Here is a 115,343-nt window from a genome sequence, read left to right on the forward strand (position 1 = left end):
CACCCTCCGGTGATCGGCCCACTGCCCACCTGGCCTGCCATTGACCGGCAATAACGGCTCGATCTTCAGCCACTGCGCATCACTCAGCTCATGCCGTCGCACCATGCAGGACACCTGCCCAGCACCACACCGATCCATCACCAAGAGCCATCAGAAACGGCCTAGGCGTCAGCCCGCAGCACGGAGACGTTTCCGCCACCACTGCGCAGGGTGATCCTGCGCTCCGCCGCGGGGTCGGTGTCCACCGTCACCGTGCGCTTGCCGCCCCCGGTGGTGGCGTGCACGGCGTACGGGCCGCGCGGCAGCCGTACCGTCGCGTTGCCGCCGCCGGTCTCGTAGCGCAGCGAGTCGGGGGCCGTGGCGAACGTACCGCTGAGGCTGCCGCCGCCGGTCTTCGCCTCCACTTTCCTCGCCTCGGAGTCCAGCATGCGCACGCTGCCGCCTCCCGAGGTGGCGTGCACAGGGCCCGAGGTACCGCGCACCACGATGGAGCCGCCGCCTGTGGTGAGGCGCAGGGACAGCGAGGCGGGCACGGAGAGGGTGTAGCCGACCTCGCACGTCCGGTCGCCGCCCGAGCACTCGCCCGCGGTCAGCTTCAGGGTGCCGTCGCTGACGGAGTGCTCGGTGTGCGGCTTGGACTTCTCGTACGCGGAGTCCTCCGTCACCCCCACACTCGTCCGCCCCGGGGCGGCGGCCTTGACGGTGATGTCACCCGCGTGCGAGTCGACTTCGAGCGCCTCGATCCGGTCGCCCTTCGCTCCGACGGTGTACGACCGCGAGGCGTTGTGCGTCTCGGAACCCGCCCAGGAGCAGCCCGCCGTACCGAGGGCGGTGGCGGCGGTGAGGGCGGTGGCGGCGCTGAGGAACCCACGGGTACGGGTGCGTCGGATCATGCGGACCATCCTGCCGCCCGGTAAGCGCCGGCTGCTCATCTCGCGGAATGACGCGACCCTGACCGGACCCTCAGCCAGTTCTGTCCGTTCTGTCCCGATGAGACCGTTATGCTGCGCTGTGTTGTCGTGTTGTCGTGTTGCTGCGTTCCCACCGGGATGTGACAACGTGTGGGAAAGAGGCGCGGGGCGTGGGCGGAGCCGAGGACCCTTCCAGGAACGGAGCTTCGAGGAACGCAGGCTCGAAGAGCGGAGCCTCGGAGCGTGAAGCCCCGAAGAGCGGATCCGAGGACACCTCGGGGAACGGCGGCCGGGGGTTCACCTTCCCCAGCGCGCTGACGGTCCTGGCGCTGGTCACCCTCCTGGTGTGGGTGATCGCCTTCTTCGTCCCCTCGGGCCGCTACGAGCGCGACGCCGCAGGCGCGCCCCGACAGGGCACCTACCACAGGGAGCCGTCCGGACTCGGCTTCCTCGACCGGCTCACCGACCTGTTCCTCTCGCCGGTCAACGGCCTCTACGGTGTCCAGGACCGCGAGACGGGACAGGTGGCCCCCGACGCCGTCGGCGAACTCTACGGCGCCGCGGGGGTGTTCCTGTTCGTGCTCGCCATCGGCGCCTTCATCACCGTCGTCTTCGCGACCGGAGCCATGGACCGCGGCATCGGCCGCCTCGCCCACCGGCTGCGCGAGCGCGGGGCGCTGCTGATCGTCGGTGTGATGCTGATCTTCTCGCTGCTGGGCACCGTGGAGGGCTTCGCCGAGGAGACGCTCGGCTTCTACGGGCTGATCGTCCCGCTGATGCTCGCCCTGGGCTACGACCGGATGGTGGCCACCGGCACCATCATCCTCGGCGCCGGGATCGGGGTCCTGTGCTCGACCGTCAACCCGTTCGCCACCGGCGTCGCCTCCTCCGCCGCCGACATCTCCCTCGGCGACGGCATCGTGCTGCGCGCCGCGATGTGGGTGGTGTTGACCGCGGTCACCATCGCCTACGTCGTCCGCTACGCGCGCCGCGTACGGGCCCGGCCCGAGCGCTCGCTGTCCGGCTTCCTGCCCGGGGACCGCGGCCGCGCCGAGGTGCGCGCCGACGCCGCCGAGCCGCCGCCGCTGACCGGCACGCACAAGGCCGTCCTGGTGACCGTCGTGCTGGTCTTCGCCTTCATGATCTTCTCGGTGATCCCGTGGGCGAGCGCGCTGAGCGGCGACGCGGACGCCGCCCCCTACGGCTGGGAACCCGGCTGGTCCTTCCCGCAGCTCGCGGCGCTGTTCCTCTGCGCCGCGATCCTGGTGGGCCTCCTGACGCGGATGGGGGAGCAGCGGTTCACGGCGACGTTCGTGGAGGGCGTCGGCGACTTCGTCTCACCCGCACTGGTGATCGTGCTGGCCCGCGGGGTGACGGTCCTCATGAACAACGCGAAGATCACCGACACCGTGCTGCACTCCATCGAGGGTGCCGCCATGGGGGTGCCCTCGGCGCCGTTCAGCATCATGATCTTCGTCGTCAACCTGCCGCTCGCCTTCCTCATCCCCTCCACCTCGGGCCACGCCACCCTCGCGATGCCCATCCTGGCGCCGCTCGCCGACTTCGCGGGCGTCTCCCGCGCGGTCGTCGTCACCGCCTGGCAGGCGGCCAGCGGCTGGATGAACCTGTGGGTCCCCACCACGGCCGTCATCATGGGCGGCATCTCACTCGCCCGGGTCGGCTACGACCGCTACCTGCGCTTCGCCGCCCCGCTGTTGGGCCTCCTCGCACTCCTGATCGCCGGTTTCGTCGCGCTGGGTGCCGTCTGGTCGTAGCCGTGGGTGACGTTTGGGTCTGCGGCGGGTGGGCAGCGGAACCTGGAAGAACGGGGATGCACCAAGGGGGACCCATGACCGTCACGTTGGGTGAGGAAATCACGCTGCTCTCGCTGGACGACGACACCGGCACGGCCAAGGACCGGCCCGCCGCGGGTTGGGCCGTCGCGGGGGGCACGCTGCTGGAGCTGACACTGGCCGGGCGGGTGGCCGCCACCGAGGGACGGCTCGCCGTCACCGACCCGACGCCGACCGGCGACGCGCTGCTGGACGGCCGCCTCGCCGCGCTCACCGAGTGGACCGCCCAGGACGACCAGGCCAAGGTCGGCGACTGGCTGTCCAAGGACCAGGCCAAGGCCTTCGACGCCGCCGTGGCCAACCTGTGCGCCCGCGGCGTCATCACCGAGAAGAAGCACCGCACGCTCGGCATCTTCGTCACCCGCCGGTATCCGGAGGCGGACGGCTCGGTGGAGCGCGAGTTGCGGCACCGGCTCGCGGACGTCGTCCTCGACGGCGCCGAACCCGACGAGCGCACCACGGGGCTGATCGCGCTCCTGCACGCCTCCAACCTGCACGCCGCGGCCTTCCCCGACGTGGCCCGCAAGCAGGTGTCGCCGCGCATGGAGTCCATCGCCGAGGGCCAGTGGGCGGCGGAGGACGTGCGCAGGGCGCTGAAGGACATGCAGGCGGTCCTCGCCGCGGTCATGCTCTGCACGACCGTGGCCACGACGGTCGCGGTCACCTGAGCCCACCTCGCCGTCGCAACCGTCGTCCTGGATACCGCGTCGACCTACCGCGACGGACGGTGACCCGACCGGCGAACAGCCGTCAGGTCACCGCCCGTGGGTGCCGCGTGCGAGGCGGCAGGCGGCAGAGGGCCGCCGAGGCGCCTCAGCCGCGCAGCATCTCGTACGCGGGCGTGGTCAGGAAGTCCTCGTAGCTCTCGTCGAGGGCGACTCGCAGCAGCAGGTCGTGGGCCTGCTGCCAGTGGCCGGCCGCGAAGGCCTCCTCGCCGACCTCCGTGCGGATCGCGGCGAGTTCCTCGGCGGCCACCTGGCGCGCCAGGTCGGCCGTGACCTGCCGGCCGGTGTCCAGCACGACCTCCGCGTTGATCCACTGCCAGATCTGCGAGCGGGAGATCTCCGCGGTGGCCGCGTCCTCCATCAGGTTGAAGATGGCCACCGCGCCGAGGCCGCGCAGCCACGCCTCGATGTAGCGCATGCCCACCTGGACGGCGTTGCGCAACCCCTCGAACGTGGGGCGGGCCTCCAGCGAGTCGACGGCGATGAGGTCGGCGGCCTTGACGTCGACGTCCTCGCGCAGCCGCTCCTTCTGGTGCGGCCGGTCGCCCAGCACCGCGTCGAACGAGGCCTTGGCGATCGGCACGAGGTCCGGGTGGGCCACCCAGGAGCCGTCGAAGCCGTCGCCGGCCTCCCGGTCCTTGTCGGCGCGGACCTTCTCGAAGGCGACCTCGTTGACCTTCGCGTCCCTGCGGGAGGGGATGAAGGCGGCCATGCCGCCGATGGCGTGCGCGCCGCGCTTGTGGCAGGTGCGCACCAGCAGTTCGGTGTAGGCGCGCATGAACGGCGCGGTCATCGTCACCGCGTTGCGGTCCGGCAGCACGAAGCGGGAGCCGGCGTCGCGGAAGTTCTTGACGATGGAGAAGAGGTAGTCCCAGCGACCGGCGTTCAGCCCGGCGGCGTGGTCGCGCAGTTCGTAGAGGATCTCCTCCATCTCGTACGCTGCGGTGATGGTCTCGATCAGGACCGTGGCGCGGACGGTGCCCTGCGGGATACCGCAGTAGTCCTGCGCGAAGACGAACACCTCGTTCCACAGCCGCGCCTCGAGGTGCGACTCGGTCTTGGGCAGGTAGAAGTAGGGGCCCTTGCCCGCGTCGATGAGGCGCTGCGCGTTGTGGAAGAAGTAGAGCCCGAAGTCGACCAGCGCGCCGGGCACCGGCGTGCCGTCGCAGACCAGGTGCCGCTCGTCCATGTGCCAGCCGCGCGGCCGGACCACCACGGTGGCCAGTTCCTCGGCGGGGCGCAGCGCGTAGCTCTTGCCGCTGCGCTCGTCGGTGAAGTCGATGCGGCGCTCGTAGGCGTCGGTCAGGTTGAGCTGGCCGCCGATGACGTTCTCCCAGGTGGGCGCTGAGGCGTCCTCGAAGTCGGCGAGCCAGACCTTCGCCCCGGAGTTGAGGGCGTTGATGGTCATCTTGCGGTCGGTGGGCCCGGTGATCTCCACGCGGCGGTCCAGCAGCGCGGGCGGGCAGTCGGCCACCCGCCAGTCGCCCCCGCGTACGTGCGCGGTCTCGGGCAGGAAGTCCAGCGAGGCGGTGCGCGCGGTCTCGGCGCGCTTCTCGGCCCGGCGGGTGAGCAGCTCGTCGCGGCGGTGGGTGAACTCGCGGTGCAGCGCGGCCACGAACTCCAGCGCGGCACCGGTCAGCACCTCGTCCTGCCTCGCGGGCCGCTGCCCGGTCTCGACACCGACGATTTCCAGCGGAGAGGGCGCTGGTGCGGACATGGTGGGTCACTCCTTCAGACAGCGTGATGTGCGGCCGCCGGGCCTCGGGCGAAGCGGGACGGCACGGGGTGCCGCGTGCCGCGCCGGGCGCGCGGAACACGGCCATGGCACCTCCGGGACAGGAAGGTGCTTCTGATCAGTGGAGATTAGTTTCCTCATAGTGGAACTTCAAGAGTTTGTTGACGTCGAGATATCTCTCACCCCGATCCGACCCCGGAACCCGCCCCTGAGCTGACCCCGGGTGCCACCACGCGCCTAGGCCATGCGGCTTGGGCGCGGACGAACCGCGCGGCCCGGCCGCGGGTGTCCGGACGGCGGGATAGGGGAGGGGAAGAGGGGGAGGGAGAGGGGAGGAAGGGGGGCGGTGCGCAGGTCACCTCAGTCGGTGCAGGTCCTCGGGCGTGTCGATGTCCGAGGGGTCGGCCAGGTCCGCGCACTCCACCAGGGTCAGTGCCGCGCGGTGCGCGCGCAGGTAGGTGCGCGCCCCCGCGTCCTGGCGCGCGCTGCGCGCGGCGCCCTCCCAGTGCGCGGCCCCCAGCAGCACGGGATGGCCGCGGCGCCCCTCGTACGCGGCGGCGGCCAGCGTGGTGGGGGAGCGGTAGGCGGCCCGTACGCGGGCGACGGCCGGCGCGCCGATCCCCGGCTGGTCCACCAGCAGGACGAGCGCGGCGTCGGCGCCGTCGCGCGGCAGGGCCGCCAGACCCGTCCGCAGCGACGTGCCCATGCCCCGCTCCCAGTCCGGGTTGTCGACCAGGACGCACCCGGCCGGGCACGCCGTATCCCGCACTCGGTCACGCGCCGCGCCCAGTACGACGTACACCAGATCGCAGCCGCCCTCGCGCAGCACGTCGGCCGCGTGCTCCACCAGGGGCCTGCCCCGGTAGGGCAGCAGCGCCTTGGGGCGGCCGCCAAGCCGCCGCCCGCCGCCGGCGGCCAGCAGCAGGCCCGCGACCCGCGGGGCCGCCGTGCCCGGCGAGGGGGCGGTGGCGGGCAGGTGGGCGTCCGCGGTGTGCCGGCCGTCGGCCGGTGTCGGCTCCCGTGTCATGGTCCCTCTCTACCGTGCGCCTACAGCCTGAGGGGGACGCGCGCCCTCCTCCTTGGGGACGATCATTGAAAATGCACCCCCGAATCTCGCGTTCCGTGTGGCGCCACACGCGGAGAGTGGCGTTTACTGTCGGAACCTCCGACGACGTGGGTCACTGCTCGGAGGAACGGCACCTCCGGGCGAGCGTCTCGTCCCGGGGAGATCCTGTGGGGGGAGAGCGTGCGGAGCGAGACGATGGCGCAGTGGGGGCCGGTGGCCGCCGAGCCGGACACCGGTGTGGATCCGCGGGTCGAGGCGTTGCGGAGCGCCGTGCACCGGATGCGGCGGGAACTGGACGCCTACCCTGCCGAGTTGCGTGACCGCCGCGAGGCGGAGCGCGAACTGGACGTGCTGGCCGCCTCGGTGCACTCCGGCACGCCGGCCACCGAGGAGTTGCTTCACTCACTGCTGCTGCTCGCGGCCGCGGTCGGCTCCGTCAGCGCGCTCGCGCTGCCGCTGGCGGCCGTCCGCGAGGCCGTCGAGCTGTTCGGCACGGCCCCGCGCGCCGCGCACTGATCACCTGAGGGTACGGTCTTGTGGTCTTTCCAGGCCACCGACTATCCCAGGGGCAGCAGTTCATGGCTGACGGAGCGGCAGCAGAGATCTTCTCGCCACTGACCGACCAGGACCCCGCTTCGGTTGCCGGTTACCGGCTGGCGGCGCGGCTCGGTTCCGGCGGCATGGGCAAGGTCTACCTGTCCTACACGCCCGGCGGGCGCGCCGTCGCCATCAAGGTGATCCGGCCGGAGTTCAGCGAGGACCCCGAGTTCAGACGCCGCTTCCTGAGCGAGGTGCGCCTGGCGGAACGGGTGCAGGGCCTCTACACCGCGCCCGTGATCGACAGCGACGTCGAGGGCCACCACCCGTGGCTCGCCACGGCGTTCGTGCCGGGGCCCTCGCTCACCGAGGCGGTCGTCGGACACGGCAGGCTGCCGGTCTCCTCCGTGCTGTTCCTGGTCGCCGGGATCGCCGAAGCCCTCCAGGTCATCCACAGGGCCGGCATCGTGCACCGGGATCTGAAGCCCTCCAACGTGCTGCTCGCCGACGACGGGCCCCGCGTCATCGACTTCGGCATCGCACGCGCCGCCGACGCCACGGCGCTCACCGGCAGCGGCGTCACGATCGGCACGCCTTCGTTCATGGCCCCCGAGCAGGCGGAGGGCTCCACCGTGACCGAGGCCACCGACGTCTTCGCGCTGGGGCAGATCGCGGCCTACGCGGCGCTCGGCACCCCCGCTTTCGGCGAGGGCACGGCGCACGGCGTGCTCTACCGCATCGTCCACGACGAGCCCCGGCTGGACGGGCTCGACCAGGAGCTGCGGGAGCTGGTCAGCGGCTGTCTGGCCAAGGCGGCGGGGGACCGCCCGCGCACGGACGAGGTCCTGCGCATGTGCCAGGCGGCCTCCGGCGAGACGCAGCTGAGGCGCCCGGGCAACTGGCTGCCGGACGCCGTGGCCGCCGACATCGCCCGCCGCGCCGCCGCCCCCGTGCCCCCGTCGTCGCACCCCGCGACGCAGCCGGTCACCGAAGCCGCCCCGCAGGCGGCCGGGGCCGCCGCGGGTCGTGCGTCGGACCACGCGGCCGTGGCCGACGCCGAGACGGCGCACGCACCCGGAACGCCCGCCGCTCCCGGACCGGCCCCGGCGCCGTCGGCGGCCGCCCCCACGGCGGGCCCCGGGGTGCGGCAGCAGCCCCCCGGTTTCGGTCCCGCCGTCCCGCAGCCGCCCGCCGGGTTCGGCGGTCCGCCTCCGACGGTCGGCTACGGACCTCCGGGCCCCGTCGGCCCGTACGGCGCACCGGGTCCTCCGCGGCCCCTGCCGCCGCGCCGCAAGTCGAACGCGTTCAAGATCGTGGCGGTGAGCCTGGTCGTGGGGTCGCTGATCGTGGTGGGCGGGTGCTCGATGCTGGTCGAGCTGGTCCGGGGCGCGAGCAGCGCGGCGGGGAACGGCCCGGCCTCCCCTGACGAGCGGAAGCCGAAGGCCCATCCCGAGCCCGCGGCCTACAAGGACATCGAGCTGCCCAACAAGTACTTCCTGGCCATGTCCGACGATCCTCTCGAACCGCGCGAGCTGGGCGAGGGCGGCGAGACCTCGGAGCTGACGTACCTGAACGTGAGCACGGACGGGCCGAGCCTCGGCATCGACAGGCCGAACGGCAAGCTGTCGCTGCTCAAGAACTCCCAGAAGGGTTCGCTCGCCACCTGCCGCAACGAGACGCGGTTCACCGACGACGTCAGGCTGAACCGTCTGGCGCCCGGAGCCCAGCTCTGTCTGCGGACGAGCTCCGGGCACGTCGGTCTGGTCACCTACCGCGGCCACTCTCCCGAGGGCGACCCCAGCGACTACGTGAAACTGGACGTCACCGTCTGGCGGGACGCCATCGAGGCGAAGGACTCCTAGCCGTCCCGCGGCCTCACTGGCCGTTTCCGCCTGCGCCGTTGCCCGAGCTGGCCAGCGCGGCGGACAGGTCGGCGGCGACCTCGTGGAGCAGGGGGACGAACTTGTCGGTGGCGGCGTCCGTGACGCGTCCGGCAGGACCCGAGATGGAGATGGCCGCCGAGGTGGGGGAGTCGGGCACGGTGACGGCGATGCAGCGCACGCCGATCTCCTGCTCGTTGTCGTCGGTGGCGTAGCCGGCCTCGCGCACGTGCCCGAGAGCCTCGAGGAAGCCCTCGGGGGTGGTGATCGTCTTCTCGGTGGCCGCGGGCATGCCCGTGCGCCCGAGCAGGGCCCGCACCTGGTCCTCGGGGGTGTGGGCGAGCAGCACCTTGCCGACGCCGGTGGAGTGGGGCAGCACCCGGCGGCCGACTTCGGTGAACATCCGCATCGAGTGGCGCGAGGGCACCTGGGCGACGTAGACGATCTCGTCGCCGTCGAGCATCGCCATGTTCGCCGTCTCGCCGGTCTCCTCCACGAGCCGCGCCAGGTAGGGGCGGGCCCAGGTGCCCAGCAGGCGGGCGGCGCTCTCGCCGAGGCGGATGAGGCGGGGTCCGAGTGCGTAGCGCCGGTTGGGCTGCTGGCGCACGTAGCCGCAGGAGACCAGGGTGCGCATCAGGCGGTGGATGGTGGGCAGCGGCAGCCCGCTGGCGGTGGACAGCTCGCTGAGCCCGACCTCGCCCCCGGCGTCCGCCATCCTTTCCAGCAGGTCGAAGGCCCGCTCCAGGGACTGCACTCCGCCGGATGCGGCAGGGGCCGTGGCAGCCTGGGCTGCACTGGCGGTGGGCTTGCGCTCTGCGGACGGCGGCACGTCGCGTTCCTTTCCTGGCCTGCGGTCAGGCGCATGGTATCGGGGGGTGGGGGCGGCGGGCCGCCTCCTACGGATCGCCTCCCGTACGCGCCCGGCACGGACGCCGGTCTCCTTCTGTATGGCGAAATTCTAGTTCCATTTTGTGGACTTCTCCAAGAGGAGAACCCTTGACTGGCTCTTCCCGGCGGATGAGGATTCGTTCAACAGATCGTTTCAACACTTCGTTGAAGAGGCTGAAGGAGGTCGGTTTGTCCGACGTGCGGCTCGTCCTGCGCTCACGGCGCGTCCTCACCCCCGAGGGGGAGCGTCCGGCGACCGTCACCGTCAACGGTGCGGGCCGGATCGAGGACGTGCTGGGGTACGACGCGGAAGTACCACCCGGCGTCGCCCTGGAGGACGTCGGCGACGACGCGCTCCTCCCCGGCCTGGTCGACACCCACATCCACGTCAACGACCCGGGCCGCGCCGAATGGGAGGGCTTTTGGACGGCCACCCGGGCCGCGGCGGCCGGCGGCATCACCACCCTCGTCGACATGCCGCTCAACTCCCTCCCGCCCACCACCACAGCCGGCAACCTGCGCACCAAGCGCGAGGTCGCCGAACCCAAGGCCCACATCGACGTCGGCTTCTGGGGCGGCGCGATCCCCGGCAACGTCGCCGACCTGCGGCCCCTCCACGACGCGGGCGTCTTCGGCTTCAAGTGCTTCCTCTCACCGTCGGGCGTGGACGAGTTCCCCGAGCTGAACCGGGAACAACTCTCCGCCGCCATGGCCGAGATCGCCTCCTTCGACGGGCTGCTCATCGTGCACGCCGAGGACCCCGGGGCACTGTCCGCCGCCCCCCAGAAGGGCGGCCCCGCCTACCGCGACTTCCTCGCCTCCCGCCCCCGCTCGGCCGAGAACGACGCCATCGCCCTGCTCATCGAGCTCGCCGAGCGGCACGGCACCCGCGTCCACGTCCTGCACCTGTCCTCCAGCGACGCGCTGCCCCTGCTGGCCAAGGCGCGCGCCGACGGACTCCGCCTCACCGCCGAGACCTGCCCGCACTTCCTCACCCTGACCGCCGAAGAAGTCCCCGACGGCGCCACCGAGTTCAAGTGCTGTCCGCCGATCCGCGAGAAGGAGAACCAGGACGCGCTCTGGCAGGGCCTGGCCGACGGCACCCTCGACTGCGTCGTCTCCGACCACTCGCCCTGCACCACCGACCTCAAGACCCCCGACTTCGGCACCGCGTGGGGCGGCATCTCCTCCCTCCAGCTGGGGTTGCCCGCCATCTGGACCGAGGCCCGCCGCCGCGGGCTCGCCCTCACCGACGTCGCCCGCTGGATGTCCGAGGCGCCCGCCCGGCTGGCCGGCCTCGGCGCCAAGGGAGCCATCGCGCCCGGACGCGACGCCGACTTCGCCGTCCTCGCACCCGAGGAAACCTTCACCGTGGACCCGGCGCACCTGCACCACCGCAACCAGGTGACCGCCTACGCGGGCAAGACGCTGGACGGCGTCGTCCGCTCCGCATGGCTGCGCGGCGAGCGCGTGGCCGACCACGGTGTACCCACCGGAAAGACCGGCCGACTCATCGAAAGGCAGGCAGCATGACAGCGGCGCAGACCGCCGGAACACCCAGCTACACCGGATACACGGGAGACGCGGCGCCCTACTCGGGCGGCGACACCTACGCCGACTACCGCGCGCCGGAGGCCGGGTTCCCCTTCGCTCACCTCCCCGACCTGGTCGACCGACGGCTGGGTGCCACTGTCATCGCCGCCAACGACGAGTTCTTCGCCGAGCGGGAGAACCTGCTCAACCCCGAGCGCGCCGAGTTCGACCCCAACGCCTTCCAGCACAAGGGCAAGATCATGGACGGCTGGGAGACCCGCCGTCGCCGCGGGGCCTCCGGCGAGGAACCGCACCCGGCCGAGGGCGCGAACGACTGGGCGCTCATCCAGCTCGGCACCCCAGGCGTCATCCGCGGCCTCGTCGTCGACACCGCGCACTTCCGCGGCAACTACCCGCTGGCCGTCTCCGTCGAGGCCACGTCGATGCCGGGCTCGCCCTCGCCCGAGGAACTCCAGGCCGACGACGTGAAGTGGACGACCCTGGTGCCGCACACCCGCGTCGGCGGGCACGCGGCCAACGGGTTCACCGTCACCGAGGAGAAGCGCTTCACCCACCTGCGGCTGCGCCAGTACCCCGACGGCGGCATCGCCAGGCTGCGGGTGCACGGCGAGGTCGTGCCCGACCCCGAGTGGCTGGGCGCGCTGGGCAGCTTCGACCTGGTGGCCATGGAGAACGGCGGCCTCGCCGAGGACGCCTCCGACCGCTTCTTCTCCCCGCCGGTCAACACCATCGTCCCCGGCCGCTCGAAGAAGATGAACGACGGCTGGGAGACCCGCCGCCGCCGCGACAAGGGCAACGACTGGATCAGCTACGCGCTGACCGGCCAGAGCCGCGTGCGCGCCGTCGAGATCGACACCGCCTGCTTCCGCGGCAACGCGGCCGGCTGGGTGGCCCTCGTCGGCAAGGACGGCGAGAGCGGCGAGTGGACCGAACTGCTGCCGCGCACCCGCCTGCAGCCCGACACCATCCACCGCTTCCTGCTGACGGAAGCGCCGGCGGTCACCCACGTGCGGATGGACATCTACCCCGACGGCGCCATCTCCCGGCTCCGCCTGCACGGCTCCCTCACCGACGAGGGCGCCCGCCGCCTCGCGGCGCGCCACGCCGAGCTGAGCTAGGGGTCACCTGCGGCTCCCGGCCCCCGGACCGGTAAGGGGGTGCCACTGTCCGCAGTGCGCGGGCCGCGGGTGGACTGTGGCTCGTCGCGCCGTTCCCCGCGCCCCTTCGGGGCACGCCCACGCCTCCCAGCCGCGCTGGGGACCCGGGTTCGTCCGGTCGAAGAGCGGCGCGCGAGGCCCTGGTCGCCGACGGCGGCCAGGGCCTCGCGCGCCGTCGCGAAGGGAACAGCAGCCCGACGCGGCGGCGCGTCAGCGTGAACGCCCGGCAAAAATCCGGTACTTGCCGTTGACACGTCGTCTACGCGCGTCACCATGGGTGCCATGAGATTCCCCCCACACATCAAGCGCATCGGCGCCGCGGGCGCCCTCGCCGCCGCCCTGCTCGCGGGCGGCCCCGCCCTCACCACGGCGAGCGCCGCCGCACCGGCGCCCACCGCGGCCGCGGCCCAGCACGTCGCCGCCGTCGGCGACATCTGTGAGTCCAAGCTCCCCGCCGAGGCGCACGAGACCCTCGACCTCATCGAAGAGGGCGGCCCCTACCCCTACCCGCAGGACGGCACCGTCTTCCAGAACCGTGAGGGCATCCTCCCGGACCAGGGCGAGGGCTACTACCACGAGTACACCGTCGAGACCCCGGGCTCCGACGACCGCGGCGCCCGCCGCATCGTGACCGGCGAGGAGGAGCAGGAGGACTACTACACGGCCGACCACTACGAGTCCTTCGACCTCGTCGACTACACCTGCTGAGGCCGCACGAGCGCGGATCCGAGCTCCGGGTCCCCACGCCCCGGGCTCCGCGGCGGCCGTTGTCCCGTATTGGGACGGCGGCCGCCGCTTTGCGTGTAACGTTCGGCTCTCATCACCGGCGCCCCGGCCCCCCGGGGGTGGTCAACCCGCCGTGAACGGGTAACGTTCCCCACAGAGAGTGATGCGTCGGCGGTGGATATGGGGAGTTACCGGTGAGAAACGGTCCGGAAGCGGTCACGTGCGGTGAGGCCATGCTGCTCATGCTCGCCGAGCCCGGCCTTCCCCTGGAACGAGCGGCGCACTTCAGGCGTTCCGTCGCGGGCGCCGAGTCGAACGTCGCGGCGGGCCTCGCCAGGCTGGGCCACTGGGCCCGCTGGATCGGCAGGGTGGGGGACGACCCCGCGGGCGAGGCCGTTTTGCGGGAACTGCGCGCCGACGGCGTGGACGTCTCCTGCGCCGAGATGGACCCCGAGTCGCCCACCGGGCTGCTGCTGCGCGACAGCCACCCCCAGCGCGCCATCGACGTGCAGTACTACCGCACGGGCTCTGCGGCCTCGCTGCTCAGCCCGGCGCAGATCACCCCCGAGGCGCTGGCCGGGGTGCGGCTCGTCCACGTCACCGGCATCACGCCGATGCTCTCCGAGGACGCCGAACGCGCCACGCACGCCCTGATCGAGGGCGCCAGGCAGGCGGGTGCCACCGTCTCCTTCGACCCCAACGTCCGCCGCAAGCTGGGCACGGAACACGAGTGGATACGGCGCGTCGGCCCGCTGCTGCGCGAGGCCGATCTCGTCCTCGCGGGGGAGGACGAGCTGGAACTGCTGCTGGGCGCCGGCCCCGAGGAGGGCGCCAAGGCGCTGCTGACGCTGGGCCGCGCCGGCACGGTCGTCGTCAAGCACAGCGACCACAGCGCGGTCGCCCACACCGTCGAAGGACGCTGGCGGCAGGAGCCGTTCGACGTCCCGGTGGCCGACCCGGTGGGCGCGGGCGACGCGTTCGCCGCAGGCTGGCTCTCGGCCCGGCTGCGCGGGCTCGACCAGCAGCGCGCGCTCGCCGAGGCGGCGTGCGTGGCCGCGCTGGTCGTCCAGGCGCCGGGAGACACCGACGGGCTGCCCACGGCCGCGGGCCGCGACCGCGCGCTGGAGGCGTTCACCCGCGGCACCGATCCGGTCCACCGCTGAGCCCCGCACCCCGCGCCGGGTGACCGGCCGAGCCCGGCGATCCGCCGGGCGAAGGCCGGAGTCCCGGCGTCCGACAGACCAAGAGAGGCGGCGAACTGCCGTGTACCGCTGGGAGATCACCAAAGCAGCGCTGGAACAGCGCGTCTTCGCCATCGTGCGCGCGGACAGCTACGAGAAGGCCACCGCCACCGCCGACACCCTCCTCGGCGCCGGACTGACCAGCATGGAGATCTCGCTGACCACGCCGTACGCGTTCGACGCGATCACCACGCTGCGGCGCGAGACCGGCGAGGAGACCGTGATCGGCGCCGGAACCGTCCTGGACGGGCCCTCAGCGCGGCGTGCCGTGGACGCGGGCGCGCACTTCCTCGTCTCGCCCAGCCTGGACGAGGAGGTCATACGGACGGGACACCGCTACGGCGCGCCGGTCTTCCCCGGGGTCGCCACGCCCACCGAGATGGTCCGGGCGCTGGAGATGGGCGCCGACGGCCTCAAGCTCTTCCCGGCCTCGGCCCACGGCCCCCGCTGGCTGCGGGACGTGACCGCGGCGCTGCCCCAGGCCCCGGTGCTGCCCACCGGAGGCGTCACGGTGGAGACGGCGCCCGAGTGGATCGCCGCGGGGGCCGTGGCCTGCGGCATGGGCTCGGCGCTCACGGAGGGCGACCGCGACGCGGTGGGCAAGCGCGTCACGGAACTGCTCCAGAGCCTCGCCGACGCGGCGCCCTCCGGCGCCCAGGGCTCCTACCGCTGACCCGTTCGACTCGCGGCCGACCCGTCCGGCTCGCCCCCGGCCTCCTCCAGCCGACCCGTGCGGCCGGCGGCCGTGCCGCCACCCGTGCGGCCTGCGGCCCGGCCGCAGGTCACCTGGCCGGATCACGTCAGTGGAACGCCTCGCTCCGCCTGCGGTCCGTACGATCGCGCCATGGCTGACCTGAGCGTGATGGAGCTGAGCCCGAACGCGGACGGCATCGTCGACTTGGCGGCGCTGGGGGAGGAGTTCGTCCGCGACCCCTACCCCTTCTATGCCGCGCTGCGCGAGCGCGGTCCCGTGCACCGCGTCCGCATCCCCGAAGGCGCCCTCGCCTGGATGGTGGTCGGGCACGACGCGGCGCGCGCCGCCCTGGCCGACGACCGGCTCTCCAAGAACTGGGCCAACGCCGCGCCGGAGGCGGGAGCCAACTCCGTCTCCTCCGGCTACCACATGCTGATCGCCGACCCCCCGGACCACACGCGGCTGCGCAAACTGGTCGCCCGGGAGTTCACCACGCGCCGGATCGCGGCGCTGGAGCCGCGCATCCGCGAGATCACCGGGGAACTGCTGGACGCCCACCTGGCCGGCGCGGGAGGCCGGGCCGACCTGGTGGCGGCGCTGGCCTTCCCCCTGCCGATCACCGTGATCTGCGAACTGCTCGGCGTCCCCGGGCTGGACCGCGACCGCTTCCGCGAGTGGTCGGACAAAGCGCTGGGCATCGCCCCTCGGGAGGAGAAGACCGTCCACGCGCAAGCCCTGAGCGGCTACCTCGCCGAGCTGCTGGAGCACCGCAGGTCCCAACCGGGCGACGACCTGCTCAGCGCCCTGATCCGCACCAGCGACGAGGACGGCGACCGGCTCGACGAGCAGGAACTGCTCGGTATGGCCTGGCTGCTGCTGGTCGCCGGGTACGAGACGACCGTCGGGCTCATCGCCAACGGCACCCTCGCGCTGCTGCGCCACCCCGACCAGCTGGCCGCGCTGCGCGCCGACCCGGCGTTGCTGGAGGGCGCGGTCGAGGAGATGCTGCGCTACGACGGCCCGGTGGAGACCACCACCTACCGGTTCACCACCGAGCCCGTCGAGATCGGCGGCACGCTGATTCCCGGCGACGGCCAACTGGTCCTTCCGGTGCTGGCCGACGGCGACCACGACCCGGCGCGCTTCCCCGGCGGCGACACCTTCGACATCCGCCGCGCCCCACGCGGCCACCTCGCCTTCGGCCACGGCCTGCACTTCTGTCTGGGCGCCCCACTGGCCCGCCTCGAGGCGCGGGTGGCCGTCGGCATGCTGCTGGAGCGCACCAGCGCCCTGGAGCTGGACGCGGATCCGGCCACACTCAGGTGGCGGGAGGGCGTGCTGCTGCGGGGGGTCAAGACCCTGCCGGTGCGCTGGGAACGGTGAGGAGCGCCGCGACGGCCTCGCGACCGGCCCGGCGACCCGTACGGCGGCCGGTACGGTCGGAGGGTTCCCGGGCCGGTGGCGGCAACCGGACGGTGTGCTGTTGCCGATGGCGGTCCGGTGGGCCGCGTGCGGCGCGCACGTCCTGCCCTTCGCGGGTTCGGGGAAGGTCGGTGAGGACCCCCAGTGGTCTGGACCGGCTGCGTAGGCTACGGACATGCGGATCAGCCAGTGCCGGGAAGAAGACGTCGAGACGCTCGATGCGCACATGCCTTTCCGGGGGGCGACCTCGCACCACGGAGTGCGCTGGGCCCGGCAGCGGGACGGCCGCGGCACCTTCCTGGTGGCCTGGCGGGAGGAGCGTCCGGTGGGCAGCTGCGAAGTCCGCTGGGAGGGGTGTGCGGCTCCCGAAGTGCGCGCCGTCCACCCCGACTGTCCGGAGGTGAACGGGCTGGGGGTGTGGCCCGAGACGCTGCGCTCCCAGGGCATCGGCACGGCCCTCATCAAGGAGGCGGAGCGGCTGGCCACCGGGCGCGGGTGCCGGGCGATCGGGCTGGGCGTGGAGAAGAACAACCCCCGCGCGCACGCGCTCTACGACCGCCTGGGCTACCGGCCCTCCACGCCGTACCTCGACTGCTGGAGCTACGAGGACGGCGCGGGCGTCACGCACAAGGTGGCCGACGCGTGCGTGTTCATGGTCAAGCGCTTCTAGCGCGTGGCCGACGTCACGTGCGGTTGTCCTTTCGTCCTGACAATCGAATGTACGGTTTCGGGGCGCCCGGAAGACCACTACGCTCCCCTCGTGCCCAAGAATGATCCGGTGGACCTGCAGCTGAGCGTGGACCGAGCGAGTCCCGTCCCGCTCTACTTCCAGCTTTCCCAGCAACTGGAGAGCGCCATCGAGCGCGGCAAGCTCGCCCCGGGGAGCCTGCTGGGGAACGAGATCGAGCTGGCGGGGCGCCTCGGTCTCTCCCGCCCGACCGTCAGGCAGGCCATCCAGTCGCTGGTGGACAAGGGGCTGCTGGTGCGGCGGCGCGGCATCGGTACCCAGGTGGTGCACAGCCAGGTCAGGCGCCCCATGGAGCTGAGCAGCCTCTACGACGATCTGGAGGCGGCCGGGCAGCGGCCGGCCACGCGGGTGCTGCGGGAGAGCGTGGGGGAGGCCACGGCCGAGGTCGCCGCCGCGCTGGGGGTGCCGGAGGGGGCGGAGGTCAGGTCGGTGGAACGGCTGCGGCTCACCCACGGTGAACCGATGGCCTACATGCGCAACCACCTGCCGGCGGATCTGCTTCCCCTGGAGCGTGCCGATCTGGAAGCCACGGGGCTCTACCGGCTGATGCGGGCGGCCGGGGTGACGCTGCACTCCGCGCGGCAGGCCGTGGGGGCCAAGGCCGCCGACGCCGCGGAGGCCGAGCTGCTGGGGGAGGAGCAGGGTGCTCCGCTACTGACGATGCAGCGCACCACCTACGACGACACCGGGCGCCCCGTCGAATACGGCGCGCACCTCTACCGTGCCTCCCGCTACGCGTTCGACTTCCAGCTCCTGGTCCGCCCGTGACCGTCCTGCGCAGGGGGCCGGCGCCTGCTTGTTGACGGGCACCGCGTGGGCCGCTACAACACGGCCATGGCGAACAGGCATCCGGCCCGTCCGTCACGTTCCGGCCACGGTGACGGATACTTGTGCGAAGATCCGGGGCCTTCCTCCCGGCAGTGTCCGTAGTCCGTACCGATCCTCCAGCCAGAGAGCAGAACAGGGTGGCCAGCGTGCTCAGGTCCCGGCTCACGTCCCGTACGTCCCGTGCGGGCAGGCAGCCCCGTACGGGCAGGTCGTCCCGTACGGGGCGCGCTCCCGTGCGTACGACAGCCGCTGTGGTGGCCGCGATGGTCGTCGCGACGGCCTCGCTCGCCGGGTGCAGCAGCACCGGGGGCAAGCGGGCCGAGGAGGCCCGGCAGCAGGCCGCCTCGGGGAAGGCGAACGTCACCACGCCCCGCTGGAAGTTCGCCATGGTCACGCACTCCGGTGACGGCGACACCTACTGGGACATCGTGCAGAGCGGCGCCAAGCAGGCCGCCGCCAAGGACAACATCGAGTTCCTCTACTCGCACGACAAGGAGGCGGGCCGCCAGGCCCAGCTCGTCCAGACCGCGATCGACAAGAAGGTCGACGGGCTGATCGTCACCCTCGCCAAGCCGGACGCGATGAAGAAGGTCGTGAAGAAGGCGGTCAAGGCGGGCATACCCGTCATCACGATCAACTCCGGCCAGGAGGTCTCCCAGGACTTCGGCGCACTCACCCACATCGGCCAGGACGAGACGCTGGCCGGCGAGGCCGTCGGCCGCGAGCTCAACGAGCGCGGGAAGAAGAAGGCGCTCTGCGTCCTCCACGAGCAGGGCAACGTCGGCCACGAACAGCGCTGCGACGGCATCGAGAAGACCTTCGACGGCAAGGTCGAGGACCTGTACGTGGACGGCACCAACATGCCGGGCGTGCAGTCCTCCGTCGAGGCCAAGCTCCAGTCCGACAAGAAGGTCGACTCCGTGGTGACGCTCGGCGCCCCCTTCGCCGCCACCGCCGCGGAGGCCAAGAAGGACTCCGGCAGCGACGCCGAGATCGACACCTTCGACCTCAACGCCAAGGTCGCCGCGGGCCTCAAGGACGGCACCATCGGCTTCGCCGTCGACCAGCAGCCCTACCTGCAGGGCTATCAGGCCGTCGACCTGCTGTGGCTCTACCGCTACAACGCCGACATGCTCGGCGGCGGCAAGCCCGTGCTCACAGGACCGCAGATCCTCACCAAGAAGGACGCGGGCAAGCTGGAGGAGCTCACCAAGCGGGGGACCCGATGACGGCGACGACCGACCCGGGCAAGCCCGACTACGACGAGCCCGGCGACGGGCGTCAACAGCAGGACCCGCCGAGCCCGGCGGCCGCCGGGGACCGGCTCGTGCACCGCCCGCTGCCGGTGCGACTGCTGCGGCGGCCCGAGCTGGGCGCCGTCGTCGGCGCGCTCGCGCTGTTCGTCTTCTTCGCGTGCGTCGCCGACAGCTTCCTGCGGGCCTCCAGCCTCTCCACGGTCCTCTACTTCTCCTCCACGATCGGCATCATGGCGGTGCCGGTGGCGCTGCTGATGATCGGCGGAGAGTTCGACCTGTCGACCGGCGTGATGGTGACGTCCTCGGCGCTCATCTCCTCGATGTTCAGCTATCAGATGACGGCCAACACCTGGGTGGGTGTCGGGGTGTCGCTGCTGGTCACGCTGGGGATCGGGTTCTTCAACGGCTTCATGCTCACCCGCACCAAACTGCCCAGCTTCATCATCACGCTGGCCACCTTCCTGATGCTGACCGGCCTCAACCTGGGCCTCACCAAGGTGATCAGCGGCACCGTCACCACCAAGACCATCAGCGACATGGAGGGGTTCGACTCGGCCAGGGCCGTCTTCGCCTCCACGCTGACCCTCGGCAGCGTCCACATCCAGATCACCGTGCTGTGGTGGCTGCTGCTGGTGGCCGTCGCCACCTGGATCCTGCTGCGCACCAGCGCCGGCAACTGGATCTTCGCCGTCGGCGGCGGGGTGGACGCGGCCCGCGCCGTCGGCGTCCCGGTCGCGCGCACCAAGATCGGCCTGTATCTGGGCGTCGCCTTCGCGGCCTGGATCTCCGGCCAGCACCTGCTCTTCAACTACGACACCGTCCAGTCCGGCGAGGGCGTAGGCAACGAGCTGATCTACATCGCGGCCGCCGTCATCGGCGGCTGCCTGCTGACCGGGGGCTACGGCTCGGCCATCGGCGCCGCCGTGGGCGCCTTCATCTTCGGCATGGCCAACAAGGGCATCATCTACGCGCAGTGGAACCCCGACTGGTTCAAGTTCTTCCTCGGGGCCATGCTGCTGCTGGCCACCCTGCTGAACGCGTGGATCCGGAAGCGGGCGGAGGCGACCCGATGACTGAGCAGACCCGCCAGTACGAGCAGAACCAGCAGGACGAGCAGACCCGGCGAGCCGGTCGGGTCCAGCAGGACGCGCAGCCCGGGGACGCGGAGGCGCCGCTCGTCGAGCTGACCGGTGTGGCCAAGTTCTACGGCAACATCCGGGCGCTGGAGGACATCTCCCTCACCGTCCGTCCCGGCGAGATCACCTGCGTCCTCGGCGATAACGGGGCGGGCAAGTCCACCCTGATCAAAATCATCTCCGGGCTCCACCAGCACGACGGCGGCACCTTCCGCGTCCAGGGCGAGGAGACCCGCCTCGCCTCCCCGCGCGAGGCGCTGGACCGCGGCATCGCCACCGTCTACCAGGACCTGGCCGTCGTGCCCCTGATGCCCGTGTGGCGCAACTTCTTCCTCGGCTCGGAGCCGACTGTCGGCCGCGGACCGCTGCGCCGCATGGACGTGGCGCGCATGCGGCGCACCACCCACAGCGAGCTGCTGCGCATGGGTATCGACCTGCGCGACGTCGACCAGCCCATCGGCACCCTGTCGGGCGGCGAGCGGCAGTCCGTCGCCATCGCGCGGGCCGTGCACTTCGGGGCGAAGGTGCTGGTGCTGGACGAGCCGACGGCCGCACTCGGCGTCAAGCAGAGCGGCGTCGTCCTCAAGTACGTCGCCGCCGCTCGGGACGCGGGCCTGGGAGTGGTCCTCATCACACACAACCCGCATCACGCCTACCTCGTGGGTGACCGCTTCGTCCTGCTCAAGCGCGGCGCCATGGCCGGCGCCTACGAGCGTGACGAGCTGGAGCTGGAGGAGCTGGTGCGCCAGATGGCGGGCGGCTCGGAGCTGGAGGAGCTCAGCCACGAGCTGGAACGCTGAGCGCGGGGCCGGGGCCGGGGCCGACCGGCCCGGGACCGGGCGACGTACCGTTGATCCCTGGCAGAATCGAGCCCGCCCGTAAGACCCCTCCCAGAGAGACGACCACTCTTGAACGCGGACAGCTTCCAGCGAGAAGACAGGGCAGACAGGGCAGACAGGGTCTACCGACGGCGCACCGCTCCCAGTGCGAGTGTCCTGAGAACGGTCAGCACCCGTGAGCGCCGCTCGCACCTGTCGGCTCCCCGCGTGCCGACCGTCGGCATCGACATCGGCGGCACGAAGGTCATGGCGGGCGTCGTGGACGCGGACGGCGCCATCCTGGAGAAGGTGCGCGCCGAGACCCCCGAGAAGTCCAAGAGCCCCAAGGTCGTCGAGGACACCATCGCCGAGCTGGTGCTGGACCTCTCCGACCGGCACGACGTGCACGCGGTGGGCATCGGCGCGGCGGGCTGGATCGACGCGGACCGCTCCCGCGTGCTGTTCGCGCCGCACCTGGCCTGGAGAGACGAACCCCTCAAGGACGCCCTCACGGCACGGCTCGCCGTCCCGGTGATGGTCGACAACGACGCGAACACGGCGGCGTGGGGGGAGTGGCGCTTCGGCGCGGGCCGCGGCGAGGACCACCTCGTCATGATCACGCTCGGGACGGGTATCGGCGGCGCGATCCTGGAGGACGGCCGCGTCAAACGCGGCAAGTACGGAGTGGCCGGCGAGTTCGGTCACATGCAGGTGGTGCCGGGCGGCCACCGCTGCCCGTGCGGCAACAGAGGGTGCTGGGAGCAGTACAGCTCGGGCAACGCGCTGGTGCGGGAGGCCCGGGAGCTGGCGGCGGCCGAGTCGCCCGTCGCGTACGGGATCATCGACCGGGTCGGCGGCCAGGTCGGCGACATCACAGGACCGCTCATCACGGAGCTGGCCCGCTCCGGCGACGCCATGTGCACGGAGCTCTTCCACGAGGTCGGCAACTGGCTCGGGGTGGGCCTGGCCAACCTCGCCGCGGCCCTCGACCCGTCCTGCTTCGTCATCGGGGGAGGCGTCAGCGCCGCCGACGAACTGCTGATCGACCCGGCCAAGGAGGCCTTCCGCCGCCAGCTGACCGGCCGCGGCTACCGCCCCGAGGCCCGTATCGTGAAGGCACAGCTGGGTCCCGAGGCAGGTATGGTCGGTGCCGCGGACCTCGCCCGGCTGGTGGCCCGCCGCTTCCGCCGGGCCAACCGCCGCCGCCTGGAGCGCTACGAGCGCTACGAGCGCGCGGCCGACAACCTGCGCCGCGCGGTGGGCCAGTGACCGTGGCGGCCACGCCCGACGACCCGTCCACCCCACCCTCCCCGACGCCTGAGACGCCGAGCGCCATGCCGTACAAGGACGCCAGCCCCCGCCCCTACGAGCCCCACACCAGGCCCCCGCACCGCCCGCGGCACCGGGTCTTCGTGCTGGTGATCGTCGTGCTGCTGATCGCGCTGCCGGCCGGATACCTGGTGCAGTCCGCGTTCCAGAGCCGCGCCAGCGGCAAGGACAAGGAGCGCGCGGCCGCCTCCACGAGCCTCACCTACGGCCGCCCGCCCAAGGTCAGCCAGCGGATCTACGACGTCCCCGTGCCGCTCTCGGCGACGCGCGTCGCCTTCTACGAGACGAACGCGTGGGAGAAGAGCACCATGTGGGTGCAGTTCCGCACCAGCCCCAAGAGGCTGGAGCAGTTTTTGGACGAGGTGGGCAGCGACACGGCGGAACCGGCGAAGCCCGTGAAGCTGCACAAGGGCCGGGTGGCCGTCACCGGCAAGCTGGCCACCGAGGTCGGCTGGCGGTTCGACGAGCCGAAGAGCCACTACTTCAGCGCTGTGCACGAGCAGCCCAAGAGCAAGCCGGACCTGAAGATCACCGTGGACATGACGTACAAGAAGCGCCCACGCGTTTACGTCGTGTCCAGCACGCGCTTCTGACCACCGGGCCGGCCCGCGGCGGGGTCCGGCGACTGCGGCGACGCCTGGATCGCCCGCTGCACCGACCACACCGATGACACCGGCTACACCGACTCCACCGGCTGGGCCGACAGCAGCGTGCGCAGCCGTTGCCGGGTGCCGGTGCCCGGCTGCGGCAGCAGCAGGACGACGTGCAGGTCGGGGTCGTCGGCGATCCGCACCGTCGTGCGCTGGAACACCAGCCGGCCGCCGCGCGGATGCTCGACGACCTTCTCGCCCAGTGCGGTGTCCCGCACCTCCTGCCGGGCCCACAGCCGGGCGAAGGCGGGGCTGTGCTCGGACAGCCGCCGCACGAGCGCGGCGAAGCCCGGGTCTTCCGGGTAGCGGGCCGCGTCCGACCGGAACTCGGCGACCAGCGACGGCGCCATCGACTCCCACTCCGGCAGCGCACGGTGCGGGCCCTGCCGCGTCAGGAACCCGTCCAGGCAGCTGTGCAGCGTCGGTACCTCACCGAACAGCGCCTCGACCGCGGTGTTGCCGTGCAGATAGCGCCAGTACCGGTCCAGGACGTACGCCGGGCCCGGCGCCCACTCCTCGACGAGGGCCACCACGTGCTGCGGCAGTCGCGGGGCCGACGAGTCGGCGGCCCGGCGCGGGGCGGGGGCCGGCGTGTGGCCGGCCAGTCGGTACAGGTGCGCCCGCTCGGTGTCGTCGAGCCGCAGCGCCGAACTGACGGCGTCCAGAATGCTGGTGGTGACGGTGATCCGGCGGCCCTGCTCGAGCCACGTGTACCAGGTGAGCCCGATACCCGCGAGCGAGGCGACCTCCTCACGCCGCAGCCCCGGGGTGCGGCGCCTTCCCGACGTCGGCAGACCCACCTCCTGGGGGGACAGCCGGGCTCTGCGGCTGCGCAGGAAGTCCCGCAGATCGTCCCGCCGTTGTTCCGACTCCGCTCCTCGGGTGGTGGTCACGGCAACAGCATAAAGGGCAACTTGGCCCGCACCACGGGGCCCGCGAAACTGATGCGGTACCGGACGGGCGTCAAAGCCGGGGGCGGTATCCGGCATCCGGCACAGCGGTTCAGCGCGGCGGTAGGCCGCTGCCTCCCCGCCTTTTCGGGCACGTCTCGCCGCCGCGTCGAATCAGTGAAAGGCCATCGCGTTGTCCAACGAGCACAGAGTGGTGGAAACGGATGTTCCCGCTGAGCAGGAAAGGGGAAACAGCCCGGCGCCGCCCGCCGCGACCACCGCGCAATGGGGTGCGGTATGGATCCTGTTACTCGGCGCCTTCATGGGATTTCTCGATATCTTCATCGTGAACGTGGCCAATCCGTCGATCCAAGCGGAAATGCATGCCTCGTTCGCCGACATTCAACTGGTGCCGACCGGCTACACGCTCGCCTACGGCGCCGGCCTGGTCGCCGGTGGCAGGCTCGGCGACATCTTCGGCCGCCGCCGGGTCTTCCTGGTGGGTGTCGTCGTCTTCGCTCTCACCTCCGTCGCCTGTGCCGCCGCGCAGAGCCCCGGTTTCCTCATCGGGGCCCGCATCGCCCAGGGGCTGGGCGCCGCCGTGATGCTGCCGCAGGTGCTGGCGCTCATTCAGGTGACGTTCCGGCGCGACGAGGAGCGCGAGCGCGCCATCGGCCTGTACGGGGCGGTCATCGGCATCGGCGTCGTCGCCGGACAGATCGTCGGCGGTTTCCTGATCGAGTGGGACGTCGCCGGCCTGGGCTGGCGCTCGGTCTTCCTGGTGAACGTGCCGCTGTGCGTCATCACTCTTGTCGGAGCGTCGGCACTGGTGCGCGACCCCGGTGAGCGGACCCCGACGAAGCTGGACCTGGTCGGCGTCGTCCTGTTGGGCGCCGGCCTGCTGGGCCTGGTGCACGGGCTGGTCATCGGCGCCGAGCAGGGCTGGACGGGCCCGCGCGTGGGCGAGATGGCCGGCGGCGTGGTGCTGCTGGCGCTGTTCATCCTGTGGGAGCGCCGGGTGGCCGCGGGGGCCGAGGCGCCGCTGCTGCCGCCGCGGCTGTTCAAGCAGCGCGGCTTCTCCCTGGGGCTGCCCACGGCGCTGTGCTTCTACGGCGTCAACGGCGCGTTCGTCTTCCTGCTGGCGTTCCACCTCCAGCAGGCCCAGGACTTCACCCCGCTCCAGTCCGCCCTCACCTTCACCCCGATGGCGCTCCTCACCTCGGTCTTCTCCGTGCTGCGCGGCAAGCTCGTGGCCCGCTGGGGCCGGCGGGTGGTACCCGGCGGCGCGCTCGCGATGGCGCTCGGCCTGGGCCTGGTGTGGGTCGGCGTCGACCTGGTGGAGGGCACCGGCCCGGCGGCGGCCCTGATGCCGGGGCTGGTGCTGTACGGCGCCGGCGGCGGCATCGTGGCCACCTCGCTGATCGGTGTGGCTCTCTCCGGTGTGGCCCCGGCCGACGCGGGCGCCGCCTCCGGCGGCATCCTCACCGCCGTCCAGGTGTCGGAGGCCGCGGGGGTGGCCGGTATCGGCGCCCTGTTCGCGGCGCTGGCGGCCGGCCACGGCGAGGTCAGCGGCTTCGCGGTGTCCGTCGGGGTGCTCGCCGTCCTCTCCCTGCTGACGGCGCTGCTGCTCGCCTTGCTCTCCCGCCCGGCGCGCTGAGAACGGGCCGCGGGGGCAGGGGACTCGGCCGGACCGCTCTTGGGGGAGTCGATCGACTACGCTCGCTGGCGGCCACCTGAGCCGAGCCGGGCCGGTGGTGGCCTGGCCGCACCGGTGGAACCGGTCGCCCTCCGGGCGCGGAGGTAAACGGAGGTTAGGGGAGCATGGTTTGATAGCGGACAGTACTCGGAGTGCCGACGGCGAGTGGCAGTCCACCCGCGCGAAGAACCTCTGTTATCGCGGCCCGCGCCTGGTCACCGGCGCGGACATCGTCCGCATCTCACGGACTCTCGCCCTGGAGCCGTGGCATTTCACCCAGGCCGCACCGGCCGCCGCCAACGACCCGACCGGGGTCGTGTTGGACAACGCGCGGCGCCGGGTGAACGTGCGGCTCGCCAACGCCGCTCACGGCTGCGTCTTCCACGTCGTCACCCTGGAGGGCACCGGACGCTGCGGACTGGGCGAACTGGCGCCGCTCTCCTGCCGGATGTTCCCCGCCGTCCCCGGCCGCGCCGACCGCGACGGCACGGCAGAGGCCGACCGCGACGGCGCGCCGGAGGGGGAAGAGAAGGCGGCCGGGGGCACGGACGCCGTACAGGACGCCGTCGGGGACGAGGGAGAGGGCGGGGACGGCAGCGCGCTCGGGCTGCCAGGGCGCCCGCTCGACGCGGAGGGTCTGGCGCGGGCGGAGCGGCGGTGGGCCGCCGACCGCGACCAGTGGTTCGAGATCGTCGCGCACTGGAACGCCCTGGCGGAGAAGACCGACGACCCGCCCGGTGTCGAGGACTTCCAGCGCTATCTACTGGAGGCGCACGCGGCCTGCGAGGCCGGTGCCCCCTGGCCCGAGGAGGTGGTCGCGTGAGCGGCTCGGGAGCCAACCTGGCCGGCTGTGCCTCCTGCAAGGGGCGCTGCTGCCGGGAGTACACCGTGAACGTGACCCTCGACGACGTGCGCAGGCTGGCCGCTGGAATGGCCCTCCACCCACGGGAGTTCGTCACCCTCAAGGAGAAGGAGGACGGCGACTTCCGGTTCCGGCCCGGCGGCCCGCTGTACGACCTCCGGCTCCGCCACCGGCCGGACACCCAAGGGTGCGTGTTCCTGATGGAGATCGCCCCCGGGCACGCGCGCTGCGGCGCGTACGTCCACCGCCCGCGGGTGTGCGCGAACTTCCCGACCTCCCTGACGGGGAACACGTTGTCCATCCGCGAGAACACCCTGTGCGGCGACTCGGACTCGTGGAACCTCACGGCGATGGACCTGCCGGCGCTGCGGGCGAACATCATGCGCAACCGGGCGGCCTGGGGCGAGCACCTGCGGCGGGCCGAGCAGTGGAACGCCCGGGTCGACCGAGGGCACCGGGCGCTGTCGGAGGACGCCTTCTACGACTTCGTCCTCACGCCGGAGCAGCCGGAGGAGAAGGCCGCTGCCACTGCGGAAGAGGGCGCGGCCACGGCCGCCGGCCAGAACGCCGCCGCCCGGGACGCCGCCGCCCAGGACGCTGTTGGTCGGGGCGCCGACGGTCCGGCACACGCCTCCGCCTGACCGAGGCCGCTCCCCGGGCCCGGGCCTGCGAAGGCCGGGCCCGTCGGCGGGTGGGCCGGGTCAGCCGGCGGGCTGCGGGGAGGACGCCGGCAGGTCGTCCGGGAGCAGCAGCCGCAGGTCCTCCAGGCCCGGGGTGGCGATCGTGCCGATGCGGCGGGCCTGTCGCGTCATCATCGACTCCAACAGCTGGCGGGCGGCGCGCGCGTTGCCGAAGGAGCGGTCGCGCGGGATCAGCTCCACGTAGCCGCGCAGCGCCTCCAGGGTCTCCTCCGGACAGTCGTAGCCGGACTTGGAGGCGTACATGTTCATGATGGTGACCAGCTCTTCCGCGGAGTAGTGCTCGAACTCCACGGTGCGGCTGAAGCGGGACGCCAGGCCCGGGTTGGAGCCCAGGAAGCGCCGCATCTCGTCGGTGTAGCCGGCGGCGATGACGACGACCTCGTCGCGGTGGTCCTCCATCAGTTTCAGCAGCGTGTCGACGGCCTCCTGGCCGAAGTCGGAGCCCGAGCCCTCGGGGGTGAGGGTGTACGCCTCGTCGATGAACAGCACACCGCCGAAGGCCCGTTCGAAGACCTCCTTGGTGAGCTGCGCGGTGTGTCCCACGTACCGCCCCACCAGGTCGGCACGCGCCACCTCCACGAGCTGACCGGTGTTCAGCACGCCCAGGGAGTGCAGCAGATCCGCGTAGAGGCGGGCGACGGTCGTCTTGCCGGTGCCGGGCGGGCCGGAGAAGATCAGGTGGTGGCTGATCCGCGGGATGGGCAGCCCCGCGGCCTGCCGCTTGCGCGTGGCCTCCAGCAGGTTCACCAGGTCCGTCACCTCGTGCTTGACGGCGGCGAGGCCGACCATGGAGTCGAGTTCGGCCAGCAGGTCCTGGGAGCTGCGTGCCGTGTCGCCGCCGCTGATCGTCTCGTCGTCTGCGACATCGGCCGGGAGCAGCAGCGACAGGTCCGCCTCGGCCGGGTTGGCCATCGAGCCGAGCCGGAACGCCTGCCGGTCCACCATCTCCTCGAAGACGCGGCGGGCCGCGCGGCCGTTGCCGAACGTGGCGTCGCGCGGCATCCTCTCGTAGAGCCGCGCGAGAGCGTCCAGGGTGCTCGGGTCCAGCTCGTACCTGTGGGCCTCGCACATGGACTCGGTGATGGTGACGAGCTCTTCCACGGAGTAGTTGGCGAACTCGATGCTGCGGGTGAAGCGGGAGGCCAGACCGGGGTTGGAGCCGAGGAAGGTGTCCATCTGGTCGGTGTAGCCGGCGGCGATGACCACCACGTCGTCGCGGTGGTCCTCCATCAGCTTGAGCAGGGTGTCGATGGCCTCCTGCCCGAAGTCCGTGCCCGACCCCTTGCTGTCGGACAGCAGGGTGTAGGCCTCGTCGATGAACAGCACACCGCCGAGGGCCTCGTTGAACGCCTCGGTGGTCTTGATGGCCGTGCCGCCGATGATCTGGGCGACCAGATCGGCCCGGGAGACCTCGACCAGATGGCCGGAGCGCAGCACGCCGAGATCGGCGAGGATGCCGCCGTACAGCCGGGCGACGCTGGTCTTGCCGGTGCCGGGCGGGCCGGAGAAGACCAGGTGGCGGCTCATCGGCGGGGCCGGCATGCCGAGGCTGGCGCGGCGCTGGGCGAGTTGGTTGAGGTTGATCAGGGTGTGTACCTGGTGCTTGACGTCGGCCAGACCGATCAGCGACTCCAGCTCCTCCAGCGGGCCCTCGGGCTTCTTCGCGCCGCCGCCCGCGGGGCCGGCCTCGGCGCCGCCGAGGCCGATGTCCTCGCCCCAGGCGTCGGGGGACGCGTTGCCGCTGCTGTCCAGCTCCTCCACGGTGAGGCGGTCGCTGCCGCGTGACTGCCTGAGGCCCGCCCCGCGGTTGTCGCGGACCGTGCACCGGTCGAGGACGACCTTCTCGGCGCTGTCCACCCGGATGCCGTCGCCGGTGCTGCCGGTGACCTGGCACACCTCCAGGGACGCCTTCGCGCCCTCGGCGATCAGGACGCCGTGGGCACCGGCCTCGGACAGGCGGAGGCGCTGCGCGGCGATCTCGCCGCCGCTCTCCACGTGGAGGCCGACGGTGGCGCTGGAGGATATCTCGCAGTCGGACAGGGTGCCGCGGCCGTCGGCGCCGACCGAGACACCGGCCAGGGTGGTGCGGCGCACCGTCGTGTCGCGGACCTCCGGGGCGCCGCCGCCCGCGATGCGCAGACCGGCGCCCTCGGTGCCCTCGACGGTGCACCCCTCCAGCCGTCCGCGGCCGTCCTCGGCCACCTCAACGCCGTGGCCGCGCGCTTCGGCGATCCGTGCGCGGCTCAGCAGCGGATCGGCGTTGGTGCGGACGGAGACGCCGGCGCCGGCGGCGTCGACCACCTCCAACCGTTCGAACTCCGCCGAGGAGCCCTCCGCCAGCAGCACGGAGGCCGTCTTGTCGGCGCACTCGCGCACGGTGGTGCCGGTCAGCAGCGGCGCGCTGGAGCCGATCACGCGGATGGCCGGATCGGTGGCGGAGTTGAAGTCACAGTCCCGGAACGTGCCGCGGGAACGCTCGGTGACGGCGAGCCCGCTGCCCTTGGTACGGGAGGTGACGCAGCGCACCAGCTCCGGGTCGGCACCGGAGGAGAGGACGATGCCGGGTCCCGAGGTGTCGGTGACCGTGACCTCTTCGAGGGCCGGCCGGGAACTGCTGGTGATGTACACACCGACCGAGGTGTCGTGCACCCGGGCCCGCAGCACCTGGGTGGAGCACTTGCCCTCCAGCGCGATGGCGGGCTTCTCGGTGGCGGTCACCTCGCAGTCCTCCACCCGGCCCTGCGCCTCGCCGTTGGCGAGGATGCCGTTGCCCTGCGCGCCGCGCACCCGGCAGCCGCGTACGGTGGTGCGGGCCTGCTCGCCCAGGACGATGGCCGAGGTGCCCAGGTGTTCGAAGACGGAGTCGGCGACGACGCTCCCGGTGGGCGCGGTGTCCACCACGCCGGCGCCCTCGGGGTTGGAGATCCGGCAGTCCCGGATGGCCACCGATCCGTTCTCACGCGCCAGGACGGCCGTCCAGCCCGATCCCACGGCCGTGCAGCCGTCCATGGCCACCTGGCCGCGGGGCGCGTCCACCACGGGGAGGTCCTCGTTGCCGCCGCGCAGGGTCAGGTCGGTGAGCATCACGGCGTCCGCGACGAGTACCACGGCGGTGCCGCGTGACGGGCAGATCTCGACGCTGCCGCGCTCCCCGTCGCCGGCGATGGTGACGCGCGTGCGGACGGTGAGGTTCTCGCGGTATCGGCCGGGCCGGACGCGTATCACCGCACCTGCGCGAGCCTTCTCCAGGGCCTCGCCGATCGTCCGGAAGCCCTCCGGCTGGTCCGGACCGACCGTGAGCAACTGCCGTGACACGCTGGGACCTCCTCGTTGTGATGCCGTTGCCGGTCCCCTCGGTGGCCCCGAGCCCGGGCGGCCGGGGGAAGGTACAGGCACGCGATGAAGGCTACGGGAACCGTGGCACCGGCAGCCAGGTGCCTCCGCCACGGTGGCGGGCCCGTGCCCGAAGGTGAGCGGGTCCCTGCCCCCGCCCTAGTACGAAGGGTTGGGGGGGCCCATGACCTGGGTGCGGCACGACAGTTCGCCGCCGGACGCCCGTCGTCCCGCGGCGGTGTTGCCCGCGGGCGGGGGCCGCGGGAGCACGTTACCGTGTGGAGATGCCCTGCGCGTATCGTGCGCGGCATGCGACGTGCTCGTTCCCCTCGCCGCTCGGTAGGACGCGCGGTGGCCGCCACCCTGCTGGCCGCGGCGCCGCTGGCCGCTCAGACGCCACCCGCCGCCGCCGACTCCGTCCAACTGCCCGCCCTTCCCACGGCCCTGGCACCCGACGAGCCGTGCACGCCCGCTTCGAGCGAGACGGCGCGCGAGCAGACGTGGACCCGGCAGGCGCTGGGGCTGCGCCGCTCCTGGTCGCTGGCGGACGGCCACGGAGTGACCGTCGGCGTGGTGGACACCGGGGTCGGCACGGACATCCCGGCCCTCGAGGGGCGGGTGGAGGCGGTCGGCGATGCGGGCACCGACTGCGTGGGGCACGGTAGTTTCGCCGCCGGGCTGATCGCCGCCGCGCCCCGGCAGGGGGTGGGCGTGGCCGGGGCCGCGCCCGCGGCGCGCGTCCTGGCGGTGCGCGGCACCGACAAGCGCGGCAAGGCCGCGGCAAAGCAGCTCGCGGACGGTGTCAGGGCCGCGGTCGACGGCGGGGCGCGGGTCGTCTATGTGGGGCGCGCGGTGCCGGACGGCAAGGCGGAGCTGACCGCAGCCGTGGAGTACGCCACGCAGCACGACGCCCTGGTCGTCGCGCCGTTCGCCCCGGACGCCCTGCCGAAGGACAGCAGCACCGGCAGGACGAGCGAACCGGCGCCCCGGTACTGGCCCGCTGCGGCGCCCGGGGTGCTGTCGGTCATGGACTACGGCCCCGACGGCACCCGCCCGAAGGACGCCCCGCAGCTGAAGGGGGCGAAACTGGCGGCGCCCGGGGACGCGGTGGTCAGCGTCGGCCCCAGCGGATCGGGGCACTACATCGGCTCCGGTTCCTCGCTCGCGGCGGCGAACGTGGCCGGGGCGGCGGCGCTGGTGCGGTCGCGGAAGCCGAAGATGACGGCGGCCGAGGTCGCCCGGCAACTCGTCACGGCGGCGTACCCGGCGGTTCCGCCGCGGGTGGACCCGTATGCGGCGCTGACCGCCGTCCTTCCGGACAAGCAGGGCACGGTGCCCTCTCCGCCGCCGGCGAAGCTCCCGCCTCAGGCGTCCCCCCAGCCGCTCAACCGCGCGCTGCTGATCGCGGGCGCGGGCGGCACACTGGTGCTCCTGGTGGCGGGCGCGGCGGTGGTGATCCCCCGCGGCCGCGCCCGGGGATGGCGTCCCGCGGGCGGGGCTCCAGAGCGCGACTCGGCCACCTGACCGCCGTCCGGCCCTGCGGCGGCCGAGCCTCCCGAGTCGGCGGGTGGGAGGGCGGCGGACGCGAAACGGCCGGTTCCGGCCCCCGTGAAGTCACCGGTGGGGGCGGAACAGCCCGGTACGGGCGCGTTCGGACCGGTTACGCGTCCGGCTCCTCCAACATCGCCGTCTGGACCTGTGTCGTCTTGCGGCGGGCGATCCGCACGGCGCGCCCCGGGTTCATGGCCCGGCCCTTGACGTTGCCCAGCAGGTAGCCTTCCGAGGGCGGGCAGGACAGCAGCAGGGCCGGGGTGTTGACCTCCAGCATCCGCCGCATGAGCATCTCGTTCAGACCGCGCCCGGCGCCCGAGGCGCCCCGGGTGACGATGATGTGCAAACCGACCTCCCAGCCCAGGGCCAGGTGGTTGAGCAGCGGGTCGAACGGCGCGTTGCCGATGCCGGTGCCCAGCATGTCGTAGTCGTCGACCAGGATGAACAGCCGCGGTCCCGTCCACCAGTCGGCCTGCTTCATCCGGCCCGGGGCGATGTCCGGGCCCGGCACCCGGGTCCGCACGGCGCGGGCGGCACCGTCGATGAGGTCCTTGAGCGCGTCGATCGACACCGCGTGGCCCAGCCGGTACTCCTCCGGTACCGCTTCCGCCAGGTCGCGGCGGTAGTCCACGAGCATGATCCGCGCCTCGGCGGGCGTGTACCGGTCCATGATGGACTTCGCCATCAGCCGCAGCAGGTTGGTCTTGCCGCTCTCGGTGTCGCCCACGACGACCATGTGCGGGCTCTCGCTGAAGTCGTGCCAGACGACCGACAGCCGCTCCTCCTCCAGGCCGATCGGCACCCGGAAGTCGCCTCCGGCAGGGGGCAGCTGCGCCGCGGGCAGCTTCGTGGGCAGCACCCGCACCTTGGGGGCCGCGGGGCCCGGCCAGCTCTCCTTGACCGCGGCCACCAGGCCCGCGATGCCGTCGGAGAGGTCGTCGGCGGACTCCGTGCCGTCGATGCGGGGGAGCGCGGCGAGGTAGTGCAGCTTGCCCTCCCGGGTGAGGCCCCGGCCCGGGTTGCGCGGCACGGTGGCGGCGCGGCGGGTGTCGATCTCGGAGTCCATCGGGTCACCCATCCGCAGCTCCACATGGGTGCCCGCCTGGTCGCGCACGGCGGCGGTGAGCTCCACCCAGCGGGCGGAGGTCACGATGAGGTGGATGCCGTAGTTGAGGCCGCGGGCCGCGATGGCGGCGAACGTCTGGATGTTGCGGTCGAAGTCCTGGCGGACGGTGGACCAGCCGTCGATGACGAGGAAGACGTCGCCCTGCGGCTGGTCCGCGAACTCGCCGGCGGCGCGGCGGCGGCGGTAGGTCGGCATGGAGTCGATGCCGTTGTCCAGGAAGAACCGTTCGCGGTCCGCCAGCAGATTGGTGACCTCGGCGATCACCCGGCCCACCCGCTCGGAGTCCAGCCGTGCCGCGACTCCGGCGGTGTGCGGCAGGTCGGCCAGCGAAGCCAGGGTGCCGCCGCCGAAGTCCAGGCAGTAGAACTGCACCTCGCGCGGGGTGTGGGTGAGGGCCAGCGCGGTGAGGATCGTGCGCACCACGGTGCTCTTGCCGCTCTGCGGGCCGCCCGCGATGGCCACATGGCCGCCGACGCCCGACAGATCGACGGTCAGCAGGTCGCGGAGCTGCTCGAAGGGCTTGTCCACGATACCGATGGGCACCGTCAGCCGTCCGCGCATCGGCCAGCCGACGGTGGTGAGGCCCAACTCGGGATCGGGGGTCAGCGGCGGCAGCACCTGGTCGAGGGTCGCGGGCACGCTCAGCGGCGGCAGCCACACCTGGTGTGCGGACGGACCTGCGCCCAGCAGCCGGTCCACGGCGACGGACAGCAGGGTGTCGCCGCTCTCCTCCTCGGGTTCGGCCTCCGGCTCCGGTTCGGGGTCGGGAAGGTCCGGGAGCTGGCGGGGCACCACGTAGCCCGCCGTCCACGGCACCGTCTGGCTCGCGACCCGGGCCTGGTTCACGCGGCTGCGCCGGTGCTGGTAGGGGCCGGAGACGTACGCGGCGCGGAAGCGGGTCAGCGCCTCCACGCCGGACTTCAAGAAGCCGCTGCCGGGCTGCGGCGGGAGCTGGTAGGCGTCCGGGACACCCAGCACACCGCGGCTCTCCATGGCGGAGAAGGTGCGCAGTCCGATGCGGTACGACAGGTGGCTCTCCAGCTGGTGCATCCGCCCCTCGTCCAGCCGCTGCGAGGCGAGCAGCAGGTGGACCCCGAGGCTGCGCCCGAGCCGTCCGATCATCACGAACAGCTCCATGAACTCGCGGTGTGCGGAGAGCAGTTCGCTGAACTCGTCGACGATGACGAACAGGCTGGGCAACGGCTCCAGCGGGACGCCCGAGGCGCGTGCCTTCTCGTATTCCAGCGCGGAGGTGTAGTTGCCGGCGGCGCGCAGCAGTTCCTGGCGCCTGATCAGCTCACCGTGCAGGGCGTCCTGCATGCGGCCGACCAGTGCGGCCTCACCGGCGAGGTTGGTGATCACCGCGGAGACGTGGGGCAGCTCGTCGAGACCGAGGAAGGTGGCGCCGCCCTTGAAGTCCACCAGCACGAAGTTGAGTGTTTCCGAGGAGTTCGACAGCGCGAGCGCCAGCACCAGGGTGCGCAGCAGTTCGCTCTTGCCGGAGCCGGTGGCCCCGATGAGCATGCCGTGCGGACCCGTGCCGCCCTGCGCGGACTCCTTGATGTCCAGTTCCACCGGAGTGCCGTCGGGGCCGACCGCGATCGGCACCTTGAGCCGGTTGGACCCGGTGCTCTGCTGCCACAGGCTCTGCGGGTCGTGCCGGTACAGGTCGGTGATGCCCAGCAGGGTGGACAGCTCGACGTCCGAGGAGAGCGGTTCCGCGGAGTCGCCGCCGCCCGTGCCCATCCGGTACGGGGCCAGCCGCTTGGCCAGCGCCGTCGCGCTGATCGTCCCCATGGGGTCGGGGCGGCCGAGTCGGGTGGTCTGCTCCTTGCGCTCGCGGTCGGTGCGGACCAGTGCGAAGGAGTCCTCGCTCACGTCGAACCGGAGGGTGACCCGTCCGGGGCGCCAGCTCAGCGCACCGGTGAGGTCCAGCACGACGGCGTTGCGGAAGCCCGCGCCGTCCAGCCGGTGACGGGCGGGTACGGAGCCCCCGTCGAGCACGATCACGGTGTACGGCTCGTCGCGTCCCGGCGGTGCGTCGGGGTCGAAGGACGGCCGCTCCAGGAACTCGGCGCCGAGCAGGTCCTCCAGTTCGTTGAAGGCCGAGACGAACATCCGGGCCGGCCCGGCGCCGTCGCTCTCCTGGGGGTGCAGGTTGTGCGGCAGCCACTTCACCCATTCCCAGTCGGCCCGCCGCTCGTCGGACACGCACAGCGCCACCCACACGTCGTCGGGGGCGTGGAAGGTCACGAGCTGCGCCACGATCGCGCGGGCCAGAGAGCGGATGCGGTCCTCGTCGCCGCGGAAGAGCACCCGCGCCCAGGCCCGCAGATAGATGGCTATGGGCTGCTCGGGCACGGTGGAGTAGGCCCGGATGAAGCTGCGCAGGGCGTGGGCCGACAGCGGTTCCAGGTCCTCGACCGGGGTGGTCGAGGTGGGCGTCAGCCGCAGGCCCAGCTTCTGTTCCCCGACGGCCACCCGTATCTCGCCGAAGTCGGTGTCCTGCGGACGGCGCTCCCACAGCCGCGTGGTGCCCGCGAGCTGCCATAGGGCGGAGGGCGGCGGGTGCCGCCAGGCCAGCGCCTTCTGCTGGTCGACGACCGCGGCCCGCACCTTGCGCCGGATCTGGGTCAGGTAGCGCAGGTAGTCGCGGCGCTCACCCTTGAGCCGCTGTTTGCGCTCGCTGGCCTTGCGCATCATCTGGCCCAGCATCATGGCCGCCGAGGACAGCACCATCAAGCCCATGGCCAGGTACATGTAGTGGCTGCCGCGGCCACCGCCCATACCCGGTCTCATCAGCATGAGCATCATGGACACCGACATCAGCGCCATGGGCAGGTAGGTCCAGATCGCGGAGCTGTCCGGCACGACCTCGGGCAGTGTCGGCGGCTCCTGCAGTTGCAGTTCGCCGTCCGGCATCTCGGGGCCGCGCCGACGCGCCGGGCGGCGGAACAGGACGACGCTCAACGCCGGTTCTCCTCACGGGGCGGGGCACAGTCGGTGGGGGGAACGCCCTCGGTCCGTGGGCGTTCCGGCGCGTCCGCGCTGACGATCAGGGTCCGCCCTGACGACCAGAGTGAACTCTGCATACTTGGTATACCAGTTCTCGGAGTCGGCCCGTGATGCGCACCCACCCTGATGTGGGGGTACTGCACACATCTATGATGACGTCTCGTCAGCGCCCCTCGCCCCGTGCGGGCACAACCAAGACCCGGGAAGCCCCCGCGCAGACCCCCGGAAGAAGCGTGAGCCAGCCCGATGACTGACAACCAGGTGGCAGGTCTGTGCCGCCTGACCATATGTGCGCCGGCCAAGTCCATCGACCTCGCGGTGCCCTCCGACGTGCCGGTGGTCGACCTGCTGCCCGCCGTCCTCGGCTACAGCGCCGACAACCTCGCGGAAAGCGGCATCGACCACGGCGGCTGGGTACTGCAGCGCCTCGGCGGGGAGCCGATGGACGAGGAGCGCACCCTCGACTCCTACGACCTGCGCGACGGCGAGACCCTCTACCTCCGGCCGCGCATCGATGCCCTCCCCGAGGTCCACCTCGACGACCTGGTGGACGGCATATCCACCACCATGCAGGACCGGCCGCACGGCTGGAGCCCGCGGGCCAGCGCCCGGCTGCTGATCGGCTTCGCCGTCACCGCGCTGCTGGCCGGAGCGGTCGTCCTCGCCCTGCCCGGCGGCTCCACCGGCCTGCGTGCCCTCGGTGCCGCCGCGGCCGGGCTGCTGCTGATCGCCGGGGCCGGTTCGGCCAGCCGCGCGGTGGGTGACGCCGGGGCGGGCGCGGCTCTCGGCATCATGGTGGGCCCGTACCTCGCTCTCGCCGGCTGGCTGTTGCCCGGCGGCGACATGGGGGGCCCGCACAGCCACGAGGTGCTGGGCGCCCGACTGCTCGCCGCCTGCGCCGCGGGCGCGGGCGGCGCGATCGTCGCCCTCGCCGCCGTGGCGTCCTTCGCGGCGCTCTTCCTCGGCCTCGCCGTGGTCATGGCCTTCGGGACCCTCGCCGGCGCCTTGATGGTCCTCACCGACTTGGGACCGTCCAACGTGGCCAGCATTCTCGCCCTGTTGGCCGTCCTCCTCGGGGCTTTCGTCCCCTCGCTGGCGTTCCGGATGTCCGGGATGCGCATGCCTCCGCTGCCGACCAACGCCGACCTGCTCCAGGAGGGCATCGAGCCGCACCCCACGTCCGTGGTCTCCGCGCGGGCGGTGCTCGCCGATGGCTGGATGAGCTCGCTGTACGGAGCGGTGGGTGCCGTGTGCGCGGTCTGCCTGGCGCTGCTCACCCACGACGGCGGGCTCGCCGAGGTCATCACGTCCGTCGTGCTCACGCTGCTGCTGTTGCTGCACGGCCGTGGGCTGGGGAACGTGTGGCAGCGACTCTCCCTCTTCGCCCCGGGGGCGGGCGGCCTGCTGATGCTGGTCCTCTTCCGGGCCGTGACCTACTCGCCGGACAGCCGGCTGCTGCTGGTCGCGAGCCTGCTGGCGGCCACCGCGGGCATCGCCATCGCCTCGTGGACCGTGCCTGGCCGGCGGCTCGTCCCGTACTGGGGCCGGGCCGCGGAGATCCTGCACTCGGCGACCGCGCTCGCCCTGCTGCCGCTGGCCCTGTGGGTGCTCGGGGTGTACGGCGCCCTGCGCGGCCTGAACGGCTGACGGCCCGAACCGGAGGAACGCACAGTGCAGTCCAAGCGCGACCAGGTCCAGGCGCACATGTTCGTCATGGGGCGGCTGACCTCGGGCATGCTGCGCGCCGACCCCGACGCCCCCGAGAGCCCCCAGGGCAGGACCAACCGCGGGGTGGTCATCAGCATCGTCATCGCCCTCCTGATCTGCGCGGGTTCCTTCGTCTTCGGACTGATCAAGCCGGGCACGAAGGACTCCTGGCGCGAGCAGAACACGCTGGTGGTCGACAAGGACACGGGCGGCCGCTACCTCTACCTCGGGGGGCGGCTGCGCCCGGTGCGCAACTACACCTCGGCGCGGCTGCTCCTGGGCGCGGACCTGAAGACCGCGTCCGTCGGCAGTAAATCGCTCGGCGGCACCGCGCACGGTGCGCCCGTGGGCATCGTCGGTGCCCCCGACAACGTGCCGGACAGCGGCTCCCTGTCCTCGGACCCGTGGCAGGTGTGCTCGGCCGAGGGCGACGGCGGGACCGCCACGGCGCTGGCCGTCGGCAAGGACATCGACGGCAAGGGCCTGGGCGGCTCGGAGGGGCTGCTGGTCACCGGGTCGGGCAAGGCCCAGTACCTGGTGTGGCAGGGCAGCAAGTTGCGCCTTGACGTGGACAGCGGGGCGCGGGAAGCCCTCGGTTACGGCTCGCGCCGCTCGCTGCGGGTGTCGGCGGCGCTGCTCAACTCGCTGCCCTCAGGGCCCGACCTCGTCGCCCCCGACATCCCGCGGCGCGGCAGCCCCGGCCCGTCCCTGGGCGGTGGGAAGACCCGGGTAGGCCAGGTCTTCCGGGCGTCCGCGCCCGGCGGCGAACCCCGCTACTACGTGTTGCGCAAGGAGGGGCTGACCCCGGTCAACGCCACCGTGGCCGCGCTGCTCCTCGGCAACCCGCAGACCAAGGAGAAGGCGTACGCGGGCGGTGGGGTCAACGCCGTCCCGCTGGGTGCCGACGCGGTGATCGGGCATCTGGCGCCGGGCGCCGAGGGCGGGGACACGCGCACGGACCTTCCCGAGAGCCCGCCGAAGGCGGTCGAGCCGGGCACGGACGAGGCTCCGTGCGTCGGTATCCGGTCGGGTGAGGACGGCACCCGGGTGAGTGTGTCCCTGGCGGACGTCGCAAGCATCGGCCGGGCCGCGCAGGCCGCCCCGGAGGCGTTGACTCCGGCCTGCGTGAAGGCCGACCGGATCGTGGTGCCGCCGGGCGGCGGGGCCCTGGTCCACGCCCTGAGCGCGGACGGCTCCAACGTCGGCAGCACGGTGTACCTGGTGACGGACAGCGGGGTGAAGTACCGGGTGCCGACGGCCGACGCGCTGAAGGCGCTGGGATACACCACGAGCCAGGCGCAGCGGCTTCCCTCGTCGCTGTTGTCGATGTTGCCGACCGGGCCGGATCTGACGCCCTCGGCGGCGAAGTCGGGCCGGTCCAAGGCGACAACTCCGCCGTGTGACACAGGCAACAAGAAAGCGGGAAACCCATGAGCACGGCAACGCGTCTTTCTCATCGGTATATCGACATTTGAGGAAAGCCTGAGGACGTGTCACGGCACGTCAAGTACCGCAAGACCAGGCAAAGATGGTGGTGCGGGCGCATAGTGGCATTTCTCGCCGAGGAACGTTGCTCACGCTTTGCGACCCTTCTACCATCCTTGTCAGGACCAACCAACTGGATGAGGATGCCTCCGCATCCGGTTACGCAACCGCGCCGGCGCCTCGGGCCTGGCGGGGAGATTTCCACCGGAAGGGGCCGGCCCATGACGGGTATGCAGCGGGCAGAGGAACAGGCGACACGCAACGGTATTCAGGCCCTTGAGATGGCCTTCTCGGGCGTCCAAAGCCGCCGTCAGGATGTCGAGAACACCAAGCACGGCATGATCTCGGCGCTCCAGGGCAGTGACGGTGGCGCCTTTCAGAAGCTGCTGGACTCCTGGGACGAGCACGCCGAGATCATCTCGAAGAACCTCCAGGACATGATCAACCAGCTCAACGAGACACTTCGCGGCCAGGGGCTGACCCAGGGTTCGTCGAACGACGCCATCAACCAGGCGTACTCCCAGTCGCAGTCGATCTTCGACGGCCTGATGGGCAGCACCGCCGGACAGTGACCGCCCGGGCCGGTACCGCTCCGGCCCGCCGCAGCCGCAACCGAAACGCCGTACCGACAGCCATTCAGGGAGACGAGGTCACTGATGCCGGACAACCTCACTGACGGATATATCTACGTCAGCTATGCCCACGTCGACAACGCCGTCGAGGACATGCGCCTTCAGACGCGCGAGATCGAGAAGATCATCAACAGCCTGAACGACGAACTCCAGGCGCTGAAGAACTCCTGGGAAGGCGACGACCGCCAGGTCTACGACGAGAAGCAGGCGGCGTGGAACCAGGCCGTCACCAATATGGCCAAGTGGCTCAATGACAACGCGGCCACGCTGAACAACATCCGCGACCTCTACACGCACAACGAGCGCCAGCAGACGCAGAGCTGGCAGGACGTCAAGATCGGCTGATCCGACGTTGCTCGGGCGGTCGTCCCACGACGAGCTTCACGTGGGGCGGCCGCCTGTTGTCGTCGCCCGGACCGTGACGGAGGAAGAGGCAGGGATATGGCCGAAGGCAATCAGCCCCCGACGCAGCTCAACAAGGAATGGCTCCAGAATTTCAAGGACCACGACATAGCGGCTTTCCGGGACGCACTCAAGGTGGTGTCCGGGGACAGCACGGGAGACCCGGTGATTCCCGGCATGTTGTCCCTGAAAGGCGACAACGGGGCTATCGACGGTCTTCCCTACGGTACCCCCGTCCCGCTCGCGATCGGGAACCTCGCGAAGGACGAGGACAGCAACGGGGACCGGGTGAACAGCGCCGTCGTGGAGATGGTGAACGCTCTTGAGGGGATTCTCACCAGCCACAAGGAGCTGTTCAAGGACATCGACTCCGCCTTGGAGGAGACCATCGAGACCCTGTTGAAGACACAGGGGGAGAGCCTGGATTCCATCGAGGGCCAGAAACTCTTCGAGATCTTCGAGGACGAGGACGTCGAGACCGACCTCACGACCACGCCGAGCGAGGACGACAGCGGCGGGGGCGGCGACGACGAGGACGACGAAGACGAGTAGACCTCCGCCGCGCCCACGCCGCCACACGGGCGGCGTCTGCCTGCCGATCCACGTCGCCGCCCCTTCCCGCCCGCTGATCCCGCCCGTTGATGGAGTCCCGCCATGGCCGATGACAACAAGGACGACGACACTTCGCCCGCGGACTACTGGTTGCAGGCCGTCGAGCTCTTCACGGGGTACAAGGCGGATGCCAGGAGCACCCTCTTCGACGAACTCGTCGGCAACGACGGCATCAAGCAGATGCGGGTCGAGATATCCAAGCAGAAGAGCGTCGAGTCCATCGACGCCTCCGACTTCAACTGGATGTCGGAGAACGCGGGCTGGGACATCCAGAACACCGACTTCGTCATTCCCTTCTACACGTCGGGCGGGGGCTCGGGCGCCACCTACTACAAGGCGCGCATCACCCTGATCGGTTCCACGGGTCACATGCCGTCGGGTGGCGAGCACGTGGGAGGTGAGATCCAGAGCGCTTACGGCCAGGAGCTGGACGACGGTCACTTCAAACCGACCGACGACGGAGTGGTCTGGAACAACTTCAAACTGACCAAGTACTCCTACGGTACGGGTCGGGCGCTGCAAGCCCTGTTGGAGAACAACGACGGGAGCATCGGTTTCGCCTGGGGCGGCGAGGATCCCATCGGCCCCGACAAGGGCGTCCGGCTGAAGTCGTTCGACATGGTGGGGGACGCCTTCGACCGGGTGGCCAAGTTCATGTGGGACAGCAAGGTCACCATGGACGAGTGGCAGAACCGCGTGGGCAGCGAGCAGAACGACGCGTGGCTGGGGCAGGCGGCCGGCGTCTTCTGGGACCTCATCCATGAGCTCCGGCGGCGCTACGACAACTACGTCGAGGACATGGGGGCCGAGAACGGCGGTGTGTCGAAGCCCGGCACCGAGCTCCGGGCGGCGGGCGAGGCTCTCCGAACACAGGCCAAGAACCTCTACGACAAGTGGGACTACTGGAACGTCTACGAGGGCAACCCGCTGCGGTGGCTCGTCGACCTCCTGTCGGAGATCGCCTCGAAAACCTGGGACAACAACCTGACCCAGCTCGACGCCGACTACGTGCCTGGCTACGGCCCCTACGCCGTCGGCCACTGGGACTACACCCCGAAGGGCGGCTTCACCTCCGAGGCCACGGACGCGAACGGCAGGACGTACGGCGACCTGTCGGAGTACTCCACCTGGAAGGCGGTGAGTGAAGAAGCGGTCAAACGGTGGAACGACTCCGTCGAGGAAAAGCTGGTCGGCCCCGCCGAGCTCGCGCTGCGCAACCTGTCCAACGCGTGGGGTGCCTCGCAATTCAACCTCGGCTCCATCAGCACCAAGGGGGACTCGGGGATCGAGGAGTCCTTCAAGGAGGACCAGGCCGCCAAGGAGAAGAAGGACGCCGAGGACAAGGCCGCCGCGGACAAGGCGGCGGCGGACGCCAAGTACGAGAAGGACAAGAAGGAGGCCGAGGCCAAGGCGGCCGCGGACAAGGCGGCGGCGGACGCCAAGTACGAGAAGGACAAGAAGGAGGCCGAGGCCAAGGCCGCCAAGGAGAAGGCGGAGGCCGAGGCCAAGTACGAGAAGGAGAAGAAGGAGGCCGAGGCCAAGGCGGCCAAGGAGAAGGCGGAGGCCGAGGCCGAGCGGGAGGAGCAGAAGGCCGAGGCCGAGGCGTACCGCGAGGAGCAGGAGGCCAAGGCCGAGAAGGAGAAGAAGGAGGCCGAGGCCGAGCAGGCGCAGCAGGAGGCCAAACAGGAGCAGATCCGCAAGGAGCAGGAGGCCAAACAAGAGCAGATCCGCGCCGAGCAGGAGGCCAAGCAGGAGGAGGCTCAGCACAAGCAGGAGGAGGCGCAGAAAGAGGCCCGGGCCTTCCAGATCCAGCAGGCCAATCAGCAGAAGGCCGAGCGGGACAGGCGGGAGAAGGAACAGGAGAAGAAGCAGGCGGAGGCGGAGGCCAAGCAGGAGCAGATCCGCGCCGAGCAGGAGGCCAAGCAGGAGGAGGCTCAGAAGAAGCAGGAGCAGATCCGCGCCGAGCAGGAGCGCGAGCAGGACGAGGCGGAGAAGAAGCAGGAGGAGATCCGCCGGCAGCAGGAGGCCAAGCAGGAGCAGAAGGAGAAGGAGGCCGAGGCCGAACGGGCGGAGCAGGAGGCCAAGCAGGAGGAGTACCGCAAGGAGCAGGAGGCCAAGCAGGAAGAGGTCCGCGCCGAGCAGAAGGCGGAACGGGAGGAGGCGGAGAAGAAGCAGGAGCAGATCCGCGCCGAGCAGGAGGCCAAGCAGGAGGAGATCCGCGCCGAGCAGGAGGCCAAGCAGGAGGAGGCTCAGCAGAAGCAGGACGAGTACCGGCAACAGCAGCAGCAGCTCAGTCACCAGCTCAACGGCGGCGATCTGGGGCAGCGGCACCTCAGCCCCGACATCTCCGGGCCGGTCAACGGCAACGACTCGCTGACCAACCCCGACGGCAGCGTCTCCCATCTTGACTCCCAGGACCGGGTCGTCACGGAGTTCCCGGACGGCAGCAAGTCCGTCGTGGACCCGGACACCCAGATGTCCACGGTCACCAGGCCGGACGGCAGTTCGTACTCCGGCCCGCTCAACGCGGGCGACTCGCTGACCAACCCCGACGGCAGCACCACCCACCTGGACCAGCAGGGCCAGGTCGTCACCGAATACCCCGACGGCAGCGTCTCGCGGGTGGACCCGGACACCGGCGCCACCTCGATCACCAACTCTGACGGCACGACGACCACGGGCTACCTCAACGGCCCCGACAGCGCCTCCCCGGGCTCCCACCAGCTGAACGGCGGCGGCCACCAGGGCTCCCTGGGCACCCCCTCCTACGACTACGGCGACCCCTCCTACGAGGAGGAGCTGTACGACGACTCGCCCTACAAGGAGCCGTCGCTGGCCGGCGCGTCCGGCGGCGGATCGGGCGACGCGGCGGACGCGGGGCGCGGCACGCCGCTGAACAGCGGCCCGATGCCGGGCGGAGGCGCGGGCGGCATGCCGATGGGTGGTATGCCGATGGGCGGCATGGGTGGTATGGGCGGTATGGGGGGCGGCAAGGGGAACGACGGGCCCTCGGAGCGCGTGCGCAACGTCATCGACACGGGCGACGTGGTCAGCAACCGCCGCCCCGGCGCACCGGGGCGCGGCAAGGGCGGGTACGAGGAACGGCAGACCGTCAGCACGAGTGGCGCCAACCCGTACCTGCCGGCGATGGGGGGCGGCCGGGGGGCACCGGGACAGACGGAGACCGAGAGCGGCGACCGTGACCGCGAGGTCTGGGAGCCGGAGGACGACGATGTCTGGGGCACCGACGAGGGCGGGTCACCGGCGGTGATCGGCCGCTAGGTCCAGGCGCCCTCGGCGAAGCGTCTCCGCGCCGGGTGGTGCTGTCCGTTGGCGTCGCAGAACCGGCCGGGAATGGCTTTTTCGTTCCGTTGTACGACAGAATGATCGTTCCATATCTTCGAACAGGAGTTGCGTTGTCCGAGCCACTGCAGGAGCGCATCGCCCACGCCATGGCCGAGTTGGAGGCCACGCAGGCCGCCGTCTCGCGAGCGCAGGCGGACCTCAGCCAGGCTGCCGCGACGGTGCGCTCCAAGGACCGCGTGGTGGAGGCCACCGTCGGCTCGCAGGGCGAGTTGACGGGCCTGAAGTTCCTCGACAACAAGCACCAGAGCATGACGGGACCGCAGTTGGCCGCCTCGGTCATGGAGGCCGTCCAGCAAGGCAGGTCGCAGATGGCGCACCGGGTGATGGAGACCTTCGCGCCCTTCACCCAGCCAGGACCCGAGGGTTCGGTCCGCCGGGGACTGGACATCGACTGGAACAGTATCTTCGGATCGGCGCTGAGCGGCGAGGGCCGAACCGGCTCCGGCCGGTCGGGCCGGAACCGGTTGCGTGACGAGATCGCCGAGGACGACGAGAGCGCGGGTTGAGCACGGAAGGGGAGGGACAGTGAGCGGTTACCACAACAACTACCAGGCGGACCTGGTCGGTCTGGACCAGACGTTCCAGCAGCTCGACGGGATGGCGGGCGCACCGAAGCGGTTGCTCGACGATTTCGACCGTTCGGTGGAAGCCACCAGGTGGTGGAACGGCACGGACGACGATTTCCACGACGAGACCGAGGACCAGGACCAGCGGCAGATCGAGAGCTGCAGGAAGTTCGTCGGCTCCCTGGAGATGTTCACGGCCGGGCTCCAGTCGGCGGTGCGCAAGAGCATGGGCAGCATCGAGGGTGTCCACACCGACGTTCAGGACCAGATCCACGACGCTCAGCAGAACGCCGGCTCCTACGACACCGGTGGTGGCGGGAAACGCTGAATGTACGACATCGAGTATCCCGAAGAGGTCAGCACGATGCTCTTCGTCCTGCTCGGCGCGAAGCCGCTGCAGGCGAAGGCGGGTCTCGCCTGGGATAGTCGCAACGGTTACACCGATCTCGCCGCAGGACTCCGCGATCTCCGGCAGGAGATGCTCGACGCGATCGAACAGGGCAAGCGGTACCTCCCGCCGAACGTCGCCGACGCCTATGAGCAGGCCCTGTCCGGGCTGGTGCACCGGCACGGGAACGACACTCTCGAGCAGTTCATCGGCCAGCTGGAGAAGTACACCGCCGACCGGGGCCAGGCGTCCATCCAGATCCAGCAGTCCCACTTCGAGATCATCATGGAAGTCCTCTTCCTGATCGCGGAGTTGGCGATTCTGGCTGCGGTCGCCGCGTTCACCGGCGGGGCCTCGGTCTCGGAGATGATCCTGGCCCGGATGCGGTCCAGGCTGGCGATCCTCATGACGATCGACCGGCTGCTGCGTTACGTCCAGGCATTCCCCTCGCTGTCCGAGGCACTGGAAGAGGCCATCCAGAACCTGGCCTCCCAGCTTCTGTCGATGACCATCAACCCGCCCACGCAGCAGCCCGACGGCGGTGTCGACTGGAGTCAGGTCGGCCTCTCGGCGGCGGTCGGCGGGCTGGCCGGATTCCTCATCGGCCACTTCCGCACCTGGGCGTTCAACCTCAAGAACAGCCTGTCGAACCTCTTCAACAACAACTTCGGCAAGGACATCTTCGGCAAGTTCGAAATCAACTTCAAGAACCCGTTCACCAAGCAGAACGGGAACAACACGCTGTTCGACGTCCCCACGGCGTTCGTGACCGAGGGCTTCGGCGAGACGATCGCCGTGGCGATCGTGCTGCAGAAGTGGGACTGGACGTCGCTGGCCGGAGCCGGCCTCAGCGGGATCTCCGAACTCTTCATGCATCAGCCAGTGGGGCAGTTCTCCGGCGGCCTCCACTCCAAGCTCTTCCCGGACGGCAACGTTTTCACCGAGTTCCAGAAGAACTCGACCAAGATCCTGATCGAGCGGCTCAACAGGGAGATGGGCAACGGCCCCGGCAGTGGTGCGGGCCCAGGACCGACGGCGTTCACCCCGGCACCCGCTGCGCCGACCCCGGTGGTGGGCAACTCGCCCACCCCGCCGCCACCCGCGCCCACGCCACCCGTGCCCACCCCGCCGCCCGTCACCAGCAGCGATCTCGACGGCACGGCCGACAGCGTCTACGACTCGGACGGCTCGCAGACCTCGTCCCGGCCGCCGAGCGTCTTCGACGACTCGGACACCGAGTCGCTCTCGGACACCAGCTCCCTGTACTCCAACGACGCGGACGCGTCCGCGTCGACCCTGCCGAACGGAACGTCCCTGCCCGGCGGCGCGGCCAGCCACCTCAAGTCCCCGGACTACCTCAAGGACCCGGCCTCCCTGAACGCGCCGGGGACGCAGGACGACGCGTGGGGACTGAACGAAACGGACCTCACGCTGCCGGACGAGTCGGCCGGCGGTCTCCCGCCGACGTCGAAGACGGTACCTTCCGCGGTCTCCGACACCGGGACGAACGGCCTGAAGGCCCCGGGCTCCCTGCCCAACCCCGGCGCTCTCAACACGCCCGGCGGTTCCCACGCACCCGGCGGGCTCGGCAACCCCTCCTCCGCGCCCACCGTCTCGCGGCAGGACGCGGGACGCACCGACACCGACCAGTCCGATGCCGGGCAGTACAACGGCGCACCGGAATCGCGGGAAGCCGACTCCTCCCAGGGCGCCCACGGCACCACCCCGCACACCCCCGTGGCCAACACCCCCGGCGAGACGCGCCGGTCCGACATCGGCCAGGCCCGCACCGCGTACGAGGACGCGCTCACCACGTACGCCGACGCCACCCGCGCCGTCGACGAGCTGGCGGGCGGCACCGACACCACCACCGTGCTCGCCGAGGCCCAGGCACGGGCCCAGCAGGCGCACGGCAACCTGCTCGACGCCACGGCCCGGTTGCGCGACCTCGGCGTCACACCGCACGCCACGGGCCCGGACGGGACCGGCCACGCCCCGCCCCAGGTCCACCGGGACGGCGTCCAGCGCGAGTGGATCGCGCGGCAGGTCACCATCGAGGACCTGCCGGGCACCCTGGCCCAGGACCTGGCCGAGCTGCACGGCCCGGACGCCGTCGTCACCCCGGCCGCCGCGCGGGACGCGGGCCTGGTATTGAGCCCGGAGCAGTACGCGGCGGCGCGCGACGGCGCTGCCCTGTCCGTCTCAGAGCTGGACCCGGTCGACCAGGCACGCCTGCTGATGGCGCAGCCCAGCCCCTGGCCGGTGGCGCTGGAGACCGTGGCGGCCAACGCGTCGCTGCGGATGTGGGACGCGGCGTACGCGGACTTCGCGGGCGCGGCCCTGAACACCGACGCACCCCCGGCGACCGCGCCGCGGCCCACCACGCCGAACGCCACCGCACCCGCGGGCGCGAGCCCCGCAAGCCCGCGGCCCACCCGGGCCGACGTGGACCGGGCCTGGGACACGGCCGTCGCCCTGGTGCTGCCGCCGACGCCGGCCCCCGTCCTGGCCGACTCCCGCCATGCCGAAGCCCCCTACCGGGACGCCGTCCGGCAGGTCGCCGACCACCTGCTGACCAACGGCCCGTACGCCTCCTCGGGCGTCACGCTCGCCGGCACGCTGCGCACCTCGCTCGGTCTCGGCCCCGTCGCACCCGTCCGTGCCACGACGCCCACCGAGCTGCCGGGTCCGGACACCCCGTCGACTCCGGCCCCGCCGACCGCGACCGTCACCACCACCTCCAGCGACCTTCCGGCCGACCCGCCGCCCACTCCGGCCGGACCCGCCACCGCCACCGCGACGTCGGTCCCCGCACCCGCACCCGCGCCGGCCACCGACACGGCCTCCCACGACGTCCCGTCCGCCGCCGGCACCGCGCCCGCACCGTCCCCGGTGAGCGTGGATCCCGTCGCCGACCTGGCGTCGCGCCTGCCGGACATGCCCAAGGCCGACCGGGCCAGGGAACTGTCGCTGCTCCCGCCCGCCGACCGCGAGCGGCTGGCGTCCGACCCCGCGCTGGTCGACACGCTGCGTCAAAGACTTCAGCCGGCGGATTTCGCGGAGACCGCCGCCCAGTTGATGGTGCAGATCCCCGCCGGGGTGGACCAGCCGGTCTCGTCGCGGCGCGAAGTCTCCGCCCAGGTCGCGCGCATGCTGCGCGACCCCGCGGTGGCGGCGAAGCTGCTGACGGACGGCGCGCGCGTGGCCGTGGTGCCGAAGGGCGAGGCGCTCATCACGCTGGACCCGTTCCGCCACCTTGCGGGCACCCTGACCCCGGACGGGCGCCCGTGGGAGGAGGTGCGCGGCGCCGCGACGCGCACGGCCGGGGTGACGGAGGAGAACCTGCTCGGCGAGGTGACCTCCGTGGCGACGGACCGGCGCTCCCACCCGGAGGGCTACTCCACGACGACCCACGAGTTCGCCCACATCCTCCACCAGTACGGGCTGAGCGCGGACGAGAAGCAGCTCATCCACGACGCGTACCAGGCCAAGGTGGACCAGGGGGACGCCGCGGTCTGGCCGGACGGGCCGCTGCACGACCCCTCGGGCAAGCGCAAGCAGCCCAACTACTCCTCCCTCAACGAATACGAGTACTTCGCCCAGCTCACCAACGCCTATCTGGGCACCAACAAGGGCCGGGACGGGTTCACCAAGCAGCGGCGGAACAACGGGGCCGCCTGGGTGCGGCAGCACGACAAGACGCTGCTCCCCTTGCTGGAGCGGCTCTACAGCGCCGAGCCCGAGGCTGTCCACGCGCGGCCGGCGAACCAGCTCGCCGGCCCCCGGAAGGAGAACTGGGTCTTCGAGGGCTTCCGGGCGTTCTGGGACCGCGCGGAGGGCACCCACCAGCCGCAGCCCCACGAACTCGCGCCCGTTCCCGACCCCGACCCGGCGCCTGCCCCGGCGGCGCCCGCCCCGGCGGCGCCCGCCCCGAAGACGCCTGCCGCGAAGGCGCCCGCCCCGGCGGCGAGCGCGGCCGCGTTGCCCCCGCCGCCGACGAGTCAGCAGAGCTACCAGCAGTACCTGGCGTCCGGGCTCCAGGCCCTGTTCGGGGCGGACCTGCCCTCGGACCCGGCGACGTTCCAGATGATGGTCAACTCCCTGGAGCTGGTGGACAGGGCCCGGCAGAACGACTCCGCGTTCGCGAACGTACCGCTGGACCTGGAGCGGATCACGCGGCGGGTGCTGCACATGCCCGCCTCGGCCCCGTTCGGTTTCCAGCCGGCCTTCTCCCTCCTCCAGCTGGCGGCGAGCGCGGCACGGCGCAACCGGGCCGGAAGCCTGACGGCGATCGCGGCGTTCGGGCTGGAGAAGAGGGGCGCCCTCGGGAACACGAGAAGAGCGACCGACGCAGCCGGCCGGCCCCTCGGGCGGAACTGGATGCCGCTGCCCATCGAGGGGCTGCACCTCGACGACGTCGCCAAGAAGATCGGGGCCGAGTGGGAGACGACCGGCGCCCCCTGGCGCGGGCGGCCGACTCACATGGTCTTCGCGGAAACGGCGGACTCCGGCCTGCTGGTGGTGCGCGACGGCCACGGCACGCCGGTGGAGGTGGACTACGAGGAGTTCGTGGAGCTCCTGGGGCACGACCCGCACCGGCCCGAGGGCGCCTCCCTGGTGCTGATGGTGCCCGGCACCACCGGTGTGCGGACGATGGACTTCGAGCGGTGGGTGGCGGACCGGCTGGGGACGCGGGTCTGGTCCACCGACGGGGACCTGCGGCTGCAGCCCACCGACGACGGCACCGGCCGCAGGGTGCTGGTGCTGGCGCTGGCGAACGAAAAGCCGGGGCAGGAGCCGGTCGGCACGTGGCTCCCCAACGACCCGGGTCTGGTCGCCCAGGGCTCCCAGCATCAGGTGACGGCCGTCAACGGGCAGGTGTTCCCGGACAGCGACGTCCAGTCGTACCTGCTGTCCACGGTCGACGGCCAGGCGCTGACCGGACGGGCGTTCCTGGACGCACAGAACATGGCGCTCCTGGAGGACGGCCTCCGCACCGTGGCCGAGGTGGCGCACTACACGGATCACGACGAGGGACTTCCGGCCATTCGCGCCCCGCAGGAGAGCGGGCTTCAGCTGCTGCCCCGGTCGCTGCGCGGTGCCTTCATCGCGGTCGGGCACGGGAACACGGGCCGCGCGGTGCTGCCGATACTCAGCACGGGAACCAACCACCACGTGTCTCCCGAGGAGGTCGGGAGGCTGCTCGCGCGGGACCCGTTGCTCCGGTCGTTGCCCCCGGACGCGCCGGTGTGGCTGCTGTGGTGCGAGATGGCGATGCCCGCGGCGGGCAAGGACCGGCTGGCACACACCATCGCGGCGCAGGTACTCGCGAACGAGACCGGCCGGACCGTCTTCGCCATGGAGGCGACGACCACGGTGCATCCGGCGGAGCAGGGCATGCCGCCGCGGCTGATCAAGTTCGACGAACTGCCCCAGCCCAAACACCGCATTCTGGAGTTCCGCCCCGATCCGCCGTGGGCGCACCTGAACGCCACGGCCGACCTGGCGGGGCTGCCGGAGAACATGCCGGACAGGACCACCCGGGCGCTGCGGTGGGTGAGGGCCACGCGGGAGGTCTACGGCGTCGACATCGACACCTCCCCGCAGCGGGCGGCTCAGTTCCGTGAGCTGATCGAGGGCTTCGGGGTGTGGGAGCGGGCCCGTGGCGACGCCCTGACCTGGACGGAGCTGCAAAAGACGCTCGCGCAGTACGCCCAGCAGCGCGGCATCGACCCGACGGCGCCGGCGACGCTGACGAGGATGCTCCGCTCGTGGAGGGCGGCCCAGCCCGCCCCTGGCCCGTCCCACCAGGCGTATGCCGCACCGGCCCAGGCGCCGCGTGCGGGGGCGCGCGCCGAGACCTCCCCGGTGCTGGCGCGGGCAGGGCTGGAGTTCGCGCCGGGGTCCACCGCGCTGCCCGAGGACGCCATGACGGACCTTGCCGAGCTGGCGCAGCAGACGGCGCTGGCCGCGCTCGACGCCCGGAACGCGGGGCGGCCGCTGCCCAAGGGCGTGATCACCGGTTATGGCGAGGGCCCGAGGGCGCAGGCCCGGGCGAGGGGCAGGGAGCGTGCCGGGGCGGCGCGCACCTGGCTCCTGGAGCGCGTGGATCAGGCGCTGGCCGCCTTCCAGGCGGACGTACCGCCGGCGGACCGGCTGACCGCGGACCAGCTCACCGTGGTCACCCGCGGCTGGGTCGGCAACACCCGGGCGGCCGCCGCGCCCGGCGGCGTGCCGCGGACCACGGTCGAGTTCACCGCGCCCCCCGCACCCCCGGCGCTCAGTGACCTCGGCCCGTCCGGCTCGGGAGCAACGCAGCGGACGCCCGGCCCACTCGCCGCCGACGCCCCGAGCGGTGGCACCGCTCCGGCCCTGGGCGAGGACCAGCGGGCGTGGCTCAAGGACCAGCTGACGAAGCAGGACCTGTCGCCGGACGCGCCCCGCCCTGCCCCCGGCACGTACGTCGACGTGGCGGAGCTGCGCTCCCTCGGCATCGGGCTGGAACCGGGCCAGGAGATGGAGGCCGTGCTCGCCGGCAACCAACTCGCGGTGCACACCCTGGATCAGCTGGCCCAGGTGCGGCTGCTGCTGAGCAGGCCAGGGCCGGGACCTGAGGGCATCGACGCGCTTGCCGCCGTGGTGGCACAGCGGCTGTGGCGGTCGGCGTTCGACGCGTTCGAGGCGGCGACCGCGGCGCGCGGGGCGGTGAGCGCGCAGGACGGCGCGGACACCCGGGACGACGCCGCGCCGGACGCCGCGCGGGCCTGGGAGCTGGCCGCCTTCCTGGTGCTGCCCGCAACGCCGAACGAGGCCCGGGCCGACGCGCACTACGCAGGAGAGGACTTCCGGGCGGCGGTACGGGACGTCGCCGAGCACCTGCTGGCCCACGGCCCGGACGCCCGCTCGGCCGTGGAGCTGGCCGACACCCGGCGCCGGGAGCTGGGGCTGCGCCCCCGATGGGCCGACGCCGACCCGTCCGCGCCCCGCACCCGGCCCGTGGTGTCGTCGAGCGTCCGGTCCTCGGACGTCGACATGCCGGACGTCGACATGCCGGACATCGACGCGGACTCGGACTCGGACTCGGCGTCGGGCACGGACGCGGACGTGGACTCGGACGCGGAGTCCGGCTCGGAGCCGGACTCGGACGCCGAGATGCAGGACGCCCCGGACGGTACCGAGTCGGAGGCCTCGGAGGCGTCCGACCTCTCCGACTCGGACTCCGCGAACAGCATCCTCGACGAGGAGATCTACCCCCCCGACCCCTCCGACTCGTCCGAAGACAGCGACTCCTCCGACGAGGACACCGACACCGACACCGACATCGACTCGGATTCCGACTCCGACACCGATTCCGACGGCTCCCCGTCGACCCCGGCGGTGCCTCGTACCGGGCTGCCGGCGAAGGCCGAGGTGAGGTTCACCCGGCCGTCCGTGACGCTGTCCGGCGAAGAGGCGGCGAACCTGCGGCAACTGGCGCGCCGCCTGGCCCTTGTCGGGATGCGCAACTGGCGGGCCGGCGTGCCGCTGCCCGAACTCGTCATCTCCGGATACGGCAACGACGTGCGGTCCAACGCCCCGCTGGCCGACCGGCAGGAAGCGGCACGGCAGCGCGCCTCGCAGCGTGCCCGGGCCACCTCCAGCGCGCTGAAGCTGGAGCTGGGCCGGGTGCTGAACGTGCTGAACCGGCGGCGGCCGCCCGGCGTGCCGCGCCTGGGGCCCCACCACTTCCCCATGCTGCGGCACGGCTCCCCCCTCGTCCCCGCCAACAAGAACATCGCGCAGTTCCCCCGGCCCACGCTGCTCCAGTTCTCCAGCGCCCCCCGCGCGCGGGCGGTGGACCTTCTGGACCGGCTGCGCCGCCAGGACAAGGGGCTGCGCAGCGGGCCGATGGACGTGGACGCCCTCGCCCGCCGCATCCTCCACCTGTCCGAGAACCAGCCCACCGCGGAGGCCGCCCAGGACGCCAGGAACGAGCTGCTGGACCTGGTGACGCAGGCGGACGAGGCGGGCCGGGCGACCAGCCTGGCCGCGCTGGGGGCCTTCCACGCCCAGCAGCAGGGCCTGCTCGACGGCCACTTCCGGTACACCGACGGCCAGGGCGAGCCCGCCGGCCTGAACTGGACCTCCGCGCAGGCCGCCGAAGTGGACACCGCCTCGGTCGAGCGGATCACGAAGGACGAGCAGGACCAGGTCACCGACGCCGGGATGGACGACCAGCCGTGGGAGTGGGACGAGCCCGCCTACGTCATCGCCGCCGCGGGGGACCGGAGGGGGGTGGTGGTGCCGTGGCCGGACGGCACCACACGTGAGCTGCGCATGGACGAGTTCGTCGAGCTGATGGCGAACGACCCGGTTCTGGCGGCGGCGCCGAAGGACGTGCCCCTCGTGCTGGCCGTCCCGCACGCGGGCTACGGTCTTCTCTTCCTGCCGCGCCTGCTGGCGTTCCGCACCGGCCGCACGGTGTACGCGCACAGCGGTGACGTGGAGCTGACCGTCCGTCCTGGGGTGTCGGCGAAGATCAGGGTCGTCCACCACGAGGGGAGGCCCGAGGGCGACTGGGTGCCCAACCCTCCGGACCTGGACCCCGGCTCCTACGACGAGGTGCCCGACTGGCACCACGACGTGGAGACCTCGGCCATCGTCAGCCTGCGGACCAAGAAGCAGGTCGGACGCGCCGCGTTCATGCCCGACGACATGGCAGGTCGCCGTGAGGAACTCCTCCGCCACCTCGACCAGACGCGGCAGTTCGTCCACGAGAACGTCACCACGGGAACCGAGTCGCCGCGTTTCATCCCCACGGACCCGGACGAGGCGGCACCGGCCGTCTACCAGAGCCTCCACGGGGGGCCCGGCGGCATCACCGTGCCGCTGGAGGGCGGCGGCAAGAGGCAACTGAAGGGTCCGAAGGTCGAGAACTGGGCCCGTGCGCGGCGCAACAGCCTGTCGGTCTACCCCAAGAAGTACTGGGCCGACCTGGAGATCTGCTGGGCGGGCTCCGGCCGCGAGGGCCGGGTGCCCCGATACGGCAGCGTCGGCGACGGGTATCCCGGGCCGTTCGTCGCCGACCCTCTGGACGAGGTCCCCATCGGGCAGCGCTACGCCAACGGTCTGCGCCGCAAGGTGCGCTGCACCGTCAGGGCCGCTGCGCTCAACTCGAAGGGCACCGCGCCGAACCGGGTCTACTACCGCGTGCTGTCCAGCGACCCGCGGGGGCGGCGTTCCTCCCGCGCGAAGTTCTTCCCCGAGCCCCGGGCCGGTGAGCTCAACCGCCGGGCGCGGGCGATCGGTTACAGCGGCTCGGACGGACGGGTGTCGGCGGACCAGCGGGTGTCGACGCTGCGCCTGGTCCGGGCGCTGAAGCTGGCGCTGGGCAACGAGGTGGACGACGCCGTACGCGTCGAGAAGAACCCCGGGTACCTCGAACTGCTGCGCGGGGCGGCGGCCCTGGAGAAGATGTGGCACGCCGACGGAAGGTTCGCTGCCGCGGGCGGGTTCACCATGGACCTCTTCCACCGGGTCGTCGAGGCGACCCTTCCCGCGGGGACGGAGCCGCGCCGGGCGGATTACCGCGCGGTGCTCCTGCAAGCGGCGAACGCCGCACCCGGCACCCGCCTGGGCGACTTCGTGACGCTGTCGCCCGCTCTCGACGCGGCGAGCGCCTGGAAGGACGGGGCCCACCAGCCCTCGCACCACGACGCCGTCGTCGCGTCCCTGCTGGACGTCAAACCCTCCCGGGTGGGCGACAGCCACCGCTCCCGGGCCTTCTGGGGCCGGGTCAAGGCCCACGAACTGCTGGGGCGGCCCGGCCTGGACCTCGACGGTCTCGCGCGCGGGGCCCTCCACCTGGACGCCTCCGACCCGGTGGACGACGCGCGGCGAGCGGAGTTGTGGGCCCTGGTGCAGACCGCGTTCACGCGCGGCAGGGACGCCACCGACGAGGAGGTGCTGGCCGCCGTTCACCTGGAGCTGGCCGGGGCCTTCGAGGCGGCCAACCAGCTCACGGATCCGGCCGGGGAGAAGGTCGGATACGACTGGTCCACCACCGGCAGCCGGATCACGAGCCTGGACACCTCGCGGATCCAGACACCCGGTGGCCTCGTCCCGGCCCCCTGGGCCGGCCAGGACAGCGACGGCGAGGACCGGGCCGCGCCCTTCGTCGTGCGGGGCGACTACGACGCGTCGGACCCGGGCGCCGTGCGTCTGCGCTTCGGTGACGGGCAGCCGGTCCACCGGGTGCCGTTCGGGGAACTGGCGGAGCTGCTGGCCTACCACCCGGTCCTGGCGGACCGGGACCTCAACGCCGTCCTGGTGCTGGACATACCCGGTCTCTACGGCTCAGCACTGGCGGACCTGCTCAACGAGCGGCTCGGCCGCACGGTGACGGTCACCCGGGCTTGGACGGGGATCGCCCACCCCAGCGGAGAACCCCAGCCGGTGCTGTCCCTGAACCCCTCGTCGAAGAGCAAGAAGCCGACGGCGAGCAGCTGGCGGCTCCAGCGACCGGTCGACCCCGTGCACCCCGCGGACGCCCCACCGCAGGTCCGGCCGGTGGCCAGCGGCGCGTCCCGCCGCCACCAGCCCGCGCCCTTCGTCGCGGCCGCGCCCCCGGTGACGAGTGCGCCCCGGGCCGGGGCCGCCCGGGCCGCGCGCGTCCGCAACGGGTCGGACCCGGCCGGTGTGGAGTCCTCCGATTCGGTGGCCCTGCGCCCGCTGCTGCCCCCGGCGCCCGCCCCGACGACCGACGCCGAGACCGAAATCGCCTCGGCCGAGGAGGAGTCCGCCGCCACCGTCCCGGTCGAGGAGTCCACCGCCCTCGTCCCGGCCGAGGGGGAGACCGCGCCCACCGTCCCGGCTGAGGGGGAGACCGCGCCCCTCGTCCCGGTCGAGGAGCCCGCTCCCACCGACCCGGCTGCCTCGGCCCTCGTCGCGGCCTTCGGCCGGGGCCACCGCGGTCTGAGGGGGATGGTGCACATCATGCCGCTCGCTGAGGACACCGTCCGCTGGCTGCACGAGCGGCTGGCTGCGACCGTCCGCGCCCGGGCCGCGCGCGAGCAGCCGCCCCGCGATCCGGAGGCCCAGGACCCGGGCGGCACGGAGGAGCTGGACGGGGACCTCGCAGCGCAATACGACGGCGACGAGCTGCTGGACGCGATGCCGCACCTGCTGGGCCCCAAGGGCATGTCCCGCACGGTCACCTACCGGGGCCGCCGCTACCAGGTGTCGGCGCGGGTGGAGTTCTTCGACCACCGGCCGGCCTCGGTGATGAGCGAGGACACCGCCGAGGGACGGCGGGTCAACGTCGAGGAGCGCAACCAGACCGCGATCGACACCAGCGACACCCTCACCACGGGGAACGTGCGGAACCTGCCGCTGTCCTACGGCCGTACCTGGCTGGTCAACGACACGGTCTCGCAGACGTTCACTCCGAAGTTCACGCTGACGCACAACCAGCAGACCGTCGTGATGACGGTTCCGGAGAACTACACCACGGGGTCCGCCGTGGCGTTCTCGACAGAGCCCTCGCACGCGTTCGACTACGGCATGCGCTGGGAGTTCACGGCCGTGCCCGCTCCGGCGCCCACGGCGCCGACGCCGCACACGGAGGCGGACTGGAGCGCTGCGCAGGCCGCGCCCGGCCGGCTCACCGCGTGGTTCCCGCACTACCTGACGCAGGGCATGCCGCCCCGTCCGTTCGGCCCGGTCTCCCCGCACGACCTCCCCGCGGACCCGCGGGTCATCACCGACGAGCAGCCGCTGCACCGGCTGGACACCATTCACGACCCGGCCGCCCTGCTCGACGCCCTCCTCACCGCCGACGCGTTGCGCCCGTACCTGCGCCGGATGTCGGACGAGTCGGCCGCCACGCTGCGCACGTTCCTGAACGAGAGCAACCAGCGTTCCGGACTGCCGCTCATGCTGGCCTCGGCGTACCTCTCACCGATCCTCCTGGACCGCGGTGGGCAGCCGTTGGGCTACCTGCAGGTCTCGGCACGGATCAACTCCCTCAGCCCCGACGTGCTGGCGCGCAGCAGCGCGAAGGGGGTGTTGGAGGCCGACCTGCTGCACCGGATCGGCGCCCAGACGGGGCTGACGGTGACCAACGCCGAGAAGGCGGAGTTCACCCTCGCCACCACCTTCCAGGGCCCCCACGCGGGCGGGAACTTCGTCTTCGGCGGCGGCTACCAGCACAAGCGCACCCGCACCCTCAACTCCGGCGGTACCGCCTACGACTGGTTCAGCCTGGTCACCGAGAACCCGCACCTGCTCACGGACGCGGACATCACGTACACGGCCGCGCTGGTCCTCCCCAAGGGCGGCAGGACCGAGCCCTTCGAGCTGCCCAGCCCCCAGGGGCAGTCCCTGCGGGTGCCGACGATGGCCGATGCCGCCGGCACCCCGGTCGAGCCCGGCCAGGAACGTCATCTGCCGCCGGAGCTTTCGTCCTTGCGCTCCCTGGGGGTCGACGCCACCCCGTTGAAGGTGGGCGGAATCGACTCGCTCTTCGACCAGTTGGAGACCCGGCTGCGCAGCATGGGCTTCCTGCCGCCCGCCGAGCCGCGCCGCCTGGAGTGGCTGGGCAACGACACCGCGGTCCTCATGGCGTGGCTCGCCAACGCCCGCAAGCTGGCTGTCGCGCGTTCCCAGATCGGCCTGCGTGGGGCGGTCGGCGCGCTCATGGACGGCGGTCACCCGCTCTACTTCGACCTGCCCCTCGCGCACGGCGTCTGGCGGGTCACCGCGGACCTGTCCGTGGTACCGACGCACGGCACGTCCCCCCGGCATGCGAAGAACCTGCCGGGCTGGTCGGTGATGAACGCCAACGGCACCGGGACGGTGGGCAGCGAGTCCCGCGGCTCCAGCCAGTCGCTGTTCGGCGACCTCTCCGCCGAGGCCAACGGGCCGGCTCCGGACGACTGGACGGTGGCGGGCGGTATCCCCAGCAGCCTGTCCGGCACCCGCCAGATCACCGGCGACGCCTCCGGGTCGGCTTCCGCCCACAGCCTCGACCTGCTCGCCTACGCGCAATCCGGGCTCGGGGTCTTCCACATCCCCGGCACCTTCACCATGACGGTGTTCTCGGAGAATGGCGACACTCCGCTGGTCACGTTCCGCCCCGTGGACGGCACCGTCTCCCTCGCCGTCCCGCTGACCCGCACCCTCGACGCCCCGGCGGCCCCGCTGGGCCCGGTCACCGTCCGGCGCGCGACGGACGAGGACTTCCGCAAGGCGCGGATGAGTCCGGACGGGACCGGTCAGCGCCCGCAGGACGTGGTGCTGCTCCCCGCCGCCGCGCACATCAACGTGGCGATGGGCAGCGGCGCGCTGGCCAAGTCGTTCCGACAGCTGCTGGCCGGTATCGACCCGGAGGCCACTACAGCCACTACCGCCGACGAGCCGGGGCAGCTGGCCCGCGTCCGGCGCTGGGCGGCCGCGCAGGGCTCCAACCTCCTCGACCACCTACCCTCGGCCCTGACCGCCTTCGCCGAACCCGCCCGCTGGCTCAAGGACATGACCGTCGGCAAGTCCGTCACGGACGCCGAGAGCCCGGTCCGGCAGGTGCTGCGCGCCGCGTCGTCCCCGACCGGCCTGATCTCGCGTGCGCCCCAGATCTTCCGCGGCGCCCACGTCATCGACGCCACCTCGTCCGGCACGCTGGTGGGCACCGACGTGCAGGTCGAGATCCGCGGCTTCGTGAGCAACCTGTCCTACGAGGGCACGGGGCATCCCAGCGAGACCCCGGGCGCCGCCACGTACACCGAGAACGACGTCACCAGCACCGACTCCGCCTGGCGCGGCACCACCTCCGGCCACTCCGGGCAGCTCGCCACCGACCTGACCGCCTCGCACACCGGCGAGCGCCCCGGTTCCTTCTCGGGCAGCGGCGGGCGCAACCTCGCCACCTCCCGCAGCCTGACGGACACCGACTCCGCCTTCACCGACCGCGTCACCTCCGAGTACCACCCCAAGGAGCGGTTCCACATCTTCCGGGGGGATGCCAACTACGTCGAATCGCTGCGCAAGGGGCATCGCAACGCGCTCGCGAACACCGTCGGCGTGGGCCCGCACAGCCCGGTGGCCCACTCGGTGCACGTCCCCGGCGGTCTGGTCTTCTGGCTCACCGAGACCCTCGTCCGACAGGACCCGCGCCTGGCCAGGCTCGCCGGTCTTCAGCCGCTGAGTCTGCCCATGGACCGGCTGCTGCCGCGGTACTTCGCCCGCTCCGGCGGCCGGTCGCTGGGGTTCGCCACCGTGCCCGAGGCGCTGCCGACCGGCCCGCTGGACGCCTTCACCCAGGCGATCCACGACGCCGTCGACCGCGAGGCGCCGGGCGCGCTGCTGCCCGGGAGCGGCTTCCACGTCCCCGGGCTCGACGGGCGCGTCACGGAGGCGGGCTCCGTGACGGGCATGCGGTCGCTGGCGTCCGCCGGGGCCCACCACTGGCGGCGCTTCCACTTCCCCTACCGGGGGAACACCGGTCTGCACCTGGTGGAGGTGGCGCTCAACGCCCGCCCGGCCCCGCTCACCGACCTGATGGCGCTGCGCGGCGCGCTGCAGCCCTACTCGGGGCTGGCGAACTTCAACTCGGCGGCGGCGACCGCGCTCACCCGCACCCTCTCCCGCAGCTCCGGGTTCACCCTCACGCTCAGCGGGACGGGCGGCTTCACACTGTCGCCGGGCACGGAGCGCACCGGCAGCGCGGGGGCTTCGCCCTCCTTCACCACCACCGGCAGCCGCGGCACCACCCGCACGGTCACCCGCAGCCACCAGGAGTGGCCGCGCACCTTCCGGCCCGCCGCGCAGTTCCAGGTGGTGTACGCGTACCAGGTGGAGGTCACCTCCAGCCGGCTGGAGGAGTCGGCGCTGGGCTTCGTGAGCAACCGGTTCGTCTCGCTGGCCGAGCTGACGGGGCAGATGCTCGACGGCGCGCTGTCGGTCGCCGACACCGCGGGGCTGACCGGCTACATGGACCGGGCCCTCGGCCGTGGCGGGACCGGTACGGCAGCCGGCACGGCGGGCACACCCGGGACCCAGCTCACCCCGGCGCCCGCCCCGGTGACCGCACCGTTCACGCCCGTCACCGTCACGCTGCGCTTTCCGGGCAGCGAAGCCCCGCTGCGCCGGGAGGACGGGACCGTACAGCTGCCCGCACCGCCGCCGGACCTCCTCACACCGGGCGTCCACCGGACCGACCCCCGGCTGCCCGCTGCCACGGTGGCTCCCGCCCCGGCCACCGGCCCGGCCACCGGCGCGGCGCCCAACAGGCTGTCCGGCACCGGGCAGTGGACGCCGACCGGACCGATCACCGTCTACGACTTCGACGCGCTGGACCAGCTCGGCAACGCGCTGCGGGAGGTCGACCCCCAACTGCGCGGCAAGGCCCTGCCGAAGACCTCGACCTCCGCCGAGGCCACCATGCGCAGGCTCGGCGACCTCATCCGGCGCGTCAAGGTGGACCTGACGCCCGCCCAGGCGTCCCGCTACACCGGCAACGAGCCCTCCGGCGGCTCCGCGCGGATCGAGCTCGCGCTGTACCGGCCGCAGCAGGAGACCCTCAGCCGGGACGTGATGTCCCAGGGGCTGCGCACCACCGCCGACAAGGACGCCGCGAACGGCAGCCGCCTCCTCGGGCCGTCGGTGTCGGTGCCGATCACGGGAGGGCTGAGCGACGGCGACACCGACACCCTCTCCGGAACCGTCCCGGTGGCGGGCGAGAACACCGGCGTCGGCCAGGCCACCGGGGTCAGCGGCTTCCGCCGGGGGATCCTCAAGTACGGCACGCACGCCTCCGAGAACGAGAAGACCGAGCCGGACGACAGCGGTGTCCTCGGCTACACGCTGACCGCCCACGCCGTGCTGCGGGTCAGCGGCCCCGACGGCACCCGCTGGGTCACCGGGAACGTGGTGCTGCGCCCCGCGCTGGAGGACGTCCTCGGCCTCGGCCTCGGTCCGGCCCGCCCGTCCCAAGGGGTCTACGACGCCCCGGCCGCCCTCGCCGCCCGCGGCCTGCACGACTGGCGTGCGCTGAGTCGCGAGGAGTTCGGCGACGGGCTCGTCGAGGCGTTCGACGACGCGTTCGTCGAGGGAGGCGCGCGCACCCAGGTGTGGCTGGACGTGGGCGAGGTGACGCCGGACACCCGGCGGACGCTGGAAGCCGTCCGCCGGGCCCTGGGGGACGGTGTCCTGCCCGAACAGTCCCAACGGATCCTGGACACGCAGGGAGTCACGCTGCCCGCCGACGTCCGGCTCGCCCTCGACGCGGCGGTCCGCGCCGGCGAACGCGCCTGGCGGCCCGTCGAACTCATCCTGCGCACCGGGTCCGGCCCCCTCCGGCTGCCCTTCCTCCCCCGCCCGCTGCCGACGATCGGGGTGACCCCGCCGGCCCCGCAGGACCGCACGGGTCAGGACCTCACGGGGCAGGACCGCACCGGGCAGGAGAGGACCGCGCAGGACCTCGCGTCGCCGGAGCGGGCGGCCGCGATCAGGCGGCTGACCACCCCTGTGGTGCCCCGCCCTGTCCTGACCCGGCGGCAGTTGGAGGGGGTGGCGCGCAGGCTGGCCCAGACCCTTCCGGTGAGCGCGCTGCGGATGCAGCGGTGCCTCACACTGGTGGCCGGCCTGCGGGACGTGCTGTATCCGGGCGGGGTGCGCGCCGCGGGCACGGTGGACGACGCGGCGGTCCTCGTGGGTCCGGACGCGGCGGCGACGGGCCTGGTGGCCGGGCCGGGCTGGCGTCCGGTGCGCGCGTGGGACGCGGTGGCGCGGGCGGTGGCGGACGCCGGTCCCGGTGCGGTGGCGTTCGTGCTGGCACGGCGCCAGGGCGGTCAGCTGGGGCACGTGTGGGCTGCGTACAACCTGGGCGGGCGGACCGGCGTGGTGGCGGTCGATCCGTCGGCCGGTGCGGGCCGGCGGGTGTCGGCGACCGCGCCGGACCTGGCCCCCGTCGAGGCGCGGGCCGTGGTGATCGACCGGGGCGGGCGCGTCGTGGAGAACGCGCTGCCCGCGTTCACCGAGTCCTCGTCCCCGGCCCACGCGGTGGTCGACAAGCCCACCGGGCACGAGTACGGCGCCATCGGCCTGGAGGCCGAGGAGCGGTACATCCTGGGCGTCCAGGGCGAGGCGCGTGAGGCGATGGTGCTGGCGTCGGGGCCCGGCCTGTCGCTGGTGACCGACAAGATGTACTTCTGGTTCGTCCCGGACACCAAGGAACTCTTCGACTTCGCCACGCGGCCCGAGGTGCCCCCGGGGGCCCGCCCGCCCGTCCTGCGGAAGTTCCACATCGCAGAGATCGTCGTCGACGAGATGGCCGCCGTCCCGGGCGAGCTGCGGCAGACCCCGCAGGAGGGGCTGGACCAGCTCGCACTGTTGCGGCGCCGCCTGAGGACGGCGAACGAACATCCGGGCGGGGTGTCGCTGGAGTTCCTCCTGTCGGACCTCCCCGGCTGGGAGATGGAAGAGGGCGGCACCCGCGCCACGGTCTACCCTCAGCGTCCCGGATACAACGGCCGCGTCTACGTGCAGCTCACCGGCGGTGTCCCCGCCGTCGGCCTGCGAGGGCTCCACGACCTCGCCTTGCGGCGGCTGAAGCTGCCGACGAACGAGCCGGTGCTCCGCGCCGGGAAGGCCTTCGGCCGCCGGCTCTCGGCGGAGTTCGTGCGGCACCTCACCGGTTCCGACGTGCCGGCGGACCTGGTGCCCTTCCTCTCGGCCGTCCCTGACGTCGACAAGGTGTGGGGATACGGCTGGCTGCTGTTCGGCCATGTCGCCGCCTCCCCGATCAACGAGTTGAAGACGGTCAACGACACGGCGACCAGGACCGGCCTCGCCAAGAACATGCTGTCGGCCGCGTCCCGGCATCCGTTCGACCGGACGCTGCTGAGCATGGGGACGCGGATCCGCGGGTTCCTCGACGGGAATCACGACGAGATCACCGACATGACGGTCACGTCGCTGACCCAGGTTCTGACCGTCTACCAGCAGATGTTCGGCAAGCCGTTCTCCGAGGCGTTCTTCGACGCCGTCTACGAGGGCACGCCGACGGTGCGCGAACATCTGACCGCCACGCTGACGGGGCGGACGTCGGAGGGGAAGACCGTCGGCCAGCACGAGACCGTCGGCATGGAGGACTACCGGAACCTGGACACCGACCAGGGCAGGCTGCCGGTCGCCCTGCTCCTGGAAGAGCTGCGGCAGTACGGGATCACCGAGCAGTTGATGACCGACGAGGAGGTACCGGAAGCCTTCGCCGAACTCGCGGAGTTCAGCCGGACGGCCTACCAACGGGCCGTCGAGTCCGCGGTTCCGCTCTCCGACGCGGTGCTGCGCGACGCCGTCCAGCGCATCCTGGACAACACCGTGGTGCGCGACCTCGCCCCGTTCCTGGCGATGGCCCACGACGGCATGGCGCTCGCCGACGCTCCCGCCGCACAGCTGCTGTCCCCGTACGACGCCCAGGTCCTCGCGGAGGCGCTGGGCGCCTACGCCCTGGGCACCCCGCTGCCGGACGGTCTCCGCACCGCACTCGACGGCGCGGTCCGCACGGCGACCGGCCTCCTCGACCGCACGCCCCAAGGACAGCGCACGCGGAGCCGGCAGACCGTCGAGGCCGCCCACCGCGCCCTGCGCGCCCTCACCGACCCCGCGCGGCTGCCGGCGCCGATCCGCTGGACCAGGGAGATCCCCGCGCTGGACGGGACGCGGGTGCCGGTGGATCAGGTGGAGCGGACGAAGCACACGGAGCCCGAGGAGGGGGACCCGGTGGGTTTCTCCTCGCGCCCGGCCGCGGAGTGGGACGGCCGCCAGGACTCCTACGACCTGCTGCCCGAGGTCACCACGTACACGTCCCTGCTGTGGTCCCAGCAGTACCAGGGCCCCGGCGGCCCGGCGGTGCCGGAGACCGCGCCCCAGGACCTGCCGTTCGGGGAGGCGTACCTGGTGGGCCTCAGCGGGAACGCCGCGACGGTCCGGCTCGGACTGCTGGACGGCTCGGACAAGGAGTTCGACTACACCGCGGCCCTGGACCACCTCTTCGCCGCCGACCCCGACCTGATCGCCCTGGACGCGGAGACCGCGGCCGTCGTCCTGGGCGCGGACGTGGCGGGACCGCCCCCGCACGACCCGCTGGAGCACCCGCTCGCCGGTCAGCTCATGGCCACCGCCTGGAGCCGCTGGGTGTGGACCTCGGGTCTGGGACAGGAGCCGGGCATCGTGCCGGGCGACGGGCACGCCGGACCGCGGTTCCAGCTCACCGAGGGCGACTGGTGGGCGGGCTTCCGCCCCGAGCCGTCGTCCGCCCAACTGGCCCGGCTGGCCCAGCGGATCACCGGCGACCGGCAGGCAGGTGGGGACGTGCTGCGCTGGGTGCGGGCGATCCGGCTGGTCTACGGGCCGCTGCTGGAGGACGACACCGCCGCCTTCGAGGCACTGCTGCACGGCTTCCGGCAACTCGACGCGGTGCGGGCGGCCCAGGGCGACCGCACCCCGCTGACGTGGCTCGGCCTGCACACCGTGGTCGCCTCGCACGCAGGACCCGCGGCCGCGTCCCCCCTCCCGCAGGCACTGCCGTTCGCCATGGTCTCGGCCGCCGGCCGAACAGGCACGCACCTGGAGCTGTCCGGGTACGCACTGACCCAGCGGTTCGCCGCCGTGCGCGCCTGGCAGCGCGGCACGTACGGGCCGGCAGGGACGGCCCTCACCGCGCAGGGCCCCGGCGGCGCCCAGGGGCCACCGGCGACCCCCACCACCGTCCCGGCGACGGCGGTCACCCCCGCGGTGGCAGGGGTGCCCGTGACGCCCGCGGCGCCCTACGACCCGGAGGCGCACTACGACACGCTCGTGCGGAGTCTCTACGGGCAGCCGCCCCCGGGGGCACGGGAGGCACTGCGGCGGCTCAACGCGCTGCGGGCGGGCGTCCCCGCGCTGCGCGGCGGTCCGCTGGACCTGGAGGCGCTCGCACGGTACGTGCTCAGCCTCGACGAGCCGGACACGCCCGTCAGCCCGGCCGAGTACACCGAACTGCTCCGGCTGGCTTCGGACCCTGCCACCGCGCACGCCACGCGCCTCGCCCAACTCGCGGCGGCCCACCTGCGGTTGCGGGGCGCGCTCGACGCCGAGATGCGCTTCACCACCCCGAACGGTCTCAGCGGCATCAACTGGACCGGCAGGGCGCTGAACGTGCCCCTCGCGGTGGACACCGTCCACGAGGCCGTCCGGCGACCGGACGGCACGGTCGCCCTCGACACACCGGCTCCCGCCGGATGGAGTGGCGGGCCGACGCCCTACGCGCTGCTGGCCACGGGCGGCCTGAACACGGTCACGGTGCGGGGCCGCAACGGGTTCGTGCGCGAGGTGCGGCGGGAGGCCGTGGTCGAACTGCTCGCCCTCGACCCGCTGCTGAACAGGCTGCCGAGCGGCGTTCCCCTGCTGATGCTCGTGCCGTTGGCGGCGGCCGGGGACACGCTGTTCTCGCGCGGGAGCGCCGTCGCACTCGGCCGGGAGGTGTGGTCCGCCAGCGGCTTCGTGCTCTTCGGATTCCTGCCGAACGAGCCGGGCGTGCTGGGCATCGGCATCGACATGGCTCCGGACCAGGGCATCGTCGGGGGCTGGCTGCTCAGCGACCCCACCATGGCGCCCGCGCCCGCACCGGGGGGCGAGGAGTGGGAAGAGCGGGTCGTCTCCCTGCCCGTCATCGGGCGGGACCACCGCTCGACCGGGCAGCTGTCCGTGCCGCTCACCGAGCGCCCCGCGGTGCTGCGCCAGCGGGCCCTTTTGGCGCTGCAACTGGCGAAGATGACGCACTTCGTCCATCACGACGCCGCCACCAACTCCGTCAGCGCGCCGGTCGAGCTGCCCTGGCGGCGGGACGATCCCGGCGCCGAGCCGTACTTCGAGATCAAGCACGGCGTGCCCGGCGCGTCCATCTGGTCGGTGTCCGACGGAACGGTCACCACCAGCGGCGGGCGGTCCACCGGCGCACTGGGGCGACGGCCGAGTCTGCGGGCCAAGCGGGACCGGGACCCCGTCGCGAAGATCTCGTGCTTCGGCGCGGAGCCGGGCGGCATGGGCTTCCTCGGCAACTTCGGTCCGCGGCCCTACGTCCCCGACCCGCTGGCCGTCGCCTCCGAGGCCCAGGAGAGCGCCAACGACACCGGCGGCAAGCGCCCCATGACGTACGCGACCCGGCGCCCGGTCCTTCCCCGCATCACCACGCCCGAGGGGGAATTCCTCGCCGTCGACAACGACAGCCGCGGGGCCGAGTTCGGCCTGGACCTGGTCCTTCCCGAACCTGCGGGGGACGCCCTGGACGACCGGGCCCGCACGGCCGGACTGCACCACGGTCCCGGCCCCGCCCCCGAGCCCGTCCGCCGGCGGACGCTGCGCCTGGTCCGGCTGCTGGGCACCGTCTTCGGCTCCCGGATCGAGCGGAACACGACCGACTACCCGACCCTGCTGCGCGGCGCGGGCGCGCTGGACAGGATGCTGCACAACGACCCCGTTCTGCGCCACGCCCCCCTGCTCACCGTCGAGATGTTCGAGCGCGTGGCGGTGGCCGATCACGCACACCACGCCCCGGACCGGCAACTGGGGCGCGAGGCCGTGGCCCAGGTGCTGCGGCGGGCCGCGGACCGGATCGACCGGGCCCCGGACACCGAGCTGGCCGCCTACGTCCCGCTCCCGGTCCTGGTCGAGAAGGTCTCGACGCTCATGCACCGCCCCGACCTGGACCACCTGGCCGTCCGGATCCTGGGACTGCCCGCGAACGCGCCGATCGGCGACGTGGAGCGGTCGCGACTGCTGTGGGCCCACGTCAAGGCCGACGAGGCGATGGTCCGTCTCCGCAGCAGGGGTGGTGAGCAGGAGGTGCACAGGTTCGCCGCCCGGGTCCTGCACCTCCTGACAGCGCCCGATGCGTCCCACCTCGCAGCGCTGAGCCAGTACCTGCTGCTCGCGGTGGCCGGCGGGCGCGACCCGGGCGTGCCCCGCGAACTGGCCGAGGTCCACCTGGAGGTGCACGGCGCGCACGCGGCCACCACCAGGCTCCTCGCCGCGAACGGCACCTCGGTGATCGGCCGCGACGTCACCGGCCACCCGGCCGGCACGCTCGACGTCGACCTGACGGTGCTCACCCTGCTGCGGCGTGCGCCCGACGGGAGCCTCGTCGCCGACTCCTCGGTGCCGGCCCCCTGGCACGCCGGGAATCCGCAGGCCCCGCAGCCGTGGCTCTACCGGGCCGACCGTCGCGACGACGCCCGGGTCGAGGTGCGCGGTCTTCCGGCGCCCCACGAGGAGATCGCCGAGCTGATCCACCGGGACCACACGACCGGCGCCCTGCCGCTGCACCATCCCGTCGTCCTCATGGTGCCCCGCTCCCGGCCCCGCCCCGGCGAGCCGGTCGTGGACACCCTGCCGGGCCAGGGCGCCTTGCTGGCGGGGCGCGGAATGTGGGCCGCGTACGGCACGCCCACCTTCCACACCGACCCGGCGACGGGGAAGACCACCGTCGCCCTGGAGCCGGACCCCGCAGGCAACCCGCTGACGGCGGCGGACTTCGGCCTCGTACAGGTGCGGGACGTCCGGCCGCCGCCCCCCGGCTACCGGGCACTGCCGTCGGCCGCCACCGTGCCCACCACCACCGTCCTGGCCGCCCCGACGGCCCCCGCACCGGGGTCCGTCACGTTCGGAGCGCAGGGCGGGCCGTCCGAGCCGTCCGAGCCGTCCGAGTCGACGCGGGCGTCCGAGTCGGCGCGGGCGGCGGAGGAGGACCGCGGGGCGGCCCGCGCGCTGCCGTCCCCGGCCGCCGAGCCGGGCGCGGCGACGAGCCGCGACGCGGCCCGGCCTGCGGAGACCACCCCCGCCGAGCCGCACCCCGCCGAGGCGCCCGGCGACGTCTTCGGCCAGACGCTGACCCACCTGCGTGCGGCCGGAGTGGAACTGCCGGTGGCCGAGGGGGAGCTGCGCTCCTGGGCGGCCGAGCGGGTGGCCGTGACCGACCTGCCGGACGCCGCGGCCCTGCCGCCCCTGGCCGACGACCTGGAGGTCTCCACCGCGAAGCTGACCGCGGCCGGTGTGCGGCTCACCCCCTCCCAGGAGTTCGAGGCGGTGCTGCGGGACGGCAGACTGCCGGTACACGACCTCGCGCTCACCCCGGACCAGCGTCTGAGGCTGCTGGCCGCACCCGGCGGCGACCACGTCCTCGACCCCGCCGCCGCGCTCGCGATCGACACGGCCCTCGCCGCGGCCGTCGCCCGGGAGCTGGGCGTCGCCCTCGCCGGACCGCAGCCGGCGGAGTCTCCCCTCTCGCCGCGGCTGACGGCGAAGATCGGCTTCGAGCTGGAACTCGGCGACCTCACCGTGCCGTTCTACGCCCGGGGCGTGGTGCTCTTCCGCGGCAAGGGGTGGCGTCTGGAGACCGACACGCCCGACGATCCGCCGTACACCCGGTCCAACCTGGAGTTCGTGCTGGACCCGGCCTCGGACATGAAGCAGACCGAGGCCGCCCTCCGCGAGCTCATCGGAATCGTCGGGCGCATGCGCACCCTGGCCAAGGCCGCCCCTGACCACCGGCTCCAGCTCTCCGACCTGTTCGCCTCGGCCCCGGGACAGGACCCCTCGGGGCTGATCCGGGACACGACCGTCACGGTCGGGAGTTTCCGGTGCGGGGCAACGCTCCAGGCCACGTACGGGACCGGTCTGGAGGACCTCGGGAACACGGTCGACGATCTGTTCACACCGCAGGAGGCGAAGCACCTCCAGCAGCGGGTGTCCGAGGTCGAGGAGTTCTTCGACCGGGAACACGGACGTCCACTGTCGCCGCGCGCCCGTGAGTTCACGCGGCTGATCGTCCTGTACCTGGAGCGGGCCGGGGCGAAACAGGGGCCGATCAAGGCGCGGATCATCCGCCGCCATGTGGTGGCGGCCTTCCCCCTGATGAGCCGCAGCGACCTGTGCTCCGTCCGCGACGAACTGCTCAGCGACGACGAACGCCGCGACATCGACGCGCTGCTGCTGAGCCGGAGCGGTCAGGAAATGCCCGACCTCGTGCGGGCTCTCGGCCGCGCCCCCGCTGACCGGGTGTTCCGGGAGCCCTACGAGGACAAGGACAACAACCTCAACGAGGGGCCCACCCTGGCCGACTGGCTGCACTCGATCGTCCACGGCCGCGGCGAGGGGCCGTTCAAGAAGGACCTCCTCTCACCCCCGCCGGGTTTCCCCCTGCACTCCGGAGACCTGGACGCGGACTTCGGCATGGGCGCCATGGGTGTGGACGCCGAGAACGGCCTCCTGCTCTTCGAGGCACGCGTCGCCCCCTACCGCCCCCCGTCCATTCCGCTGAACGGCATCGCGCTCCCCGTCATGGCACGGGAGTTCATGACCGCCATGAGCCGCAATCCGGCTCTGACGCGGGACGACACCAGCGCCGCGCCGTGGCCCGAGGCCGTCCGGGAAGCCGTCAGGCTCGAAGGGCTGCTGGGTTCGCTCACCACGATGATCGGCGGCGTCCGGCGGGCCGGCGCGAAGCCCACGGCCGTGGCCAGGCGGATGATCGGCCGCGGCTTCGGCAGCTACCGTGAGGACGTCGAGGCGGCTTTGGCGGACACCGGCTCTTCGGCGCTGCCGGGCGCCCTGGTTCCGCTGCGCGAGGTGTACGAGAAGGTCCGCAGCCTGCAACGCGCGTGGTCGCTGCAATCCGACGACCTGCCCCTGGCGCTCGCCGAACTCGAGGCGGCACTGGAGGCGTTCGGGGAGGCGCTGTGGGACGCCGAGGACGGAATCGGCCGCACCGACGCGGCCCCCGGCAGCGCCGGAACGCCGTAGGAGGGGGAGACGATGTCGTGCGGCGTGGCCGCTCTCCCTCGGGAGAACCGCAGGTGGTGGACGTGAGGCCGCGCGGGCATGTGATGATGCGGGTACCTGATCTCCTCGATCAGTCGTCCGAGGTCCGCGAGCCGGCCTTACGGCTTGAGCGGCCGCGCTCGTCCCGGTGCACGCATCACGTACCGGGCATACCGGGGCAGGGGTTGCCTCGGAGGGCGTGGCGGGCTGCCGGACGGCCCGCGGGGGCGCGCTCGATGCCACCGACCATGCCGGGCATTCCCAGCAGCGAGCCAGCCGGCCCAGTAAGCGAGGACAGCATGAGCGACAACGGCGCTTCCGCCCCGGCCACCCGACCCGGAACGGACGAGCCGACGACCGGCCCCGCACAGGTCGAACCGGACACCACCGCGGCGTCCGCAGCGCCGGCCGGCGACGGGGCGACGACCGGGATATCCGACGACGACGAGGTGCTGGAGCCGCCCGAGGAGTTCGTCAAGGCGGCCAAGCTCGCCCCGAACCACTGGCTCTACCTGACCGATCCGGCGTGGCAGGGCGAAGGCCTGCCGCCGGACTGGGCCGTCGTGGGCCAGTGGCGCTCCGACGACGACGGCGAGATCGTCGAGTGGCAGGACAACGAGAACTACCAGCCCTCCCCGGAGGCGCTCGGCTGGCCCGAACCCGAGGACGACGTCGACGCCGCCATCCAGCTCGCCACCACCGGCTACGGACCGGCCGAGGACGTCACCGCCGCCCTGGCCAAGGCGGAGGTGGCGGTGCTGGTCACGGCGGGCGGTGAGCCCGTCAGCGCCTCGGCGTCGGACGGAACGGCGGTGGTCCCGATCTTCACCTCACCCCTGTACCTGCACGCGGCCGGACGTCTGGGGTTCGAGCGCGTGCGGATCCCCGCGCTGCTGGAGCGGCTGCCCAAGGAGCACAGCCTCTGCATCAACAGCTCGGCGCCGGTCAGTATGGTGATGACCACGGACGGTCTGGCGGACCTCATGGCCGCCGCGGCCGAACTGCCCGAGGAACAGGCCGCGGACGACGAGCCCGCAGCCGAGTGGCCGACGCTCGCGCCTCGCGAGGGCGCCGCCGCTCCGCAGGTCTCCGCACCCGCCGCGACGACCTCTTCGGACGCCCGGGACGCGCCGGACGCCGATGAGGGGAAGAACCGGTGACCCCGCGGCCGACAGCACGGCGTCGTCGGCACGTTCCACGGGGCAGCTGTGACCAATACAACTCGGCAGGGGCCGGCCGCGTCTGAACCTGGAGGGCAGCGCGAGCATCTGAACGAGTAGGACAACGCGGGGGGCGCCAACATCAACGTCCGGCTGGGATGCCAGCCGGACCGTGTGCGAAGGAGAGACGACGTGAGGCGTTCCGGCGGTGGCCGGTCACGGTGGTTCGGCGGTCGGGGCAGGGCGGGACGGGGGTCCGCGCGGCCCACCGCACCCGTCACCTCGCCCGAGGGGGCCGGCGCCACTGACCCGGGGAGCGACGCGCCGTTGGTCGCCGAGGAATACGGCGCGCTGGTGGTGCTGCGCGCGGCCCACGACACCACGATCAGCCAGACCGACATCGACGAACTGTCCGACCGGTTCGGCGCCGAGCCGGGCATCACCACCGTGGTCACCGGCACAGCGGGGCCGGACGGCGCCCCGGCGGACACGTTCTGGCAGCGCTTGAGTGAAGTGTTCGACACCCTGCGCGAGACAGGCTCCCACACCGTACGGCTCGTCCTGTCCGGCGCGGGCGAGGAACTGCCGGAACGGCCGTCCGTGGCCCGGCGGGTGGCCGACGCCTGGGAGCTGGAGGTGATCGCCCCGGACGGTGAGGTCGAGATCGTCCCCGGCGGCTCGCTCTTCGTCCGCCCCGACCGGCCCCGGACACGCGGCTGGTGGAGCTTCTCGCCCGGGGTGCGGCCGGTGGCCCTGGGCACCCGCCAGCCCGCGCCCCCGTGGCAGGACGGTATCGAGCAGGTGCCCGAGCGCACCGGCAGCGGCTGTGTGATCCATCAGGTCCCCGCGGGGCTGCTGGCGCATGCACCGCACGCGAACGAGCCGGAGCCCGGGGACCTGTGCTACTCGGTGCCGGTGGACCCCCGCGGCCCGACCGTCCTGGTCGGGGTCCCCGGGAGTGGAGACGTCTCGGCGTCCGATGTCGGCGAAGTACTCAGCGCACTGCCCGCCGCCCTCCGGCCCGGGATCCGCCTCGCCCCCGGCAGCCCCCGCGACATCCTGCGCACCGGCCAGTCGGCGGCCGACCTGCTCGAGCGCGAGATCGTGGTCTACACGGGCATGCCGCTCCTCACCCCCGCCGAGCGCGGCACCACACGGGCCGTACTCGTCGGAGCCGACGGCTCCCCGCTGTGGCGGCCGTTCGTGGACGCGGTGGTGTGCGCCCCGGCCCGCGAGGGCGAGCCCGCGCCCGCCCCGCGGCTCCTGGGGTGGAACCCGCCGCTGCCGGGCGGCGACGACCTCGCACACGGCACGGTGCCGCTTTCCGACCGATGGCGGGTCACAGGGACCCGGGCCGGTCTGTGGATCACGGACGCCGACGCGACGGACGACGAGGAGACGGACGCCGACGAGGCGGTACCGGCCCCGGTGACCCGCGAGGTCAACGCCGAGGGCCCGGCCATCGAGGTGGGCCGCCCCGGCGACGAACTCGCCCCCTCGCTGTGGCCCGAACTGTCCCGGCTCCTGTCCAGCCTGGGCGACGACGTCCGCGGGCGGGCGCGGCTGTACGTCCACGGCAGGGCCGCGGACGGCGGCCACGCGTTGCGCGCGCTCGCGGCCCAACACGGGGTGCGCGCCCTGCGCTTCACGCCCCGCCCGGAGCGTGAACCCCGGCCCGTCCCCGACGCGGCCCCGGCCTCCCGTCCCGCCGCGGACCCGGGCCCGGGCGTGGCCCCGGCCCCGGGCGCGCACCCGGCGGCCTCCGCCGCACCGAGCGCACCCCTGACGTCCGCCGCACCCCTCGCACACCGCCGCCCCGCTTCGCCGACCGCCCGAACGGAAGCGTCGGCGTCGGTGTCCGCGGACGGCCTGGACGGCCTGGACGGTCGTTCGGCGGAGTCGGGCCCGCCGGTTGGTGGTCCGTCGGCGGTGTCCGGCCCGCAGGCGTCCGATCAGCAGGGGACGGCCGCTCGCCCGACGCCCGGCCGGCCCTCCGTGACCGGCCCGGCCCGGAGGAGCCCGTCCGTGCCCGGCCCCACGGTGCCCGAGAGGCCGACGTCCTCCGGCTCTCCCGCCGCGGGGCAGCAGCCCGGTGCGGCGGCTCCGGACCCCGCCGAAGGCTCCGCCGAGGACCCGGCACGGCCGGTGTCCGAACGTCCCGCGTCGGCGTCTGGGCGTCCCGCGTCGGCGTCCGAGCGTCCTGGCTCAGTGGGCCAACGTCCCGCGTCGTCGGGTGCGTCGCCGGGCACGCCGACGAGAGAGTCCGCCCCGTCGACGAGGGGGGACGCGGCCCCGACCGGCCCCAACCCGGTGGCCGGTCCCGCCCCGGTGACCGGTCCCGCTCCGGTCCGGCCGCCGATGACGAGTGTGTCCTCGGGGCCACAGGACCCGAACGCGCTCCGTTCGGCACCGCCCGAAGAGACCTCGGCCGGGCCCGGGAACGATACGGCGCGCCCGGACACCGAGCGCGGCACGGTGCCCGATGCGGTGCCCGACGCCGGGCGTGACGCGCGGCCTGACGTGCCGTCGAGTGCCGGGCGGAACACCACACCGGGCACCGCGCCTGTCCCCGCGCCGGACGCTGCTGAGCGTGGGTCGGCCCGAGACCGCGCGCCGCAGAGCCCGCGCGAGCCGTCGGCCCCGCCGCGGAACGCCGTACCGGACACGGGCGCTGAGCGGGAGCCCGCGCCGGGTGCCACTCCGGCCCCGGCGCGTACGTCGGGTCCCGCGCCGGCCGGGCCCCAGCCGGAGGGCCCCGCGGACGCCGGTGCCGGGAACACGGAGGACCCGGTGCCGCCACCGCGGGCCATGCCCACGGCTTCCGCCGTCCCCACGGCCTCCGCCACACCTCTCGTGTCGGGCACTCCTGACGCCTCCGCTGAACCCGCGTCTGACGCACGGCTCGCGGCCCCGGCGGACCCCACCGCACAGGGAGACGACGGGGAACGGCGGGCTCCGCGTCGCGCCCCGGTACGGCTCGGTCCGCTGCTCCCGGCGCCGTTCCGGCCCGGCCACGTCTCCACCCAGGAGGAGCGCGACGCCTTCCGGGCGCTCGCGGACCGCGTGTGGGACCGGCACGGTACCGCCGTGGGCCGCTTGCTGACCCGGATGCCCGCGCTGCGCGGGCGGGAGCAGGAGGACGCTCGCGCCGACTTGATCGCGCTCCACCTCTACCTGCACACCTCCGAGGGCCCGCTGAGTCCGAAGGCGCTGACGCGGGGGCTGCACGACGGGGAGGAGCGGTTGTTGCCGTACGCCGCCTGCGTTGCCTCCGGGCTACGCCGGATGCCCTCGTACCGCGGGATCGCCTTCCGCGGCGCGGAGGAGACCGCCGGTCCGGGCGGCGTTGTGGAGCCCGGCGTCCTGCTGCGGGACCCCGCTCCGGTGCCCGTGCTGCCGCTTGGCGCCGGCGCACCGAGGCCGGGCGGTGCACAGTACGCCGTGTGGTCGGTGACGGGGCGCCGGGTGCGCCAGCTCACCGACCGGCCCGGTGCCGGACAGGCCCGGGACGAGGTGGTGTTCCCGCCGGGCACCCTGCTGCGGGTGCTCGACGTGCGTGAGGAGGGCGGCGCGCCGCTGACCCTTCTGCGCGAGGTGCCCCTGATCGGGCCGCACACCTCGGCTGGCAGCGACGGTGCGGAACCGGACGCCGGCGACCGCGCGGCGCTCGGCCAACTGGAGGAGGCTCTGCGCGCTCGCCCCGTGACCCCGGCCGGGCCCGACTGGCCGCAGCTGTGCGCGGGCTCACTGGAACGGGCCGCGGGCCTGCCGTCCGACAGCTGATGGACCAACTGACTGATGGACCGACTGACTGACCTGCCCGACAGGAATGGAGACTTGATGCCACAACAGAATGACGATGGGCAGACAGAGCCCCAGGTGCGCCGTGCCGTCACGATGCGTGGTGCGGCCTCCCAGCCGGCCTCCGCGTCGCTGCGCCCGCGGACGGCCGCCGACCCGAACCCCGGGCAGGCGGAGGAGCCATCCTCCGCCGCGCCCTCTTCGTCCGGTTCCGCCTCCTCCGAGCGCGGCGGCGACCAGCCGACGGCCGCGGCGGCTGCGTCCTCGTCCGTCTCGGAAGCGCGCTCGTCCGAGAGATCGGCCACCACTTCATCCGGGGCCGACGCCAACTCCTCCGAGGGGCCGGCTCCCTCCGGGGCGGGGGCGGACGGGAGTGGCGGCGGCGCCGTCGGTTCGCTGAGCAGAGCGGAGGGCGGGACGCCGCCCGGTGCCTCCCAGGGAAGCGCCGGAGCGGGCGGGGACGTACCGCCCTCGGGCCGTCCCACCAAGGCGCTGCTGGCCGCGGCGGGCATCGGGGGCGCACTGCTGATCGCGGCGCCGTTCCTGGTCATGGGCGCCCGGGATGACGACAAGACGGACACCGCGGCGGTCGCCAAGGACGCCACGGCCCGGACCCTGCAAAAGGACGAGGAGGAGACCCGGCCCGGGGACTACGCCCCCAAGCCGCCGGAGGTCGAGAACAAGGCTCCGAAGAGTGAGGCACTCAAAAAGGAGGATGGAACGCCGTCGGACGAAAAGGAGAAGGGAACGCCTTCGGACGAGCCGTCTCCCGACGCGTCTCCTTCGGGCGAGCCCTCTTCGGACGCGTCGCCTTCGGATGAATCGTCCTCCGAGTCGTCTGATGCGGAGGAATCGTCCTCCAAGTCGTCACCTTCGGACGAACCGGTTGCGAAATCGACGGTGCCTGAAGCGCACTTCTTGAAACCCAGGCTGTTTTTGGCGCCGGAGCCGCCGCCGTCGGAGCCGCAGCCTCAGGAGTCGACGCCGCCCAAGGAGCACCCTGGGACGGAGCCTTCGACAGCGCCGCCGGAGAAGCAAGAGAAGGCCAAGGAAGGGTCCGACATCAAGAAGAAGGTGGCGCCGCCCAACTACGCGAATGCGAAGGGCGTCCTCCTCAAGAATGTCGCGTCGAAGCTGTGCGCGGACGTTCCCGCCTTCGGCAAGGGCAAGCCCGACGGGCCGGTCAACCAGTTCCACTGCAACGGCACCGACAAGGACAACCAGATCTGGGACTTCGAGGTGAAGGAAAAGGGCAAGGGCCCCCGGTCCACCGACCTCTTCCAGATCAGGAACCGCAAGGACGGGCTGTGCATGGACCTGCCGAAGTTCGGCGGCCAGCCACGCGGTACGCGGGTCTCGGAGTTCCACTGCAACGGCACCACGGCTGACAACCAGCTGTGGTGGCTGGAGCCGCGTGGGGACAAGAAGTTCCGGATCCACAACTACGCCAGCAACCACCAGTGCCTCAAGATGAAGACCGGCAAGGACATCCACCCCGTGGACGCACGGCTGGAGATCCAGCCGTGCCACCGGGAAGGTCCCTTCGAATGGACCTTCTGACAACGGCCGTTTCCGGCTGACCGGCGCCTGGGCCCCTGATCTCCGAACGCAGATCAGGGGCCCAGGCGCGTACAGGGCGGCGGGGGCCGCAGATCAGGTGCACAGATCAGGTGCACAGCTCAGGAATCCGTGACGCCGCCCCGCGTCATGGGCGAGCTGCCCTGGCGCGCGCCTTGATCGCGCGGATGACGTCGCTCTTGGCGTCGGAGTAGTCGTTCATGTCGTCCCAGCGCCTGCTGATCAGGTCTCGTTTGACGCTCTCGTACAGGGCCCGATCGTCTGCGTTGGTGCGCAAGTGGTCACGGAGGAGCAGGTACTCGTGCACCGCTGCGTTCCCTCGTTCGTACACGTGCACATGGACGTCGCGAGCCGGCGTACGCACGAGTCGATGTCCTGGCTCGCGAACCCGCAGTTCGTAACCGGCGGCCAACAGCCCGTCGAGGTAATCCTCTTCTGCCGTGATGTCGGCCACCGAGACGACGAGGTCCACAATCGGCTTGGCGGCCAGACCCGGAACCGAAGTGGAGCCGATGTGCTCGACGTCGACGTCCGCTGCCGCCAACGCGTCGAGGATCCGGCGCCGGTGCCGCAGGTAGTCCTCCGCCCACCGGGCGTCGTAGCTGCTGAGGCCGACATCGAGTGCTTCCGGACCACCGATGATCTCGGCCGCCGTGACGTCCGGTCGACGAGGCTTGCCGCTGTTCGTCACCCACACATCCTTCACGTCCTGCCGCCAGGTCACGACCTCGGTCGACGGGGCTGTGGTCGGCGGTTTCGTCGACCCTCACCGTCGTCACGCGGGCTCAGCGGATCGGGGAGTGCGTCGCACCGAGAGTGGTGACGCGTTCCCGCTCGATCCGGAAGAGGCCGAGTTTACCGTGCGGTGCGACATGCCCGGCCCGGGCGCGGTTGTCGCTTGCTCGGCGATGTCGGTGTCCTTGCCGACTTCGAGCGGCAGGCTCCTCAGCAGAGGCAGGCCCAACGGCCGCTCGCGAAGGGCGGGTTCTTGTACGCTGACCCCACACGATCAGCTCGGCCAGACTGTCGAGCAGATGGTCGAGGTGCGCGGCGAGGCGGGGCAGGACCCGCCGCGTGGTGGCGGCGAAGCCCGCGTTTCGGGCTCTACACGATCTGGAGCCGGCGACGATGACCGATACCGGCAGTATCTCCGACGGGTTCCACACCTTCGACGAGCTGTACGAATTCAGGCTGCTCTACCACGCGTACGCCGCCCGGGCGTGGCTGGACGCCGGGTATCCCGTCGTCCGCTCATGGAAGCACCACGACGGTGAACCGTGCTTCGGGGGCGGCTGGTTCATCGTCGTGGCTCAGCTTCCCACGGGCCAGGTCAGCAATCACTACCGAACCGGCGGCTGGTCGTTGTTCGGCGACGTGCCCGAGGTCGAAACGGCGCCTGTTTGGGACGGGCACAACACCGCCGACGTCACCCGGCGGCTGCGCACGCTCCTCGGTGGAGAAGGGCCCGCGAGCGTGTCGCGTTGAACGGCCGGCACCTCCTGGGCCGCGCGTGCCCGGGCATGGCGCGGAACGGTCCGACAGAGGGCGCGGGGCGGGTCAGTCGGCGCTCCGGCGGACGCCGGGGGCGCTGGCGGTGGGCGCCGGGGACGAGGGTCACCTCGTGGTCTGACGCTTCCCGGATGCGCCTGGCCCGGTGATGTCGCCGTAGGCGAGTCCTCCATGGGTGTGGGTCGGGACGACCGGCCACTGCCGCTTCCAGGCAGCGCACTCCGAAGAGGGAAGGATCTGCAGCCACCTGGGGTCGCCCGGCGCGGGCGACGCCATCGTTTTCTCCTTGACCATCGAGTCGTACTGGTCGAGGGAGTCCTCCAGCGTGTTCGCGTTCAGTACGACCTCACGCCCGTAGAAGGCAGCCTGTTGCCGCACGCCGGGAATCTTCGAGAGTTCGGGCTGCCAGCTGTCGGCCGCCATGCCGTTCTCAGAGGACACCCAGACACCGTCCGGGGTGTTGATCGCCAGTGAGTGGTTGCCGTCGGTGTGTCCGGGTGTCCACAGCAGACTGACGCCGACGCCGAGTTCCACGTCCCCTTCGAAGACCTCCAGCCGCTCGGCTGGGACACCGTCCATGCCGCCGTCCACGTACCAGGCCCACTGCATCGGATGCATGGAGGCGAACGTGCCGAGCTCTTTGCTGTGCACAAGGAGTTTGCCGTTGGGGAAGAGCGGCCGGCGTGATGCCGGCTCATCCCGGAGCGGGGTGTCGCTTCCCATGATCATGCGGACGTCCTGCACGTGCAGGTGGTCGAAGCTGACGTAGTCGACGTCCTCGTTGCGCAGACCCACGCTCGGGAGGACTCGGTCCGGGTCGTTGTAGTACTTGACGAAGAGGCGTTCCGCGCGCAGGCGGCGAGCGAAGGACTGCAGCTTGTTGTAGAACGGCGCTTCCGCGGACCCCTCGGCCATGGTGGGCTCCCACACGAGGGTCTTCAGCTGCCCGTCGAACCCGTCGAACTGGATGACGAGCATCCGGTTGATGATGCTGATCATCGGGTTGGTGTTGACGGAGTACCCCTGGAAGGCGAACCGCGCCGGATACGGTGCGGCCGCGATGTCGAAACTCTTGACCGCCCGGACCCGGCCCTGGCTCACGAATCGCTCGCGGTAGCGCTCAGCAGCCGAGCGGATGGCCTTGAGGCGGTCTCCGCGCGGCCAGACGTCGTGCACGCCCTCGAACTCCGGTATCGACCGGAGGGCCTGCGCTCCGGTCGTGTTCAGGGTCTTCGTCTCTTCTGTCCGCGCCGCGTCAGTCATGTTCCCCTCCCGGGGTGGTGCTGGTGCTGGTGCCGGTGCCGGTGCTGGTGCCGGTGAAGATGCGTGATTCGTAGCCCTGGCGTACTGAGGCACCGGGCACGGACCGCACCTGGTCGGGCACCATGGCGCGGAGGAGAAGGTCGCGGACGGGCTGTGGAAACACCTCGACCCAGCGGGACAGCGGGCCGACGTATCCGGGCAGGGACACCTCGAACCGCGGACGCTCGATCACCGCCACGACAGCGCGCGCCACATCCAGGGGCTTGAGGAGCTTGGCCGCGCCCGTCGCCGTTCCCGCGGCGAGTTCGGTGTCGACGACGCCCGGCATGACCACGGAGATCCGGACCCCGCTGCCGCGCAGCTCCGCGCGCACGCCCTTGAGGTAGCCGTACACGCCGTGTTTGGTCGCGGCGTAGGTCGATTCGCCTGGCGGCGAGAGCTTCGAGGCCGCCGACGCGATGGTGACGATGTGGCCACGGCCTCGCGCGCGCATAGCGGGCGCGGTGAGCTTCACGCCGCGGATCACACCATGCAGGTTGACCTCCAACTGGCGGGTGGTGGCTGACTCGGGCTCGTCGGCGAAACCGCCGACCCACATCACTCCCGCGTTGTTGACCAGGACGTCGAGCGGGCCCCAGTGCTCCTCCACTTCGGCGAGGAAGGCGGTGAAGGACGCAGAGTCGGTGACATCGAGCCCGAAGCCCACCACGTCGCCCCGCAGTTCCTCGGCGGACGCTCGTGCCGCGGCAGGGTCCAGGTCTCCGAGGGCCACGCGGGCGCCGGCCAGCGCCAGCCGGCGGGCCGTCTCCCGGCCGATCCCGTTCGCCCCTCCAGTGACGGCGACAACGCGCCCAGCGAGTGCTCTCGTCTGCATCCCTCTCGCCTCCGCTCTATCTGACACACGTGCGTGTCAGATGGCGACCTAGACTGCCACCAGGAAGGGGACGACGCAATGGTGCAGACGAAAAGCGAAGGGCGGCGCTACTCGGGCCTCGACCCGGACGAGCGCGACCGCAAGCGGCGAGAGGCTGTCCTCGGCGCCGCGCTCGAACTGTTCGGCACACAGGGGTACGCGGCCACTTCGGTCAAGCGGGTCTGCCGGGAGGCCGGGCTCACCGAGCGGTACTTCTACGCGTGCTTCCGCGACCGGCACGACTGCCTGGCCGGGCTCTACGCCGAACTGACCGACAGCATGCGAGGCGCGGTCCTGGCCGCGCTCGACAAGACGACCGGCTCGGATCTCGACACCCGCGCCCACACCGGCCTCGACGCTTTCATCGGGTTCCTGACGGCCGATCCCCGGCGGGCCCGCGTGGTGCTCATCGAGGTGGTCGGTGTGTCAGACGAGCTGGAAGCGCGCCGTAACGGAGTGCTGCGCGAGTTCGCCGACCTCATCACCGCAGTGTGGTCCTTGCCAAAGGAGCCCGCGACCAGAGCGGCCGTCGACCTCCACCGCCTGACCGCCGTCGGACTGGTCGGAGCCGTCAACCACCTGCTCGTCGACTGGTTGCAGCGCGGGCAGGAGGATGACCCGGCGACACTCGTCGACGTGTGCTCCGCGCTGTTCTCCGCGGCACGCGAGCGGGTGGGCTGACGAGACCAGAGCGGCGGACGCACAGGCAGTCGTGGGCCATGCGTGGTGCGGGGCGGCACCGTTCCGCTCGGCCGTCCATGCCGAGATGCCGTCGGCCGCGTCGCACCGCCTTCGTGCTGTCGCGCCCGCGCGCCCAGGTCGTGCGCACCGTCCGCATCCTCAAGTCGTCCCGCAAGCATCCACAGCGGCGGTGATGAAGGAGGCGATCGAGCGGCGGCGGTCATCCCGCGACCATGCGAGGACGAGTTCGCTGTTCGGGGCATCGGTCACGGGCCGGTAGACGAGGCCCGGGTGCATGGGCTGGGCCAGCGAGCGGGGCAAGACCGCGATGGTGCGTCCCAGTCTGATCATTTGCAGGGCTTCGGCTGCGTTTGTGATCTCGGGCCCCGGCCCGGCCTCGGGCGCTCCGGTCCAGCGCACGCCTTTCCAGCGTGGCAGTGTTTCCTGGGCGAGGTCGGCGAGAGTGACCTGCGAGCGAGAGGCGAGCGGGTGGTCCGGCGGCAGGATCGCGACACGTCCTTCGACCATCAGGGTTTCGTGGTCCAGGCCGGTCACGTCGTCGAACGGCACGTACAGCAGGGCAACATCAGCGCGGCCGTCGCGGACGTGATCGGCGCGGTCGGTGGCTCCGCCGAAGAGGATGTCCACCTGGCGGGCGTCGGGCCGGCCGGCGTAGGCGGCCAGGATGCCGGACAGCAGGTTTGCGTCACCGCCGGGTTTGATCACCAGGCGCAGCCGGGCCTGCTGATCACCGGCCCGGCGGGCCTTCTCGGCGGCCGCGCTGACAGCGTTGAGCGCGTGCCGGCCATGGTGCACGAGCGCTTCGCCGGCAGGGGTGAGGGCGACGTGCCTGCTGGAGCGCTCCAGCAGCTTCACTCCGAGCCGGGATTCCAGGCGTCGGATCGCTTTGGACAGGGCCGGCTGCGCGATCGCCAGGCCGGCCGCGGCGCGACCGAAGTGCAGTACCTCGGCCACGGCGACAAAGTACTCCAGCTCGCGGGTCTCCAGCTCGGCCATGCCGAAAGACTACCGGCTGATCCATTCCCAGCAGGCATTGAACGAGAACGGATGGATCTTGGACGGGCACGCAAAACGCCTGTTCTCTGGAGGCATGATGCACCACACCATGATCGTCGCGTTCGACAATCCGATTCCCGCGAGTGAGCTGGACCAGTACCTCAAGGAGTTCGAGGAGCTCGTGAAGGGCTCCGGCCTGGTCGAGTCGGTCGCGGCCCGGCACCACATCCGCGTCCCGGGCGACGACCACGCCCCGGTGGCCATCGCCAGCGCCGTCCTGCAACTGAGCCTGCCCGACCTCGATGCCCTGAACGCAACCTTCACCATGCCCGGGGCAGTCGACCTCATCAAGCGCTGGCAGAGCCGTCACCCGTACAAGGCGGTCTGGGTCAACCACGAGCCGCTGTCGTGAGCGGCTACGCCGGGAAGGCCGGTCTGGTCACCGGTGCCGGCAGCGGAATCGGGCGCGCCGCCGCACTCGAGTTCGCCCGGCGCGGGGCCGCGGTCGCTGTACTCGACCTGGACGAGCACAGCGCTCGTCAGACCGTGGAACTGATAGTGAAGGAGGGCGCCCCGGCTGAGGCCGTGGCCGTCGATATCGAGGACGAGCAGTCCGTGCAGCGGGCCGTGACCCAGGTCGTGGCAACGTTCGGCGGGCTCGACTTCGCGGTGAACAACGCGGGAATTCCCTCCCACGACCGGGTCCTGACGGAGATGTCGGTCGAGGAGTGGGAGCGCGTGCTGCGAGTCAACCTGATCGGCACATGGCTGTGCCTGAAGTACGAACTGCCCGTGATGAAGCAACACGGCGGCGGGGCGATCGTCAACGTCGCCTCCAACGGCGGCCTGTACGCGATCCCCAGCGCCCCGGCGTATGTGGCCGGCAAGCACGGCGTCGTCGGCCTGTCCAAGGTGGCCGCCGTGGACTACGGGCCGGACGACATCCGCGTCAACGCGCTGTGCCCGGCGCTGACGAAGACCGCCATGTTCGACGGCGTCGTCGCTTCAGCCGGTGCGCAGATGGCCGAGCAGCAGGCGGCCGTCACCCCGCTGCGCAGACTGGCGGAGTCCGAGGAGGTTGCAGCCGCCGCTGTGTGGCTGTGCTCGCCGGAAGCCTCCTACGTCACCGGCACCGCCCTGTCGGTCGACGGCGGCCGCCGGGCTTGAGCCGGGGGCCACGGACGGCGGTGGGGGCGGACCGACGCCCCCACCCGAGCCGCTTCGCCGGGCTCGCCACCGTCACACCCGGGATCGACGGCCCCAACGCCCTGGAATACGCGCTGCGCGCGGTTGGAGACGACAACATCATGTTCGCCGTCGACACCCCCTGCGAGGAGACAATGGACGCCTTCCGCTTCCCCAAGTCGGCGCCGCTGAGCGAAGTCGGCGCCGCTGAGCGACGTGCAGCGCGCGACCATCGGCCACCGCACCGCCGAGCGCGTTTCCGGCCTGTAGGGGGCGATGTGCAAGGAGCGTCGGTTCCCGGACCGGGGCTGTGGCCGCGGGCCTCGACCAAGGCGTAGGACAGGTCCTTGAGGCCGGTGTGCTTGCGGGTCAGCTTGTCACGCCGCAGGCCGGCTCCTGCCGCGAGGGAGACGAGAGTGAGCTCGCCGTCGGAGTGCAGCGGGGACCGATCAGCAGGCGCACCACGTTCACGGGATGTGGCAGCACCGGCTGCCACCGCTCAGTGGCGGTACGCGGCTGTTGCGATCTCGACGAAGGACCGGATCAACGGGTTGGTGTCACCTTCGTTCCACACCGCCACCACTCGGCTCGGCGCCATGTCGGTCAGCGGTACCACGGCCAGCTCCGCGGGCAGGTCGTGCCCGAGGGGGGCCAGGCCGACCGTGCCGTTCCACAGCACGGCCTGCAGGCATTCCTGAACGGCGCGCACCATCGGCCCCTCGCGCGGCCTGCCACCGTTCCAGTACGACTGCCAGCTGGGGTCGGTGCCCTGCGGGAACTGGAACCAGCGGCGGTCGCCCAGTTCGGCCAGCCGCAACCGTTCGCGGCGGGCCAGCGGATCGTCGGCACGCAGGACCACCCCGACCGGATCGGTCCGCAGCGCCCGCACCCTCAAAGCGGTCTCGTCGAACGGCGCCCGGGTGAGGGCCACGTCGACCAGTCCGGCGCGCAGCCCGCACGTCGGGTCGGTCAGGTCGGTGTCACGGATACGGACGTCGACGCCGGGGTGGTTCCGGCGGTAGGCGGCGGCCAGCCTGGACGCTCCCGGGTCGGTGCCGTCGCCCAGGATGCCGACGGTGAGGGTCGCCGCGCCGGCCGCCGCGCTGACGCGTACACGGACGCGGTCGGCATGGCCGAGCAGGGCCCGCGCCTCGTCGAGCAGCACCGTGCCCACCGGTGTGAGCGTGACGCCGGTCGGCGAGCGGGCGAAGAGCAGGGCCCCGACGTCGGCCTCCAACTGCTTGATCGCCCGGCTCAGCGGCGGCTGGCTCACGTGCAGCCGGGTGGCGGCCCGGCCGAAGTGGAGTTCCTCGGCGACCGCCACGAAGTAGCGCAAGGTCCGTAGCTCCACGCTGCAACGATACCCACGAGGTATCGGCGCTGCGGGATGGGTCTTGGACACTGGCGGGGTCCCGGCGGTGCACTCGTGAGCATGACCGAAGAAGCGAAGACCAGCGAGCCGCAGGCCGGTTCTGTCATATCGGTGGTGGGTCCCGGCGACGGTGAGACGATCGTTCTGGGCACCACGCGCATGCGCGTTCTGGAGGACGGCAGCCACACCGGGCACCGCCTCGCGATCGCCGAGTCCGTCCTCGCCCCGTACACCCAGGGGCCGCCGCAGCACCGCCACGCCCAACACGACGAGGGCTTCTACGTCCTCTCCGGCACCGTGCGATTCACCGTCGGAAACGACGACTACGACGCCACCGCGGGCACACTCGTGATGGTTCCGCCAGGCACCCCGCACACCTTCGCCAACCTGAGCGACCAGCCCGCCGTCATGCTCAGCACATTCACCCCCGACCTGTACGTGCAGTACTTCCGAGACCTGCAGGAGGCACTCGACGGCGGCCGGCCGCTGACGCGGCAAGCCACCACCGACGCGATGAGCCGCTATGCGACCGAGCCCGCGACCGACCTCGCCTGAAGCCGACGGGACGGAAACAGCCCAGCCCCTACTGTGCTTCCGGCCGGCGGGGCCGCGGCGCTGCCGCCTGGCCCCCTCGGACGACGGACCGGGCCTTCTCCAGGGGCTTCCCCTGGAAATCGACGCAATCGACGCAATCGACGGGCCTCGCGAACCGGTGGCCCATGAATGGGAACGATGAACATCGCCTATCGGATCGTCGCGGGACCGCTCGCCCTCTTCTACTGCTACGCAGGCGTACTCGGCGCGGGTCTGCTGGACGTGTAACTGTGAAGTCGGGTACTGGAACTGTCCGAATACCCCCTGAGGCACGGGGTGTTGCGACGGCTTGAGGGTGTTGGGTCACCCTCTGGCTGACGTCGAATCTCGGATGCGGTGCAGCATCGTCCCGTGGTCGGATGCGCCACATGAGCGACTTGCTGCGTGTCCGTATCGAGCAGTATTACGCCACTGCGCCGTTGCTGTTCGCTGATGCCGAAAGGTTCGGTTCGTTACGGCTGTTCGTGCGCAAGACACCTGGTGCCCCGTATTACGGCGGCCCCGGCCATGCTCAGCCCACCGCAGAGATGTCTTCGGCCGTTGTCGCCGCTGATATCGCCCGGGTGCGAGCTCGGCAGCGCGAACTTGGTGTGCCGGAGGCTTTCGAGTGGCTGGCCGAGGCGGCGCCGACGCTGCGTGCCCGTATCGAGGCCGCCGGTCTGCCGGTGGAGGAACGCCCGCTGATGGCGCTGGATCCCAACCACGCAGTGGACTCACGTCCGTTGCCGGGTGGCGTGACGCTCCGCGTGTTGACGTCCGACGACCCTGCGTTGCCCGCGGCCCTCGCTCTCCCCCGCCTGGCCTTTGCCGAGGAGGGCACCGCGGTGGGCCCGGCGGGTCGTGAGGAGCTGTCGGTGGTGGCCGATGAGCTGCTGGTGGACGGTACTGTGGCAGCGGTCCGCCCCACAATCCGGGCCGGGCACAAAACGCTCATTGCTGCACTCGCCTCCAACGGCACCCCGCTGGCTGTCGGCCATTACCACCCGGCGAACGACACCACGGAGATCGGCGGCATCGGCACCCTTCCCCTCGCCCGCCGTCAGGGCCTGGCCGCCGCTATCACCGCAGCCCTGGTCAACCACGCCCGCGATCACGGGGTGAGCACCGTCTTCCTCGCCTACGCAGATGACACGATCGCTCGCATCTACGCACGTCTCGGCTTCCGCCCCGCCGGCAGCACCCTCCTGATCGCCAACCAGCCCGCGCGATCATAGGCTCCCAGCACTCATGACGCTCTCGGTCGGCGGCTGACCTCGGCTGCGTCGGCGGCCCAGTCTCCAGCGGCGGCTCGCTGCCACTTGGCGGTGACGGTGGTGTCGATGCCGAGAGTGCGGGCCAGGTCAGCGACGGGTGCGGGAAGCTCGTCCGGGGCGGAGCCGAGGCGGACGCGGACGGCACCGTCCCGCTTCCTCTATGTGATCGAGAGCGAGCCGCGAGACCGCGGCGGGCCACTGGGCGTAGAGGAACAACAGCAGGCCGGCGAGGCGGCGTTCGGACTTGAGGGTGTCCTCGTGCAGGAGGCGGCGCTGGTGGCCCAGCGGGCCTCGTCGTCCCCGGCCTAGCGAACATGCGGTCCCGGTCGTCGAGAGCAGTCCCCTGCCCGACCAGATCATCCGCCACGTGGAAGCACCTCGTTCGTCTCGTGGAGGCCCCGAGAATGCGTGCTGCTTTTCCCACTGTCAATAGTCTGGATGCCATGTACAGGAGGGAAATTAACGCCACTAGAAGTGCAGGTCAGGGCACATGCTGTGGCTTTTTCCGCGCAGCAGGAAAGAGGAGCGCGGAAATTTCCATGAGATAGAAAAAGGCGGAGTCATTCCTCCGTGGGGTGGAAGCTCGGGGCCGGGGAGCACCCCCGCCAGCGCGGGGGTCCGCAATGTCGTGGTGCACGTACCGGCCCGCGAGCTTGCGGCCCACGTCGCGGGCGACGGTGAGGACAGGGGCGCCGGTTGAGGCGCGCTGGATCGCCGGTTAGCCAAAATCACCGCGAATGAGTGGCTTGACCAGTGGTCGGCCATGAAGGCCGAAGACCTGGAAGAAACCACCACCTGCAACTATCAGATCACCTTGGACCGTGTTGGTGGGAAGTATTCATGGGAAGCGGGTACATGTCCGACTCCAGGGCCTTGCCGAGGAGCACATGTCCGCTTGGTGCCGCGGCCGCGAGCAGGAACACAGGCGGTTCTTCGCACAAGTCCAGGAGGAGGATCGCCTCGCGGCTGGTGAGGCATACGCCTTCACGGCTACGTGCTTGCAGACGAACTCGGCGTCGTGTTGAACGGCCGGCACCTCGTGCGCCGCGCGTGCCGGTCATGCCGCGCGTGCCCGGTCGTGCCGCGCGTGCCCGGTCGTGCCGCGCGTGCCGGTCATGGCGCGAAACAGTCTCCGCCGTGTACGCCTGTACGATGCCCGAACCGCGTGCCCGACCCGGCTCGCCCGCGAGGGCGTGGCGGTGCGCGTCCTCGCCCGGCCGGCAGGCCGCACGGGTGTCAGGGCGACGACGAGGCGGCACGTGTAGCCGGATGTGGAGGATCTGCGACCGGCGGCGGGAGCCTGAGGTGGACTCGTGGAGGACGAGACCCCTCTGGCAGGAGACTGTGCGAGATATGGGAGCGTGAGCGGGTGAGCGACACGACCGCCAAGACCCTGCAACACCGCCTTGAAGGGCCGGAACACGCCCCCCTGCTTGTCCTCGGCCCGGCACTGGGCACCACCTGGCACATGTGGGACCGGCAGATTCCGGAACTCACCCGGCACTGGCGGGTGCTCCGCTTCGACCTGCCGGGGCACGGCGGCTCGCCGGCCTACTCGGCCGACTCGGCCGACGCCTTCGCCGAGCGGCTGCTGGCCACTCTCGACACGCTGGGCATCGAACGGTTCGGCTACGCGGGCTGCGCGCTCGGCGGTGCCATCGGCGTGCAGCTCGCCCTGCGCGCGCCCCAGCGGGTCACCTCGCTGGCACTGATCTCTTCCTCGCCGCGCTTCGCCACCCCCGACAGCTGGCGCCAGCGCGGCGTCGTCATCCGCACCAACGGGCTCGACCCGATCGCCCGCACGACGCCGGAACACTGGTTCACCTCCACCTTCGCCGCCGCGCAGCCCGCGATCGTCGAGTGGGCCGTCCAGATGGTGCGCACCACCGACCCCGGCTGCTACATCGCCGCGTGTGAGGCGCTGGCCTCCTTCGACGCGAAGGCGTCCCTGGACCGGATAGGCGTGGGCACGCTGGTCGTCGCGGGGGCCGACGACCAGGTCACCCCGCCCGCCGAGGCCCGGGCGCTGGTCGCCGGCATCCCGGACGCGCGGCTGGCCATCGTGCCGGGCGCCTCCCATCTGACGCCCGTCGAGCAGCCCGGTGCCGTCACCGACCTGCTCATCCGGCACTTCACCACCACCTGGCAGGAGTCGGCGGCGGGTCCGCCCGCGCCCGCTCCCGTGATCACGCCCGTGCCGCCGCAGGCGTCGGCCGTGGCCGAGCTGGAGTCCGCGCAGGCCGCCGCGGCGCGCACGGACGCCTACGACGCGGGCATGAAGGTCCGCCGCGAGGTGCTCGGCGACGCGCACGTCGACCACGCGACGGAGGGCTCCGACGCCTTCACGGACGACTTCCAGCACTTCGTGACCCGCTACGCCTGGGGCGAGGTGTGGACGCGTACCGGCATCGACCGCCGTACCCGCTCGGTGATCACCCTCACCGCGCTGGTGGCCCGCGGCCACCTCGACGAGCTCGGCTTCCACACCCGTGCCGCGCTGCGCAACGGGCTGACGCCCGACGAGATCAAGGAAGTGCTCCTCCAGACGGCCGTCTACTGCGGTGTGCCCGCGGCCAACTCGGCCTTCGCCGTGGCACAGCGGGTCATCCGGGAGGAGACCACGCCGGAGGATCGCAGGGACGCGGGCGCTCCCGTCGAAGCAGAATGAGCCCCATGGGATTCGACACGAACGACGCACCGCTGGGACTCACCAAGCAGGGCCACGCCTGCGTCCGCCTGCACAAGGAGGGGCGCACCCTCGTCATCGACCCGGGCGGCTTCAGCGAGCAGGAAGCCGCACTCGGCGCCGACGTGCTGCTGGTCACCCACGAGCACCCCGACCACTTCGACGAGCTGCGGCTGCGGGCCGCCATGGAGGACAACCCGGAGGCCGAGATCTGGACGCTGCGCAGCGTCGCCGACCAGATCTCCGGTGCCTTCCCCGGGCGCGTCCACGTCGTGGGCCACGGGGACACCTTCGAGGCCGCGGGCTTCCGGATCGAGGTCCACGGCGAGCTGCACGCCGTCATCCACCCCGACATCCCCCGCATCACCAACGTCGGCTTCGTCGTGGACGGCCTGGTCTTCCATCCCGGCGACGCGCTGACCGTTCCGGCGCGCCCCGTGCACACGCTGCTGCTGCCGGTGCACGCCCCCTGGAACAAGTACTCCGAGGTCCTGGACTACGTGCGCGCCGTGGGCCCGACGCAGGTCTACGACATCCACGACGGGCTCCTCAACGACAACGGCCTCGGACTCTTCGGCCGGATGCTGGGCGCGGGCGGGCCGGGAACGGGTGGCGCGGCCCACGCCCACCTCGACCCGGGGGAGCGTGTCTCACTGGCGCGGTAGCCTGCATGCTCCGGGGGACCACCCCCGTAGCCCCGACGGAGTCTGCATGCGTATCGCCACCTGGAACGTCAATTCGATAACAGCCCGCCTGCCGCGCCTCACCCAGTGGCTGGAGACGGCTCAGCCCGACGTGCTCTGCCTGCAAGAGCTCAAGGTGTCCGACGACGCCTTCCCGCAGCAGGAGCTGCGCGCGCTCGGGTACGAGTCGGTCGTCAGCGCCCAGGGCCGGTGGAACGGGGTCGCGGTCCTCTCCCGCGTCGGCATCGAGGACCCGGCTCTCGGCCTGCCCGGCGCGCCCGAGTGGGAGGGCACCGTCGAGGCCCGTGCCGCGGCCGCCACCTGCGGCGGTGTGCGGGTGTGGTCCCTCTACGTGCCCAACGGGCGTGAGATCGGCCACCCCCACTACGAGTACAAGCTCCAGTGGCTCGCGGCGCTGCGGGACACCGCCGAGAAGTTCGCCTCCGCGTCGACACCCTTCGCGGTCCTCGGCGACTTCAACATCGCGCCGACCGACGCGGACGTGCACGACATCACCCAGTTCGAGGCCTCCACCCACGTGACCTCACGTGAGCGCGAGGCGCTCGCCGCGCTGGAGGCCGCGGGGGTCTCGGACGTCTACCCGCGGCCCCTCAAGTACGACGTTCCGTTCACGTACTGGGACTACCGGCAGCTGTGCTTCCCCAAGAACCGCGGCATGCGGATCGACCTGGTGTACGGAAACGAGGCGTTCGTGACCGGCGTCTCCGACGCGTACGTGGACCGTGAGGCGCGCAAGGGCAAGGGCGCCTCGGACCACGCGCCCGTGGTGGTCGACCTCGACCTGTAGGGCGCTCCGGCCCCCCGTCGCCCCTCCCGCCGTGCCCCGCCTCCTCGCACGGAGGCGGGCCCCGGGGGAGGGGCGGGCCCTCATCCGGTGAGGGCGCGCAGGTCCACCGACTCGCCGAGAGCCTTCAGCCCCGCGTCGCCGGGGTGCAGATGGTCGCCCGAGTCGTACGCGGGGGCCATCCGTGCGGGATGCCCCGGGTCCCTGACGACCTTGTCGAAGTCGAGAACGGCGTCGAAGTAGCCGCCGCTCTCCCGCACGAAGGCGTTCACCTTCTGCCGCCGCGCGTCGACCTCAGCGGTGCAGTCCTTGTACCCCTCACAGGGCGTGATGGTGGCGCCGACGACCCGCAGGCCCTGTGCGCGGGCGCGGGCGGCGATGGCCCGCATGCCCGCGATGACCTCCTCGGCGGTGGCGCCCCACCGCACGTCGTTGATGCCTTCGAACAGGACGACGGTGCGCGCGTTCGTCTGGGCGAGGACGTCCCGCTCCAGCCGGTGCTGGGCGCTCACGCCCGCCGTGTCGGTGCTCACCCCGTCGCCCGGGTAGCGGTCGCTCGCGACGCGGTTGGCGGAGATGCCGTGGTTGAGGACGCCGAGGCGCGGCACGTCATTCTGGTGGAGCAGCCGGCCGGCCAGCACGTCGGGCCAGCGCCGGTTGGCGCCCTGCGTGGAGCGGACGCCGTCGGTGATGGAGTCGCCGAGCGCGACGACGGAGCCGGGGCCGCCCTGGACGTCGACGCCGGTCAGGAACGGCCACATCGACAGGGAGCGGGTGAAGGCGCCGCCGGCGGTGTCGCCGGTGCGGTTCCCGCTGCCGCCTTCGCTCAGATAGGACCGCTGGAGCGCCTCGCTGTGTACGGGCGCCGCGCTGACCGGCTCTGGCAGATGGATGCTGACCAGCAGGTTCGTGTCCTGGGGTACGTCGAATCCGACGGGGTCGCTGACGGCGCGGGCGCCCGCGGGGATGCGGGTGCCGGCTCGTCCGCCGTCGAAGGTGAGCGGCACCGGGCGGCCCTTCGCCGTGGCACCGTCCTTCTGGACGGCGAGGGAGGCGTGTCCGATGCGTACGGGCTGGGCCGCGAAGGTGTTCTCCAGTCTGATGCGGGCCTTCGGTCCGCCGGCGGAGGTGTGGACGACCAGCCGCAGTGTCTGGTCCCGCCACAGCCCGACCCCGGTGTAGCCGCCGGTGCTCGCGGCCCAGCTGCCGGTCCATCCGGTGCTCTGAGGGCGGGGGGCGATGTCGAAGACGTGCAGGTCGGCGTCGTTCCCCGGGTCCTTGGGAAGGGTGACGGAGGCGAGGGTGCGGCCGCGTTCGAGGGGCACCGTGACGGCGTAGATCCTGGCCTTCTCGCCCACCTGGTCGCCCTGCCGGGTGTTGAGGTGGGGGAGTGCGACGGCTTTGGTGGCGAGGGGGCCGCCGCGCCAGTCGCCGGCCGTGAGGGTGTAGTGGCCGCGGGAGCCGTCCCGGTAGTGGAGGGTGCCTTCGCCGCTGACGGTGTCGCCGGGGCCGTGCGGCGAGGTGGCGGCCACCAGGAAGGAGAGCGCGGTGCCGCTGCCGTCGACCCGTACCCGCTGGCCGTCGGCGCGTACGTTGTCCGGGCGGCCCGGGGCGCGGTCGGGCCAGCGCAGCCGTGCGGCGTCCAGGTCGAGCCGGGTGCCGGGGGACCACCCCGCGGCCTTGAGGTCCTGTGCGGACAGGGAGCGGCCCGCGCCGTCGAAGTCGGCGGCGCCGGGATCCGCGTCGTCGCTGACGGCGCGGTTGTCGTAGAGCTTCTCCAGGGGGAGTGGCCGGTTGGCGGGGGCGGCGGCCCGGCTCGCCGTGGCGGGGGTCTGCGCGGTGGCGGTTGCGGTCAGTGCGGGTGCGGTGGCGGTCGTGGCGGCGAGCAGGACGGTGAGGGATCTGATCCAGGTACGTCTGCGCACGTGTTGCCCTCTCATGGGACTCCAGCAGCGTTGTGTGCACTTCGGATTCGACCGAGGCGGGGTGAAGTTAGGGAGGCTCTGACGCGGCGTCAAGGTGTCCTTCGGCCCAACCGGGTGGGCTCGTCGCACCGCGCGCCTATGGTGCCCGGGGCCGTGAGAATGCCACGCTGTCAGGCATGCACTTCCCCTTTCTGGACAACTGGCGCAAGCCCCACCCGGATGCCGAGGGGGCGGCGACGGTGACCGACGAGTTGTCGGGCGACCAGACGAGCGCGGCGCAGCTCCTGTCCGAATGCGAACTGCTGCGCGAGCAGGCGGGCGCCGTAGGGGTCGAACTCGACGACACCGTCGAGTCGTTGACCGCTCTCGACCAGCTGCTGCCGCACTGGCGCGAGGACCCGGAGGTCGCGCCCTGGCTGGGCGCCGACGCCGGGCTCTACCTGGGAACGGTGATGGTGCGTTCGGTGCCGGGCGCCCGCTGGGTGCGCTGGCCCGACGGGCAGCCCGTGGTGCGGCTCCCGTCCGGGCGGGAGGTCGATGTGCTCGCGGAGGGCGCCACCTGGGCGGAGACGGGTTCGCCCGAGCTCTCCCAGGCGTACGCGGAGGTCAGCGAGGACTGACCGGCCGCCGCCCGGGCCCTGCGGTGGCGGGCCCTGGAGCGGGACAGGCGAGAGGTGAGAGGCCACCCTTCCTGTTGTAAACCCTTACTGCGTGTCATCCCGGTAGTGACCCATTCAGCCCGATAGTTTCCCTTTCCTATGGAAACGCTGCCGCTGGAACCGCTCATCGAGCTGCGTGGGGTCAACAAGCACTACGGCGCGCTGCACGTGCTCAAGGACGTCGACCTCACCGTGGGCCGCGGCGAGGTCGTGGTCGTGATCGGCCCCTCGGGTTCGGGCAAGTCCACGCTGTGCCGCACCATCAACCGCCTGGAGACCGTCGACTCGGGCACCCTCACCCTGGCGGGCCGGCCCCTTCCCGCCGAGGGCAGGGAGCTGGCCAGGCTGCGCGCGGAAGTCGGCATGGTGTTCCAGTCCTTCAACCTCTTCGCGCACAAGACCGTACTGGCCAACGTGGCGCTCGCCCCCGTCAAGGTGCGCGGCAGGAAGAAGGACGAGGCCGAGCACCGCGCCCGCGAACTCCTGCACCGCGTCGGCCTGCTCGAACACGCGCAGAAGTATCCGGCCCAGCTCTCCGGAGGCCAGCAGCAGCGGGTGGCCATCGCCAGGGCCCTGGCCATGGAGCCGCAGGCACTGCTGTTCGACGAGCCGACGTCCGCGCTCGACCCGGAGATGATCAGCGAGGTGCTGGAGGTCATGCAGCAGCTGGCCAGGGAGGGGATGACGATGGTCGTCGTCACCCACGAAATGGGGTTCGCCCGCTCGGCGGCCAACCGCGTGGTCTTCATGGCCGACGGACAGATCGTCGAGGACCGCACTCCGGAGGAGTTCTTCACCGCGCCGCGCAGCGAGCGCGCCAAGGACTTCCTCTCCAAGATCCTCAAGCACTGAGAGGCCGCCCCTCGTGCCTGCGCACACCCCCGTCCCCCGGCGCCGCGGCCCGCTCCCACCCGCGCGCCCGCACCCCCTGCCGCGGCGCGGCCCGCGCCGGCGACGCGCCCTCGGCGCCGTCACCCTCCTCGTCGCGCTCGCCGCCGCCTGCGGCGTCCCCGGCAGCCCGCCCGCCCGCGGCCCGCAGCCCAGCGCCCTGCCGCACTACGCGGTCGAGAAGGACTTCTCCCTCCCCTCCTCTCCCACCTGGACCCGCGCCCACCAGCGCGGACGCCTGACCGTCGGCGTCAAGGAGGACCAGCCGGGCATGGGCGAGAAGAATCCGGCCACCGGCGAGTACACCGGCTTCGACATCGAGATCGCCGAGATGGTGGCCGCCTCTCTCGGCTTCGACCCCGACCGGCAGATCGAGTACAAGGCCATCGCCTCGGCCAACCGCGAAACCGCCCTCCAGAACGGCCAGATCGACACTTACGTCGGCACCTACACCATCAACGAGGGCCGCAGGAAACTCGTCGGCTTCGCCGGGCCCTACTACATCGCGGGGCAGCGGCTGCTGGTCCGCAAGGGCAACAAGCAGCTCAAGGGGCCGCAGGACATGGCGGGCAAGAAGATCTGCTCCGCCGTCGGCTCCACCCCGCTCCAGCGCATCCAGTCCGACTACCCGCGCGCCGAGCCCGTGGCCTACGACAGCTACGCCATCTGCGTCGACAACCTCCTCAACGACCAGGTCGACGCCGTCACCACCGACGACACGATCCTGCTGGGCTACGCCGCCAAGGACCCCGACCACCTGAAGGTCGTCGGCAAGGCGTTCTCCGAGGAGCCCTACGGCATCGGCGTGCCCCGCGAGGACCACGCGCTCGCCCGCGCCCTCGACGACGCCCTCGTCGCACGGGAGGAGAACGGCGACTGGAAGCGGGCCTACGACGTCACCCTCGGCCTCTCCGGCGCCCCCGCGCCGAAACCGCCCCGCGTCGACCGCCGACTGACGAGCTGAGAGGAACCAAGCGGCTCCATGGACGTACTGACACAGAACTTCGCCCTCTACGGTGAGGGCTTCTGGGGCACCGTACGGCTGACCGTCTACGCCTCGCTGCTGGCGCTCGCCGTCGGCGTCGTGATGGCCGGGTTCCGGGTGGCGCCCGTGGCGGCACTGCGCGGCGTGGGCACCGCATGGGTGACGGTCTTGCGCAACACCCCGCTCACCCTGCTGTTCTTCGCGATGCTGCTGGGGCTGCCGCGCTTCGGGGTGGCCCTGCCCTTCGAACTGTTCGCGGTGCTCGCCCTGGGCTGCTACACGTCCTCCTTCATCTGCGAGGCGGTGCGCTCCGGCATCAACACCGTCCCCGCCGGCCAGGGCGAAGCCGCCCGCAGCCTGGGCATGACCTTCGGCCAGACACTCGGCACCGTCGTGCTGCCCCAGGCGTTCCGCACCGTCATCGCGCCGATCGGCTCCACCCTCATCGCGCTGGCCAAGAACTCCGCCATCGCGGGCTCCTTCAGCGTCGTCGAACTGCTGAGCACCTACAAGACGCTCAGTGAGAACGGCTACAACGTCATCTGGAGCTTCGTGTGGATCGCACTGGGATACCTGATCCTCACCCTCGCCATCTCCGGCCTCTTCCACGTGCTGGAGCGGCGCTGGGGGGTGGCCCGATGACCACGCCGCCGCCCGCCCCGCCGCCCCCCTCCGGGCTGGCCACACTGCTGCGCGGACGCGGCGCCAAGCGCCCGCCGAAGGCCGTGGCCTCCGCGCTCTACGACGTCCCCGGGCCCCGCGCCCGCGCCCGCCACCTGCTCTACGGCCTGCTGACCTCGCTCGCGCTCGCCGCGCTGCTGGCCTGGATCTGTTGGCTCCTTCTCGACACCGGCCAGTTCGCCCACGTCAAGTGGCGCCCCTTCGCCTACGAAGGCGTGCAGGAGATGCTGCTCGGCGGCCTCGGCAACACCCTCAAGGCCTTCGCGATGGCCGCCGTCCTCGCCCTGGCGCTGGGCGCCGTGCTGGCCGCGGGACGGCTCTCGGACCACCGGCCGCTGCGCTGGGTGAGCACCGTGCTGGTGGAGTTCTTCCGGGCCATGCCGGTGCTCGTCATGATCTTCTTCGTCTTCGTCGCGTTGCAGGTCCAGGCGCTGCCCGCCCTGGTGACCGGGCTGACCCTCTACAACGGCTCCGTGCTCGCTGAGGTCTTCCGCTCCGGTGTGCAGTCCGTCGACCGGGGCCAGCGCGAGGCCGCCTACGCGCTCGGCCTGCGCAAGACCCAGGTCATGGTCCACGTCCTGGTGCCGCAGGCCGTGCGCGCCATGCTGCCGACGATCATCAGCCAGCTCGTCGTGGCCCTCAAGGACACCTCGCTGGGGTACCTGATCACCTACGAGGAGTTCCTGCACGCCGGGCGGCTGATCGCCATCAACATGGACTACACGATGCCGTTCATCCCCGTCGTCATCGTCATCTCGGCGATCTACATCGGCCTGTGCATGCTGCTGTCCTGGTTCGCCAACTGGGTTGCCCGCCGTGAGCGGCGCAACGTGAAGAACGAGGCGGTACCCGTGGCCCCCGCCGAGGCCGGGTCCACCATGCCGGGAGCCCGCCCCTGACCGCCGCCCCGCGCGCGGCTCAGCGGGTGGGTGCGGCGGTCGCCTCCCGCGTCACGTCGGCCACCAGTTCCACCACATCGGGGCCGTAGGCACGCGAGTTGACCACCCGCAGCAACAGGCAGAAGTCTCCGCCGTGCCCGTGCCTGCGGGCCAGTCGCACCTGGTGCCGTGCCAGGTAGCGGGCGGCGGCCTGGTTGGTGAGGGAGCGCTGGCCGCATATCAGGAAGACGGGCCGCACCGCCTCACCGTCCCCGCGCTCTCCTCTCGTGCCGGCGGGGGACGAGGCCCCCGTGACCCGGGCCAGCAGCGCGTACTCGACGCGGCCCTTCTCCATCCGGTAGTGCTCGCCGCCCACGCTGAACGCGCCCCGGTCAGGACCCGGTTCGGCGTCCGTGTTCACGGCCACGCCCGGCAGCAGCATCTCCATGTGCGCCGCCGTACGCTGATTCGAACCGGGCCCGCCCAGGCAGAACTCGGTGTGCTCGCCGAACCCCCGGCGCGCCGCGTCGTGCGCCACCACCTCCATCCGCGCGCCGCAGTCCTTGACGAGCGCGGACAGCTCCAGCAGCGCGAACACGTCGTTGCGGGCGACGGCTGCCTCGTCGGTCGCCGGGTCGTGATTGACCACCAGCAGGCACCCGGAGTTCGCCGGAAGCCCGAAGAAGCGCTGCTGCCTGTGGAGTTTGCGCCGCCAGACGGAGGTGCGGGCGAACCACCCCGCCGCGGCGGTGATCGCCGCCGCCACCAGTCCCAGCACGAGTTCCCGCACGTTGTCGTCCATGACGCGGCAGCGTAGGCCCTCGCGGCGCGCCGACCGAGGGGGTGGGTGCGTGCGGGCGCCGTCGCGAGGTGCTGACGCCTGCGGTGCGCTGCGGCGGGGGACGGGGGCGAACAGCGGCCGGGCCGGGGGCGAAGGCCGCCCGGCGGGTATCTGCGCTCGGTGGACGGGGTATGCGCGAACGCATACGTTCCCCGCATGGGTGATGCGGCACGCCGACGTCCGGTCATGTTCGACGCGCTGGCCGCGTTGGGGTTCTCCCTCCTGCCCCAGGTCGCGGTCGTGTGTGCGGCCGTCGGCGACGAAGTGAGCGCGACCGCCGTGTGGTTGCTGTCGCTGTGCACCGCGTTGCCGCTGGTCGCCCGGCGGCTGTGGCCCGTACCGGTCTTCTGCGGTGTTCTGACCGTCGCCTGCGCGGCGCTTGCCGTCGGCCTCGGACCTGTCCCGTTCCTCGCCGCCGCGTACGCCCTGTACCCGGTGGCGACGTCGAGGCGGCGGCAACGGGGGCTGTCCGCGGCCGGGGTGGCCGTGCTGTGTGCCGTGACCGCGGCCCTGCTCACCGTGACCGAGGGAGAGCACTACCAGGGCGGCTCCATGGCCGTGCAGGCCGTGTTCGCCCTGCTCCTGCTCGGCGCCGCCTGGGCGGCGGCCGGAGAGCGGAGGGAGAGGTCGAGGCACGCCAGCGGCAGGCGGCCGAACAGGCGAAGGTCGAGGCACGCCTGCGTATCGCCCGCGATGTCCATGACGTCGTCTCCCACAGCGTGGGTCTGATCGCGGTCAAGGCCGGTGTCGCCAACCACGTGGTCGCGACCCGCCCGGAGGAGGCGCGGGCGGCTCTCGAGGTGATCGAGGAGGTGAGCCGCGAGACCCTGCGCGAGATGCGGACCACCCTCACGGTGCTGCGCCGGCCGCAGGAGGGCGGCGCCTGGGTCCACCGGCCGGTGCTCGGCCTGTCCGAACTCCCCGCCCTGGTCCGCACGGTCGAAGCCGCGGGGGGTCCGCGTCGACCTGCGCTCCCGGTAGGCCGGGGACCTGCCCGACAGTATCGAGAGCCCTGGCCGTCCTGCTCCCGATGGTGCTCGCCGGCACGCAGATCCTCTCCGCCATCGGAGCGGCCCGCGGGGTCGCGCGCTACTTCCCCGACCAGGCCGGCATGCGGATGCTCAGCGTCGAGGGGCACGGACGCACGCACCGGGTTCGCGGTGCTGCTGGTGTGGACGGTTGCGGCTCTGGCCGCCGGTTACGTCCGGCACAGCCGCTGGGACGCGTGAGGTGGCGTGTCGGTGCACACGCCCTCTCGCCCTGGGATCTCCGGCGCCGCCCGCGATGCCGGGTGGCTCGTACGGCACGGTTGTGAGGATCGCGCGACGCGATGGGTCGGCAGGAGCGTGTGAGGAAGTCGGAATGGCTGAGTCGGTCCGGGTGCTGATCGCGGACGACCAGGCGCTGCTGCGTGGAAGCTTCCGCGTCCTCATCGACTCGACGCCCGGCATGGAGGCGGTCGGCGAGGCCGGTGACGGCGTCACGGCCGTCGAACCTGCCTGACGGACGTCCCTGGCGGGCGCGCCGACCGGGAGGGTGAGCGCGTACGGGGGCCGTCGCGAGGTGCTGACGCATCCGCGTCAAGAGCATTACGCTGTCGCGGATCACGCGCTCACCCGCGGAGCCAGCGCAAAGGAGGCCCCTCCCATGACGCCCTCTCCCGACCCCGCCGGCCGGCCGAACGCCCCCTCCCCGCCCCACCACCAGGGCCCGTCTGTGTCCCGCCGCGACGGCGGCACGCCCGGCGGTGGTGTCCTGCGGGTCTTCGGTGCGCTGCGGTGGGGGCGGGGACGAACAGCGGCCGGACCACACGTGAAGGCCGCCCGGCGCGGGATCGGCGTGCTGACGGTCGCCGCCGTGGTGGCGGGCCTGACGGGTGCGGCCCCCGGCACGGCGGGCGGCGCGGACACGGCGGAGGGCGGCAGAGCCGGTTCTCCCGCCAAGAGCCCCGTCGCCACGGGCTACGGGGGCGCCGTCTCCAGCGTCGACGCGGACGCCTCGGCCGCGGGCATCGAGGTGCTCAAGCGCGGCGGCACGGCCGCGGACGCGGCCGTGGCGACCGCGGCGGCGCTCGGGGTGACGGAGCCGTACTCGGCGGGCGTCGGCGGCGGCGGGTACTTCGTGTACTACGACGCGCACTCCCGCAAGGTGCACACCATCGACGGCCGGGAGAAGGCGCCGCTGAGCGCCGACGAGAAGCTGTTCACCGAGGACGGGAAGCCGATCCCCTTCGACGAGGCCGTCACCAGCGGCCTGGGCGTCGGCACCCCGGGCACGGCGGCGACCTGGGAGAAGGCGCTGGACGCGTACGGCTCCCAATCGTTGGCGAAGGTGCTCCAGCCGGCGACGAGGCTGGCCCGTGAGGGCTTCACCGTCGATGAGACGTTCCGCGAGCAGACGGCCGACAACGAGGACCGCTTCCGTGACTTCCCCGCGACGGCGGACCTGTTCCTGCCCGGTGGCGAGTTGCCGAAGGTCGGCTCGACGCTGAGGAACCGGGACCTGGCCCGCACCTACGACCTGCTGGCCCGCAAGGGCACCAAGGCGCTGTACCACGGCAAGCTGGCGCGCGACATCGTGCGCACCGTGCGCGAGCCCGCGGTGGCCGAAGGCGCGGACCGCGAGGTGCGCCCTGGTGATCTGCGGGCGAAGGACCTGGCGGCGTACGAGACGCGGTCGCAGAAACCGACCCGCACCGCGTACCGGGGCCTGGACGTGTACGGGATGGCGCCCTCCTCCTCGGGCGGCACCAGCGTCGCGGAGGCGCTGAACATCCTGGAGCAAAGCGACCTGGGCGCGATGAGCGAGAAGGAGTACCTGCACCGCTACCTGGAGGCGAGCCGTATCGCGTTCGCCGACCGTGGCCGTTGGGTGGGCGACCCCACCCAGGAGGACGTGCCGACCAGGGGCCTGACCTCGCAGCGGTTCGCGGACTCCCGCGCGTGCCTGATCGACGACGACGAGGCGCTGTCCAGCCCGGTCGCGCCGGGCGATCCGCGGCACCCGCGCGCCTGCGACCGCGGTGACGCGGACCAGGCGGCGCCCACCACCTACGAGGGCGAGAACACCACGCACCTCACGGTCTCCGACAGGTGGGGCAACGTCGCCGCCTACACGCTGACCATCGAGCAGACCGGTGGCAGCGGCATGGCCGTGCCGGGGCGCGGCTTCCTGCTGAACAACGAGCTGACGGACTTCTCCTTCACGCCGGCCACCCCCGGCGTGTACGACCCGAACCTGCCAGGCCCCGGCAAGCGGCCGCGTTCCTCGATGTCGCCGACGATCGTGCTGAAGCACGGCCAGCCGGTACTGGCGCTGGGGTCGCCCGGTGGCGCGACCATCATCACCACGGTGCTGCAGACGCTCACCAACCACCTCGACCGCGGCATGCCGCTCGTCGACGCGATCGCGGCACCGCGCGCCAGCCAGCGCAACGCCGAGCAGACGGAGGCCGAGCCCGCGCTGATGGACAGCAAGGTGCGGCACCGACTGGAGAAGCTGGGCCACTCGTTCGAGGAGACGGCGGAGATCGGTGCGGCCACCGGGGTGCAGCGTCTGCGGGATGGCCGCTGGCGCGCGGCCGCCGAGACCCAGCGCAGGGGCGGCGGTTCGGCGAGGGTCGTCCACCCGACGCACGGCTGACCGGCGGGCGGCAGCTCAGGCCGGTGGCGCCGGGCGCGGCTCCGCGGGGTCCGCGCCCGGCCTGCCTCACGCGAGGAAGTCCGCCGGCAGCGCGTCGGTCTGCGCCGCCGCCACGTACACCTGCCGGTACGCGGGGGCGATGTCCTGGCTGCCGCCGGTCTCCCAGTCCCAGGCGTACCACGCGGCGGCCGTGGCGAAGCCGCCGTGCAGCAGGAGCGGCGGCGGCGCGTCCGCGGGCCCGCAGGCCGGCACGTGGGTGGTGCCGTGGACGGTGGTGACGTCGATGCTCTCGGTGTCCTGTGGCCAGAGTCCGAGTACGGCGTCGTAGGCGGAGCGGACGTGCTGGTCCGGGTGCATGCCGTCTCCGATTCGCCTCGCTGAGCGAGATATCGTCGGAGGCGTGACCCCCACCGACAAGAGCGCCGACGGACTGGACGTCGTGCGCCAGTTGCGCGCCGTCTCCACCGAACTCGACCTGCTCGCCGCCGGGTTCGCCCAGCGCAACGGGCTCCACCCCACCGATCTGCGCGCCCTCGTCTGCCTCCTGGACGCCGCCAGGGCCCGGACGCCGGTCACCCCCGGCAGCCTCGGGGCCCGGCTCGGCCTCAACTCGGCGGGCACGACCTCCCTCGTCGACCGCCTCGAACGCCTCGGGCACGTCCGCCGAACCCGCGACCCGCGCGACCGGCGGCGGGTGCTGCTGGAGGTGGACGAGCGGGCGGTCGCGCTGGGGGAGGCGTACTTCGGCCCGCTGATCGCGCAGGTGGCCGACGCGGCGGCGCAGCTGGCGGAGCCGGAACTGGCCGCCGTACGCCGCTTCCTGGCATCCGTCCTGGAGGGCGTCACCGCGCGGCGCGAGGACGGCTGACCGGCCGGCCGGAGCGCACGCCGCACACCGGCACCGGCCGCCAGGCCGCCCTCAGCTACGGGCGCTGTCCCACGCCGCGCTGTGCAGGAAGTGGTTGTCGTACCTCTCCTGGATCTCCAGCAGGCTTTCCGGCGGAAGTTCGCCGCCGGCGACGCGGGCCAGGTGGCGGAAGTAGTCGAAGCGCGCGACGCCGGGCGCCAGGACGATCAGCAGGTCGGCGTTGTGCCCGGGCGCGGCGGCGAACGCGTGCGCCGTGTGCGGGGGCACGACGACGAGGTCTCCGCGTTCGGCGGTCAGGACCTGGTCTCCGGACAGCACCTGGGCGGTGCCGTCGAGCACGTAGAACATCTCGGCGGACCGGGTGTGCCGGTGCGGGGTGGCGCCGTTCGCGCCGTCGAAGAGGGTGACGCGCTGGGTGGAGAGCGCGCCGCCGGTCTGATCGGCGTCGGCCAGCAGGGCGACGGTCGAGGGCGCCTGCCCCAGCACTTCGGCCTCGGCGGCACGGACGACGACCGTGTCGTCGAACTCGGGCACGATCAGCGACATGCGGGCCTCCGTGGGCGCGGCGTTGCGGCGGGACACCGCCTCTACGTCACACATTCTCCACCAGCCGGGGCCGGACCCGGCCGCCTGGGCGTGTCCGGCCCGGCTGGGCGCGGCCCGAGCCCGACCAGGGGCGGGGGCGGTCAGGCTGCGCCGAGTGCGGCCACGACCTCGTCGGTGGATCCGGTCTCGCCCAGCCGGGGGAAGACGCCGTCGACGGAGGCCCGGTGCCCGTCGGCGTCCAGGTCGGTGCAGGCGTCCTCGGCGACGGTCACGTGGTAGCCGTGCTCGTGCGCGGACCGCGCCGTGGACTCGACGCCGAAGCGGGTGGCGATGCCGCCCAGGACGATCTGGGTGACTCCGCGCCGCCGCAGCTCCAGGTCGAGGGAGGTGCCGTAGAAGGCGCCCCAGTTCTGCTTGGTGACGCGGATGTCGGTGGGCTGTGGGTCGAGCTCGGGGCGCAGGTCGGCGTGGTTTGCGGGGCGCTCGCCGCGCCCGCCCAGGCCGGCGGCCGTGCGTCCCGGTGCGCCGCCCCGGACGGTGACGAGGACGACGGGCAGCCCGCGCCGCCGGAACTCGGCCGCCAGGTGGGCACCGCGCTGGACGACCTCGTCCGCCGGGTGGGGCGCGGTCGGCATGCCGGTGACGCCCTTCTGGAGGTCGATGAGGACGAGCGCGGTGCGGGGGTCCAGGGTCAGCGTGGCCATGGGTGTGCTCCTCGGTACGGGGTGGACATGCGGGTTCTGTGGGGTTACGAACGGCCGCGCAGGGCGCGGTCGGTGACGGTGAGCGCGAGCACGACGGCGCTGAGCACCCCTGCCGTCACGGCTATCAGGTGCAGGCCCGCGTCGTCGGCCTGCTGCCCGTAGAAGAGGGCGATGAGGCTGGACGCGGTGATGGCACCCAGGTACTGGGAGGTGCGCTGGAGCCCGGCGGCCGCGCCCATCCCGCCGGCGGGCGCCTGGCGGGCGACGGCGGCCTGGTTGCTCGTACCGGCCAGGCCCTGCGGCAGCCCGCACAGGACGGAGGCCAGCAGCAGCGCGGCCAGGGGTGTGCTGCCGTGCGCCCAAGCGAGCGTTCCCGCTCCGGCGAGCAGCAGCCCGGCGGCGAGGACGAGGGGACCGCGGATGCCCTTCGTCCGGGCGCCGAGCAGCGCACAGACGGCGGCGGCCAGCGACATCGGCAGCATGATCAGGCCGGACCCGAACGAGGAGAAGCCGTGCGACTCCTCCAGCCACTGCGCGTAGCCGTACATCACGCAGTAGATGACCAGGTACGTGAGCCCGTGCCGCAGGTAGGTGAGCACCAGCGGCCGGTGCCGTGCCAGCACGCGCAGGTCCAGGAACGGGGCGGGCGTACGCAGCTGCCACCACACGAACGCGCACGCCAACAGGGCGAACGGTGCCAGCAGCGGCCAGCGCGGATGGCCGAGCCCCATCAGGAAGAGCATCGCCGTGGTCAGGGCACCGGCGAAGAGCAGGACGCCCAGCGCGTCGACACGGGTGCGCGGTCCGGGCGCGCTGGTGGTGCGCGGCGGGTCCCTGGGGAGCCACAGCAGCGCCAGGCCCAGCCCGGCGAGGGCCACCGGTATGTTGACGGCGAAGATCGCCCGCCACCCCGCCGTCGCGGCCAGCAGCCCGCCCAGGACGGGGCCGGCGGCGGCGCTGCCGAGCCCGGCCAGGGACAGCCGCGCGAGAACGGGGCGCGGCACGTGGGTGCCCAGCCGCACGGCCTCAGAACGCAGCAGCGCCATGGCGCACGGGTACGCGGCCGACGTGCCGACGCCCAGCAGCACGCGGGAGACGATCAGCCAGCCGAACGCGGGCGCCGCGGCACCCGCCACACCGGCCGCGGTGACGATCACGAGGCCGGCGAGGAAGACGCGGCGGGGTCCGAGCGCGTCGGCGAGCTTGCCCATCGTCGGCTGGGCGACGGCGCTGGCGAGGTAGAGGGAGGCCACCAGCCAGGCGGTGTCGGCGGAGCCGACACCGAAGCCGCGGCCGATCACCACCAGCGCGGTGGCGATCATCGTCGAGTTGACGGGGTTGAGCAGGGAGCCCAGCAGCAGCGGTGCCATCAGGCGGGCGCCGAAGCCGTCTCCGCGCACCGGGGGCCCGGCGGACTCGGGGCCGGCCGCCGGGGCGCTCCCGTCGAGCACCTTGCCCGTACGGCCTCCCTCCCCGCCTCCTGCCGCCGGGTCGCTCACCGCGGGTCCTGCGCGCCCGAATCGTCTTCCGCCCCGGAGTCCTCCCCGATGTCTGCGCCCTCGTGCTCCCCAACGGCGGGGGCGTTCTCCGCGACGAGCCTGCGCAGCAGGACGGCCGCCGCGGCGAGTGTGCCGCGCTCGGCCCTGTCCAGCCGGGTGGCGAGGGCCTCGGAGAGCCAGTCGTGCTTGGCCCGGCGCACGGCGTCGAGCGTGCGCGCTCCCTCGGGGGTCAGGGCGAAGACCACCTGGCGGCCGTCGGTCGGGTGGGGGCTGCGCGCGAGGATGCCTCGCTCCTCCAGCGCGCCGACGGTGACCCGCATGGACTGCGGGCGCACCAGTTCGGCGCGGGCGAGCGCGGCGATGGTGGTGGGGCCCGTGCGCAGTATCCGGCCCAGTACGGAGCGCTGGGTCGGGGTCAGCTCTCCCGCGGGGGAGGCCGCCCGCAGGTGCCTGCCGAGCGCCCCGACGGCGGCAGCCACCTCGGCGGCCAGCTCTGCGGTCTCTGCGGGCTCGGCTGTTTCCGCGGGCTCACGGGCTCGTCCGCTGTCCTCGTGCGGCATACGTCGAGCCTACGATTTCGACAGGGAAACTTGCAAGTTTCCCTGTCGATGCGCTGGGCTCCGCACGCCGCCGACCGGAGGCCGCGGGCATTCGCTGGTGGGCGTCCGCGCTCCGGCGGACGCCCACCGCGCTCAGCCGGCGTCCGCCGGCTGCCCCGTCGGGACGGTGACGCGCGAGGGGTCGGCGGCGGGAGAGGTGAAGTCCAGGCGGGCACCGTCCGGGTTGTGCTCGGCGTACAGCGGGTCGACGGTGTCGATGACGACGGCGAGCTTGTGCCCCTTCGGTACGTCGTAGGCGGTGGAGAAGAGGTCCAGGTCCACGGCGAACGGCTGGTCCGGGGTGCGGTCGTGGAAGGTGTGCGGGGCGTGGGTGATCAGCTTGCCCGCGCCGAGGGGGCCCACGTCGTACAGGTAGGCGTAGAAGGTGCCGCTCTCGGCGGTGCTGGTGACGGTGGTGTGCAGCTTCGTCGTGCCGCGCACGGGCGTGTCCTCGCCGTACCGCTCCGACTCCCACACGGCGGCCCGGGAGCGCGGCAGCAGCGGCATGGAGACGACGGGCGGCAGCTTGAGGAACTGGTCGAGGAGGCCCGTCAGGAATATCGTGCCGCCGTTGGCGCCGGAGTCCCTGCCGGTGTCGAGGTCCTTCTTCCCGTCCAGGGAGATGGCCCGCTCGCCCGAAGGGACCTCCTTCCAGCTCTTGTAGCCCTCGTAGGCGCCGGTCGACCTGGATTTGAGCTGGACCGGGGGTTCGGTGTCGATGCCGTTCTTCTCGCCCTTGAGGTAGCGGTCGAACCAGTCGTGCGCGTGCGACCAGGTGTCGTTGGGCAGTCCGAGCAGGCCGGTCGCCTCCGGGGTGGCGTGGTCGCCGGGGCGGAACTCCAGCCGCTTGGGGCCGCGCAGCTTCTCGTAGAAGTCGGCGTACTGGTTGGGCGGGAAGATCGAGTCGTTCCAGGCGTTGCCGAGCATGATGGCGGCGCCGTTGTCGTTGATCCGGTCGAGGTAGGTCGCGGGGGAGCGCTTCTTGCCCCACGCGATCATCTCGTCCTCCTTGTCGAGGTTGGACTCGGTGAAGTCCTTGAGGATCTGCCGCAGTTCGGGGCTGGGCCGTCCGGTCAGCTCGCCCGCGCCGCCGAGCAGCCCCGCGGCCTGGAGGTGCTGGGTGCGGCCGCTGTAGATGGAGCCGATCAGGTCGGCCCAGCCGCTGAGCGCGGTGACGGCCTTGACGCGGGGGTCGTGGCCGGCCGCCAGCAGGCTGATGCCGGCGCCGTAGGAGACGCCGCCCATGCCGACGCGGTCCTTGTCGGCGGGGGTGTGGGCGAGGGCCCAGTCGATGACGCGGGAGGCGTCGGCGATGTCCTCGGGGCCGCCGACCTCGATCTCGCCGCCGGACTGCCAGAAGCCGCGCGAGTTGTAACTGACGACGACGTACCCGGCGTCGGCGAGCTTCTTGGCCTGTGCCAGGTATTCGATCTGCGGGAGCCCCCAGCTGGTGGGGAGCACGATCAGCGGGTAGGTGTGCGCCGAGTCGGCGGAGGCGCCGTCGGGCAGGGCGACGTTGGCCTTGAGGGTGGTGCCGCCGTCGCCCTCGATGTCGACGAAGTCGATCCCGGACGCGGTGGCGCCGGTGGCGGCCGGTGCGGGCAGGGCGGCGGCGGGGGCGAGGGTGAGGCCGGTGGCGGCGAGTGTTGTGGCGAGGAGGACCGAGGCGTAACGCACTGCGGTGGGGGAGGGGCGCATGCACGGCTCCAGACGTCATCGGTGGCCCGGGCTGGAAAGTGACTGGAGAGTAACCACGACGGGCTACCGGAGGTAACCCATCAGTAGGTTACGGAGCGGTAAAGCCGGCGGCTCCCGTGCGCCCCCGCCGGGGTTCTTGTCACGCGCTCCGAGGCGACTTACCGTCGCAACCTCACGTATGTCTACGCGTGTCGAACAGGCTGCCGCCCTCACGAAGGAGCTGCTCATGCCCGATGTCGTACGTGCCGCGCTGGTACAGGCGACCTGGACAGGCGACACCGAGTCGATGCTCGCCAAACATGAGAAGCACGCCCACGAGGCCGCCCGCCAAGGAGCGCGGATCATCGGCTTCCAGGAGGTCTTCAACGCCCCCTACTTCTGCCAGGTGCAGGACCCCGAGCACTACCGGTGGGCCGAACCGGTGCCGGACGGGCCCACCACCCGGCGGATGTCCGAACTGGCCAGGGAGACGGGCATGGTGGTCGTCTCCCCGGTCTTCGAGGTGGACGGCTCCGGCTTCTACTACAACACCGCCGCCGTCATCGACGCCGACGGCACCGTCCTGGGCACCTACCGCAAGCACCACATCCCGCAGCTGCCGGGCTTCTGGGAGAAGTTCTACTTCCGCCCCGGCAACCTGGGCTGGCCGGTCTTCGAGACCGCCGTCGGCAAGGTCGGCGTCTCCATCTGCTACGACCGGCACTTCCCCGAGGGCTGGCGCGCCCTCGGTCTGGCCGGCGCCCAGATCGTCTACAACCCCTCGGCCACCTCGCGCGGCCTCTCCTCCCACCTGTGGCAGCTGGAACAGCCCGCGGCCGCCGTCGCCAACGAGTACTTCGTCGCGGCCATCAACCGCGTGGGCACCGAGGAATACGGCGACAACGACTTCTACGGCACCAGCTACTTCGTCGACCCGCGCGGCCGGTTCGTCGGGCAGCCCGCCTCGGACAAGGAGGAGGAACTGCTGGTCCGCGACCTCGACCTGCGGATGATCGACGAGGTGCGGCAGCAGTGGGCCTTCTACCGGGACCGGCGCCCCGACGCCTACGAGGGGCTGGTGCGGCCGTGAGCCCGGAGCCCAAAGCCACCGCGGGCTCCGCCGCCGAAGCCGCCACCGCCGTACCCCCGGCCCCCTCCACCGACGTCCACCGCGCGCTGCACGCCCGCCACCAGGCCGTGCTCCCCGACTGGACGGCTCTCTACTACGAGCAGCCGCTGGAGATCACCCACGGCGAGGGCCGCCACGTCTGGGACGCGGAGGGGCGCCGCTACCTGGACTTCTTCGGCGGCATCCTGACGACCATGACGGCCCACGCGCTGCCCGAGGTCACCAGGGCCGTCAGCGAACAGGCCGCGCGGATCGTGCACTCCTCCACCCTCTACCTCAACCGCCCCATGGTGGAGCTCGCGGAGCAGGTCGCGGCGCTGTCCGGCATCCCCGACGCGCGGGTCTTCTTCACCACCTCGGGCACCGAGGCCAACGACGCCGCACTGCTGCTGGCCACCGCCTACCGCCACTCCAACCAGATCCTGGCCATGCGCAACAGCTACCACGGCCGCTCCTTCACCACCGTCGGCATCACCGGCAACCGCTCCTGGTCGCCCACCTCGCTCTCCCCCCTCCAGACCCTCTACGTGCACGGCGGCGTCCGCACCCGCGGCCCCTACGCACACCTGGACGACGCCGCGTTCACCGAAGCCTGCGTCGCCGACCTGCGCGACATGCTCGGCCAGGCCGGCTCGGGCGTCGCCGCGCTGATCGCCGAACCCGTGCAGGGCGTCGGCGGGTTCACCTCGCCGCCCGACGGGCTCTACGCCGCCTTCCGCGAGGAGCTGAAGCAGCACGGCATCCTGTGGATCAGCGACGAGGTGCAGACCGGCTGGGGCCGCACCGGCGACCACTTCTGGGGCTGGCAGGCCCACGACGCGGCGGGACCGCCCGACATGCTCACCTTCGCCAAGGGCATCGGCAACGGCATGTCCATCGGCGGCGTCGTCGCCCGCGCCGAGATCATGAACTGCCTCGACGCCCACTCCATCTCCACCTTCGGCGGCAGCCCGATCACCATGGCCGCCGCCCGGGCCAACCTCGCCCACCTGCTCGCACACGACCTCCAGGCCAACGCACGCCGCGTGGGCGGACTGCTGCTGGAGCGGCTGCGCTCGGCCGCCTCCCCCAGCGTCACAGCGGGAGGTACACCCCGGCTCGGAGTCGTCCGCGAGGTGCGCGGGCGCGGGCTGATGGTCGGCGTCGAACTCGTCGACCCTCGCACCGGCGAGCCCTCGCCACGCGCCGCCTCGCTGGTGCTGGAGGCCGCACGGGAGGGCGGCGTCCTCATCGGCAAGGGCGGCGGCCACTCCGCCCCGAGCGTGCTGCGCATCGCCCCGCCGCTCTCGCTGACCGTCTCCGAGGCCGAGGCGGGCGCCGCCGTGCTGGAGACCGCCCTGCGCACCGCCGAGGCCGAACTCGTCCGAGGAGGAACCGCGGTATGAGCACCACCCTGATCACGGGCGGCCTGGTCGTCACCGCCGCCGAGGAGATGCAGGCCGACGTGCTGATCGAGGGCGGCCGCGTCGTCGCCGTCGTCGACCGGAACGCCGCCGTCGCGCAGAGCCTGACCGCCGACCGTGTCCTGGACGCGAGCGGCCTGTACGTCATCCCGGGCGGCGTCGACGCCCACACGCACATGGACTTCCCCTTCGGCGGCACCTTCTCCAGCGACGACTTCGCCTCCGGCACCCGCGCCGCCGCCTGGGGCGGTACGACGACCATCGTCGACTTCGCCGTCCAGACCAAGGGCCACGCGCTGCGCGAGGGCCTGGACACCTGGCACGCCAAGGCCGACGGGCAGGCCTGCGTCGACTACGCCTTCCACATGATCCTCTCCGACGTGAACGAGGGCACTCTGCGGGAGATGGACGGCCTCGTGGAAGAGGGCGTGACCTCGTTCAAGATGTTCATGGCCTACCCGGGCGTCTTCTACAGCGACGACGGCCAGATCCTCCGCGCCATGCAGCGCACCGCCGCCAACGGCGGGCTGGCCATGATGCACGCCGAGAACGGCATCGCCATCGACGTCCTGGTCGAACAGGCGCTCGCGGCGGGCCGCACCGATCCGCGCCACCACGGCGAGGTCCGCAAGGTGCTGCTGGAGGCGGAGGCCACCCACCGGGCCATCCAACTGGCACGCGTGGCGGGCTCCCCGCTCTACGTCGTCCACGTCTCCGCGCAGGAAGCCGTGGCGGAGCTGGCCACCGCCCGCGGAATGGACCTGCCGGTCTTCGGCGAGACCTGCCCGCAGTACCTCTACCTGAGCACCGACGAGTTGGCCGAGCCCGACTTCGGCGGCGCCAAGTACGTGTGCAGCACGCCGCTGCGCCCCGCCGAGCACCAGGCGGCGCTGTGGCGGGCGCTGCGCACCGACGACCTCCAGGTGGTCTCCACCGACCACTGCCCCTTCTGCTTCACAGGCCAGAAGGACCTGGGCAAGGGCGACTTCTCCAAGATCCCCAACGGGATGCCGGGCGTCGAACACCGCATGGACCTGCTCCACCAGGCCGTCGTGGACGGGCACATCACCAGGCGCCGCTGGATCGACATCGCCTGCGCGACACCGGCCAGGATGTTCGGCCTCTACCCGAAGAAGGGCACCCTCGCGCCGGGCGCCGACGCCGACATCGTCCTCTACGACCCGCACGCCGAGCAGACTCTTTCGGCTCAAACCCACCACATGAACGTCGACTACTCCGCCTACGAGGGCAAAACCCTCACGGGCCGGGTGGTCACGGTGCTCTCCCGCGGCGAGACGGTCATCGACCGCCGTACGTACACGGGCCGCGCCGGAAGCGGCCAGTACGTGCCGCGCGGGATCTGCCAGTTTCTGAACTGAGGGGTTGTGCCCATGGACTTCGGACTCGTGCTCCAGACCGATCCCCCCGGCTCCGCCACCGTCTCCCTGATGCGCCGCGCCGAACGCAACGGCTTCACCTACGGCTGGACGTTCGACTCCCCGGTGCTGTGGCAGGAGCCGTACGTCATCCACAGCCGCATCCTCGCGCACACCACGCAGCTGACCGTCGGACCCATGGTCACCAACCCCGGCAGCCGCGCCTGGGAGGTCACCGCCTCCACCTTCGCCACCCTCAACGAGATGTACGGCAACCGCACCGTGTGCGGCATCGGGCGCGGCGACTCGGCGATGCGGGTCGCCGGACGGCCGCCGGGTACCCTGGCCAGGCTCGGGGAGGCCATGACCGCAATCCGCGACCTGGCCGAGGGCCGGGAAGCCGTCGTGGACGGCACCCCGATGCGGCTGCCGTGGGTGCGCGAAGGGCGGCTGCCGGTGTGGATGGCGGCCTACGGACCCAAGGCGCTGGCGCTGGCAGGCCGGGAGGCGGACGGCTTCATCCTCCAGCTGGCCGACCCGGTGCTGACCGCCTGGATGGTCGGCGCCGTGCGCGAGGCGGCCGTACAGGCCGGACGGGACCCGTCGGCGGTCACGATCTGCGTGGCGGCCCCCGCCTACGTGTGCGAGGACACCCCCGCAGCGCTCGCGCACGCCCGCGAGCAGTGCCGCTGGTTCGGCGGCATGGTCGGCAACCACGTCGCGGACCTGGTGGCGCGCTACGGCGAGCACTCGGACGCGGTACCCGCGGCCCTCACCGCCTACATCAAGGAACGCGAGGGCTACGACTACGCCCACCACGGCCGGGCCGGCAACCCGGACACCGCCTTCGTGCCCGACGACATCGTCGACCGCTTCTGCCTGCTGGGCTCCGAGCAGTCCCACGTGGCGCGGCTGCGGGAGCTGGCGCAGCTGGGCGTCGACCAGTTCGCGCTCTACGCCATGCACGACGCCAAGGAGCACTCGATCGACGCCTACGGCACGGGGGTGATCCCCGCGCTGGCCGATCGCCCGCAGCGGTGAAGGCCCCCGCGCGGGGGCGACGGGCCGCTGCCGTGCGGAGCGACCGCGGGGCGCCCCGGCCGTTCAGCCGGGCTCGTGCTTGTCGTGCTTGTCGTAGACCAGCGGCTGGTAGTCGGGGTGCTCGCGGATGTAGCGCGCGAAGTACGGGCAGACGGGTGCGACCTTCTCGCCCGCCTCCTGCACGGCCTGCAGGATGTGGTGCGAGAGGGCGCCGCCCACGCCCCTGCCCTCGAAGGCCGGTTCGACCTCGGTGTGCGTCACCGCGACCACGCCCGGGGCCCGCAGATACTGCGCCACCCCCGCCAGGGTGCCGCCGATGCGGGCCTCGTAGCGGCCCTCGGCGGCGTTGTCGGAGAACTCGATCCGCTGCTGCTCCTCGGCCATGCTGCTCACCGTGTCCCTCGGCTGTCCGCCTGCCGTTCCTCACTCCGTCGCGTCGTGGATCTGCGCCGTGAACTGCTCGGGCCGCACCGCTTCGCCCGCGGCGTCGAGGACGGCGACGGGGCGGTCGCGGAAGAGCACCGTCGGGGTCGCCGCGACGCCGCTCGCGTCGAAGACACGGCCGACCCGCCGCGCCCACGAGTCGTAGGCCGGGTCGAGGACGGCGTCGTCGAACGTGTGGCTGCGCAGCCTCGGCACGTCGTTGGCCAGGCCCAGCAGCATGCGTTCGGCGGCGAAGCCGTCGTGCTCCTCGTGCGGCTGGTTGCGGTAGAGGGTGTGCAGATACGTCAGGAACTGCGGCTGGCCGACGTCGGCCGCGGCGCCCAGCGCGGCCAGCGCCCGGTGCGAGCCGTGCCCGCCCAACTGGGCGTCGATGAAGGTGCCGAAGTGGTGGTGGAGCACGAACTCACCCGCGTCGGCGAGCTGCCGCATCGTGTCCCCCAGCGCGTTCTCCACGGCCCGGCAGTAGGGGCAGCGCAGGTCCAGGTACAGGTCCAGCACCGGCGGTCCGGGTTCAGGCGCCTGCGGGTCGGCGCCGTAGACGACCGTCGTGCCGCCCTCACCAGTCGTGTTCGCCGGAATCATGCCGCAAGCCTCGCCGCGCCCCGCGCGGCCGGCAACGCCGGGCGGGCCACCGGAGTGACGCCGCCCGACGCGGTGAGCGTGGGGGCCGGGGCGGCGGCAGGCGCCCGGCTTCGGCATCAGGGCGAGGAGGCGGTGGCAGAGCACGCTGTTGAAGTGAAGCGCACTTCAACTTGCACTCTGGTGTCCGCACGCCCCACCGCACGCGGCGGCCGTGCGGATTTCTCACCTCGCTACGAAGGAGAACCACCGTGATTCTGGTGACCGGAGCCACAGGAAAGGTCGGCGGGCAGGTGGCGGCACAGCTTGCGGAGGCGGGCACCCGGGTGCCCGCCTCCGCAAGCTGTGCCGCCACCCGACTCCCCGACGGGGTCGAGCCCGTACGCGGCGATCTCGCCGACCCCGCGAGCCTGGCGGCGGCTGTGACGGCGAAGGTGGACGGCGTCTTCCTCATGTGGCCGCTGCCCCACGCACGCGGCGCGGCCGAGACCGTTACCCTCCTCGCCGAGCACGCCCGCCGCCTCGTCTACCTCTCCGCGCGCGGCGTCCCCGAGGCCGGCGAGGCCGGGAAGTCGGCCGGCGAGGCTGCCAAGACGGGCGAGGCCGCCGAGGAGAGGGAGGCGGACATCCTTGGCACCCACGCCCGCCTCGAACGCCTGGTGCGCGGGTCCGGTGCCGAGTGGACGCTCCTGCGCCCTGGCGGCTTCGCGAGCAACACCCTGGGATGGGCCGCGCACGTGCGCGCGGGCGGCCCCGTACGCACCGCCTCTCCGCAGGCGGGACGCGCCCTCGTCCACGAGGCCGACATCGCCGCGCTGGCCGTCCGCGCCCTGCTGACCGACGAACTGGTGGCCACGGCCCCCGAGATCACGGGCCCCGATGTGCTCACCCAGGCCGAACAGGTCGCCACCCTTCGCGAGGTCCTGGGCCGCCCCCTCACGGTGGAGCGCGTCTCCCGTGCCGAGTCCAGAACCGAACTGATCGGCGCGGGCGTCCCGCCGGTCTACGCGGACGCCATCCTGGACGCCCACGCCGCGATGGAGACCACCCCCGAGACAGTCGCCCCCGACACGGCGCGCCTCCTCGGCCGCCCGCCGCTCACCTACCGCCAGTGGGTGGCCGACCACGCGGCGGACTTCGGCTGAGGACCCCGGCTGAGGACCTCGGCTGAGAATCCCGGCTGATGATCGACTCCGGGGCCCGCGCCGCGCACTCCAGCCGGGGAACCGCTGCCGGGTTCTTCGGCTGGAGGAGCCCGGCGCCCCGTCACGGCACCCTGGCCGTCCACTCCTCGCTGCTGTACCGGGAGAGCGCCAGCTCCTCGGCGCGTGCCATCTCCTCGGGCGTCACGCCGCCCTCGGTCAGGCCGTAGCGGCCGCGGAAGGAGGCGATCATCCGTTCGATGACCTCGCCGCGCGGCAGACCCGTCTGGCGGCGCAGCGGATCGACCCGCTTCCTGGCGCTCCTGGTGCCCTTGTCGGACATCTTCTCCTTGCCGATCCGCAGCACGTCGAGCATCTTGTCCACGTCGATGTCGTAGGACATCGTCACGTGGTGCAGCACCGCGCCACCGCCTTGGGCGAGGCGCTTCTGGGCGGCACCCGCGATCTTGCCCTCCTTCGAGGCGATGTCGTTGAGCGGCACGTACCAGGCCTTGATCCCCATGTCGCCGAGCGCGGTGAGCACCCAGTCGTCCAGGTAGGCGTAGGAGTCGGCGAACGACAGGCCCGAGACGAGCGAGGCGGGCACCGAGAGGGAGTAGGTGATGGTGTTCGCCCGCTCCACGAACATCGCGCCGCCCCCGGAGATCCGCCGCACCACCGTCACCCCGTGCCGGGCGGCGCCTGTTGGATCCACCTCGTTGCCCAGCGACTGGAAGCTGCCGATGATGACCGCGGGGGAGTCCCACTCCCACACGCGCAGGGTCGGCGCGCGGCGCCCCGCGGCGACCTCCTCGGTGAGGACCTGGTCGAGAGCCATATGGAGGGCGGGCGACTGCGGTGACTCGTGGATGAGCTGCCAGTCGTAGTCGGTCCAGTCGGTGGCCTGCGCGAGAGCGCGGCGCACGGCGACGGCGACCCCTTCGGCGGTGAGGCCGTACATCACGGTTCCCTCGGGCAGTGCCGCCTCGACGCGGGCGGTGAGTCCCGCCGTGTCGGTGT

General features: G+C 72.2%; 80 protein-coding genes and 1 pseudogene (1 of these 81 running past the window's edge). 58 read left to right on the forward strand and 23 right to left on the reverse strand.

Translation table 11 applies throughout. The annotated features are described in order from the left end of the window. Nucleotides 1–161: 161 nt before the first annotated feature. On the reverse strand, nt 162–893 hold the full coding sequence (locus tag DTL70_RS17000) for a DUF4097 family beta strand repeat-containing protein (RefSeq protein ID WP_147266786.1): 732 nt from the start codon (nt 891–893) through the stop codon (nt 162–164). A gap of 332 nt (nt 894–1,225) precedes the next feature. Here DTL70_RS17000 and DTL70_RS17005 point away from each other — a divergent pair, with 332 nt between their 5' ends. Both DTL70_RS17005 and DTL70_RS17010 read left to right on the forward strand, forming a co-directional pair. Then, on the forward strand, nt 1,226–2,686 hold the full coding sequence (locus tag DTL70_RS17005) for a YfcC family protein (RefSeq protein ID WP_245979461.1): 1,461 nt from the start codon (nt 1,226–1,228) through the stop codon (nt 2,684–2,686). A gap of 74 nt (nt 2,687–2,760) precedes the next feature. Further along, nucleotides 2,761–3,432, forward strand: a complete 672-nt coding sequence (locus DTL70_RS17010; protein ID WP_114022814.1) for a GOLPH3/VPS74 family protein — start codon at nt 2,761–2,763, stop codon at nt 3,430–3,432. A gap of 145 nt (nt 3,433–3,577) precedes the next feature. Here DTL70_RS17010 and aceB read toward each other — a convergent pair whose 3' ends face one another. Together aceB and DTL70_RS17020 are read right to left on the reverse strand one after the other, a co-directional pair. Beyond that, the gene (gene aceB, locus DTL70_RS17015; protein ID WP_114022815.1) at nt 3,578–5,206 is read right to left on the reverse strand and encodes a malate synthase A; all 1,629 of its coding nucleotides are present in this window, start codon (nt 5,204–5,206) and stop codon (nt 3,578–3,580) included. Nucleotides 5,207–5,579: 373 nt separating this feature from the next. Then, nucleotides 5,580–6,251: a nucleotidyltransferase family protein gene (locus DTL70_RS17020; protein ID WP_114022816.1), complete on the reverse strand. Its 672-nt coding sequence runs from the start codon at nt 6,249–6,251 to the stop codon at nt 5,580–5,582. 219 nt (nt 6,252–6,470) lie between these two features. On the opposite strand from DTL70_RS17020, the gene DTL70_RS17025 reads away from it, so the two are divergent. Next, nucleotides 6,471–6,806, forward strand: a complete 336-nt coding sequence (locus DTL70_RS17025) for a DUF5955 family protein (RefSeq protein ID WP_425470377.1) — start codon at nt 6,471–6,473, stop codon at nt 6,804–6,806. Nucleotides 6,807–6,868: 62 nt separating this feature from the next. After that, nucleotides 6,869–8,689 carry a serine/threonine-protein kinase gene (locus DTL70_RS17030; RefSeq protein WP_114022818.1) on the forward strand — a complete coding sequence of 607 codons (1,821 nt, stop codon included), beginning with the start codon at nt 6,869–6,871 and terminating at the stop codon, nt 8,687–8,689. A gap of 13 nt (nt 8,690–8,702) precedes the next feature. Here DTL70_RS17030 and DTL70_RS17035 read toward each other — a convergent pair whose 3' ends face one another. Further along, the gene (locus DTL70_RS17035; RefSeq protein WP_114022819.1) at nt 8,703–9,536 is read right to left on the reverse strand and encodes an IclR family transcriptional regulator; all 834 of its coding nucleotides are present in this window, start codon (nt 9,534–9,536) and stop codon (nt 8,703–8,705) included. A gap of 248 nt (nt 9,537–9,784) precedes the next feature. Here DTL70_RS17035 and allB point away from each other — a divergent pair, with 248 nt between their 5' ends. The 13 genes from allB to DTL70_RS17100 all read left to right on the forward strand — a co-directional run bounded on the left by allB (nt 9,785) and on the right by DTL70_RS17100 (nt 23,097). Further along, nucleotides 9,785–11,128: an allantoinase AllB gene (gene allB / locus DTL70_RS17040; RefSeq protein WP_114022820.1), complete on the forward strand. Its 1,344-nt coding sequence runs from the start codon at nt 9,785–9,787 to the stop codon at nt 11,126–11,128. Next, nucleotides 11,125–12,267: an allantoicase gene (gene alc / locus DTL70_RS17045; RefSeq protein ID WP_114022821.1), complete on the forward strand. Its 1,143-nt coding sequence runs from the start codon at nt 11,125–11,127 to the stop codon at nt 12,265–12,267. The genes allB and alc overlap by 4 nt, the downstream gene beginning before the upstream one ends. A 321-nt stretch (nt 12,268–12,588) precedes the next feature. Then, nucleotides 12,589–13,014 carry a guanyl-specific ribonuclease gene (locus DTL70_RS17050; RefSeq protein ID WP_114023172.1) on the forward strand — a complete coding sequence of 142 codons (426 nt, stop codon included), beginning with the start codon at nt 12,589–12,591 and terminating at the stop codon, nt 13,012–13,014. 251 nt (nt 13,015–13,265) lie between these two features. Continuing rightward, complete coding sequence (locus tag DTL70_RS17055; protein WP_114023173.1) at nt 13,266–14,195, forward strand: sugar kinase; 930 nt, start codon at nt 13,266–13,268, stop codon at nt 14,193–14,195. 100 nt (nt 14,196–14,295) lie between these two features. Next, entirely contained in the window at nt 14,296–14,946 is a 651-nt protein-coding gene (locus DTL70_RS17060; protein ID WP_114022822.1) for a bifunctional 4-hydroxy-2-oxoglutarate aldolase/2-dehydro-3-deoxy-phosphogluconate aldolase, read from the forward strand. A gap of 171 nt (nt 14,947–15,117) precedes the next feature. Continuing rightward, nucleotides 15,118–16,350, forward strand: a complete 1,233-nt coding sequence (locus tag DTL70_RS17065; protein WP_114022823.1) for a cytochrome P450 family protein — start codon at nt 15,118–15,120, stop codon at nt 16,348–16,350. Nucleotides 16,351–16,564: 214 nt separating this feature from the next. Then, on the forward strand, nt 16,565–17,059 hold the full coding sequence (locus DTL70_RS17070; RefSeq protein WP_114022824.1) for a GNAT family N-acetyltransferase: 495 nt from the start codon (nt 16,565–16,567) through the stop codon (nt 17,057–17,059). A 126-nt stretch (nt 17,060–17,185) separates the two neighbouring features. After that, nucleotides 17,186–17,905: a GntR family transcriptional regulator gene (locus tag DTL70_RS17075; protein ID WP_114023174.1), complete on the forward strand. Its 720-nt coding sequence runs from the start codon at nt 17,186–17,188 to the stop codon at nt 17,903–17,905. A 323-nt stretch (nt 17,906–18,228) separates the two neighbouring features. Further along, nucleotides 18,229–19,194 carry a sugar ABC transporter substrate-binding protein gene (locus DTL70_RS17080; protein WP_114022825.1) on the forward strand — a complete coding sequence of 322 codons (966 nt, stop codon included), beginning with the start codon at nt 18,229–18,231 and terminating at the stop codon, nt 19,192–19,194. Continuing rightward, entirely contained in the window at nt 19,191–20,294 is a 1,104-nt protein-coding gene (locus DTL70_RS17085; protein ID WP_245979422.1) for an ABC transporter permease, read from the forward strand. Before DTL70_RS17080 ends, DTL70_RS17085 begins: the two co-directional genes overlap by 4 nt. Then, on the forward strand, nt 20,291–21,157 hold the full coding sequence (locus DTL70_RS17090) for an ATP-binding cassette domain-containing protein (RefSeq protein WP_245979423.1): 867 nt from the start codon (nt 20,291–20,293) through the stop codon (nt 21,155–21,157). Before DTL70_RS17085 ends, DTL70_RS17090 begins: the two co-directional genes overlap by 4 nt. Nucleotides 21,158–21,352: 195 nt before the next feature. After that, on the forward strand, nt 21,353–22,444 hold the full coding sequence (locus tag DTL70_RS17095; protein ID WP_114017747.1) for an ROK family glucokinase: 1,092 nt from the start codon (nt 21,353–21,355) through the stop codon (nt 22,442–22,444). 65 nt (nt 22,445–22,509) lie between these two features. After that, nucleotides 22,510–23,097 carry a hypothetical protein gene (locus tag DTL70_RS17100; RefSeq protein ID WP_114023177.1) on the forward strand — a complete coding sequence of 196 codons (588 nt, stop codon included), beginning with the start codon at nt 22,510–22,512 and terminating at the stop codon, nt 23,095–23,097. An 83-nt stretch (nt 23,098–23,180) separates the two neighbouring features. Here DTL70_RS17100 and DTL70_RS17105 read toward each other — a convergent pair whose 3' ends face one another. Next, nucleotides 23,181–24,047 carry a helix-turn-helix transcriptional regulator gene (locus DTL70_RS17105; RefSeq protein ID WP_114022826.1) on the reverse strand — a complete coding sequence of 289 codons (867 nt, stop codon included), beginning with the start codon at nt 24,045–24,047 and terminating at the stop codon, nt 23,181–23,183. 211 nt (nt 24,048–24,258) lie between these two features. Here DTL70_RS17105 and DTL70_RS17110 point away from each other — a divergent pair, with 211 nt between their 5' ends. The 3 genes from DTL70_RS17110 to DTL70_RS17120 all read left to right on the forward strand — a co-directional run bounded on the left by DTL70_RS17110 (nt 24,259) and on the right by DTL70_RS17120 (nt 27,243). Then, on the forward strand, nt 24,259–25,701 hold the full coding sequence (locus tag DTL70_RS17110; RefSeq protein ID WP_281278711.1) for an MFS transporter: 1,443 nt from the start codon (nt 24,259–24,261) through the stop codon (nt 25,699–25,701). A 169-nt stretch (nt 25,702–25,870) separates the two neighbouring features. Then, nucleotides 25,871–26,563: a hypothetical protein gene (locus DTL70_RS17115; RefSeq protein WP_114022828.1), complete on the forward strand. Its 693-nt coding sequence runs from the start codon at nt 25,871–25,873 to the stop codon at nt 26,561–26,563. Beyond that, nucleotides 26,560–27,243: a YkgJ family cysteine cluster protein gene (locus DTL70_RS17120; protein ID WP_181860958.1), complete on the forward strand. Its 684-nt coding sequence runs from the start codon at nt 26,560–26,562 to the stop codon at nt 27,241–27,243. Before DTL70_RS17115 ends, DTL70_RS17120 begins: the two co-directional genes overlap by 4 nt. A gap of 60 nt (nt 27,244–27,303) precedes the next feature. Here DTL70_RS17120 and DTL70_RS17125 read toward each other — a convergent pair whose 3' ends face one another. Continuing rightward, nucleotides 27,304–30,618, reverse strand: a complete 3,315-nt coding sequence (locus DTL70_RS17125) for a right-handed parallel beta-helix repeat-containing protein (protein ID WP_114022830.1) — start codon at nt 30,616–30,618, stop codon at nt 27,304–27,306. A gap of 327 nt (nt 30,619–30,945) precedes the next feature. On the opposite strand from DTL70_RS17125, the gene DTL70_RS17130 reads away from it, so the two are divergent. Then, complete coding sequence (locus tag DTL70_RS17130; protein ID WP_181860959.1) at nt 30,946–32,160, forward strand: S8 family serine peptidase; 1,215 nt, start codon at nt 30,946–30,948, stop codon at nt 32,158–32,160. A 136-nt stretch (nt 32,161–32,296) separates the two neighbouring features. Here DTL70_RS17130 and eccCa read toward each other — a convergent pair whose 3' ends face one another. Then, on the reverse strand, nt 32,297–36,283 hold the full coding sequence (gene eccCa / locus DTL70_RS17135) for a type VII secretion protein EccCa (RefSeq protein WP_220183626.1): 3,987 nt from the start codon (nt 36,281–36,283) through the stop codon (nt 32,297–32,299). Between the two features lie 291 nt (nt 36,284–36,574). Between eccCa and eccD the strand changes: the two genes are divergently transcribed. The 12 genes from eccD (at nt 36,575) to DTL70_RS17195 (ending at nt 76,838) form a co-directional block, all read left to right on the forward strand. Further along, complete coding sequence (gene eccD, locus DTL70_RS17140; RefSeq protein ID WP_114022832.1) at nt 36,575–37,975, forward strand: type VII secretion integral membrane protein EccD; 1,401 nt, start codon at nt 36,575–36,577, stop codon at nt 37,973–37,975. A gap of 24 nt (nt 37,976–37,999) precedes the next feature. Beyond that, nucleotides 38,000–39,469: a type VII secretion protein EccB gene (gene eccB / locus DTL70_RS17145; protein ID WP_114022833.1), complete on the forward strand. Its 1,470-nt coding sequence runs from the start codon at nt 38,000–38,002 to the stop codon at nt 39,467–39,469. 272 nt (nt 39,470–39,741) lie between these two features. Further along, nucleotides 39,742–40,092 carry a hypothetical protein gene (locus tag DTL70_RS17150; RefSeq protein ID WP_114022834.1) on the forward strand — a complete coding sequence of 117 codons (351 nt, stop codon included), beginning with the start codon at nt 39,742–39,744 and terminating at the stop codon, nt 40,090–40,092. Between the two features lie 84 nt (nt 40,093–40,176). Next, the gene (locus DTL70_RS17155; protein ID WP_114022835.1) at nt 40,177–40,497 is read left to right on the forward strand and encodes a WXG100 family type VII secretion target; all 321 of its coding nucleotides are present in this window, start codon (nt 40,177–40,179) and stop codon (nt 40,495–40,497) included. 96 nt (nt 40,498–40,593) lie between these two features. Next, complete coding sequence (locus DTL70_RS17160; protein ID WP_114022836.1) at nt 40,594–41,106, forward strand: type VII secretion system-associated protein; 513 nt, start codon at nt 40,594–40,596, stop codon at nt 41,104–41,106. 102 nt (nt 41,107–41,208) lie between these two features. Beyond that, complete coding sequence (locus DTL70_RS34795) at nt 41,209–44,448, forward strand: AAWKG family protein (protein WP_114022837.1); 3,240 nt, start codon at nt 41,209–41,211, stop codon at nt 44,446–44,448. 134 nt (nt 44,449–44,582) lie between these two features. Further along, nucleotides 44,583–45,038 carry a YbaB/EbfC family nucleoid-associated protein gene (locus DTL70_RS17170; protein ID WP_181860960.1) on the forward strand — a complete coding sequence of 152 codons (456 nt, stop codon included), beginning with the start codon at nt 44,583–44,585 and terminating at the stop codon, nt 45,036–45,038. A gap of 19 nt (nt 45,039–45,057) precedes the next feature. Then, nucleotides 45,058–45,426: a hypothetical protein gene (locus DTL70_RS17175; protein WP_114022839.1), complete on the forward strand. Its 369-nt coding sequence runs from the start codon at nt 45,058–45,060 to the stop codon at nt 45,424–45,426. Then, nucleotides 45,427–70,299 (forward strand): lonely Cys domain-containing protein, encoded by a 24,873-nt coding sequence (locus tag DTL70_RS17180; RefSeq protein WP_114022840.1) that lies wholly within the window; start codon nt 45,427–45,429, stop codon nt 70,297–70,299. A 317-nt stretch (nt 70,300–70,616) separates the two neighbouring features. Next, complete coding sequence (locus DTL70_RS17185; RefSeq protein ID WP_114022841.1) at nt 70,617–71,477, forward strand: type VII secretion system-associated protein; 861 nt, start codon at nt 70,617–70,619, stop codon at nt 71,475–71,477. Nucleotides 71,478–71,804: 327 nt separating this feature from the next. Continuing rightward, nucleotides 71,805–75,260: a hypothetical protein gene (locus tag DTL70_RS17190; protein ID WP_114022842.1), complete on the forward strand. Its 3,456-nt coding sequence runs from the start codon at nt 71,805–71,807 to the stop codon at nt 75,258–75,260. A 57-nt stretch (nt 75,261–75,317) separates the two neighbouring features. Continuing rightward, nucleotides 75,318–76,838, forward strand: coding sequence for an RICIN domain-containing protein (locus tag DTL70_RS17195; protein ID WP_181860961.1), 1,521 nt, complete (start codon nt 75,318–75,320; stop codon nt 76,836–76,838). Nucleotides 76,839–76,983: 145 nt separating this feature from the next. Here DTL70_RS17195 and DTL70_RS17200 read toward each other — a convergent pair whose 3' ends face one another. Further along, nucleotides 76,984–77,547 carry a GrpB family protein gene (locus DTL70_RS17200; RefSeq protein WP_114023179.1) on the reverse strand — a complete coding sequence of 188 codons (564 nt, stop codon included), beginning with the start codon at nt 77,545–77,547 and terminating at the stop codon, nt 76,984–76,986. 437 nt (nt 77,548–77,984) lie between these two features. On the opposite strand from DTL70_RS17200, the gene DTL70_RS17205 reads away from it, so the two are divergent. Then, nucleotides 77,985–78,341, forward strand: a complete 357-nt coding sequence (locus tag DTL70_RS17205; RefSeq protein WP_114022844.1) for a WDGH domain-containing protein — start codon at nt 77,985–77,987, stop codon at nt 78,339–78,341. A 129-nt stretch (nt 78,342–78,470) separates the two neighbouring features. Here DTL70_RS17205 and DTL70_RS17210 read toward each other — a convergent pair whose 3' ends face one another. Further along, on the reverse strand, nt 78,471–79,628 hold the full coding sequence (locus tag DTL70_RS17210) for an MBL fold metallo-hydrolase (RefSeq protein WP_245979426.1): 1,158 nt from the start codon (nt 79,626–79,628) through the stop codon (nt 78,471–78,473). Continuing rightward, nucleotides 79,621–80,502 (reverse strand): SDR family oxidoreductase, encoded by an 882-nt coding sequence (locus DTL70_RS17215; protein ID WP_114022845.1) that lies wholly within the window; start codon nt 80,500–80,502, stop codon nt 79,621–79,623. The genes DTL70_RS17210 and DTL70_RS17215 overlap by 8 nt, the downstream gene beginning before the upstream one ends. A 78-nt stretch (nt 80,503–80,580) precedes the next feature. Between DTL70_RS17215 and DTL70_RS17220 the strand changes: the two genes are divergently transcribed. Then, on the forward strand, nt 80,581–81,222 hold the full coding sequence (locus DTL70_RS17220) for a TetR/AcrR family transcriptional regulator (RefSeq protein ID WP_114022846.1): 642 nt from the start codon (nt 80,581–80,583) through the stop codon (nt 81,220–81,222). Between the two features lie 159 nt (nt 81,223–81,381). On the opposite strand, the gene DTL70_RS17225 is transcribed toward DTL70_RS17220, so the two are convergent. Next, nucleotides 81,382–82,239 (reverse strand): LysR family transcriptional regulator, encoded by an 858-nt coding sequence (locus DTL70_RS17225; RefSeq protein WP_114022847.1) that lies wholly within the window; start codon nt 82,237–82,239, stop codon nt 81,382–81,384. On the opposite strand from DTL70_RS17225, the gene DTL70_RS17230 reads away from it, so the two are divergent. Further along, entirely contained in the window at nt 82,238–82,651 is a 414-nt protein-coding gene (locus DTL70_RS17230; RefSeq protein ID WP_245979427.1) for a hypothetical protein, read from the forward strand. The two genes, DTL70_RS17225 and DTL70_RS17230, sit on opposite strands and share 2 nt — an antisense overlap. Next, nucleotides 82,648–83,406, forward strand: a complete 759-nt coding sequence (locus DTL70_RS17235) for an SDR family NAD(P)-dependent oxidoreductase (protein ID WP_114022849.1) — start codon at nt 82,648–82,650, stop codon at nt 83,404–83,406. The genes DTL70_RS17230 and DTL70_RS17235 overlap by 4 nt, the downstream gene beginning before the upstream one ends. A gap of 517 nt (nt 83,407–83,923) precedes the next feature. Here DTL70_RS17235 and DTL70_RS17245 read toward each other — a convergent pair. After that, nucleotides 83,924–84,775 carry a LysR family transcriptional regulator gene (locus tag DTL70_RS17245; protein ID WP_245979428.1) on the reverse strand — a complete coding sequence of 284 codons (852 nt, stop codon included), beginning with the start codon at nt 84,773–84,775 and terminating at the stop codon, nt 83,924–83,926. 81 nt (nt 84,776–84,856) lie between these two features. Between DTL70_RS17245 and DTL70_RS17250 the strand changes: the two genes are divergently transcribed. From DTL70_RS17250 to DTL70_RS17275, 6 genes are all read left to right on the forward strand, one after another. Further along, nucleotides 84,857–85,351: a cupin domain-containing protein gene (locus tag DTL70_RS17250; protein WP_181860962.1), complete on the forward strand. Its 495-nt coding sequence runs from the start codon at nt 84,857–84,859 to the stop codon at nt 85,349–85,351. 407 nt (nt 85,352–85,758) lie between these two features. Continuing rightward, nucleotides 85,759–86,604 carry a GNAT family N-acetyltransferase gene (locus tag DTL70_RS17255; RefSeq protein ID WP_114023181.1) on the forward strand — a complete coding sequence of 282 codons (846 nt, stop codon included), beginning with the start codon at nt 85,759–85,761 and terminating at the stop codon, nt 86,602–86,604. Nucleotides 86,605–86,709: 105 nt separating this feature from the next. Further along, entirely contained in the window at nt 86,710–86,952 is a 243-nt protein-coding gene (locus DTL70_RS17260) for a hypothetical protein (protein WP_147266787.1), read from the forward strand. 1,060 nt (nt 86,953–88,012) lie between these two features. Next, nucleotides 88,013–89,311: a bifunctional 3-oxoadipate enol-lactonase/4-carboxymuconolactone decarboxylase PcaDC gene (gene pcaDC / locus DTL70_RS17265; protein WP_114022854.1), complete on the forward strand. Its 1,299-nt coding sequence runs from the start codon at nt 88,013–88,015 to the stop codon at nt 89,309–89,311. Nucleotides 89,312–89,316: 5 nt separating this feature from the next. Further along, nucleotides 89,317–89,994, forward strand: coding sequence for an MBL fold metallo-hydrolase (locus DTL70_RS17270; RefSeq protein WP_181860963.1), 678 nt, complete (start codon nt 89,317–89,319; stop codon nt 89,992–89,994). A 46-nt stretch (nt 89,995–90,040) separates the two neighbouring features. Then, nucleotides 90,041–90,820, forward strand: coding sequence for an exodeoxyribonuclease III (locus DTL70_RS17275; RefSeq protein WP_114022855.1), 780 nt, complete (start codon nt 90,041–90,043; stop codon nt 90,818–90,820). A gap of 80 nt (nt 90,821–90,900) precedes the next feature. Here the strand turns inward: DTL70_RS17275 and DTL70_RS17280 are convergent, their stop codons facing one another. Further along, nucleotides 90,901–92,757, reverse strand: a complete 1,857-nt coding sequence (locus DTL70_RS17280; protein WP_114022856.1) for an SGNH/GDSL hydrolase family protein — start codon at nt 92,755–92,757, stop codon at nt 90,901–90,903. Between the two features lie 161 nt (nt 92,758–92,918). On the opposite strand from DTL70_RS17280, the gene DTL70_RS17285 reads away from it, so the two are divergent. The 5 genes from DTL70_RS17285 (at nt 92,919) to DTL70_RS17305 (ending at nt 96,854) form a co-directional block, all read left to right on the forward strand. Further along, nucleotides 92,919–93,362 carry a DUF6278 family protein gene (locus DTL70_RS17285; RefSeq protein ID WP_114022857.1) on the forward strand — a complete coding sequence of 148 codons (444 nt, stop codon included), beginning with the start codon at nt 92,919–92,921 and terminating at the stop codon, nt 93,360–93,362. 147 nt (nt 93,363–93,509) lie between these two features. Next, a complete protein-coding gene (locus DTL70_RS17290; RefSeq protein WP_114023183.1) occupies nt 93,510–94,253 on the forward strand; it encodes an amino acid ABC transporter ATP-binding protein in 744 nt (247 codons plus the stop codon). A 76-nt stretch (nt 94,254–94,329) separates the two neighbouring features. Beyond that, nucleotides 94,330–95,253 carry a glutamate ABC transporter substrate-binding protein gene (locus DTL70_RS17295; RefSeq protein ID WP_114023184.1) on the forward strand — a complete coding sequence of 308 codons (924 nt, stop codon included), beginning with the start codon at nt 94,330–94,332 and terminating at the stop codon, nt 95,251–95,253. A gap of 18 nt (nt 95,254–95,271) precedes the next feature. Continuing rightward, nucleotides 95,272–95,916, forward strand: a complete 645-nt coding sequence (locus tag DTL70_RS17300; RefSeq protein ID WP_114022858.1) for an amino acid ABC transporter permease — start codon at nt 95,272–95,274, stop codon at nt 95,914–95,916. Further along, nucleotides 95,913–96,854 carry an amino acid ABC transporter permease gene (locus DTL70_RS17305; RefSeq protein WP_245979429.1) on the forward strand — a complete coding sequence of 314 codons (942 nt, stop codon included), beginning with the start codon at nt 95,913–95,915 and terminating at the stop codon, nt 96,852–96,854. The genes DTL70_RS17300 and DTL70_RS17305 overlap by 4 nt, the downstream gene beginning before the upstream one ends. 19 nt (nt 96,855–96,873) lie before the next feature. Here the strand turns inward: DTL70_RS17305 and DTL70_RS17310 are convergent, their stop codons facing one another. Continuing rightward, nucleotides 96,874–97,635 carry a hypothetical protein gene (locus DTL70_RS17310; RefSeq protein ID WP_181860965.1) on the reverse strand — a complete coding sequence of 254 codons (762 nt, stop codon included), beginning with the start codon at nt 97,633–97,635 and terminating at the stop codon, nt 96,874–96,876. A 195-nt stretch (nt 97,636–97,830) separates the two neighbouring features. Between DTL70_RS17310 and DTL70_RS34345 the strand changes: the two genes are divergently transcribed. The 4 genes and pseudogenes from DTL70_RS34345 to ggt all read left to right on the forward strand — a co-directional run bounded on the left by DTL70_RS34345 (nt 97,831) and on the right by ggt (nt 101,316). After that, nucleotides 97,831–98,403, forward strand: a complete 573-nt coding sequence (locus DTL70_RS34345) for a DUF7134 domain-containing protein (protein ID WP_245979430.1) — start codon at nt 97,831–97,833, stop codon at nt 98,401–98,403. Then, nucleotides 98,394–98,903 carry a histidine kinase dimerization/phosphoacceptor domain-containing protein gene (locus DTL70_RS17315; RefSeq protein WP_245979431.1) on the forward strand — a complete coding sequence of 170 codons (510 nt, stop codon included), beginning with the start codon at nt 98,394–98,396 and terminating at the stop codon, nt 98,901–98,903. Before DTL70_RS34345 ends, DTL70_RS17315 begins: the two co-directional genes overlap by 10 nt. A gap of 133 nt (nt 98,904–99,036) precedes the next feature. Next, nucleotides 99,037–99,174 (forward strand): annotated as a pseudogene (locus DTL70_RS17320) (DNA-binding response regulator); the annotation flags it as partial. Nucleotides 99,175–99,321: 147 nt separating this feature from the next. Next, nucleotides 99,322–101,316 carry a gamma-glutamyltransferase gene (gene ggt / locus DTL70_RS17325; protein ID WP_245979432.1) on the forward strand — a complete coding sequence of 665 codons (1,995 nt, stop codon included), beginning with the start codon at nt 99,322–99,324 and terminating at the stop codon, nt 101,314–101,316. A 66-nt stretch (nt 101,317–101,382) separates the two neighbouring features. Here the strand turns inward: ggt and DTL70_RS17330 are convergent, their stop codons facing one another. Next, entirely contained in the window at nt 101,383–101,673 is a 291-nt protein-coding gene (locus DTL70_RS17330; RefSeq protein ID WP_114022860.1) for a hypothetical protein, read from the reverse strand. A 43-nt stretch (nt 101,674–101,716) separates the two neighbouring features. On the opposite strand from DTL70_RS17330, the gene DTL70_RS17335 reads away from it, so the two are divergent. Then, nucleotides 101,717–102,184 carry a MarR family winged helix-turn-helix transcriptional regulator gene (locus DTL70_RS17335; RefSeq protein ID WP_245979433.1) on the forward strand — a complete coding sequence of 156 codons (468 nt, stop codon included), beginning with the start codon at nt 101,717–101,719 and terminating at the stop codon, nt 102,182–102,184. 51 nt (nt 102,185–102,235) lie between these two features. Here DTL70_RS17335 and DTL70_RS17340 read toward each other — a convergent pair whose 3' ends face one another. The 5 genes from DTL70_RS17340 to DTL70_RS17360 form a co-directional block, all read right to left on the reverse strand. Continuing rightward, entirely contained in the window at nt 102,236–102,730 is a 495-nt protein-coding gene (locus DTL70_RS17340) for a cupin domain-containing protein (RefSeq protein WP_114022862.1), read from the reverse strand. Between the two features lie 140 nt (nt 102,731–102,870). Then, nucleotides 102,871–103,434, reverse strand: coding sequence for an isochorismatase family protein (locus DTL70_RS17345; protein WP_114022863.1), 564 nt, complete (start codon nt 103,432–103,434; stop codon nt 102,871–102,873). Nucleotides 103,435–103,478: 44 nt separating this feature from the next. After that, nucleotides 103,479–104,885, reverse strand: coding sequence for an MFS transporter (locus tag DTL70_RS17350; protein ID WP_425470382.1), 1,407 nt, complete (start codon nt 104,883–104,885; stop codon nt 103,479–103,481). Nucleotides 104,886–104,929: 44 nt separating this feature from the next. After that, on the reverse strand, nt 104,930–105,493 hold the full coding sequence (locus DTL70_RS17355; protein WP_114022864.1) for a MarR family winged helix-turn-helix transcriptional regulator: 564 nt from the start codon (nt 105,491–105,493) through the stop codon (nt 104,930–104,932). 132 nt (nt 105,494–105,625) lie between these two features. After that, the gene (locus DTL70_RS17360) at nt 105,626–107,230 is read right to left on the reverse strand and encodes an alpha/beta fold hydrolase (RefSeq protein WP_114022865.1); all 1,605 of its coding nucleotides are present in this window, start codon (nt 107,228–107,230) and stop codon (nt 105,626–105,628) included. 226 nt (nt 107,231–107,456) lie between these two features. Here DTL70_RS17360 and DTL70_RS17365 point away from each other — a divergent pair, with 226 nt between their 5' ends. From DTL70_RS17365 to DTL70_RS17380, 4 genes are all read left to right on the forward strand, one after another. Then, on the forward strand, nt 107,457–108,299 hold the full coding sequence (locus DTL70_RS17365; RefSeq protein ID WP_114022866.1) for a nitrilase-related carbon-nitrogen hydrolase: 843 nt from the start codon (nt 107,457–107,459) through the stop codon (nt 108,297–108,299). A gap of 86 nt (nt 108,300–108,385) precedes the next feature. Next, on the forward strand, nt 108,386–109,723 hold the full coding sequence (locus tag DTL70_RS17370; RefSeq protein ID WP_114023189.1) for an aspartate aminotransferase family protein: 1,338 nt from the start codon (nt 108,386–108,388) through the stop codon (nt 109,721–109,723). Continuing rightward, nucleotides 109,720–111,120 carry a dihydropyrimidinase gene (gene hydA, locus DTL70_RS17375; RefSeq protein WP_114022867.1) on the forward strand — a complete coding sequence of 467 codons (1,401 nt, stop codon included), beginning with the start codon at nt 109,720–109,722 and terminating at the stop codon, nt 111,118–111,120. Before DTL70_RS17370 ends, hydA begins: the two co-directional genes overlap by 4 nt. 12 nt (nt 111,121–111,132) lie before the next feature. Continuing rightward, on the forward strand, nt 111,133–112,158 hold the full coding sequence (locus DTL70_RS17380) for a TIGR03842 family LLM class F420-dependent oxidoreductase (RefSeq protein WP_114022868.1): 1,026 nt from the start codon (nt 111,133–111,135) through the stop codon (nt 112,156–112,158). Nucleotides 112,159–112,221: 63 nt separating this feature from the next. Here DTL70_RS17380 and DTL70_RS17385 read toward each other — a convergent pair whose 3' ends face one another. Together DTL70_RS17385 and DTL70_RS17390 are read right to left on the reverse strand one after the other, a co-directional pair. Then, entirely contained in the window at nt 112,222–112,542 is a 321-nt protein-coding gene (locus DTL70_RS17385; RefSeq protein WP_114022869.1) for a GNAT family N-acetyltransferase, read from the reverse strand. 39 nt (nt 112,543–112,581) lie between these two features. Further along, nucleotides 112,582–113,184 (reverse strand): thioredoxin domain-containing protein, encoded by a 603-nt coding sequence (locus tag DTL70_RS17390; RefSeq protein WP_114022870.1) that lies wholly within the window; start codon nt 113,182–113,184, stop codon nt 112,582–112,584. A gap of 248 nt (nt 113,185–113,432) precedes the next feature. Between DTL70_RS17390 and DTL70_RS17395 the strand changes: the two genes are divergently transcribed. Then, entirely contained in the window at nt 113,433–114,326 is an 894-nt protein-coding gene (locus DTL70_RS17395) for an NAD(P)H-binding protein (RefSeq protein ID WP_114022871.1), read from the forward strand. A gap of 121 nt (nt 114,327–114,447) precedes the next feature. On the opposite strand, the gene lplAB is transcribed toward DTL70_RS17395, so the two are convergent. After that, a protein-coding gene (gene lplAB, locus DTL70_RS17400) for a lipoate-protein ligase LplAB (protein ID WP_114022872.1) crosses the window boundary here: on the reverse strand, nt 114,448–115,343 show its 3' portion. The gene runs 160 nt beyond the window's last position; only the last 896 of its 1,056 coding nucleotides appear in the window; its start codon lies beyond the right edge, outside the window; the stop codon is at nt 114,448–114,450.

The organism is Streptomyces diacarni (assembly GCF_003323715.1).
Taxonomy (GTDB): domain Bacteria; phylum Actinomycetota; class Actinomycetes; order Streptomycetales; family Streptomycetaceae; genus Streptomyces; species Streptomyces diacarni.

Coding starts and splice junctions, on each gene's coding strand:
- DTL70_RS17000 (WP_147266786.1), bottom strand. CDS start 893: ATGATCCGACGCACCCGTACCCGTGGGTTCCTCAGCGCCGCCACCGCC.
- DTL70_RS17010 (WP_114022814.1), top strand. CDS start 2,761: ATGACCGTCACGTTGGGTGAGGAAATCACGCTGCTCTCGCTGGACGAC.
- aceB (WP_114022815.1), bottom strand. CDS start 5,206: ATGTCCGCACCAGCGCCCTCTCCGCTGGAAATCGTCGGTGTCGAGACC.
- DTL70_RS17020 (WP_114022816.1), bottom strand. CDS start 6,251: ATGACACGGGAGCCGACACCGGCCGACGGCCGGCACACCGCGGACGCC.
- DTL70_RS17030 (WP_114022818.1), top strand. CDS start 6,869: ATGGCTGACGGAGCGGCAGCAGAGATCTTCTCGCCACTGACCGACCAG.
- alc (WP_114022821.1), top strand. CDS start 11,125: ATGACAGCGGCGCAGACCGCCGGAACACCCAGCTACACCGGATACACG.
- DTL70_RS17050 (WP_114023172.1), top strand. CDS start 12,589: ATGAGATTCCCCCCACACATCAAGCGCATCGGCGCCGCGGGCGCCCTC.
- DTL70_RS17055 (WP_114023173.1), top strand. CDS start 13,266: ATGCTGCTCATGCTCGCCGAGCCCGGCCTTCCCCTGGAACGAGCGGCG.
- DTL70_RS17065 (WP_114022823.1), top strand. CDS start 15,118: ATGGCTGACCTGAGCGTGATGGAGCTGAGCCCGAACGCGGACGGCATC.
- DTL70_RS17070 (WP_114022824.1), top strand. CDS start 16,565: ATGCGGATCAGCCAGTGCCGGGAAGAAGACGTCGAGACGCTCGATGCG.
- DTL70_RS17080 (WP_114022825.1), top strand. CDS start 18,229: ATGGTCGTCGCGACGGCCTCGCTCGCCGGGTGCAGCAGCACCGGGGGC.
- DTL70_RS17085 (WP_245979422.1), top strand. CDS start 19,191: ATGACGGCGACGACCGACCCGGGCAAGCCCGACTACGACGAGCCCGGC.
- DTL70_RS17090 (WP_245979423.1), top strand. CDS start 20,291: ATGACTGAGCAGACCCGCCAGTACGAGCAGAACCAGCAGGACGAGCAG.
- DTL70_RS17100 (WP_114023177.1), top strand. CDS start 22,510: ATGCCGTACAAGGACGCCAGCCCCCGCCCCTACGAGCCCCACACCAGG.
- DTL70_RS17130 (WP_181860959.1), top strand. CDS start 30,946: ATGCGACGTGCTCGTTCCCCTCGCCGCTCGGTAGGACGCGCGGTGGCC.
- eccD (WP_114022832.1), top strand. CDS start 36,575: ATGACTGACAACCAGGTGGCAGGTCTGTGCCGCCTGACCATATGTGCG.
- DTL70_RS17150 (WP_114022834.1), top strand. CDS start 39,742: ATGACGGGTATGCAGCGGGCAGAGGAACAGGCGACACGCAACGGTATT.
- DTL70_RS17155 (WP_114022835.1), top strand. CDS start 40,177: ATGCCGGACAACCTCACTGACGGATATATCTACGTCAGCTATGCCCAC.
- DTL70_RS17160 (WP_114022836.1), top strand. CDS start 40,594: ATGGCCGAAGGCAATCAGCCCCCGACGCAGCTCAACAAGGAATGGCTC.
- DTL70_RS34795 (WP_114022837.1), top strand. CDS start 41,209: ATGGCCGATGACAACAAGGACGACGACACTTCGCCCGCGGACTACTGG.
- DTL70_RS17180 (WP_114022840.1), top strand. CDS start 45,427: ATGTACGACATCGAGTATCCCGAAGAGGTCAGCACGATGCTCTTCGTC.
- DTL70_RS17185 (WP_114022841.1), top strand. CDS start 70,617: ATGAGCGACAACGGCGCTTCCGCCCCGGCCACCCGACCCGGAACGGAC.
- DTL70_RS17195 (WP_181860961.1), top strand. CDS start 75,318: ATGCCACAACAGAATGACGATGGGCAGACAGAGCCCCAGGTGCGCCGT.
- DTL70_RS17205 (WP_114022844.1), top strand. CDS start 77,985: ATGACCGATACCGGCAGTATCTCCGACGGGTTCCACACCTTCGACGAG.
- DTL70_RS17210 (WP_245979426.1), bottom strand. CDS start 79,628: ATGACTGACGCGGCGCGGACAGAAGAGACGAAGACCCTGAACACGACC.
- DTL70_RS17215 (WP_114022845.1), bottom strand. CDS start 80,502: ATGCAGACGAGAGCACTCGCTGGGCGCGTTGTCGCCGTCACTGGAGGG.
- DTL70_RS17220 (WP_114022846.1), top strand. CDS start 80,581: ATGGTGCAGACGAAAAGCGAAGGGCGGCGCTACTCGGGCCTCGACCCG.
- DTL70_RS17230 (WP_245979427.1), top strand. CDS start 82,238: ATGCCGAAAGACTACCGGCTGATCCATTCCCAGCAGGCATTGAACGAG.
- DTL70_RS17225 (WP_114022847.1), bottom strand. CDS start 82,239: ATGGCCGAGCTGGAGACCCGCGAGCTGGAGTACTTTGTCGCCGTGGCC.
- DTL70_RS17250 (WP_181860962.1), top strand. CDS start 84,857: ATGACCGAAGAAGCGAAGACCAGCGAGCCGCAGGCCGGTTCTGTCATA.
- DTL70_RS17255 (WP_114023181.1), top strand. CDS start 85,759: ATGAGCGACTTGCTGCGTGTCCGTATCGAGCAGTATTACGCCACTGCG.
- DTL70_RS17260 (WP_147266787.1), top strand. CDS start 86,710: ATGCCGAGAGTGCGGGCCAGGTCAGCGACGGGTGCGGGAAGCTCGTCC.
- DTL70_RS17270 (WP_181860963.1), top strand. CDS start 89,317: ATGGGATTCGACACGAACGACGCACCGCTGGGACTCACCAAGCAGGGC.
- DTL70_RS17275 (WP_114022855.1), top strand. CDS start 90,041: ATGCGTATCGCCACCTGGAACGTCAATTCGATAACAGCCCGCCTGCCG.
- DTL70_RS17280 (WP_114022856.1), bottom strand. CDS start 92,757: ATGAGAGGGCAACACGTGCGCAGACGTACCTGGATCAGATCCCTCACC.
- DTL70_RS17285 (WP_114022857.1), top strand. CDS start 92,919: ATGCACTTCCCCTTTCTGGACAACTGGCGCAAGCCCCACCCGGATGCC.
- DTL70_RS17300 (WP_114022858.1), top strand. CDS start 95,272: ATGGACGTACTGACACAGAACTTCGCCCTCTACGGTGAGGGCTTCTGG.
- DTL70_RS17305 (WP_245979429.1), top strand. CDS start 95,913: ATGACCACGCCGCCGCCCGCCCCGCCGCCCCCCTCCGGGCTGGCCACA.
- DTL70_RS17310 (WP_181860965.1), bottom strand. CDS start 97,635: ATGGACGACAACGTGCGGGAACTCGTGCTGGGACTGGTGGCGGCGGCG.
- DTL70_RS34345 (WP_245979430.1), top strand. CDS start 97,831: ATGGGTGATGCGGCACGCCGACGTCCGGTCATGTTCGACGCGCTGGCC.
- ggt (WP_245979432.1), top strand. CDS start 99,322: ATGACGCCCTCTCCCGACCCCGCCGGCCGGCCGAACGCCCCCTCCCCG.
- DTL70_RS17330 (WP_114022860.1), bottom strand. CDS start 101,673: ATGCACCCGGACCAGCACGTCCGCTCCGCCTACGACGCCGTACTCGGA.
- DTL70_RS17340 (WP_114022862.1), bottom strand. CDS start 102,730: ATGTCGCTGATCGTGCCCGAGTTCGACGACACGGTCGTCGTCCGTGCC.
- DTL70_RS17345 (WP_114022863.1), bottom strand. CDS start 103,434: ATGGCCACGCTGACCCTGGACCCCCGCACCGCGCTCGTCCTCATCGAC.
- DTL70_RS17355 (WP_114022864.1), bottom strand. CDS start 105,493: ATGCCGCACGAGGACAGCGGACGAGCCCGTGAGCCCGCGGAAACAGCC.
- DTL70_RS17360 (WP_114022865.1), bottom strand. CDS start 107,230: ATGCGCCCCTCCCCCACCGCAGTGCGTTACGCCTCGGTCCTCCTCGCC.
- DTL70_RS17365 (WP_114022866.1), top strand. CDS start 107,457: ATGCCCGATGTCGTACGTGCCGCGCTGGTACAGGCGACCTGGACAGGC.
- hydA (WP_114022867.1), top strand. CDS start 109,720: ATGAGCACCACCCTGATCACGGGCGGCCTGGTCGTCACCGCCGCCGAG.
- DTL70_RS17380 (WP_114022868.1), top strand. CDS start 111,133: ATGGACTTCGGACTCGTGCTCCAGACCGATCCCCCCGGCTCCGCCACC.
- DTL70_RS17385 (WP_114022869.1), bottom strand. CDS start 112,542: ATGGCCGAGGAGCAGCAGCGGATCGAGTTCTCCGACAACGCCGCCGAG.
- DTL70_RS17390 (WP_114022870.1), bottom strand. CDS start 113,184: ATGATTCCGGCGAACACGACTGGTGAGGGCGGCACGACGGTCGTCTAC.